Origin of the sequence: Paracoccus spongiarum, assembly GCF_030732095.1 — a bacterium.
In the GTDB taxonomy this organism is placed as follows: Bacteria; Pseudomonadota; Alphaproteobacteria; order Rhodobacterales; family Rhodobacteraceae; genus Paracoccus; species Paracoccus spongiarum.
The window spans coordinates 53372-163016 of record NZ_JAVAMQ010000006.1 but is presented as its reverse complement, the minus strand read 5'-3'; the positions used below and the strand labels follow the sequence as shown (position 1 = coordinate 163016).

Sequence of the window (109645 nt, the reverse complement as noted above, 5' to 3'; positions counted from 1 at the left end):
TGCCGCCAAGGACGGCATAGCAGAACACCAGCGCCGCGCCGATCCACAGGCCGGTCGCGTTCGACACCTCGAGATAGCGCGAGAAGGTCACGCCCACGCCGGTCATCTGGCCGATCACATAGGTGATCGAGATGATCAGCAGGCAGATCACGCCGATGATCCGCGCGGTCTGCGAATAGAACCGGTCGCCGATGAATTCCGGCACGGTGAACTTGCCGAACTTGCGCAGATAGGGCGCAAGCAGCATCGCCAGCAGCACATAGCCGCCGGTCCAGCCCATCAGATAGGTCGAGTTGTCATAGCCGGTGAAGGCGATCAGACCCGCCATCGAGATGAAGGAAGCCGCAGACATCCAGTCCGCGGCGGTGGCCATGCCGTTCATCACCGGGCTGACGCCGCGGTTGGCGGCGTAGAACTCGGCCGTCGAGCCGGCGCGCGCATAGATCGCGATGCCGATATAGAGGGCAAAGGACAGGCCGATGACGATCAGGTTGAGGGTAAACTGGCTCATGGGGTTGTCCTCCTCATTCGTCCACGCCGTGGTCGCGGTCGAGCTTGTTCATCCGCGCGGCGTAGAAGAAGATCAGCACGATGAAGATCAGGATCGAGCCCTGCTGGGCGAACCAGAAGCCAAGATCCGATCCGCCGACATTGATGCCCGCGATCAGCGGGCGCAGGATGATCCCGAACCCGTAGGACACCAGGGCCCAGATCGCCATGCAGATCCAGATGATCCTGAGATTCGCCTGCCAATAGGCGTTCGATGATTGCTTGTCGCTCATGTCCCGTCTCTCTCCCTAGTGGGTCAAAGCTGCGCCGCCTTGTCGTGAACCATCCCGTCCCGGCGGCAGGAACGGATGCATCTTCGGCCCGGCGCCGCGCGGCGCCGGTTGGTCCGGTGTCGGAAATTGCGCGGCGGGCCCGTGCCGGACAGGGCTGCCCGGCCCGGCCCCGCGCGCCTCAGCCCCGGTTCATCCGGTTCGCGATCAGGTCGTCGACCACCTCGGGCTCGGCCAGCGTCGAGGTGTCGCCCAGGCTGCCATAATCGTTCTCGGCGATCTTGCGCAGGATGCGGCGCATGATCTTGCCCGAGCGGGTCTTGGGCATCCCCGGCGCCCACTGGATCAGGTCGGGCTTGGCGATCGGGCCGATCTCGTTGCGGACCCATTTTTCCAGGTCGGCGCGCAACTCGTCGGTGGGATCGACGCCGTTCATCAGCGTCACATAGGCATAGATCCCCTGCCCCTTCAGCGGGTGCGGATAGCCGACCACGGCCGCCTCGGCGACCTTTTCATGGGCCACCAGAGCGCTTTCGACCTCGGCCGTGCCCATCCGGTGACCCGACACGTTGATGACGTCATCGACGCGCCCGGTGATCCAGTAATAGCCGTCCTCGTCGCGCCGGCAGCCGTCGCCGGTGAAGTAATAGCCCGGATATTGCTGGAAATAGGCCTCCATGAAGCGGTCGTGATCGCCCCAGAGGGTGCGCATCTGACCGGGCCAGCTGTCGGCGATGCACAGCACCCCCTCGGCCGGGTTGCCATCGATCAGCTCGGCGCTGCTGGCGTCGAGGATCGCGGGCCTGACGCCGAAGAAGGGCAGCGTGGCCGAGCCGGCCTTGGTCTCGATGGCGCCGGGCAAGGGCGTGATCAGGTGGCCGCCGGTCTCGGTCTGCCACCAGGTGTCCACGATCGGGCAGCGGCCCTTGCCGACATGCTCGTTGTACCAGTTCCAGGCCTCGGGGTTGATGGGCTCGCCCACCGTGCCCAGCAGGCGCAGGCTGGACAGGTCGTGCTTCTCGACGAATTCCGGCCCCTTGCCCATCAGCGACCGGATCGCGGTCGGCGCGGTGTAGAACTGCGTGACCTTGTGCTTGGCGCAGACCTCCCAGAAGCGGCCGGCATCGGGGAAGGTCGGCACCCCCTCGAACATCACGGTGGTCGCGCCATTCGCCAGCGGCCCGTAGATGATGTAGCTGTGGCCGGTCACCCAGCCGACATCGGCGGTGCACCAGAACACGTCGCCATCGTGATAGTCGAAGGTGTACTGATGGGTCATCGCGGCATAGACCAGATAGCCGCCGCTGGTATGCACGACCCCCTTCGGCTTGCCGGTCGAGCCCGAGGTATACAGGATGAACAGCGGATCCTCGGCGTTCATCGGCCGGGGCGGGCAGTCGGGGCTGACATGCCGCATCTGTTCCTTCACGTCGATGTCGCGGCCCTCGACCCAGGTGGTCTGGTCGCCGGTATGCTTGACGACCAGGCAGCGCACCTTGTCGGAGCAATGCAGCAGCGCGGCGTCGGCATTGGCCTTCAGCGCGGTGCGGCGTCCACCCCGCGGCGCGCTGTCGGCGGTGATCACCACCTTGGCGCCGCAGTCGTTGATGCGGTTGGCCAGCGCATCGGGCGAGAAGCCGGCGAAGACGATGGAATGGATCGCGCCGATCCGCGCGCAGGCCAGCATCGCATAGGCGGCCTCGGGGATCATCGGCAGGTAGATCACCACCCGGTCGCCGCGCATGACGCCCTGGCTCAGCAGGACGTTGGCAAAGCGGTTCACGCTTTCGGACAGTTGCGCATAGGTGATGTGCTGGGCGGGGGTCGCGGGGTCGTCCGGCTCGAAGATGATCGCGGTCTGGTCGGCGCGGGACGCCAGATGGCGGTCGACGCAGTTCACGCTGACATTGAGGACGCCGTCCTCGAACCACTTGATGCTGACCTTGCCGAACTCGAAGCTGGTGTCCTTGACCTTGCTGTAGGGCCGGATCCAGTCGATCCGCCTGCCCTCGCGGCCCCAGAAGCCCTCCGGGTCCTCGATCGATTCGGCATAGAGGCGGCGATAATCCTCGGGCCCGGCATGGGCCGCCTCGAAGCCGGCCGGAATCGCGTGCTTTTCAATGGTGTCGGTGCTCATGGCGTCCCCTCCTCAGCAGCAACGGCGCGCGCCGGATCGCCTGCCCGATGCCGGACAGCCGGACGCAGGGCGCCTTGGGGCAAATGTTAATCACACCACAAGCGCGATGTTAAGTGTTTTTTTTCATTGGAGATTTTTGTAAATTACTTGACCGATTGTTGGCGCTATCTGTAAATTGTTCACAGATCCGTCAGGCGGCGCGCGGCATCGGGATCGGCGGCATGGGCAAGCCCGTGATCCAGCACCGCCCGCAGCCGCGCATGGGCGCCCACCACAACCAGCCGGATGCCGCGCCGCCGCAGCCGGTCGGCCAGCGCGGCGATCATCTGTGCGCCGGTGGTGTCGACAAAGGGCACCGCGCTGACATCAAGCATCAGCAGATGCGGGCGGGTGACGATGCGGTCGATCAGCGTCTCGATGCGCGCGACCGATCCGAAGAAGACCGGCCCGCGCAGATGCACGATCAGTTCGTCGGGATCGTCGCTGTCCCAGCCCGCGCCGGGCTCGGCGCCGCTTTCGCGCGCCATCCGGGCGATGAACACGACACCGGCCAGGGCCATGCCCAGGATGATCCCCTCGGTCAGGTCGCGCAGGATCACCGTCAGGAAGGTGACCAGCATCGTCGCCGCGTCCCCGCGGCTGATCCGCGCCAGGGCCCCGATCGCGTGCCATTCGACCATCTTCCAGGCAACCACCATCAGCAGGCCCGCCAGCGCCGCCAGCGGGATCGCCCCGGCCAGCGGGGCGGCCAGCAGCAGGAAGCCCAGCAGCAGACCCGCATGGATCATCCCCGAGGCCGGCCCGCGGCTGCCCGCCCGCACATTGGTCGCCGTCCGGGCGATGGTGCCGGTGGTGCAGAAGCCGCCGAACAGCGCGACCGCGACATTGGCGAGGCCCTGCCCCACCAGCTCGTCATCCGGCCGCATCCGGCTGCCGGCCATCTGGTCAGCAACCATCGCCGACAGCAGCGATTCGATGGCACCCAGCAGGGTAAAGCTGACCGCGAAGGGCAGCGCGGCCATCAGCAGCGCGGGATCGGTCAGCGGCGGCAGGCTTGGCATCGGCAGGCTCGCGGGCAGCGCCCCGAACCGATCCGCGACCGTCGGCGCCTCCAGCACCTGCGCCGCCAGCGTCGCCACCACGATCCCCAGCAGCAGCGAGGGCAGCCGCGGCCAAAGCCGCTGCACGCCGAGGATCGTGGCCACCGCGATCGCCGCGACCGCCAGGCTGCCGGCCGACAGCGTGCCCCGCACCGCCCACAGCGCCGCCAGCTTGTCCGGCAGCGGGCCGGGCTCGGCCGCGGCCAATTGAAGGCCCAGCAGGTCGCGCAGCTGGCTTGCCGCGATGATGACTGCGATGCCGGCCGTGAAGCCCAGGATCACGGGATAGGGAACATAGCGGATCGTGCCGCCCAGCCGCAGGGCGCCGAGGATGACCAGCATCGCGCCCGACATCATGGTGGCCAGCAGCAACCCCTCGACGCCCAGCCGGGCGACGCAGGCCGAGACCAGCACGATGAACGCGCCGGCCGGCCCGCCGATCTGGTGCCGGGTGCCACCCAGCGCGCTGACCAGAAAGCCCCCGATGATCGCCGTCACCAGCCCCCGGTCCGGGCCGACACCGCTGGCGATGGCGATGGCCAGCGACAGCGGCAGCGCGACGATCGCCACCGTCAGCCCGGCCTGCAGATCGCCGCGATGCAGGGAAAGCCCAAGAAATGCAGGACGATAGGACATCATGGTTCCAACCGGATCGCGGCCAGACTTTCCATCGCGCAGGCCCTTGTCAACCGGATGCCGGGCGGCATTCTGGGATCATGGAGAACACAGCGCCGCTTCGCCCCGCCGACGCCCATGCCCGCGAGACCGCGCGCCGGATGCTGGCCGCGATGCGGCACGCGACACTGGCGGTCATCGACCCCGGCAGCGGCCATCCGCATCTGTCGCGCATCCTCTGCCAGGCGGGGGCGGATGGCGGGCCGGTGGCGCTGCTGTCGGCGCTTGCCGCGCATAGCCGCAGTCTGGCCGCCGATCCGCGGGCGGGGCTGATGATCGACGCGCCGCAGGACAAGGGCGATCCGATGACCTGGCCGCGGCTGGCGCTGCAGGTGACGGCGCGCCCACTGCCCGACGGCGCGCCGCTTCGGGCAGGCTGGCAGGACCGCCACCCGCCGTCGCGCCTGTTCCTCGGCCTGCCGGATTTCACCTTCTGGCAGCTGGTCCCGCGATCGGGGTTCCTCAATGCGGGCTTCGGCGCGGCCTTCCACCTGGCCGCTGCGGACCTTCTGGCCCCCTGACGCAGGACGCCGCCCCGGGACCTGACCCGAGGCGGCGCGTGCCGGAAAGCAGGGTGCGGATCAGCCTATTGCGGCCGGTCCATCCGCGCATAGACGCAGACCCGCCCCTTGACCGGCTTCGACCAGTTCAGCCGGATCTGGCGATTGCTGGTGCCGACCTGCGTCTGCACCCAGGGCGCGGCATCCTGCTGGACCCCCGTGGCGTCGGTGATCGGCCCCTCGGAGACGACCGACTGCACGGATTTCGCCCAGCCCTGGAAGGGCAGCCCCTCCACAACCGGCAGCGTCCAGGTGGCCGCGTTGCTGTTCTGGACATGCTGGATCATCAGCGGGTTCGAGATGTAGTTCAGCACCCCGTTGAAGGTGTTGCCCTCGAACTGCACGTTGCGCATGTTGTTGTAATCCAGATCGGCGATCGAGGTGTCCACACGCTCGATCCGCTGGATCTGCCGGCGCACGGCCTTGAAGACGTTGCCGACCACGCTCAGCCCGTGGACGAAATGCCCGCTGCCATAGGGCTTGACGGTCAGCCAGGTGAACCACGGCACGGTGTTGCTGCACAGGCAGGTGTTGCCGATGATCGTCAGCCCGCCAAAGCTGAACTCGTCGCCGCTGAAGTCGGGATAGGCCGCGTGCTCGTTGGTCCACTCGATCGAGGCATTGTCGATGTAGTTGCCCGACACCGTCGCCTGCACATTGGGCTGCGTCAGCACCAGCCCGGCATAGCGCAACCCCTCGTCGCTGCTGTCGCCCTGGAACCAGTGGTTGCCGGTGATGATGTGGCCGCCGCCGCCCGCGACCATGAAATGCGCGAACCGCACGAAGCGGTTGTCGCGCATCTTCACGTCATTGGCATTCACGTTGATCGCCACGGTGTTGCGCTGCTGCGCGGGCAGCTGCATCTCGTTCGACAGGAACTGGCAGCGATCCACCAGCATGTCCTGGCAGCCGCGCCCGATCGAGGTGATCGCGCGATCCTTCGGCCTGGTGATATAGCAGTCGCGGATCGCGATCATCTCGCCCCTGACCGGCAGCATGATGGCGCTGGCGATGCCGTCGCAGGTCAGGTCCAGATCGGCGAGGTTCAGCCGGTCCAGCTGCTGGATCCCCGAGAAATCCAGCAGATAGCGATAGCGCTGGAAGGTATAGGCCCGCGTTCCGGCGCCGCCATGCAGGGGCTGCGACAGGCTCAGCCAGCCCTGTGCGACGTTCTTGCCGTTCACATAGACCTCGCGGCCGACGCCATTGCCGATGACCCGGCTGCCGATCTCGATGGCGGCGACGTTGGCCACATTCGTCAGCCGGTTGGGGTTGGCTGGATCATAGCTGGCCTGCCCGGTGCGGATGCCGGTCTGCCAGGCGGGACCGGCCACGGGCACGATGCTGCCATTGCAGATCACCCGGCGGTTCGAGAATTCGGTAAGGTTCGGGGCCAGCTCGTCGATCAGCAGCGGCTCGGTCAGGTCGATGCGCCGCCCGCACAGGTTCAGCGTCACATGATCGGTATAGCCGAACAGCGCCTGCAACGCCTTCTTCAGCCCCAGCGTCTCGTCGCCGAAGGCGTCTGCGTAGGTCGGATAGTCGAAGCTTTGCAGGAAGGTGATGCGGGTCGATGCCGGGGCGCTCAGCTTGCCCTTGAAGCGGATGGGGCTGTTGATGGCCAGATCGCCCGAGATGAAGAAATTGCCCGCGGGCACCAGGATATGCCCCCCATTGGCCGCCTGGTCGGCCGCCACGAAGGCGGCGCGATCGTTGGTGACGCCGTCGCCCACCGCGCCGTAGTCGCGCACATCCACCCAGTCGATCAGCGAGGGCACGAAGGCCGCGCTGACATCCTCGATGCGGATCGACTCGATGCGGATCGCGCCGCCATTCGCGCCGATCAGATCAAGGCCGAAATGCCCGAAGACCGGCTGCGTGCCCCAGCCCATGTCCACGCCGGCGCGTGCCCCCACGCCGACGATGGCGCTGACCTCGACGACCTCGCCATAGGTGGTCAGCGGCACCGAGGCGCCAGATTCGACCAGTCCCGAAACATGGTTGCGCGCCCCGTCACCGGCCCAGCCGGCGATGCGAAGGCTGCACAGCGCGCCCGCCACGGCCTTCACGCGCGCCGACACGCGCAGATAGACGCCGGGGATCATCGGCGTCTCGCCCATGAAGCGGATGCTGGTGGTGGTCTGCTGCTTCAGGATCTCGAGGCAGGCGCCGAAGTCCTGATCGGCAGGGACGATGCCGGCATTGTCGGCGGTGGCCCAGGTCGGACTGCCCTGCGTCCCGTTGCCGCGCGACCAGGCACGGAGACCCGCGCGGAACGCGGGCGGCATCAGCAAGAGGCCGTTGGTGATCGCTATGTTCATGTCCTATCTCCCAAAGGCGGAACGGAAAACGGGCCGGATGACGGCTCCGCGTGGTTCCAAAGGAAATAGTTGATCAGGCGTTAACAGCCGGTATGACCACCGTGCGGCGGAAGGCCCGTTTCGGCAACCCCGGGCCCGCCGATCCCGGCCTTGCGCCCTGCCCTCAGCGCCGCCGTCACTGCGTCGCTACAAGCTGTCCGGCCAGCGCGCGGTCGATCAGCGCGCGGGTTTCGTCGATGCCGTAAAGCGCGATGAAGCCGCCAAAGCGCGGTCCCTGATCGGCGCCCAGCAGCACCTGATACAGCGCCGCGAACCAGTCGCGCAACGGCTCGAACCCATGTTCGCGGCCCACTGCAAAGACCATGCTTTGCAGCGTTTCGGGATCGGCGGGCTGATCCCATGCGGCCAGCCGGGCCGACAGGTCAGCCAGTGCGGCGCGCTCGATTCCGCTCGGTGCGCGGAACGTGCGGCCCGGCGCGACGAAATCGCGGAAATAGCGCAGCGCGTGGCCTGCCGCCGCATCGAGGCCCGGATGGGTTTCGGGGCTGGCCTCGGGGGCATAGCGCCGGATGAAGCCCCAAAGCCCCTCCTTGCCGGTGTCGCCCGCGACCGAGGCCAGGTTCAGCAGCATCTGGAACGGCACCACCATGTCCGAGGCGGGAACCTGCCCGCCATGGATGTGGAACACCGGGTTGGCGGCCTGCTGGTCCGGCGTCTGGTCGGGATAGGCGCGCAGCTGCTGGTGGTATTCGTCGACCGCCTTCGGGATCACGTCGAAATACATCCGCTTGGCGGTCTTGGGCTTCTGATACATGAAATAGGACAGGCTTTCGCTGGCCGCATAGGTCAGCCACTCGTCGATCGACAGCCCGTTGCCCTTGGACTTGCTGATCTTCTGGCCGTTCTGGTCCAGGAACAGCTCATAGGTGAAATGCTCGGGCTTGCGCCCGCCCAGGATCTCGCAGATCGCGTCGTAGATCGGCGTGTTGGTGCTGTGATCCTTGCCATACATCTCGAAATCGACATCCAGCGCGGCCCAGCGCGCTCCGAAATCGGGCTTCCACTGCAGCTTCACATTGCCGCCGGTGACCGGCAGGGTCATCTCTTCGCCGTCCTCGTCGAAGGTGATCGTGCCGGCCTTCGCATCGACATGGGTGATGGGCACATACAGCACCCGGCCGGTCCGGGGGCTGATCGGCAGGAAGCAGGAATAGGTCTGCTGGCGTTCCTCGCGCAGGCTGGCCAGCATCACCTCCATGATCGCGTCATAGCGTTCGGCGGCGCGCAGCAGCACCCCGTCGAACTGGCCCGAGCGATAGAATTCGGTCGCGCTGACGAATTCGTAGTCGAAGCCGAAGGTGTCGAGGAACCGGCGCAGCATCGCGTTGTTGTGATCGCCGAAGCTGGCGAATTCCCCGAACGGATCGGGCACGGCCGTCAGCGGCAGTTGCAGGTGACGGGCCAGCATCTCCTGCTGGGGCACGTTCTCGGGCACCTTGCGCATCCCGTCCATGTCATCGGAAAAGCAGATCAGCCGGGTCGGGATGTCGCTGATCATCTCGAAGGCGCGGCGGATCATGGTGGTCCGCGCGACCTCGCCGAAGGTGCCGATATGGGGCAGCCCCGAGGGGCCGTAGCCCGTCTCGAACAGCACATGGCCCTTTACGGGGTCTTTGCCGGCATAGCGTTTCAGCACCCGACGCGCCTCTTCGAACGGCCAGGCCTTCGATGTCATCGCGGCGTCGCGCAGGGTGGTCATCGCATCTTCTCCTGTTGCAAGGCTACGACGCCTTATTGAAAGCCCGTGGCTTGGTCAATAATTTGCACCCATCCTCAGGAGACGACACCATGACCACGGAACTTCCTTCCCTTTCGCCCTGCGATGCGCTGGTGGCCGTGATGGTCGCGGTTTCGGCCTCGGACCAGACGATGCGGACCTCGGAACTGGTCGCGATCCAGCGCATGGTCGATCATGCGCCGGTCTTCGCCGCCTATGACGACGACCGCATCCGCGCCGTCAGCCAGACGGTCATCTCGCTGTTCGAGCATGAGGACGGCGTCGATGCGCTGTTCGGCCTGATCCGCGACGCGCTGCCCGAAAAACTGTACGAGACGGCCTATGCGCTGGCCTGCGACGTGGGCGCGGCCGACGGGCGGCTTTACGAGGGAGAGATCGTGATGCTGGCCGAGATCCGCGACCAGCTGACCATCTCGCGCCTGCATGCCGCCGCCATCGAACTGTCAGCGCAGGTCCGCCACCGGGTCCTGTAGGAAACGGGCGTTCCAGCCCGCCAGAAGCTGCGCCTGCAACGCCTTGGCATCGCGCGTCCAGCTCAGCACGCCCTCGGGCAGTTCGGCGCCGCTTGTGGCCTGATGCCGCGCCTCGTCGGCGCACAGGATCGCGAAGCCTGCGCGGCGGCCGGTCGCACCGCTGATCTGACCCGCAAGGTTCGACACGAAGTTCAGCGTTCCGGTCTTTGCTGCCACCGTGAAACCCGGCGCCTTGTCGGCCTGATCCAGCGGGTCGGTCTTCAGCAGCGACCGCAGGTCGTCGGCGCCCTCTGCCCGCACCAGGGCCCGCGCCAGCCCCCCGGCCGTCACCCGGCTGTCGCGGGCCAGCCCGGAATGGTCCCGCAGCACGAAGCCACCGCCCAGGCCCTGCTGCTGCAACCACCGGCCCATCGCCGCGGCCGAGGCCGTCAGGCTGGCCGCGCCGCTGGCCGCAAGCCCGATGGCCTCGGCGGTCAGATTGGTCGAGAACAGCAGCATGTCACGCAGCAGATCGGCCAGCGGCGCACTGTCCAGCGACGCGATTTCGGGGCCGGCGGGCAACTCGGCGATCACCTCGGGCGCGGGCAGCACAAGACCGCGCGCGCGACACAGCGTCTGGAACACGTCGCCGGCATACAGCGCCGGCCGGCGCACCGGCAGCCAGCGGCCGCCCGGCCCCCGCAGCGCCGATCGCGCGATCGACCACTGCTCGCGCATGCCATCATAACGGTGGCGAAAGGGTTCGAACTGTTCGCGCGCGGTCGCCTCGATCGTGTAGGCGCGCGGCGACAGGCTGCGCGCCCGCGCCTCCAGCGACATCCTGATTGCGCCCTGGTCGTGCCGCCAGCCCAGATGAACCCGGTTGAAGTTCAGGATCATCCCCGACAGGGCCGGATTGTAGGCAAGGTGATCGTCCTGTTCCGGCGCGATCTCGTCCAGATGCGGCAGCGCGCCGGCCCAGACCGCAAAGCGCGCGGCCGCGGCCGGTCTTGTGGCGACAAGCTGATCGGCCAGCCGCGCCAGCGCGTCGGTATCGAGGACCGGATCGCCACCGCCCGCCAGAACCAGCATGTCGCCAGCCCGCAGCACGCGCGTCCGGAACCGGTGCCGCGGCCCCAGACGCGACAGGGCATAAAGCGCGGTCAGCGCCTTCATCGTGCTGGCGGGCGGCATCTGCAGCGCAGCATTGCCGCGATCCAGCAGGTCGCCGGTATCCGGATCGACAAGCGCATGGGCGACGCGGCCCGACAGCCCGGCCCGCGCGATCTGCCGCCCCGCATCGGGCAGCGGCCGCGGCGGTGGCCGTCCGGGCACCGGGGTTTGCCCGATCCCGGCCGGCGCGATCGCCAGCGCGGCCATGCCGGCGGCGCCTGCCAGGACGGCGCGGCGGTCCAGCGCCATCATCGGCGCGCGCCTTCGGCCACGCCGGATCGTGCGGCGCGGATGGCCGAGGACGAGTGCGATTTCATCGGCAGGTTGATCAGCACCCAGGCGGGGGGACGGCGCCGCGCAAGGCTGCCGGCCTGATCCTGCGGCAGCCGCCACCGCCGCAGGATCTGCGCGGCAACCGCGTTGCGGGCCGGAATGCGCGTGCCGGGCCGTGCCAGAACGCCGATCGGCACCATCGCCGCGATCTCGCGCCAGCGGTCCCACAGGTGGAACTGGCACAGATTGTCCGAGCCCATCAGCCAGACGAACCGCACCCCCGGATAGTGCCGGGTCAAGGCCGCGATGGTGTCGGCGGTCAGCCGCGTGCCCAGCCGCATCTCGACATCCGTGACGATGACCGCCGGATCGTCCAGCAGCCGCCGCGCGGTCGCCATGCGTTCGGCCAGGGGCGCCGGCCCATGCGCCTTCAGGGGATTGCCCGGCGAGACCAGCCACCAGACCCGGTCCAGACAGAACCGCCGCCGCGCGGTTTCGGTGATGTGCACATGTCCCTCATGGGCGGGATCGAAGGATCCGCCCAGAAGCCCGATCCGCATGCCCGGTCGCGCAAGGGGAAAGCCGCGTGTCATGTCATCGACCTAGAACATCGCGCAGGACATGCCAACAGAGCACGGCCCACAGCCCTGCCCCCGCCCGCGGCAGGCAGCCATTCTCGCCTCGTCATGCCGATCCACTGCCGCCCCCGGGGGGGCCGGGCGCGGTCGGCGTCGCGCGGCACAGGATCGCCGCAGCACGGCGGCGGGGCGGGCCGGTGTCAGCGCATCGCCTAGCCCGGATCGCCCGAAGGCCCGGTCAGGATCGTCACCCGTCCCTTGCCCGCGCGCTTCGACCGGTAAAGCGCGCCGTCGGCATCGGCCAGCATGCGCGCCACCGGGGCATCGCGGTAATTGCGCGACAGCACGATGCCGAGGCTGGCCGAGACGGCGCAACTGTCCGTCTCATCCGCCAGCGCGGCCTCGATCCCGGTGATGATCCGGCGCGCCAGCCTGTGCAGGATCGCCTCATCCTCCAGCCCTTGCAGCAACAGAACGAACTCGTCCCCGCCGACACGGGCGGCGGTGTCGTCACTGCGCGTCACCTCGCGCAGGACCTGCGCGACATGGCACAGAACCGCGTCGCCCGCCGCATGGCCCAAGCGGTCGTTGACCTGCTTGAAGTCGTCGAGGTCCAGATGCGCCAGAGCGAATTCGGGCTTTGCCAGGCCGCGACCGCGCAGCGTCGGCTCGCGCCGCGCCGCCGCCAGCGCCAGTTCCAGGCCGCGCCGGTTGCAGAGCCCGGTCAGCGGATCGGTATGGGCCTGGATCTCGGCCGCCTCGCGCGCGGCCTCGAGTTGGCTGTTGAAATGAGACAGCTCGCCCAGAACGCCCCCCACCGCCTCGCGCATGAACAGCAGTTCCATCGCCAGTTCGGGCGGCGCGAAATCGCGATCGGTCAGCCCCGCGAAGCCGACCGCATCGGTCAGCCCGATCCCGAAGCCGAGGTTCATCAGGACCAGGTCGTCGCTGGCCGGCACCGCATGGCCGCGCAGGTTGAGGCCGGGCGGCTGCCGCATCCGCAGGAACAGCCTTTCGGCCCGATCCGCCGCCGACAGGATCGCCGGAACCAGCGGCCCCGTGCTGCCGGGCCTGCCATTCTCGAAGGCGGCATCGATGTATTGCAGACCCGGCGCCACCACCTTGCGCAGCGTCGGCCCGACCGAGCGGATCACACCCTCGCGGGTCATCAGCAGGTGCATCGGCAGCAGCCCGTCCGCCGCCGCGCGATCCAGCCCGATCAAGGCGCCGGTCACCAGGCTCATCGCAGCTCCGTCCGCAGGCAGGCCTGGCCAAGCCGGAATTCGCGCCCCTCGGCGAAGGCGTGGTCCGAGATATGCACGTCGATCTCGCAGCCCTCGACCACGATCAGTCCGAGGGCGCCGTAATCATCCGCCATCGCCCGCAGCAGCCCGCCGAGGATGGCGGTCCAGCCCTGCGCCGCGCCGGCCAGGATCAGCCGGATGGTGCCGTCGCCGTCGCGCGCCACCTCGATGCGCGGCATGTCGAGATCGGGAATGACATAGCGCGTCCGGCCCGGCAGTTCCTCGAGGCTGAGGACGAAATCGCCGAAATCGCGGCCCGAGAAGCGCAGAAGCCTGCGAATCGCCTCGCACCGCGCCAGCCAGGCGCCCAGATCCTCGAACAGTTCCTCGGCCGGCTTCTCGAGAATGATGGCGGCCGAGGTGATCAGCGCCTCGCCATGCGCGATTCGTCCCGGAGAGCCGGGCTGCCCGCCCCCCGGTTCCGGCGGCGCGATCGGGCGCGCGCCTTCGGCGGTCGCCACGTCGCGCCACAGCGCCTCTCCGTAGGTATCGCGCAGGAATTCCTCGACCGCGCGGATGACAAGCCTGTGCATGGATCACCTCTGTTGCGGCAAGGCTATCGCGCAAAGGTGAAGAAATCGGAAACCGCGCAGGGCGCCACGCGAAGAGGTAGGTGCGCCCTCAGTCGGCCTCCCAGCCGAAGCTGCCCGGGCCTGCCAGCGCGGTGCGCGCGGTCAGCAGATCCTGCGGGCGCAGTCCCAGATGCCCCGCCGCTTCGATGACACGCGAATCATCCTCCAGAAGGAAATCCAGCGCATGCACGGCCAGGTCCTCGCCCTGCGCCATGTTTCGCAGATCCTCGGGCCGCAGGCCGGTCGCGCCCATGAAGGCGGCAGCCTGGTCAGGCCGCTCGATCAGGTAGATGAGGGCCGCCATGGCCATGTCGCGCGCTTGCGCAAGGGAAAATCTCATCGGCGCACACTCCTTTGGATCGGCGGGAATCAGCCGGTCCTACCTGTCTGGAAACCCTTTGTTAAGCATTTGCTGAAAGGGTTCACGGGGAACGGTGCAGAGCAAGAAACGGGACCGAGATGACCGCACGCATCCTGGTGGCAGATGGGGTGGCGACGACGCGCATCACGTTGAAGGTGCGCCTGGCCGCTGCCTGCTATGACGTGCTGACGGCCTCGACGCCCGATCAGCTGATGGCGCAGGCGCGCAGTCACCGGCCCGACCTGATCCTGCTGGGCGGCGGCTTTGCGGGCCGTGAATCGGTCCAGATCTGCCGCGCGCTGGTGGAGGATCGCGACTGCGCGGCGATCCCCGTGCTAATGCTGGCCGACAGCCAGACCCGGCTGGACGCGCTGCGCGCCGGGGCCTCGGCGGTGCTTGATCCGGCCGTTGACGAACAGATGCTGGCCGCGCGGATCCGGGGGCTGTTGCGCGATGCAGGCAGCGGGCTCGAACCGCAGCGATCGATGGCCGAGGCGGCCGTCAGCTTCACCCCCGCCCCAAGCGCCATCGAGATTGCGCTGGTGGCCGACAGCGCCGCGCGGGCCTTGCGCTGGAGGCACCTGCTGCAGCGGCGCCTGCCGCATCGCTTCTCGATCCGCAGCCCGGAAGAGGCGCTTGGCGCCGCGGCCTCGGGCCGGGCGGCCGATCTCTACCTGATCGCGGCGGATATCGGGGCGCGGGGCGAGGGGCTGCGGCTGCTGTCGGAACTGCGCTCGCGCAGCGGGTCGCGCGACGCGGCCTTCGTGGTGGCAACCGAGGCCGACCGGGTCGAGTTGTCGGCCGTCGCGCTGGATCTGGGGGCGGGCGAGGTGGTGCCCATCGATCTCGGCGGCGGCGCCGGGGTCGAGATCGTGGCGCTGGCGCTGCAGACGCAGTTGTCGCGCAAGGAACAGGGCGATCGCCGCCGCGCCGAGGCACAGCGCAACATGATCTGGGCCATGACCGATCCCCTCACCGGCCTTTACAACCGCCGCTATGCCCTGCCCCGTCTGACCGAGATCGCGCGCGACGCGCTGCGCGACGGCCACAGTTTTGCGGTGCTGGCGCTGGATCTTGACCGCTTCAAGCGCATCAACGACCGCCACGGCCATGCGGCAGGCGACGCCGTGCTGCGCGAGGTGGCACGCCGGCTGGAACAGATCACGGGCAAGGACGGCATCACCGCCCGGCTTGGCGGCGAAGAATTCCTGTCGGTCCTGCCGGACGCCTGCGACAGCCGCGCCTATCGTCGCGCCGAGGAGATCCGCCGCGCCATCGAGACGACGCCGATCGACCTGCCGGACCTGTCGGGCGGCGGCCACATCACCGTGACGCTGTCCGTCGGCGTGGCGATCGGCCGGTCCTTCGGCATGGCGATGCCGCCTGACCGCCTTGCCGAACTGTCGCTGGAACGCGCGGACCGGGCCCTGCTGCTGGCCAAGTCGATGGGGCGCAACCGCGTCATGCTGGCCCAGGCCGAGCGCGCCGCCTGATCGCCCCGGGGCGGCGATCCGCCGCGCCACCCTGCCCTTCCGGGGCTGGCGAAAGCCGGCCCGGGTCGCTAGGATGCCGGCCACGCGCCAGCCGAAGGAGTTCGCGATGTCCCGATTAGACCAGGCCGCCGGCCCGGCGGTCACGGCGATGCCCAGCCGCGCTGCCCAGCAGCAGGCCGAACGGCCGACCGGACAGGCAATGCTGCGCGGGATGCGCGGCCAATGCCCCTCCTGCGGCAGCGGCCGGCTGTTTCGCGGCTATCTGACGGTGCGCGACCGCTGCCCCTCCTGCGACGAGGCCCTGCATCACCAGCGCGCGGATGACGGGCCCGCCTATCTGACGATCCTTCTGGTGTCGCATCTGGGGGCGCCGCTGCTGCTGGCCTGCTACATCGCGTGGCGGCCGACCGCCATGACGATGATCCTGTGCTTCGGGCTGGGCGCGATCGTGCTGTCGCTGCTGCTGCTGCCGCGCATCAAGGGCGCGATGGTCGGCCTGCAATGGGCGCGCCGGATGCATGGCTTCGGCATCGAGCCCGACCCCGCGACCACATGAGCCACGCGCCGGGCGAGCCGCCGATCCGCGACGCGGCGACGATGATGCTGCTGCGGCGCAGCGCCGCGGGTGCCTCGATCCTGATGGGAATGCGCGGCGCCACTGCTGCCTTCATGCCCTCGAAATACGTCTTCCCGGGCGGCGCCGTGGATGCCGAGGACGCCGGCGCGATGCTGGCGCGCGGCATCGGCGAGCCGCACCGCCGCCGCCTGATGGCCGAGCCGCGCAACGGCCAGCCTGCCGACCCCGACGCCATCGCCGCGGCCGCGCTGCGCGAACTGGCCGAGGAGACCGGCTTGCTGATCGGCACCGCGGACGGGCCGCACAGCGGCTGGCCGGGCTATGCCGAGACCGGCATCAGCCCCGACGCGGGCACACTGGTCTATCTGTTCCGAGCGATCACGCCGCCCGGACGACCACGCCGCTTCGACGCGCATTTCCTTGTCGCCGACGCTGCGGCCATCGCCGGCGATCCCGACGATTTCGGGCGGGCCTGCGACGAGCTGTCGCATCTGCACTGGGTGCCGCTGGCCGAGGCGCGGGCGCTGAACCTGCCCTTCATCACCGAGGTGGTTCTGGCCGAACTTGCCGAACTGGTCCATGCGGTGCCCCATCATGCGGATCTGCCGCTGCCCGACACCGTGCCGTTCTTCGACAATCGCGGCCCTGCGCCGCGCTTTGCCCAGATCGCCTGATCAGCGTCCGCTGAACCGGGGCTTGCGCTTCTGCAGGAAGGCGCTGACCCCTTCGTGGAAATCGGCGCTGCGACCGGCCTCGCCCTGCAGCCGCGCCTCCAGCGCCAGCTGGGACGCCAGATCATTGTCGAAGGCGCCCGCGACGGCCTGGCGGACCCGCAGATAGGCGCCGGTCGGCCCCTGCGCCAGCTGTCGCGCCCGGGCCAGCACGCCCTCGGCGAAGGACTCATCGGGCAGCGCCTGCCAGATCATGCCCCACTCCTCGGCCTGCCGCGCCGACACCGGCTCGGCGAACAGCATCATGCCCATCGCCCGCGCCGCCCCGACCGCGCGCGGGATCGCCCAAGTGCCGCCCGCATCCGGGATCAGGCCGATCCGCGTGAAGGCCTGGATAAAGCTGGCGCTCTCGGCGGCGATGACCACATCCGCAACCAGTGCCAGGTTCGCCCCGGCACCCGCCGCCACGCCGTTCACCGCGGCGATGACCGGGGCGGGGCAATCGCGGATCGCCTGCAACATCGGCTCGTATTCATCGCGCAGCACGGCCTGAAGATCGGTGCCGGACGCCGCGTCCTTCAGGTCCTGCCCCGAACAGAACGCCCGGCCCGATCCGGTCATGACCACGCAGCGGACCCCATTTGGCAGCGTCGTCAGCGCCTGCGTGATCTCGGCCCTCATCCGGGCGTTCAGCGCGTTCATGCTGTCGGGACGGTTCAGGATCAGCGTGGCGATGGCGTCGCTGACGGCGAAGGTGATGGTCTCGAAGCTCATGGCGATCCCCCTGTTGCGGGGCATCATGCCGAATTCGTCGCGCGGCGAAAGTCCGACCCGGCGTCACTCGTCGCGCATGATCTCGTCGAGGCGGGCGCGTTCGGCCTCGCTCAGCGCGGTGACCGGGGGGGCTGCGCCGGCCCGCGCGCCGAGAAAGCGCCAGGCAATCAGCAGCGCGATCAGCGCCATCGCCGGCCCGGCCAGCCACAGCAGCAGGTTGCCGCCGCGGGCCCGCGGCTCGAACAGCACGAATTCGCCGAAGCGATCCACGACCGCGTCCACCACCTCGTCATTGCCATCGCCCGCCTCCAGCCGCTCGCGGACGTAAAGCCGAAGGTCGCGGCTGATCGGCGCGTTGGATTCGTCGATGTTCTCGCCCTGGCAGACCGGGCAGCGCAGCTTCTTGGAAATCTCGCGCGCCCGCGATTCCAGCAACGGATCGGCCAACACCTCGTCGGGCTGCACCGCCGGCACCGCCGACGGCAGCATCAGCAGCAGCGCAAGGATCGCGGCAGCCCGCCTCATTCCGCCGGCACCGCCGAGGCCCGCCGCCGGCCGGCGCCGGCCGCCACGCGATAGCGCCGGTCGGTCAGGCTGACGACCCCGCCAAGCGCCATCAGGATCGACCCGGCCCAGATCCAGTTCGCGAAGGGCTTGACGTAGGACCGGACCGCCCAGCCGCCATCGGGCTGGGCGTCGCCGATCACCAGGTAGATGTCGCGGAAGAAACCGTTGTCGATCGCCGCCTCGGTCGTCGGCATCGCTTGCACCGGGTAGACACGCTTTTCGGGGCTAAGCGTTGTCACCGCGCGCCCCCCGCGCGCCACGTCCAGCCGGGCCATGGTCGAGACATAGTTCGGCCCCTGCACCTCGTCCACCGCGCGCAGGGTGATCTGGTAGCCCGCGACCTCGAAGGGCTGGTCGATCCGGGCCACGCGAATATCCTCGGTCTGCCAGGCGGTCAGCAGGCCGACCCCGATGAAGGTGACGCCCAGCCCGGCATGGGCAATAGCCTTGCCCCAGTCGGCCCGTGGCAGCCGCACGAGCCGCCCCAAGCCCGACGACCCGGTGCGCGAGATCAGATCGGCCACCGATCCGGCGATCAGCCAGGCCCCGAGCCCCGCCCCGATCACCGCGATGGCCGACCGGCCCGTCGAGACGGCAAAGACCAGCAACGCCACGGCGAGGGCAAAGACCAGCGCGCCCCGCAACGGTCGCAGGACGCGCGTCAGCGTCGCCCGTTTCCACGGCATGATCGCGCCAAGCGGCAGCACCAGCGCCAGCACGATCATGAAGGGTGTGAAGGCCTTGTTGAAGAACGGCTCGCCCACCGACAGCTTGCGGTCCCACAGCATCTCGGCCAGCAGGGGCCACATCGTGCCCACGAAGACCACGAAGGCCGAGACCGCCAGAAGCACGTTGTTCAGCACCAGCGCGCCTTCGCGCGACACCGGCGAGAACACGCCCCGCGCCGTCATCGCCCCCGCCCGCGCGGCATACAGCGTCAGCGCCCCGCCCACGAAGACCGCAAGGATGCCAAGGATGAACACCCCGCGCGCCGGATCGCTGGCGAAGCTGTGGACCGAGGTGATGACGCCCGAGCGCACGATGAAGGTGCCGATCATCGAGAAGCCGAAGGCCATGATCGCCAGCAGCACCGTCCAGCTTTTCAGCGCCTCGCGCTTTTCGACCACGATGGCCGAGTGCAGCAGCGCCGCGGCCAGCAGCCAGGGCATGAAGCTGGCATTCTCGACCGGGTCCCAGAACCAGAACCCGCCCCAGCCCAGCTCGTAATAGGCCCACCACGACCCCAGGGCGATGCCGATGGTCAGGAACATCCAAGCGGCCAGCGTCCAGGGCCTGACCCAGCGCGCCCAGGCCGCATCGACGCGGCCCTCGATCAGCGCGGCGACGGCAAAGCTGAAGGTCATCGAAAGCCCGACATAGCCCAGATACAGGAAGGGCGGGTGGAAGGCCAATCCGGGGTCCTGCAGCAGCGGGTTCAGGTCGCGACCGTCGAAGGGCGGATTCGCCAGCCGCAGGAAGGGGTTCGAGGTGAAGATGATGAAGGCGTAGAATGCCGCCCCGATCGCCGCCTGCACCGCCAGCACCCGGGCCCGCAGGCTGGGCGGCAGGTTGTCGCCAAAGGCCGCCGCCGCCGCGCCGAACAGCGCCAGGATCAGCACCCAAAGCAGCATCGAGCCCTCGTGATTGCCCCACACGCCGGTGATCTTGTAAAGCAGCGGCTTGGCCGTGTGCGAGTTCTCGTAGACCAGCTTCAGCGAGAAATCCGAGGTCACGAAGGCATGGGTCAGCGCCGCGAATGACAACCCGGTCAGCAGGAACTGCGCCAGCGCCGCGGGCCGGGCGCTGTCCATCCAGCCGGTCAGCCCCCGCGACGCACCGACGAGCGGCACGGTCATCTGGTAAAGAGATACCGTAAAGGCAAGGATCAGGGCGAAATGCCCAAGCTCGGCGATCATCAGCGGCGCTCCTCCGTTGCGGCCAGCATAGGCGCAGGAAAAATGGGGGGAAAGTCCCCCCATCCGCTGACAGCATCAGTTTTGCGTGCGACCTATTCGCGCAAGCCCGTCACCCAGTCGCGCAGCGCGGCATTGTCGGCGAAATCATCGTCGGGCTGGGCGCGTTGCTCCGTCGGCGCCGCGGACGCCGCAGCGGCATCGGATGCACCGCCGGCGGACTTGCGTGCCGGCCAGACGCGGCCGCGGAAATAATGCGCCTCGCGCGCGCCGAAATAGAAGCCGACGATGGCACCCAGCAACCACCACAGCGGCTCGGGAACCTGCTGCAAGCCTTCCATGCGCAGCCCGAAGCCGTCCGGCTCGACCATCGCATAGACGAACAGTCCCATGGTCCCCAAGGCGAGAAGGGGACGGGGAAGCCTGTTCAGGCCGTTGATGAAGCTGTCGAAAAATCCGGCTCGCGCGATCTGGAATTCCTGGCCCAGCTGGGTGATCGCGCGGGCATAGGCTTCTTCCTCAAGCTCCATCTTGCGGGTCGCGTTCTGGGTGAAGACCTCGGCCATGCCCGTGGCGGCGCTGCCCAGGGCGGTGACGCCCTGACCAAGCCCGATGAAGCGGTCGATCATGCCCATTTTGCAGTCCTTTCGCGATGCTCGGCCTCGGTCAGGTGATAGCGCGGCGCGATGAATTCCTCGGCGCGGGTGATCCAGCCGCCCTTGCCGCCCGACTTGCTGCGCGCATATTTGCGGCTGGCAGGGCGCTGATCGGCCAGCGCGTAGTAATAATTGCGCCGCGCGATCCCGTAAGCATCGGCCAGATGCGCCGGCGCCGCCTCGGCAGCCCCGGCCACCGCGGCGATGGTGCGCGGGCCGATGACGCCATCGGCGGCGGCGGCAAAGCCCATCCGCGAGACCAGCTTCTGAAGGATCTTCACGGCATTGGTGCCGGCGTTCACATACATGTCGAAAACGCTTGCCTGCACCGGCTGCGGCAGCTCCGACAGGCGCGGCCGGCGGAAGTAGTGCTCGACGAAGATCTGTTCGGCCTGGGCGCGGGTCAGCGCCTTCACATCGGCCGCGTCCACGCGGCCGTCGCGGGTCAGGTCCAGACCCAGCGTGCGCATGGTGCCGATCGTGACCCCGAAATTCGTGGCCCCGCCGGGATCGTCGGGATCGTTCACATAGCCGCCCTCGCGGGCGACGATCTGCTTGGCTATTTCTGCGACGCTTGGCATGGCGGTCCCCTCGTGCCTGCCGCCCGGAACGGCGGATGGCCAAGGGTGCTGGCGCCCGGTTAACCTTCTGTTAACCCGCCGTGCGTTGCCCGGGATCGGCGCCTGCGGTCAGGAATTCGGATCCTGATAGACGCCGCTTTCCTTCAGCGTGTCGATCACCTCGCGGGGCATGTAGGTCTCGTCATGCTTGGCCAGCAGGTCGCGCGCCTCGAAGCGGCCTTCGCGGAAATACCCCTTGGCGATGGTGCCCTGCCCTTCGCTGAACAGGTCCGGCCGGGGGTCGCCCCCGACATAGCTGACCGGGATCTCGGCCACGCCGTCGGTGATGACGAAATCGAACGCCACCCCGTCACGCGCCACGATCGAGCCTTCCTTCACCAGCCCGCCAAGCTGGAAATATTCGTCCGGGTCGGGTGCCGCCGCGCTGACCTGCGTCGGAGAGCGATAGAGGTTTATGCCGTCGCGAAACCCGTAGCCGATCAGCCCGGCGGCGATCAGAAGCGCCGCGGCTGCGGCAAGAAGCACCTGCATACGGCGTCGTTTCTTCAGGGATCTCAGCCCGGCCATCGCCTCACCTCATGCCGCCTCGAAGCGGATCGACCGGCGCAGGAACTGCGTGGCCTTGCCCGACACACGCACCGGATCGCCCGTGGTCAGGAATTTCGACTCCGTTCCCCTGCCGAGGAATTCGGGTCGCCGTTCAAGATAGTCCGCAAGGCTTTCCGCGACCAGCCCCGCCTGGCTGTAAACCTGCACCTTGCTGCCCAGGGCACGCTGGAACGCGGTCTCGACCAGAGGATAATGGGTGCAGCCGAGGATCGCGGCCTCGGGATGCGGCATCCGCCGCAACAGCGCCTCGACATGGCTGGTCACCAGTGCCTCGGCCAGGATTTCGTCTCCCATTTCAATGGCATCGACGACGCCGCCGCAGGGCTGCGCCTCGACATCGACGCCCACCGCGCGAAACGCCAGTTCGCGCTGGAAGGCGCGGCTGGCGACGGTCGCGGGGGTGGCGAACAGCGCCACCTGGTTGATCGCGACCCGCCGGGGCGGCGAATTGTCGCCCCATTGCCGTTCGGTCAGCGCCTCGATCATCGGCACGAAGACGCCCAGCACGCGCTTGTCGGCCGGCAGCCATTTTTCCTGGATGCGGCGCAGCGCGGCGGCGCTGGCGGTGTTGCAGGCCAGGATCACGAGGTCGCAGCCCTCGGCCCACAGCCGCTCGACCGCCGCACAGGTCAGGTCGAAGATGTCGTCGGCGGTCCGGACGCCATAGGGCGCATGCGCATTGTCGCCCAGATAGACCAGCGGCAGGTCGGGCAGCCGGGCCGCGATGGCCTGATGCACGGTCAGGCCACCAAGTCCCGAATCGAAAACGCCCACCGCCATCATGCCGCTCCCTCTGCCGCGAAACGTCCTTCTAGGACGCCGCGCGGCATTTGGGAATGGCCCTGATCGCCCCGGCTCAGGCCGCTTTGGTCCGGCGGGCGGGGCCGCCGTCGCGGATCTGCGCCAGGATCTCGGCCCGGCGCCGCGCGGCAGACTCGGCGGCCTTCTGCTTGACCGGGCCATAGCCGCGCACGCCCAGCGGCAGTTCGGCCAGCTCGATTGCCAGCGGCATGGTGGCGTCCGTGACGCCCGCCATTACCTCGCGCATGTCGGCCTCGTATTCGCGGATCATCGCGCGTTCATGCCGACGCTCGGCCGAATAGCCGAACGGGTCCAGCGGCGTGCCGCGCAACCCCTTGAGGCCGGCCAGGACCTTGAACGCCCGCAGCATCCAGGGCCCGAATTCGCGCTTTCTCGGACGGCCGTTCGCGTCCGTGCCCGGCAGCATCGGCGGGGCCAGATGCAGCGACAGTCTCGGCTCGCCCTCCCAGATCTCGGCGACCTGCGCAGCGGTGGTCAGGTGCAGCCGCGCCACTTCGTATTCATCCTTGTAGGCCAGAAGCTTGTAATAGCCCTTCGCGACGCTTTCGCGCATCGGCGCCGGCGCCTGATCGACCAGCTTGCGGAACCGCGCCGCCAGACGCCTGCCCTGATAGCCCACCAGCCTCTCGGCCCGATAGGCAACCGGATCGGCGGGCAACGTCGCGACCTCGGCGGGCCGGGCGGCCTCGTCGGGATGGACCATCGCCCAACGGCCGATCTCGAAGGCGCGCTGGTTCTCGGCGACCTTGGCACCGTTCAGGCGGATCGCCTCCATGATCGCGTCATGCGACAGCGGCAGCAGGCCGCGCTGCCAGCAGGCGCCCAGCACCAGCATGTTCGAATAGATCGAATCGCCCAGCATCCGCAGCGCGAGGTCATTGGCATCGAAGAAGGCCAGCCGGTCGCCGAGGCGCGCCTGCAAGGACAGCTTCAAGCGGTCGGACGGCACCTGGAAGTCGCGGAAGCGGGTGAAGTCGCCCGTGATGATCTCGTGATCGTTCACCACCGCGCCGGTGCGGCCTGCGGTCATCAGGCCGACCGTCTTGGCGCCGCCCGTGACGACCAGATCGCCGCCGATGACGCAATCGGCCTCGCCCGTTGCGACGCGGATGGCGCTGATGTCCTCGGGGCGGTCGGCAAGCCGCAGGTGGATGTGAACAGCGCCGCCCTTCTGGGCCAGGCCCGCCATTTCCATCATGCCCGCGCCCTTGCCGTCGATATGGGCTGCCTGGGCCAGCACCGCGCCGATGGTCACGACGCCGGTGCCGCCGACCCCGGTGATGACCACGTTATGGGTGCCGCTGATGGCCGGCAGGTCTGGCGCCGGCAGGTCGGGGATGTCGAAGGTCTCTGCCCTGGGCTTGCGCAGCTTGCCGCCCCTGACGCTGACAAAGCTGGGGCAGAAGCCGTTGACGCAGCTGTAATCCTTGTTGCAGCTGGACTGGTCGATCTGCCGCTTGCGGCCCAGTTCGGTGTCCAGCGGCACGATCGACACGCAGTTCGACTGCACCGAACAGTCGCCGCAGCCTTCGCAGACTTCGGGGTTGATCCAGATGCGACGGTCAGGATCGGGAAACTGGCCCTTCTTGCGGCGGCGGCGCTTTTCCGCGGCGCAGGTCTGGATGTAGAGGATCGCGCTGACGCCCTCGACGCCCTCCATCTCGCGCTGGACGGCCATCATCTCGGCGCGTTCCTCGAAGCGCAGGCCCTTGGGGAACTGGTCGCGGGCGACATCCTCCTTCTCGTCATAGACCACGACGACCGGCTTGACGCCCATCGCCACCAGTTCCTGCGCGATCTGCGGCGCGCTCAGCCCGCCCTCGTTGGGCTGGCCGCCGGTCATCGCCACCGCGTCGTTGAACAGGATCTTGTAGGTGATGTTGGTGCCCGCCGCCAATGCGGCGCGGATCGCAAGTGTGCCGGAATGATTGTAGGTTCCGTCGCCAAGGTTCTGAAAGACATGCTTTCTTGTGCTGAACGGGGCCTCGCCGACCCAGTTTACGCCCTCGCCGCCCATATGGGTGAAGCCGGTCGTCTCGCGGCCCATCCACTGCACCATGTAGTGGCAACCGATGCCGGCATAGGCGCGGCTGCCCTCGGGCAGGCGGGTCGAGCTGTTGTGCGGGCAGCCCGAACAGAACCACGGCGTGCGGGTCGCGATCTCGGGGGCGTTGTCGTTGCGGCGCACCTCGGTCAGGCGGTCCAGCCCGGCGCGGATGTGTTCGGTGCCGCGCCCCTCCTCGATCAGGATGTTGCCGATCTTCTGCGCGATCATCACCGGGTCCAGCGCATAGCGGGTCGGGAACAGTTCCTCGCCGGTGCGGTCATGCTTCCAGCCATGCACGCGGCGGCCATGGCGGTTGTCGAAGATCGCCTCTTTCAGCTGCACCTCGATCAGCTTGCGCTTTTCCTCGACGCAGACGATAAGTTCAAGGTTTTCAGACCATTCCTGGAAGGATTTCATATCCAGCGGCCAAGTCTGCCCGACCTTGTAGGTGGTCAGGCCCAAACGCTCGGCCTCGGCCTCGTCGATGCCCAGCAGCGACAGCGCATGCACCAGGTCCAGCCAGTTCTTGCCGGCCGCGACGAAGCCGATCTTGGCGCCGGGCTTGCCCCAGATCTTGCGGTCGATGCGATTGGCGCGGCTGAAAGCCTCGGCGGCCCAGCGCTTGTAGTCGATCATCCGGGCTTCCTGCGCCACCGGCGTATCGCCGAGGCGGATGTTCAACCCGCCCTCGGGCATGGTGAAATCGGGCAGCACGAACCGCATCCGGTGCGGATCGCCGTCCACCACCGCGGTCGCCTCGACCGTGTCCTTCATCGTCTTCAGCCCGGTCCAGACCCCGGCAAAGCGCGACAGGGCAAAGCCGTAAAGCCCGTAGTCGAGGATCTCCTGCACCCCGGCCGGCGAAAGCACCGGGATATAGGCGTCGATCATCGCCCAGTCCGACTGGTGCAGCACGGTCGAGCTTTCGCCGGTGTGGTCGTCGCCCATCGCCATGACCACCCCGCCATGGCGGGACGATCCGGCCATGTTGGCGTGGCGCATCACGTCGCCGGTGCGGTCGACGCCCGGCCCCTTGCCGTACCACAGCGCGAAGACCCCGTCATGCTTGCCCTCGCCGCGCAGTTCGGCCTGCTGGCTGCCCCAGATCGCGGTCGCCGCAAGATCCTCGTTCAGGCCCGGCTGGAACAGCACGTTCGCCTCGGCAAGCCGCTTGCCCTCGCGCATCATCTGCAGATCGACGCCCCCAAGCGGGCTGCCGCGATAGCCGGTGACGAAGCCCGCCGTATCGAGCCCCGCGGCTTTGTCGCGTGCCGCCTGCATGAGCATCAGCCGCACCAGCGCCTGCGTGCCGTTCAACAAGACGTGTGCCTTCGACAGATCAAAGCGGTCGGCCAGCGAGAATTCCTGCTTGCTCATCCGATGTCTCCTCCCATGCGTGATGGCGTGGCCCCCATTATAGGTCAGAAATATTGACCGATAAAGCCCGAATTCCGTTCTTGACGCCGCGGCGACCGACAGGCAGGGGATTGGCAGCAATGCAAAAAACACATGCCTGATGGCGCAGGAATGTAACAGCTATGGACTGGGACAAGCTCAGAATATTTCACGCGGTCGCGGATGCGGGCAGCCTGACCCATGCCGGCGACACGCTGCACCTGTCGCAATCGGCGGTCAGCCGGCAGATCCGCGCACTCGAGGAGTCGCTGGGAACAACCCTCTTTCACCGTCATGCGCGGGGGCTGATTCTCACCGAACAGGGCGAATTGCTGTTCGATGCCACCTCGTCGATGGCGCGCAAGCTGGATTCGGCCTCGGCGCGGATCCGCGACAGCGAGGAAAACGTGCTGGGCGAGCTGAAGGTCACCACGACCGTCGGCTTCGGCACGCTGTGGCTGGCCCCGCGGCTGGCCAAGCTTTACGAGACCTATCCCGATCTGAAGATCGACCTGCTGCTGGAAGAGCGTGTGCTGGACCTGCCCATGCGCGAGGCCGATGTCGCCATCCGCATGAAGGAACCCAGCCAGTCCGACCTGATCCGCCGTCGGCTGTTGAACATCCGCATGCGGCTTTACGCCTCTCAGGCCTACCTGGATCATGCCGGCGCACCGGCCACCATCGCCGATCTCGCCAGCCACCGGATCATCTGCCAGAAGGCCGACCAGCCGCAGGTCGCCGCCGGGGCGCGGCTGGTGCAGGATGTCATGGCGCAGAACATCACCTCGACCCTGACGGTGAACAACTATTTCGGCGTGCTGCAGGGCGTGCTGGCGAATGTCGGGATCGGCGTGCTGCCGGACTACCTGACCGCCGACCATCCGCGGCTGGTGCGGGTGCTGCCCGATACCGAATCGGGCGAGGTCCCGGTGTTCCTCGCCTATCCCGAGGAATTGCGGCAGACGCGCCGCGTGGCGGTGTTCCGCGATTTTGTCTTGGAAGAGATCCAGGCCTATCGCCGCCGGCAAAGCGAAGGCGCGCTGCCCTGATCGCGTAAGCGGACGGATTCATTTGCGCATATTTTTCGGATTCAGATGATTCGGCCGTTGCAGGACAACTGTTGCGTGTAGCTATTCAGCAACTGCATGCCGGCTATGCTGCACGCGCAGCATCATAAGGCTTGATCCGTTAACATTCTGCCCATAGATCAGGCTGCGAAGGCGGTGGCAGCCCAGAGGCGCATCACCTTCTACCTCCCTGTTGGACTTTGGCCGGGCCTCGTGCCCGGCTTTTTTTTGGCGCGCGTGGCCGTGCCGCCGGCGGGCCGCCCTTCCCAAGTCCCGCATCTGCCCATAAAAGGCGCCTGACTTTACCGGCAGGAAGGCAGGACCATGCAGGAACCGACGATCACCCCCGACCTGATCGCCGCGCACGGGCTGAAGGCCGACGAATACGACCGCATCCTCGCGATCATCGGCCGCGAGCCCAGCTTTACCGAGTTGGGCATCTTCAGCGCCATGTGGAACGAGCATTGTTCCTACAAATCCTCGAAGAAATGGCTGCGCACCCTGCCGACCGAAGGGCCGCAGGTCATCTGCGGCCCGGGCGAGAATGCGGGCGTCGTCGACATCGGCGACGGGCAGGCCGTCGTTTTCAAGATGGAAAGCCACAACCACCCGTCCTACATCGAGCCGCATCAGGGCGCGGCGACCGGCGTGGGCGGCATCCTGCGCGACGTGTTCACGATGGGCGCGCGGCCCATCGCCGCGATGGATTCGCTGTCCTTCGGGAGGCCCGAACATCCCAAGACCGCGCATCTGGTCAAGGGCGTGGTCGAGGGGATCGGCGCCTATGGCAACGCCTTCGGCGTGCCGAATGTCGGCGGCGAGGTGCGCTTTCATCGCAGCTATGACGGCAACTGCCTGGTCAACGCCTTCGCCGCGGGCCTCGCGGATGCGGACAGGATCTTCTATTCGGCGGCCTCGGGCGTCGGGATGCCGGTCGTCTATCTGGGCGCCAAGACCGGCCGCGACGGCGTCGGCGGCGCGACCATGGCCAGCGCCGAGTTCGACGACACGATCGAGGAAAAGCGGCCGACCGTGCAGGTCGGCGATCCTTTCACCGAGAAATGCCTGCTGGAAGCCTGCCTCGAACTGATGGCCTCGGGGTCGGTCATCTCGATCCAGGACATGGGTGCGGCGGGGCTGACCTGTTCGGCGGTCGAGATGGGCGACAAGGGCGGCCTCGGCATCCGGCTGCAACTGGACGCGGTGCCGCAGCGCGAGGCCGGCATGACCGCCTACGAGATGATGCTGTCGGAATCCCAGGAGCGGATGCTGATGGTGCTGAAGCCCGAGCACGAGGCAGAGGCCCGCGCCATCTTCGAGAAATGGGACCTCGATTTCGCGATCGTGGGCGAGACCATCGCCGAGGACCGCTTTCTGATCCTGCACGGCAATGACGTGAAAGCCGATCTGCCGCTGTCGAAACTGTCCTCCAGCGCGCCCGAATACGACCGGCCCTGGGTGGCCACGCCCGCCGCGGGCGACGCCCCCGTCCTGCCGCCGATCCGCCCGATGGCGGCGCTGCGCGCGCTGATCGGCAGCCCCTCCTACGCGCACAAGGGCTGGGTCTGGGAACAATACGACACCCAGGTCGGCGCCGACACGGTCCGCCGCCCCGGTCTGGGCGCGGGGGTGGTGCGGGTCCACGGCACCCGCAAGGCGCTGGCCTTCACCAGCGACGTGACCCCCCGATATGTGAAAGCCAACCCGGTCGAGGGCGGCAGGCAGGCCGTGGCCGAGGCCTGGCGCAACCTCTGCGCGGTCGGCGCGCTGCCGCTGGCCGCGACCGACAACCTGAATTTCGGCAATCCCGAAAAGCCCGAGATCATGGGCCAGTTCGTCGGCGCCATCCAGGGCATCGGCGAGGCCTGCCGGGCGCTGGATTTCCCGATCGTGTCGGGCAATGTCTCGCTTTACAACGAGACCGACGGCACCGGCATCATGCCCACCCCCACCATCGGCGGCGTCGGCCTGATCGAGCATCTGGACCACATCATCGCGGGCCTGCCCGAGGATGGCCACATCGCCATCCTGATCGGCCTGACCGAGGGCCATCTGGGCCAGTCTGCGCTGGCGGCCGAAGCCTTCGGGATCGAGGACGGCGACGCCCCGCCCGTCGATCTGGCCGCTGAACGCCGCCACGGCGAATTCATCCGCGCCAACCGCGCCCATCTGCGCGCCGCGACCGACCTGTCGGATGGCGGCCTTGCGCTGGCCGCCTTCGAGATGGCCGAGGCGGCGGGCATCGGCGTCCGTCTGGACAGCGGCGAGATTGGCCAGCTTTTCGGCGAGGATCAGGCCCGCTATCTTGTGGCCTGCGACGCGGCCGGGGCCGATGCGCTGATCGCGGCCGGCAAGGCGGCGGGGGTGCCGGTCGCGCAGGTGGGCATCTTCGGCGGTGCCTCGGTGCAGCTGGGCGAGGACGCGGCCGATCTGGCCGAGCTGTCGCGGCTGTATCGCAGTGCTTTTGCCAGGGCCATCAGGGGCGGCATGCCCGACCACGCATGACGGTGATCGCGCCCCAGGGCTATGCCGCCATCATCACGGCGGCGGGCCGCGGCCTGCGCGCGGGCGGCGAGACCCCCAAGCAATGGGGCGACCTTGCCGGCCGCACGGTGCTGGATCGCGCGGTCGCGGCGTTCAGCGGCTTTTCCCGCGTCATCCTGGTGGTGCATCCCGACGACATGGGCCTTGCGCTGGCCGCCTTTGGCGGGCGCGTCACCCTCATCACCGGCGGCGCCACCCGCGCCGCCAGCGTGCGCGCCGCGCTGGACACGCTGGAGGACGGCGACATCAGCCATGTGCTGATCCATGACGGCGCCCGCCCGCTGGTCAGCGCCAGGGTGATCGCCGGCGTGATCGCGGCGCTGCAATTGGGCGCCCGCGCCGCAGCACCGGCCCTGCCCGTGACCGATGCGCTGTGGCGAGGCGCCGATGGCCAAGTGGCCGGCACCGCACCCCGCGACGCCCTCTATCGCGCGCAGACCCCGCAGGGTTTCCTGCGCCGGGACATCGCCGAGGCGCATCGCCGCTTTCCCGAGGGCGCGGCGGATGATGTGGAACTGGCCTGCAAGGCCGGCATCGCGGTGACCATCACGCCGGGTGACGAGGACAATCTGAAGGTCACCTTTCCCGACGATTTCACGCGGGCAAGGCGCATTCTGGGGGCAGGCATGGATATCCGTCTGGGCAATGGCTATGACGTTCACGCCTTCGGGCCGGGCGATCATGTCTGGCTGTGCGGCGTCAGGATCGCGCATGATGCCGGGCTTGTGGGCCATTCCGATGCCGATGTCGGGATGCATTCGCTGACCGACGCGATCTACGGCGCGCTGGCGGCGGGCGATATCGGCCGGCACTTTCCGCCCTCGGACCCGCAATGGAAGGGCGCCGACAGCGCGATCTTCCTGCGCCATGCCGCCGACCTTGCGCGGGCACGGGGCTTCGGCTTCGGCAATCTCGATGTGACACTGGTCTGCGAGGCGCCGAAGATCGGCCCCCACGCCGCCGCCATGCAGGCACGGCTGGCCGAGATCACCGGCATCGAGGCGGCGCGCATCAGCGTCAAGGCGACCACCTCGGAACGGCTTGGCTTCACCGGCCGGCGCGAGGGCATCGCCGCCCTCGCCACCGCCGCCCTCATGAAAGGATAGGCGATGCAGCGGCTCTTGTGCATCTGGTTCGGCGCGGGCCTGCTGCGCCCTGCCCCCGGCACCTGGGGCTCGGCCGTGGCGGTCGCCTTGGGCGTGCTGCTGCACCGGGTGGGGCATTTTCCGCTGCTGGCGATCGCCACGCTGGCGGTGACGCTGGCGGGTTTCTGGGCGGTGCGCGGCTATACCGCCGGCATGGCCGATCCCGACCGCGGCGAGATCGTCATCGACGAGGTGGCCGGGCAATGGCTGGCGCTGTGCTTTCCCTCGGCGGCCTTCTTCTTCGCCGGCATGTCCGCCGATGTGTTCCCCTATCCTGGCTGGCTGGCCGCCTTTGCCTTCTTCCGCCTCTTCGACATCTGGAAGCCCTGGCTGGTGGGCCGCGCCGACCGCGAGGGGGGCGTCGACGGAGTGATGAAGGACGATCTGTGGGCCGGGCTGTTCGCTGGCATCGCCACGCTTCTCGCTGCCGCCCTGGCCCATCTGGTGCTGATGTGAGCCATGCGGCGCAGGTTCTTGACACCGCCCGCGCGGCCGGTGCGCGGATCGCCACCGCCGAAAGCTGCACGGGCGGGCTGATCGCCGCCGCGCTGACCGAGGTTCCGGGATCGTCCGATGTGCTCGACCGCGGCTTTGTCAGCTACTCCAACGCCGCCAAGCAGCAGATGCTGGGCGTGACCGAGGACAGCCTGTCGCGCCACGGCGCCGTCAGCGAGACGGTCGCGGCCGAGATGGCGGCAGGCGCGCTGGCGCGATCGGCCGCGACGCTCGCCATCGCCGTGACCGGCATCGCCGGGCCGGGCGGATCGGAACACAAGCCCGAGGGCCGGGTCTGCTTCGGCATCGCCGACGCCGCCGGGGTCAGGACGGAAACGGTGGAATTCGGCGCCATCGGCCGCGGCGCGGTGCGCGCCCGCACGGTCGATCATGCGCTGCGCCTGCTGCTTGCGGCGCTGGGCGGCGCGCGTTAGGCCAGAAGGGCCGCGAGGCGGTCCAGATCGGCCTCGGGCGTATCCCAGGCCGTCACCAGCCGCACTGGAACCGGGTCAAGCCCGGCGGCCGACCGGTCGGGCCAGATGTGATAGATCGCCCCGGCCGCGCTGGCGCGGCGATGCGCCTCGGCCGGGATGGCGGCGAAGACGGCATTAGACTGCACCGGCGCCAGCAGACTGCCGCCCGCATCGCAGATCGCCGCGGCCAGCCGCGCGGCCAGCGCATTCGCCCGGTCGGCCAGTCGCAGCCAAAGCCCGTCCGCGAACAGCGCCAGCATCTGCGCCGCCAGGAACCGCTGCTTCGAGAACACATGCCCCGACTGCTTGCGGCGATAGTCGAAGCCCTCGGCCCGCGCCGGATCGAAGAACACCACCGCCTCGGCCGCCATTGCGCCGGCCTTGGTGCCGCCGAGGCACAGCGCATCGACCCCCGCCCGCCATGTCAGATCGGCGGGCGCACAGCCCAGCCATGCCAGCGCATTGGCGATCCGCGCCCCGTCGAGGTGCAGCGGCAGGCCCGCATCATGGGCCACCCGCGCCAGCGCCGCCACCGCCTCGGGCGCATAGGCGGTGCCCCATTCGGTCGCATTGGTGATCGACACCAGCGCATTCGGCCCGCCATTCAGCCCGCCGCCGGCACCGCGCCGGATGGCGTCTGCCAGCGCGGCGGGGGCCAGCCGGCCCTGCGGCCCCGGAAGGGTCACCAGCTTGGCCCCGTGGGCGAAGAATTCCGGCGCGGCGCATTCGCTTGTCTCGATATGCGCATCCTCGTGGCAGTAGATCCGCCCGCCCGGCGGCGCAAGCTGGGCGCAGACAAGGGCGTTCGCCGCCGTCCCGGTGGCCACGAAGCGCACCACCGCATCGGGCGCCTGCAACATCTCGCGGATCGCCCCTTCGGCCGCCTCGGTCACCGCATCGGCGCCATAGCCCATCATCGCGCCGCGATTGCAGTCCGCCAGCGCCTGAAGGACCGCCGGGTGCGCGCCATAGGCATTGTCCGAGGCGAAATTCACGACAGGTCCTCGATGATGTGGTCTTCCCAGTCCTCCTCGGGGATCTCGACCTCGCTGACCGTCCAGCCGCGCACGCTGACGCCGGCGCGGTGCACGGATTCGGGATCGCCCGACAGCAGCGGATGCCATGCGTAAAGCGGCCGCCCCTCGTGCCGCAGCCGATAGGCGCAGGTGGCGGGCAGCCACCAGGCGATGTCCTTCAGCTTCTTCGGGGTCAGCACCACGCAGTCGGGGACGTAGTCATGCCGGTTCGCATACGAGCCGCAGCGGCAGGCATCACCGTCCAGCAGCTTGCAGGCGACGCGGGTGAAGGCCAACTCGCCCGTATCCTCGTATTCGATCTTGTTCAGGCAGCACTTGCCGCAGCCGTCGCACAGCGCCTCCCACTCGTCGCGGGTCAGCTGCGCCAGGGGCAATTCCCAGAACGCCTCGCGCATCAGGCGCCCGCCAGCACCGCGCGGGCCTCGTCGGCGTCGCGACCGATCTGGTCGACAAGCGCCCCGATGCTGTCGAACTTCGCCTCGTCGCGCAGGAACTCGACCAGCGCCACCGACAGGTGCTGCCCATAGAGATCGCCCGAAAAATCGAACAGATGCACCTCCAGATTGGGCGCGTTTCGGCCGAACATCGGGCGCACCCCCAGGCTGGCCACGCCCAGGCAGGACAGCCGATCGGGCCCGGTCAGCACATCGACCAGCACCGCATAGACCCCGAGGCGCGGCAGGTGCAGCCCCTCCATCCGCATGTTGGCGGTGGGCCAGCCAAGATCGCGGCCGCGCTTCTCGCCATGAACGACCTCGCCCTCGATCCGGTGCCAATGGCCCAGCATCCGCTCGGCATCGCGGGTGCGGCCTTCGCTCAGCGCCTCGCGGATCGCGGTAGAGCTGTATTCCTGCCCGCCGACACCGGCCAGCGGCACCGCCGTGACGCCAAAGCCCATCTCGCGGCCCAGCCGCGCCAGGTCCTGCACATCGCCCGAGCGGCGGTTGCCAAAGCAGAAATCCTGCCCGACGGTGACATGGCGCACGCCCAGGCCCTCGACCAGCACCTCGCGGGCGAAAGCCTCTGGCGACAATCCGGCGAGGGCCGGGCCGAAAGGCAACTCGTACAGCTGCTCGACGCCCAGACGGGACAGCCGGTTGGCCCGCGCCTCGGAATTCATCAGCCGGAAGGGCGGTGCGTCGGGGGCAAAGAATTCACGGGGATGCGGCTCGAAGGTAACGATGCCAAGCGGCGCGTCACAGGACGACCGGGCCGCGTCGATCACCGTGCGATGGCCACGGTGGACGCCATCGAAATTGCCCATCGCCACGCTGGCGCCGCGTGCGCTGGCTGGCAGCCCTTTCCAGTCGCGATGGATCTGCAATGCGCCCCCATTCGGGACATTGCCGCCCCGTCAGTCGAACTTGCGGCTTGGGGCCAGCACGACCGCCTCGCCTTTCAGCACGACCGTATCGCCCACCAGACAGCGGGTTGCAAGCGTCACCCGGCGTCTGGCGTGGTCGATGGTCTCGACCGTGACCTCGGCCCGCACCAGGTCGCCCGGGCGCACCGGAGCCATGAATTTCAGCGTCTGGCCCAGATAGACCGTGCCATGGCCTGGCAGCTGTTCGCCGATCACCGCCGAGATCAGCCCGGCCGTCAGCATGCCATGCGCGATCCGCCCCTCGAAGATGGTGTCCTGCGCATAGGCATCGTCCAGATGCACCGGGTTGCGGTCGGTCGAGACCTCGGCAAACAGCTCGATATCACGGTCGGTGACCTGCTTCTGAAGGTATCGTGTCATGCCGACTTCCAGATCCTCGATGACGATGGTGCCGCGGGGAAGATTGTCGAACATGCTGTCATCCATCTGCTTGGCCGGGTCCGTGTTGCACCATGCTGCATAGCAGCATTTTGGCTTCTGCGCAATAAATGATCCCATACCCTGCACCAAAGTATAATAATGTTGCAGATCGGTAATGATCTTGCGCCGATCGGCGCAGGCAAAAGCCCGCGCCAGTGACGGCGCGGGCCTGAATCGGGTCGGGCGTGACGCCTCTAGCGCAGGCGGCCGATGCTGAATTCGGGATCCATCTGGCGCATCGCCAGCCATTCGCGCAGCAATTCTGGATCGGGGTTCTCGAAATCCGCGCCGAAGGCCTCGGCGGCAAGGCCGCCGGTCACGAACAGGCAGTCGATGCCCTCTTGCAAGGCGCCGCGCACATCGGTGTTGATGCCGTCCCCGATCGCCAGCACCCGCGCGCCATCGCCCAGCCCCAGCAGGCGCCGCGCGCGTTCGTAGATGGGCGGGTGCGGCTTGCCGAAATACAGCGCCTCGCCGCCCAGATCCTCGTAGAACTCGGCCAGCGCACCGGCGCAGTAGATCCGGGTCTCGCCCATGTCCACGACGACATCGGGGTTGGCGCACAGCATCTTCAGGCCGCGCTGGCGAGCCAGCATCAGCCGGGCGCGGTAATCCTCGGGGGCTTCGTTGGCCTCGTCGAAGGGGCCGGTGGCGACGATCCCCTCGGCCGCCTCCAGATCGACACGGGTGATCGCCGGCGCGTCTGCCCATTCCGCCGGGATGTCGGTGAAGAAGCCGTCGTCCTTTTCGGTGCCGATATGCCAGACCTTGCGCCCGACCGCGCCCGCGAACATCGCGTCCTGCGCCGCATCCCCCGAGCTGATGACCATGTCCCAAGCATCGCGCGGCACGCCCATCCGGTCAAGCTGGGCGATCACATAGGCGTTGGGGCGCGGCGCGTTGGTCATCAGCACGACCCTGCCGCCTGCCGCCCGATAGGCACGCAGCGCGGCGACCGCTGCGGCATAGGGCTGCCGGCCATTGTGCAGACAGCCCCAGAGGTCGCAGAACAGCGCGTCGTACTGGGTGCCGATCTCGGACAGCGCCGCGATGATGCGGGTCATCAGACGGCCAGGACGGGGATGATCTGCTTCTTGCGGCTCATCACGCCGGGCAGCACCACGCTGTCTCCGGTGACGCTGACGCCAAAGCTTTTCTCGGCCACCTGGCGGACGAAATCGTTCGGCACCAGCAGCGTCGCCTGTTCCCGAAGGATGTCGACGATGAACAGCAGAACCTGATCGGCGCCGTCGGCGGCGGCCACGGCGGGCATCGCGGCCATCAGCGCATCCTTGCGGTCCAGCAGCACCTGCGGCGCGGTGGTTTCCAGCACCGAGACGCGCAGCTGCTTGCCGCCCAATTCGTACTCCTTGCTGTCCATGCGCAGCAGCGCATCATCGGCGAAGGCGCTGACATCCGATTTCGCGGCGAACATCTCGGCGGCGAAATCGGTGATGTTGACGCCCAGGTCGGCGGCCAGCTTCTCGGCCACGGCGCGGTCATGGGGGGTGGTGGTCGGGCTGCGGAATTCCAGCGTGTCCGACAGGATGCAGGTCAGCATCGCGCCCTTGATGCCTTCGGGGGCGCGGGCCATGTCGTCACCGATCAGGTCATGCATGACCGTCGCGGTGCAGGCCAGCGGTCGGATCGTGATGTTGATGGGCGCGCGGGTCTTGACGCCGCCGGCCAGCATGTGGTGGTCGATGATCTCGATCACCTCGGCATCGTTGATGCTGGCGGGCAGTTCGCCGGGGTTGTTGGTGTCGACGATCACGCAACGGTCGCCGGCTGCCACGTCCGCGATGATCTCGGGCGTCTCGAGATTCCAGCGGCGCAGCATCCAGGCCGCCTCGGTGTTCGGTTCGCCCTGCAGGACGGCCTTGGCGGGCGTCTTGCGGACCTCGTTCAGATACCAGGCCCAGATGACGGGCGAGCCGGTCGAGTCGGTGTCTGGGGCAATGTGGCCGAAAACCTTGATCATGATGCACCTCTGCGGGGTCTGAAGTCGCGGGCCTTATAGGCGGCGCGGCGGGGCTTGTCCACGCGGCCCGCCCGGACGCGGAGGCGCCCCGGCCGACCGCCTCGCAGCCGGACGTGGACGCGCCGCCCCGATCATCGCCGCGCTCAGCTCCCTGGCTGGAAACCCGGCTGTCGCACATCCCGCAGACGTCCCAAGTCGCCAAGGATGGCCGCCATGCCCTCGCGCGCTGGCCGGGCCTGATCCGCCTCCTGGAACAGGGCACCCTCGAGGGCGACACCAGCCCGGTCGAGCGCCGGATCCGCCCGATCGCGCTGAGCCGGAAGAACGCGTTCTTCGCCGCACACGACATCGGCGCCGAGACCCGGGCCATGCTCGCGTCGCTCGTCGCCCCCCGCAAGCTGCCGGGCGCGGACCCCATCGACGACATCGCCGAAACCCTCCGGGCCGTCCTCGAGGGGAACACCCAGGTCCCGCCTCGAAGACCTCATACCCCCCGCACCGACCTCGCTCGTCAAGCCCCGCCCCACAGGACCCCGCCGTCGCGCTTGCGCCGGTGCGCGCCCGGCGCCGACAAGAAAACGCCCGCGATCCGCCTCCGGCTGGCACGCGGGCGCATCCATGAGCGGGATTTACCGTGATCGGTCGAAGCCGACCGTGATCATTTCTGCGGTTCCGAGCATTGACCTGCCCCCCCGGCTTGTCCTCGATCAGCCGTCGAGTCTGTTTCCGCTGTGGTCCTTATCGGACCGGCTCAGGTATTCCGACGGCGTGAGCCCGAGCATCCTGTGCTGCAGCCTCTGTGCAAGCGACTCGCCGGGGGAAGTAGAGAGCAGGGTGGCGCCTGGACTGCCAGCCATCCCCGCACAGCCGGCAGTCCGGTGAGGAGGCCTTCCAGTCTTCTGCCCTTCGGGCGCCGACGCCGTCGAAGACCGTCCATCCGCCACCATGGTTCGGGGCACATGATCGTGCGCTCACCGACAGCCTTCAAGGCGACGCCCGTTGTGCTCCAGCCCAGGAAAGCCGGAATGGCTTTTCCCAGCATGCTCAACCTTCCGAGGGGCCCGACCACGGCTCTGACAGCAAAGCCGACTGTCGCTCCCCCAGCAAGAAGGCTGAGCAGCGACAGGATGGCTGGCATCGAGAGATGCCCCTGGTTTCAGGGAACAGAGACCGAAGACCGTGGACCGAAAACGGCACCGCGAAGCCTCGCAGGGGGCCGCAAGCAGCAATATCGACCGCAAAAGGCCGGGCGCAGCGGCCCGGCCTTCGATGACTGTCGCGATCTCCGGGGTGGTCGCGATTATTCGCGATTGCCCATGAACTGCAGCAGGAACATGAACAGGTTCAGGAAGTCCAGGTACAGCTGCAGCGCGCCCATGATGGCGGTCTTGCCCAGGAAATCACGATCCGTACCGGCGAGGCGCAGATAGGTGTTCTTGATGTTCTGCGTGTCATAGGCGGTCAGGCCGGCGAAGATCAGCACGCCCAGGATCGAGATCGCGAACTGCATCGCCGACGAGGCGAGGAAGATGTTGACGATCGAGGCGACGATCAGGCCGATCACCCCCATGATCAGAAAGCTGCCCCAGCCCGAGATGTCCTTCTTGGTCGTGTAGCCCCACAGCGACAGGCCCGCGAAGGCGATTGCCGTCACCAGGAAGGTCTGCACGATCGAGAACGGCGTGTAGACCAGGAAGATCGAGCTGATCGACAGCCCCATCAGCGCCGCGAAGCCGTAGAACAGCATCGTCGCGCCCTGCACCGACAGACGGTTCATCGCCGCGCCGAAGGCGAAGACCACCAGAAGCGGCGCGAACATGATCACCCATTTCAGGGGCGAGGCGTAGATCGCCGTCCCCAGCTGGGTCAACTGGCCGCTGGCATCGACCGCGGCGGTGCTGATCCCGTAAGCCGCGACGGCAGTGACACCCATGCCAACCGCCATCAGCCCATAAACCTTGTTCATGTAGGCCCGCAAGCCCTCATCGATCACCGCGCTGCGGGTGCCGACGCCCTGCGCGGTGCGGTAGGTGTTGTAGTCTGCCATCGATGTCTCCCCTGTGAGGCGGTCCCGGGGTCTTGCCCCGCGATATGTGGTCCATATTGGCAGGCATGGCCGCGGTTTCAATGCCGAAGACGCGTCAAATGCGCCCGTTCACAAGGATATCACGACCTTGCCGACCGCCTTGCGGTCGCGCAGCAGGCCATAGCCTTCGGCGATCCGTTCCAGCGGCAGGCCGTGGCCCGCGACCGGGGCGAGCCGGCCGGCCTCGAACAGCGCGAACAGCCGCGCCATGCTGCGGCGCAGCGCGGCCGGGTCAAGCTGGTGGTAGCCGCCCCAATAGAAGCCGTGGATGGCGATGTTCTTGACCAGCGCATGGTTCAGCGGCAGCACCGGCTGGCGCCCGCCCGCGAAGCCGATCACGAGGAACCGCCCGCCCCTGCGCAGCGCCGCGAAGGCAGCCTCGCCGGCGCTGTCGCCGACCGGGTCATAGACCACGTCGACCCCGCCCAGATCGCGCAGCGCGGATTTCAGGTCGGCGCAGGTCTCGCTGTCAATGACCTCGTCTGCGCCGGCCTCGCGCACCCGCGCCAGACGCTGGGCTCCGCGCGCCACGCCGATCACCCGCGCGCCCATCGCGTGGCCGATCTCGACCGCGGTCAGCCCCACACCGCCCGCAGCACCCAGCACCGCCAGCGTTTCACCGGGCTGCAGCGCGGCCCGGAAATCCAGGGCCAGGTGGCCGGTGCCATAGGCGATCTGGAAGCCTGCGGCCTGCGCGAAATCCATCGCGCCGGGAATGGGCAGGCAGCCCGCGGCGGGAACGGCGACGATTTCGGCCATGGTGCCCGGCGCCAGCACGGCCACCCGGTCGCCGGGGGTCAGCCCGCTGTCGCCCGGCGCCGCGATGACCTCGCCGGCGCCCTCGAGACCGGGCACGAAGGGCGGATCGGAGGGTTCCTGATAGCTCCCCTGCGCCTTCAGCAGATCGGCGAAGTTCAGCGCGGCGGCCCGCATCCGCACGAGGACCTGCCCCGCCCCCGCCACGGGCGCCGCCGCCCTGCGCAGCACCGGGTCCTGCCCCAGTTCCTCGACCTGCGCGATTCGGATAAGGTCTGCCATCTTCATCTCCGGAAAAATTGACTGCGACTTCATTCGCTTGGCGGGATGCCACCGAAAGCTGCACGATACGCAACCGCGGACCTGTCTTTTTGGTCAGAAACGGCCCCGTTAACCATGTTGACACTCGATAATTGAGACGCCTTGAGCTACTGCCCTCTTAGATTGAATGAGGTTGGGCGATGAAGCACGGTGTAGATGTTCATGTTGGTAAGCGTATCCGCCATCGTCGTTGGATGATCGGAATGACCCAGCAACAGCTGGCGGACAAGGTCGGAATCAAGTTTCAGCAGATCCAGAAGTACGAAACCGGGATGAACCGGGTGTCGGCATCGCGGCTGTGGGATATCGCCCGCGCCGTCGATGTTCCGGTCAGTTTCTTCTTCGAGGGCCTGCACGAGGGCGAAATGGCCCAGGAGGTCGAGGGCGACATCCTCGCGGACAAGGAGGCGCTGCAATTGGTGCGCGCCTACTACGCGATGCCCGCGGCGCAACGCCGGCAGATCTTCGAACTGGCCCGCGTCCTGTCGGACGCCGCCTGAGACCTTGAAAGGCGGCCCGGTCGCGGGCCGCATCGCGTCGCCTCCCCCCCCCCTGCATCGGGGCGACGCCCTGTCCAGGCCTGTCCCTGGTGCCCCACGCGGTCCGGCGGCAACGCGACCGTCGTATGTCCCTGATCCCACGCGCCGCACATGGCCCGCCCGGAATTCGGGCGCCTCGGCACTGGCGGTGCGGTGCCGTTGCCGCTAGACCAAGAGCGGCGGGAACGGCTTGGGGATGGCGAACGGCGATGCGGGATGCGCAGCAGATCATCGACACGGCGCATGCCATGGCGGATGCGGCCCGGCTGGCCATCCTGCCCTATTTCCGCGACAGCGGGCTGGTCGCCGACAACAAGCGCCCGGCGGATTTCGACCCCGTCACCGAGGCCGATCGCGCCGCCGAGATCGCCATGCGCGCGGTGCTGGCCCAACGCCGGCCGCAGGATGGCATCCTTGGCGAGGAATTCGGCCGCAGCGACGGCAGCAGCGGAGTCACCTGGATCCTCGACCCCATCGACGGCACGCGCGCCTTCCTGTGCGGCGCGACCAGCTGGGGGGTGCTGATCGGGGTCAGCGAAGGCGGCGCGCTGCGATACGGGCTGATCGACCAGCCCTACCTGGCCGAACGCTTCGAGGGGGGCCTCGGCCTCGCGCGCCTCGGCGCGCCGGCCGGCACGCGCCCGCTATCCACGCGACAGGGGGTTGCGCTGGATCGCGCGACGCTCATGACAACCTATCCCGAGATCGGCACCGTCGAGGAGGCCCGCGCCTTTCGCCGGGTCGCCGACCGGGCGCGGCTGACGCGTTACGGGCTTGACTGCTATGCCTATGCGCTGCTGGCGCTGGGGCAGGTCGATCTGGTCATCGAGGCCGGGCTGCAGGCCTATGACATCGCCGGCCCGCTGGCCGTGGTCGAGGCGGCGGGCGGCATCGTCACCGACTGGCAGGGCGGCTCGGCCGCCGATGGCGGGCAGGTCATCGCGGCCGCGTCACCCGAGCTGCACCGCGCCGCGCTGGCGCTGCTGAACGGCTGACGCCCCCGAACCGGCGCGACGGCAACACGAGACAGGAGGGCGCATGGCCGATCACCAGGAACCCGGCAGCGAAGCCGACGAGGCGCAGGCCGCCGCACCCGCGCCCGACCGGGACGAGGACGACTTCCTGCCCCGCCGCGACTTGCTGGACCGGATCGACGCCGCGGTCGAGGCGGGCGACACCGACGCGCTGAACGCGCTGCTCGAGCCGATGCACGCGGCCGACATCGCCGACCTGATCGAACGGCTGCACGGTGCCGGGCGGCGCGCCTTCCTGACGCTCTATTCCGACCAGATCGACGGCGAGATCCTGTCCGAGATCGACGAGGCGATCCGCGAGGACGTGCTGGAATACCTGCCCCGCGAGGTTCTGGCAGAGGCCGTCCGCGAGATGGACAGCGACGATGTCGTGGATCTGATCGAGGATCTCGACGAACCCGAGCGGGCCGAGATCCTGGCCGCGCTGGACGACAGCGACCGCGCCGCGGTCCAGCAGTCACTGGCCTATCCCGAATACTCGGCCGGCCGGCTGATGCAATCCGAGGTGGTGACCGCCGCCGAACACTGGACGGTCGGCCAGACCATCGACTTCCTGCGCGCCGAGGAATGGCTGCCCGAGCAGTTCTACCACATCATCCTGGTTGATCCGCGCCGCCACCCCATCGGCTATGTCACGCTGGGCCGGCTGCTGGCGTCGCGGCGAGACGTGCCGCTGCGCGACATCACCGAGGACAGCTTTCGCACCGTCAGCGCCTATGCCGAGGAAGGCGACGTGGCCTACGCCTTCAACCAGTATCACCTGATCTCGGCGCCGGTCGTGGACAGCGACGACCGCCTGGTGGGCGTCATCACCATCGACGACGCGATGTCGGTGCTGGACGAGGAACACGAGGAGGACATCCTGCGGCTCGCCGGCGTCGGCGAGGAATCGGCCATCACCGACAGCGTGTTCGAAACGATGCGCCAGCGCCTGCCCTGGCTGATGGTCAACCTGCTGACCGCGATCTTCGCCTCGCTGGTCATTGCCATTTTCGACGAGACCATCCAGCGGGTGGTGGCCCTGGCGGTGCTGATGCCGATCGTCGCCTCGATGGGTGGCAATGCCGGCACCCAGACGCTGACCGTCGCGGTGCGCGCGCTGGCCACCAAAAGCCTGACCGGCAGCAATGTCTGGCGTGTGGTGCGGCGCGAGGCGATCGTGGGGGTGCTGAACGGGCTGGCCTTCGCGCTGGTGATGGGGCTGGTCGCCTGGATCTGGTTCGACGGCGCCTCGCTGGCGGCCGTCATCGGCATCGCGATGGTGGTCAACCTTGCCGTCGCCGCGCTGGCCGGCATCCTGATCCCGCTGGGGCTGGAAAAGGCGGGGGCCGACCCGGCCCTGGCCTCGGGCACCTTCGTCACCACGGTGACGGATGTGGTCGGCTTCTTCGCCTTTCTGGGGCTTGCCTCGGCGGTCCTGCTGTGAGCCGCGCCGACAAGGCCGCCCTGCGCGCCGGCGCGCTGGCCGCGCGGCTGCGCGAGCCGGGCGATCAGCAGGCGATCACGCGGCATCTGGCGCTGGTGGTGGCGCCCCATGCGACCCGTGTGCTGTCAACCTACTGGCCGATGCGCGGCGAGGCCGATCCGCGCCCCGGCCTCGCCGGGCATCGCGGCCCGCTCTGCCTGCCGGTGGTGACCGGCAAGGCGGTGCCTCTTGTGTTCCGCGCCTGGCACGGCGAGGCGCTGGTGCCCGGCCCCTTCGGAACCTCGCATCCGGCCGAATCAGCCGCGCCGCTGACGCCCGAGGTCCTGGTGGTGCCGCTGGCCGCCTTCGACCGGGCGGGTCACCGCATCGGCTATGGCGGCGGGTACTACGACCGCACCCTGCAATTGCTGCGCGAATCCGGCCCTGTCACGGCGATCGGGCTGGCCTTCGCGTCGCAGGAGATCGCCCGAATCCCGTCCGAGCCCTTCGACCAGCTGCTGGACCTGATCGTGACGGATCACGAGATCATTCATCCCCTGCGTTGATTTCCTGCCGCTGTGTCCGGTCTGCATCAGCTGTGTGCAACCTGAGGATGAATCAGGGATAAGCCTGTGGAAAAGTCCTGAACAGCGACGGGCAAGCCACTGAAATCATGGAATGATATGTCGCCATGCCGGTGGGGGCGCAACGCTGCGCAACCGCGATGTGCGCGAATCTGCGACCGCCCGCTTCACGGGCCTGTCAACGCGAAACACACCGGCAGGCCCCAAAAATATCTGTTGAAAGCCGTCCGAATTGCCGTCAGTTTGTGGATCGCGGCGACAGCAGCACAAGATGTGGTGGTCACGGCCCCCACGGACCAGAACGCAGCCAGCCGCTTCTTGATTTGACCATGCCAGGCGGTGCCACCGCCTGCCGTCCGGCTGCATCGCGGCCGGCCGGGGCAGACATGCCGCCGGGCGCAGGTCGGGAACAGGGACAGAGAAGAAACGGAAGGGTCCGAGGGCAGTCATGAAGATCGAACGGCGCTTTACCAACAAGGACGGCGGAGCCTATGGCGACATCGCCTTCACCACGACCACCAGCGAGATCCGCAACCCCGATGGCAAGATCGTGTTCCGCAACGATCAGGTCGAGGTTCCACAGGGCTGGAGCCAGGTCGCCAGCGACGTGATTGCACAGAAGTATTTCCGCAAGGCCGGCGTGCCCGCGGCGCTGAAGCGGGTCCGCGAGAAGGGCGTGCCCGAATTCCTGTGGCGCAGCGTCGCCGACCAGGACGCGCTCGCCAAGCTGCCCGAGGACCGGCGCCATGTCGGTGAAACCGGCGCCCGGCAGGTCTTCGACCGGCTGGCGGGCGCCTGGGCCTATTGGGGCTGGAAGGGCGGCTATTTCTCGACCGAGGCCGACGCCCGCGCCTATTACGACGAGATGCGCTTCATGCTGGCCCGCCAGATGGCCGCGCCGAACAGCCCGCAATGGTTCAACACCGGCCTGCACTGGGCTTACGGGATCGACGGCCCGTCGCAGGGGCATTTCTATGTCGATTACCAGACCGGCAAGCTGGTCAAGTCCGACAGCGCCTATGAGCATCCCCAGCCCCATGCCTGCTTCATCCAGTCGGTCAGCGACGATCTGGTGAACGATGGCGGGATCATGGACCTGTGGGTGCGCGAGGCGCGGCTGTTCAAATACGGCTCGGGCACCGGCACCAACTTCTCCAGCCTGCGCGGCGAGGGCGAAAGCCTGTCGGGCGGCGGCAAGTCCTCGGGGCTGATGGGGTTCCTCAAGATCGGCGACCGCGCGGCGGGTGCGATCAAGTCGGGCGGAACCACGCGCCGCGCCGCCAAGATGGTGATCTGCGACATGGATCACCCCGACATCGAGGCGTTCATCAACTGGAAGGTGATCGAGGAACAGAAGGTCGCCAGCCTCGTCGCCGGCTCGAAGGCGCATGAACGCGGCCTGAACGACATCTTCGCCGCCATCAAGGCATGGGACGGCGACATGGCGGCCGCGACCGACCCGGCCACCAATGCCGGGCTGAAGACCGCGATCCGCGCCGCCAAGCGCGCGATGATCCCGGAAACCTATGTCAACCGCGTCCTGCAATACGCCCGGCAGGGCTTTGACAGCATCGAGTTCCCCACCTACGACACCGACTGGGACAGCGAGGCCTATGTCAGCGTCTCGGGGCAGAACTCGAACAACTCGGTCCGGGTCACCGACGCCTTCCTGGACGCGGTGCGCGAGGACAAGCCGTGGGAACTGCTGCGCCGCACCGACGGCAAGATCGCCCGCACCGTCTCGGCGCGCGAGCTGTGGGACCAGATCGGCCACGCCGCATGGGCCTGCGCCGATCCGGGAATCCAGTTCCACGACACCGTGAACGCCTGGCACACCTGTCCGGCCGACGGGGCGATCCGGGGCTCGAACCCGTGCAGCGAATACATGTTCCTCGACGACACGGCCTGCAACCTGGCCTCGATGAACCTGCTGACCTTCTGGACCAATGGCCAGTTCGACGCCGACGCCTATGTCCACGCCACCCGGCTGTGGACCGTCACGCTGGAGATCAGCGTGCTGATGGCGCAGTTCCCCAGCAAGGAGATCGCGCAGCGCAGCTATGACTATCGCACCCTTGGCCTTGGCTATGCCAATATCGGCGGCCTCCTGATGAACATGGGCCTTGGCTATGACAGCGATGAGGGCCGGGCGCTGTGCGGCGCGCTGACCGCGATCATGACAGGCGTGGCCTACTCGACCTCGGCCGAGATGGCGGCCGAACTGGGCGCCTTCCCCGGCTATGCCCGCAATGCCGACCACATGCTGCGGGTGATCCGCAACCACCGGGCCGCGGCCCACGGCACCGGCAACTACAACGGCGTGAATGTCCGCCCCGTCGAACTGGACGCCGACAACTGCCCCGATGCGCGGCTGGTCGCCATTGCCCGCGAGGCCTGGGACGAGGCACTGACCCTGGGCGAGGATCACGGCTTCCGCAACGCGCAGGCCACCGTCATCGCGCCGACCGGCACGATCGGACTGGTGATGGATTGCGACACCACCGGCATCGAGCCCGATTTCGCGCTGGTCAAGTTCAAGAAGCTGGCGGGCGGCGGCTATTTCAAGATCATCAACCAGTCGGTGCCCGCCGCGCTGGAGGCGCTTGGCTACGCACCGGCGCAGATCGAGGAGATGATAGCCCATGCCGTCGGCCATGCCAGCCTTGGCAACTGCCCCGGCATCAACCACACCGCGCTGGCCGGCCACGGCTTCGGCGCGCGCGAGATCGAGAAGGTCGAGGCCGCGCTGGCCACCGCCTTCGACATCCGCTTCGTCTTCAACCAGTGGACGCTTGGCGAGGATTTCTGCAAGGGCACGCTTGGCATCCCGGCCGACAAGCTGGCCGATCCGGGCTTCGACCTGCTGCGCCACCTTGGCTTCACCAGGGCCCAGATCGACGCGGCGAACGACCATGTCTGCGGCACCATGACGCTGGAAGGGGCGCCGCATCTGAAGCCCGAACACCTGCCGGTCTTCGATTGCGCCAACGCCTGCGGCAAGACCGGCACGCGCTATCTGTCGGTGGACAGCCATATCCGCATGATGGCGGCGGCGCAGTCCTTCATCTCGGGCGCGATCTCGAAGACCATCAACATGCCCAACAGCGCCACCATCGCCGATGCGCTGGCCGCCTATGAGCTGTCCTGGTCGCTGGGGATCAAGGCCAATGCGCTCTATCGCGACGGCTCGAAGCTGTCGCAGCCGCTGGCCTCGGCGCTGGTCGAGGATGACGACGAGGCCGAAGAGATCCTGGCCACCGGCAACCCGCAGGAAAAGGCCGCCGTCATCGCAGAAAAGATCGTCGAGAAGATCATCATCCGCGAGGCGGTGCGCAATCACCGCGAGAAGCTGCCGCAGCGCCGCAAGGGCTATACCCAGAAGGCCATCGTCGGCGGCCACAAGGTCTATCTGCGCACCGGCGAATATGATGACGGCAAGCTGGGCGAGATCTTCATCGACATGCACAAGGAAGGCGCGGGCTTCCGGGCCATGATGAACAACTTTGCCATCGCGGTGTCGGTCGGGCTGCAATACGGCGTGCCGCTGGAGGAGTTCGTGGACGCCTTCACCTTCACCCGCTTTGAACCGGCGGGCATGGTGCAGGGCAATGACAGCATCAAGAATGCGACCTCGATCCTCGACTACGTGTTCCGCGAACTGGCCGTCAGCTATCTGGACCGCACCGATCTGGCGCATGTGAAGCCCGTTGGCGCCAGCTTCGACGATCTGGGCGGCGGCGAGGGCGAGGGGCTGAATGTCAGCCCGGTCAGCGAACAGGCCGAGCTGAAATCGCTGACCATGCTGAAGCAGATCAGCAGTGCCGGATACCTGCGCAAGCGCCTGCCGCAGGAACTGATGGTGCTGCAGGGCGGCGTGTCCTCGGCCGCGGTCGCCAGCGGCATGGCCGAGGCGCAGGCCAGCTTCACCGTCGCCTCGGTCACCACGACCGAGATGGACGCCCGCACCAAGGCCCGGATGCAGGGCTACGAGGGCGATCCCTGCGGCGAATGCGGCAACTACACCCTGGTCCGCAACGGCACCTGCATGAAGTGCAACACCTGCGGCGGCACCTCGGGGTGCAGCTGATCCGACCGGGGGCGGCCCACCGCCCCCGCAGAACGCCCTCATGCCCAGCGAATACGTCAGGCGAAGGACGCGGCTCCCCTACCACACCGCGCCCCTATCGAAGCAGCCAGCCGCCCTTCAAGAGGCGCGCAGCCTGACCAGGCCCCCCGCATTCCGGCAGCGAATGCGGGGGGTTCCTTCGTTTGCCGCCCCCCGTCTGCCTTTTGTCTGTGGTTGTGTCGCGCGACACAGAACCCGATCGTTCAGAGGCGCATCCTGTGTCCACGGGCGGCATGAGGGTCAGGCCGACCCGGATCAGGGTCACATCGGAGGAGAACATCATGGACAGCGACGTAAAGGAACGCGTGCAGGAATCGCAGGCTGCCGCGCGCAGCTTTCTGGCCGGGGCCGACGCCAAGGCATTGGCCACATCGACCTATGACTGCACCGTCTCGATCGGCGCGGCCGGCGGCGGCTATCTGAACGTCGACTTCAAGACCAACGGCAACACCATCGCGCAATTCCAGGGCGGCTTCGCCGGCGGCTTCGGCGGCTATACCGGCTGGGGCAAGGCCTGGTTCAACACGCCCGTCGAGGGGCTGATCGGCAAGTCCGGCGCCTTCGTGGTCGAGGTGGTTGGCATCATCGGCGGCACCGCCCATGTGCAGATCACCGGCGACGGCTTCATCGGCAATTGCAGCACCGGGGGCATCGGCGCCGGGGGCGGCGTGGGTGCAGGCGGCGGCAGCTTCAAGGCCGCCTGAAAAACGCGCGAGGTGCGCGCGCATGGCGCGGGCCTGACGCCAAGAGGACAGAATGCAGGACGCCCGCAGCCCGGATCGGGATGCGGGCGTCTTTCGATGTCGCAGGCGGGGGTCGGCCTTGACGGCTCAACGGGTGAATTTCTTGTATTTCACCCGCTTGGGCTCGACCGAATCCGGTCCCAAGCGGCGGATCTTGTCCTGCTCATAGGCCTCGAAGTTGCCTTCGAACCATTCGACATGGGCATCGCCCTCGAAGGCCAGGATATGCGTGCAGAGGCGGTCGAGGAAGAAGCGGTCATGGCTGATGATGACCGCGCAGCCGGCGAAATCCTCCAGCGCGGCTTCCAGCGCCTGCAGCGTTTCCACGTCCAGATCGTTGGTCGGTTCGTCCAGCAGCAGCACGTTGCCGCCCGATTTCAGCAGCTTGGCCATGTGCACGCGGTTGCGTTCGCCGCCCGACAGCTGGCCCACCTTCTTCTGCTGGTCGCCGCCCCTGAAGTTGAAGGCGCTGCAATAGGCGCGGCTGTTCATCGTCGCATCGCCCAGCGCGATCAACTCGGCCCCGCCGCTGATTTCCTCCCAGACGGTCTTGCCATCGGCCAGCGCGTCGCGGGACTGGTCGACATAGGACAGCTGCACCGTCTCGCCCAGGGTGATGTTGCCCTCGTCGGGCGCCTCGTTGCCGGTCAGCATGCGGAACAGCGTGGACTTGCCGGCGCCGTTGGGGCCGATGACGCCGACGATGCCGCCCGGCGGCAGCGCGAAATCGAGATTCTCGATCAGCAGCTTGTCGCCCATCGCCTTCTTCAGCCCGGCGACCTCGATCACCTTGCCGCCAAGGCGTTCGCCGTTGGGAATGATGATCTGGGCGTTCGACAGCTTTTCCTTCTCGGTCTTGTTCGCCATCTCGTTATAGGCGTTGATCCGGGCCTTCTGCTTGGCTTGCCGGGCCTTGGCGCCGGCGCGAATCCACTCAAGCTCGCGTTCCAGCACCTTCTGCTTGGACTTGTCCTCGCGGGCCTCCTGCTCCAGCCGCTTGGCCTTCTGTTCCAGCCAGGCGGAGTAATTGCCCTCGTAGGGAATGCCGCGCCCGCGATCCAGTTCCAGGATCCAGCTGGTGATGTCGTCCAGGAAATAGCGGTCATGGGTGACCGTCAGGATCGTGCCCTTGTATTCGATCAGGTGCTTTTGCAACCAGGCGATGGTTTCGGCGTCCAGATGGTTGGTCGGCTCGTCCAGCAGCAGCATGTCGGGCGCTTCCAGCAGCAGCTTGCACAGCGCGACACGGCGCTTTTCGCCGCCCGACAGGGTGGTCACGTCGGCGTCGTCGGGCGGGCAGCGCAGGGCCTCCATCGCCACGTCGATCTGGCTGTCCAGATCCCACAGGTTCTCGGCGTCGATCTGGTCCTGCAAGGCGGCCATCTCCTCGGCCGTCTCGTCGGAATAGTTCATCGCCAGGTCGTTGTAGCGGTCCAGCTTGGCCTGCTTGGCCGCGACGCCCAGCATGACATTGCCGCGCACGTCGAGGCTTTCGTCCAGCTGCGGTTCCTGCGGCAGATAGCCGACGGTCGCGCCCTTGGCGGCCCAGGCCTCGCCGGTGAAATCCTTGTCCCAGCCTGCCATCACGCGCAGCAGCGTCGACTTGCCCGCGCCGTTGACGCCCACGACGCCGATCTTGACGCCGGGCAGGAAGTTCAGACGGATGTTCTCGAAGACCTTCTTGCCGCCGGGATAGGTCTTGGACACGCCGTCCATGTGATACACGAACTGATAGGACGCCATCGGATTCTCCTGAAATCTTTGCCGCTATGTAGGGGAAATGGCCGGCCGGGGAAAGGTCAGCGCAGATCGGCCAGGAAGGCCGGCGGCATGGTGCGCTCGAGGAACGCGAACTGCGGCTCCAGACGGGCCCGCAGCGCGGCGCGGGCCTCGTCGGGCACCGACAGGTCGCCGGTCGCGGCAAAGACCTTCTTGCGCAGCCCCCGGTACTCGGCGGCCGGCAGGTCCAGAAACGCCTCGACATCGCGGATCAGCCCCTCGGGATCGCGGGCGATGCGCCCGAAGGGCAGCACCAGCAGCCGGTCCGGGCCAAAGCGCGCCCGCCAGCGCGGCAGATAGGTGGCATAGTCGCCGCGATCCAGCAGGACCGGGTCCTCGATCTCGACCAGCCAGTCAGCGAGGCTGGCGGGCCGGCGGTTCTTGCGCCGCAGGTTCATCTTCAGCTGCGAGATCGCCCGGTCCACCGGATGGCGCAGGATATAGATGAACTGCGCCTTGGGCAGGTAGTCGCGGACATGGTCCACGCCCTCCTCGGGCAGCGTCGAGTATTCGGGCGTGATGTCGATGGGACGGGTGCCCTGCGGCGCCGGGGCGAAGATGCCGCGATACCAGCGGTCGGTGAACATCTCGCCCTCGGTGACGCGGGCCAGATAGACCGCCATCTCGGCCGGGATCGGCTCGCCGCTGGCGACATGGCGGCGCACCAGGTTCTCGGTGCTGCGGCGGAAATGCCAGGGCAGCCACTGGCGATGCTCGGGGATGAAGCGGTGGTTGAAGAACTGGACCTCCTTGAACGGCGGGGTCCAGATCTTCGGGTGCTGGGCCAGGATCTCGCTGAGCCAGCTTGTGCCGGCCTTCTGCGCGCCGATGCCGATGATGCGCGGCTTGCGGGGCCGGCCCTCGGGGTCCCAGACCGGCGCGGCCACGCTCACAGGCGGCCCCAGAGATCGTATTCGCCGGCCTCGTCGACCGTCACCGTCACGATGTCGCCGGGCGCCAGCCCCGCGAATCCCTCGTCGATGAACAGGTTGCCGTCGATCTCGGGCGCATCGGCCCTGGTGCGGCAGGTCGCGCCCTCGGCATCGACCTCGTCCACGATCACCTCGATCCGCCGGCCGACCTTGGCGGCCAGCCGCGCCTCGCTGATCGCCTGTGCCTTCTGCATGAAGCGGTCGAAGCGGTCCTGCTTGACCTCGGCGGGCAGATGATCGGGCAGCGCATTGGCCCGCGCGCCCCTGACATCCTCGTACTGGAAGGCACCGACGCGATCCAGTTGCGCCTCGTCGAGCCAGTCCAGCAGCGTCTGGAACTCGGCCTCGGTCTCGCCCGGATAGCCGACGATGAAGGTCGAGCGCAGCGCGATCTCGGGGCAGACGGCGCGCCAGGCCGCGATCTCGTCCAGCGTGCGCGCCGCCGCCGCCGGGCGGGCCATGCGCCTGAGGGTGTCGGGATGGGCGTGCTGGAACGGGATGTCGAGATAGGGCAGCACCAGCCCCTCGGCCATCAGCGGGATCAGATCGCGCACATGCGGATAGGGATAGACGTAATGCAGCCGCACCCAGGCCCCGAGGCTGCCCAGATCACGCGCCAGATCGGTCAGATGGGCGCGGTGGCCGCGATCGGTGGCGTGTTTCAGATCGACGCCATAGGCCGAGGTGTCCTGGCTGATGACCAGCAGTTCCCGCACCCCCGCCGCGACCAGCCGTTCCGCCTCGCGGATCACCGCATGGGCGGGACGGCTGACCAGCCTGCCGCGCATGTCGGGGATGATGCAGAACTTGCACTTGTGGTTGCAACCCTCTGAAATCTTCAGATAACTGTAGTGGCGCGGGGTCAGGCTGACGCCGCTGGCCGGCAGCAGGTCGATGAAGGGGTCGGGCTGCGGCGGCACCGCGCCATGCACCGCATCCAGCACCTGTTCGTATTGATGCGGCCCGGTAACCGCCAGCACGCTGGGATGCGCGCCGGTGATGTAGTCCGGCTCGGCGCCGAGGCAGCCGGTCACGATCACCCGGCCATTCTCGCGCAGCGCCTCGCCGATGGCCTGCAGCGATTCCGCCTTGGCGCTGTCCAGAAAGCCGCAGGTGTTCACGATCACCGCGTCGGCGCCCTGGTATTCGCCGCTGATCGCGTAGCCCTCGGCCCGCAGCCGGGTCAGGATGCGCTCGCTGTCCACCAGAGCCTTGGGACAGCCGAGGCTGACCATGCCGATCGTCGGCTGGCCGGCGCGGCGGTCGTCGGGGATGCGGGCGCGGGCGAGGTCGGGGCGCAGGTCGGGCGGATTGCTGTGCATCCCGCGCAGATATGCGATTCGCCGCGACCTGAAAAGCCTGCGTCATGCGAATTGCCCTGGCCCGCGGCGCAACTTTCCCGACCCCTCATGCGTAGCTGTCCCGAAACCACGCGCCAGAGGAGACGCCATGCCCCGCCTTGCCGCCGCCGCCCTTGCCGCCGCCATCACCGCCCTGCCCCTGACAGCCCTGCCCGTCGCGGCCCTTGCCGAACGGGTGACCACGCGCGAGGCCTTTGTCGGTCTGGTCGGCGGGCGCGACCTGACCAGCACCGGGATCACGCTGCGGGTCGGCGATGACGGCCGCATCAGCGGCCGCGCCTTCGGCCGCGAGGTGCGCGGCACCTGGACCTGGGAACGCGGCTGGTTCTGCCGCACGCTGGCCTGGGGCGCGCGGGAATGGCCGCTGAACTGCCAGCTGGTGGTGCGCGACGGCGAGCGGGTCGTCTTCACCGCCGACAAGGGCGCTGGCGACCGGGCGACGCTGGCCCTGCGCTAGGCAGCGCGGTGCCCCGATCGTGACTTCCCATCCCGCCCCGGATCGCGAAGATGGTCTGCATGGCCCGCCCGTTGCGCATCACCCTGTCGTCGGTCCTGCTGGCGCTGTGCATGGCCGGCGGGCCGGTCCTTGCCCCGGCGGCGCCCCCCTCGGGATCCGGTCCCATCGACATCTGGAACGACAGTGGCGGCAACGTCCTGCAGATGCTGCAGCGCCGTGACGATCTGGCGCGGTCGGGCCGGCAGCTCCGCATTCGCGGCTATTGCCGGTCGGCCTGCACCATGCTGATCACCCTGCCCAATGCCTGCCTGGGGCCGAAGGCGCGGATCGGGTTTCACGCGCCCCGCATCCCCGGCACCACGATCATCCCGCCGATGGTGGACCGGATCATGGCCGACACCTATCGCGGCGGGGTCCGCCAGCGCTGGCTGGCGGGCTGGAACCGCTCGATCGAGATGCAGGTGATCTCGGCCGAGGATTACGTGCGGCTGGACCCGCAGACGCGCATCTGCGAGGGACTAGCGCCGCGCCGGCGATGATCGCCTATTCGCGCAGCCGCCAGCCGGTCGCGAAGATCCAGCGGATGACGGCAAAGCAGACCACCACCATCAGCGCCACCGCTGCCAGCGAGACCCCGACCGGCACATCGGCCAGCCCGAAGAAGGACCAGCGGAACCCCGAGATGAGGTAAAGCACCGGATTCAGCTTGGCCACCGCCTCCCAGAAGGGTGGCAGCATGCTGGCCGAATAGAAGGCGCCGCCCAGGAACACCAGCGGCGTGATGACCATCAGCGGCACGATCTGCAACTGCTCGAAGGATTTCGCCCACAACCCGATGATGAAGCCCAGGAGGCTGAAGCCCACCGCCGTCAGGAACAGGAAGGCCAGCATCCAGAACGGGTGCAGGATGTGGACGCCGACGAAGAAGAAGCTGGTGGCAAGGATGACCAGCGCGATCATCATCGCCTTGGCGGCGGCGGCACCCACGAAGCCAAGCGTCACCTCGATCCAGCCGACGGGCGAGACGAGATATTCGTAGATCGTGCCGCTGAATTTCGGAAAGTAGATGCCGAAGCTGGCATTGCTGACCGATTGCTGCAGGATCGTCAGCATCATCAGCCCGGGCACGATGAACGCGCCATAGGGCACCCCGTCGACCGACTGGATGCGGCCGCCGATCGCCGCGCCGAAGACCACGAAATACAGAGTCGTCGACACCACCGGCGAGGCCAGGGACTGCCAGATCGTGCGGAAGAACCGCATCATCTCATGGTGGAAGATCGCCCGCACGCCGGGCCAGTTGACGCCCATGCTCATGCCGCATCCTCCGTCCGCGCATCCTGCAGCAGCGAGATGAACACCTCTTCGAGGCTGGACTGGCGGGTCGCAACATCGCGCACCGCGATGCCCGCCGCGGCCAGGTCGCCCAGCAGCCGCGCGATGCCGCTGCGCTCGGCACGCGCGTCATAGTCATAGCGCAGCGACAGCCCGTCCGGGGCCAGCACCAGCCCGCGCCCGGCCAGCGCGGCCGGCACGGCCTCCAGCGGGGTGGAAAGCTCGATGGTCAGCTCCTTCTTGCCGAACTCGCCCATCAGCTCGGCGGTCGGCCGCACCAGCAGCAGCCGGCCCTTGTCGATCACCCCGATCCTGTCGGCCATCGCCTCGGCCTCCTCGAGGTAGTGGGTGGTCAGGATGATGGTCACGCCGTCGCGGCGCAGGCCCTCGACCACCTGCCACATCTCGCGGCGCAGCGCGACATCGACGCCCGCCGTCGGCTCGTCGAGAAACAGCACCTTGGGCCGGTGCGACAGCGCCTTGGCGATCAGCACGCGCCGCTTCATGCCGCCCGACAGCTCGCGCGTGGCGGCATCGCGCTTGTCCCACAGCGACAGGCTGCGCAGGATCTGTTCCAGATAGGCATCGTCGGGCGCCTCGCCATACAGGCCACGGGTAAAGCGCACCGTGTTGAGCACGGTTTCAAAGGGCTCAAGCGCGATTTCCTGCGGGACCAGCCCGATCAGCCGGCGGGCCGCACGCCAGTCGCGGCCAATGTCATGGCCGCCCACGCGCACGCTGCCGCCGGTGGGCACCACCAAGCCGCAGATGATCGAGATCAGCGTCGTCTTGCCGGCACCGTTCGGACCCAGAAGGGCAAGGATCTCGCCCTCGGCGATGTTCATCGACACGTCGCTGAGCGCGGTCGTGCCGCTGTTGTATTGCTTGGAAAGGCTTTCGATTTCAATGATTGCGGGCATGCCCGGACTTCCTTCAGGTTCTGCCGGCCGGCGCCTGCGCGGTGCGCGGCGGCGAGTTCCGGCCGGCCGCTACGCGCGGCGCGGTGGGGGCAGCGCGGCGCATGGGGCGACGGATGAGGTGGCGCCGGATCGCGGCGCCGGAACTGTGCAGATAGTCACCCCGTGCCAAGATGCCAGAGGCGGAAGGTCCCGCGCGGTGAAATTGCCGCCCCGGCCGGCCGGGATCGCGCGCTGCGGCCGCCTTGCGGCTAGGCACCGCCGGCACCGGCGGCCGACCGTGCGCCCCCGGTTCCGCCCCCCTCGCCGTCGTCCTCGTGCCCGTCCGCGTCCTCGTCGTCGGGCCGGTCATACGGGCGCGCGACCCGCGCATCGGCCAGCGCATCCGCCCACCATCGCAGCCGGTGCGCAAAGACCGCCATCGCCGCCTCGGCCGCCGCCGCGTCGTCGGGATCGGTGATCCGCCCGGCCGCGTCAAAGCGCCGCCAGGGCGAGGCAAAGCTGAGCGTGTCGCGGATGGTGACGGTGTGCAGTTCGGCCAGGATCACGCGCAGCGCCTCGATCGCGCGCAGCCCGCCCGATATGCCGCCATAGCCGATCAGCCCGACCGGTCGTGCCCACCATTCGGCGGTCACCGAATCGATCAGCGTCTTCAGCGTGCCCGGTTCGGCATGGTTGTATTCGGGGGTCACGATCACGAAGCCGTCGGCGCCCGCCATGCGCTGGCGCAGCCGCGCCACGGCCGCCTGGTCGCCGATCTGCACATGCAGCAGGTCGGGATCGGCAGGATCGAGGATCTCGGGCGCGAAGCCGTGCATGGACAGCTGGCCCGCGACCCAGGCGGCCACGCGGTCGTTGATCCGCCCCTCGCGGATCGAGCCGAGGATCACCACGATCCGGTTGCCCTGCGTCATGGCCTGCACCCTGCCTTTCCTGAGCGGCAGCCGTGCCGCCCGCTGTCGATCGTTTTGCCGCCGCGCCGCCCCGGCGATGCGTCCCTGGCCGGTTCCGCCGTCGCCCTATAGCCTGTCCGGCGGGGTTTTGCCATAAAGCCCGTTGCCGCAGGTGTCGCAGCCGGCGCAGGCAGCCCCCGCCGCGACAACGCGGCCTTGCGCGCGGGGGCGCAAGCGGCGATGCTGCGGCCCCGGGCGGGCCACGCGTCCTGCCGCATCCTTCCAGCAGGCGGACCCCGATGTTTCCGATCCGAGATCACAACCCCTCGCAGCAGACGCCGGTCGTCACCTGGCTGCTGATTCTGGCCAATATCGCCATGTATCTGCTGACCCTGCCGCAGACCGAGGATGCGCAGATGCTGTTCGCGCGCCTCGCGCTGTATCCGGTGGCGGTGACGCAGGGCGACTATCTGTGGGGCCTTGGAACCCATATGTTCCTGCATGCCGGGCTGCTGCATCTGGGCGGCAACATGCTGTTCCTGTGGATCTTCGGCGACAATCTGGAAGAGCAGATGGGCCATGCCGGCTTCCTGCTGTTCTACCTTGCCGCGGGCCTTGCGGCAGCCGCCGCCCAGATTGCGGCCGATCCCGGCTCCAGCGTGCCGATGGTGGGCGCATCCGGCGCCATCGCCGGGGTGATGGGGGGCTATCTGCTGATGTTCCCGCGCGCAAGGGTCGATGTGGTGGCGATCTTCGTGATCTTCTTCAAGGTCTTCACCCTGCCCGCCTGGATCATGCTGGGCCTGTGGTTCGCCTTCCAGATCTTCGGCGGCTTCTCGATCAGCAGCGATCAGGGTGGTGTCGCCTACTGGGCCCATGCGGGCGGCTTTGCGGCGGGGGTGCTGCTGTGCCTGCCGCTGTTCGCGCGGCGCGGCGGGCCGGGCTACTGGGCGCGGACCGCGGGCCACCCGCCGCATCCGGCCGCGGTCTACCGGCAAAGCCGCATCCCGCAGGTCCGGCGCTGAGAGAGGCCCGCGCGGCGCCCCGATCGCTAGCGGTTCAGGCCGCCCGCGACGCTGGGCACGTCGCCCGGCATGAAGCCGAAATGCCGCAGCCAGCGCAGATCGCTTTCGAAGAAGGCGCGCAGGTCGGGGATGCCGTATTTCAGCATCGCGATCCGGTCGATGCCCATGCCGAACGCAAAGCCCTGCCACTCGTCGGGGTCGATCCCGCCCGAGCGCAGCACATGCGGATGCACCATCCCCGAGCCGAGGACCTCGAGCCAGCCATCGCCCTGCCCGACCTTCAGCGTGCCGCCCTCCCAGGAACACTGGATGTCGACCTCGGCCGAGGGTTCCGTGAAGGGGAAATGGCTGGCGCGGAAACGGGTCCTGACCGGCGTGCCGAAATAGGCGCTGAAGAACTCCTCCAGCGTCCATTTCAGCTGCGCCATGGAAATGTCGCGGTCGATCGCCAGGCCCTCGATCTGGTGGAACATCGGCGTGTGCGTCTGGTCCATGTCCATCCGGTAGACGCGGCCCGGCGCGATCACCCGGATCGGGGCGCCCTGGTCCTGCATGGCGCGGATCTGGACCGGGCTGGTATGGGTGCGCAGCACATGCGGCGGGCGGTCGTCGCCCGGCGCGCGGTGCAGGTAGAAGGTGTCCATCTCCTGCCGGGCAGGATGTTCGGGGGCGATGTTCAGCGCGTCGAAATTGTACCAGTCCGTCTCGACCTGCGGGCCCTCGGCCACGGCAAAGCCCATGTCGGCGAAGATCGCCGTCACCTCGTCCATAACCTGACTGACCGGGTGGATCGTGCCTTGCGGGCGCGGCCGGCCGGGCAGCGTCACGTCAAGCCATTCGCCGGCGAGGCGGGCCTCCAGCGCGGCATCGTCGAGGCTGGCCTTGCGGGCGCGCAGGGCGGCCTCGATCTCGTCGCGCAGGGCGTTCAGCGCCTTGCCGGTGGTCTGGCGTTCCTCGGCGCTCATCCGGCCCAGTTCGCGCATCTTCAGGCTGATCTCGCCCTTCTTGCCAAGGGCGGCAAGGCGCACCTCCTCGATGGCGGCGGGATCGGCGGCCGAAGTGATGCGGTCAAGCCATTGCTGGCGCAGGGGGGTCAGGTCGTCCATCGTCATGCCTATGCGTGCGGGTCGGGGCATGCGTTAGCATCTTGGCCGTCCGGGGGAAAGCCTCGGCCCCCCAGCGGGGGCCGAGGCGGGGTCGCTATTTCCAGATCTCGCGGGTCACGCCCGGCGCGATCTCGGGGTGGTCGGCGATGTGGAACTTGGGCTCCTGCCCGGACTTGCGCTGGCGCACATAGTCGCGCGTGACATAGGTGATGGTGCCCGACAGCGCGACAATGGCGATCAGGTTGATCGTGGCCATCAGCCCCATGCTGGCATCGGCGAAGTTGAACACAGTCGAGACCGCCTGCATCGCGCCCCAGATCACCATGGCCAGCGCGGCGACGCGCAGCACCAGGATGCCGGTCGTTCCGCCGCCCAGGAAGACAACCGCGTTCTCGGCATAGGAGTAGTTCCCGATGATCGAGGTGAAGGCGAAGAAGAAGATCGCGATCGCCACGAAGATGCCGCCGAAGCCGCCGAAGTGGTCGGTCAGCGCCGCCTGCGTCAGGTTCACCCCGGTCAGCTCCGCCGAGGGCATCACGTCGGCCAGCAGGATCATCACCGCCGTCGCGGTGCAGATCAGCAGCGTGTCGATGAAGACGCCCAGCGCCTGCACGAAGCCCTGCGAGCTGGGGTGATGCGGGTCGGGCGTCGCCACCGCGGCGATGTTGGGGGCCGAGCCCATGCCCGCCTCGTTCGAGAACAGGCCCCGCTTGATCCCGTTGAGCGCCGCCGCCATGACGCCGCCGGCCACGCCGCCGACCGCCTCCTGCAGGCCGAATGCGGATTTGACGATGCCGACGAGGATGCCCGGCACCTCGCCCGCGTTCATCACCAGCACGATGACCGCGGCCAGCAGGTAAAGCCCGGCCATCGCCGGCACGACCTTCTCTGCCACCCGGGCGATCTGCGGGATGCCGCCGAAGATGATCACCGCCGTCAGCGCGGCGACCGCCACTCCCACCAGCGCCTTGTTGATGCCGAACGACCGCTCGACCGCCTCGGCGATGGAATTGGCCTGCACGGCGTTGAAGATCAGCCCGAAGGACAGGATCAGCGCGACCGAGAAGATCGCCGCCAGCCAGGGCTGGCCAAGGCCGCGGGCGATGTAGTAGGCCGGGCCGCCGCGATACATGCCGCCGGGACCGTGAACCTTGTAAAGCTGGGCCAGCGTCGATTCGGCATAGGCCGTGGCCATGCCGACCAGCGCCACCATCCACATCCAGAAGATCGCGCCCGGCCCGCCCAGGGTCAGCGCCACGGCGACGCCGGCGATGTTGCCGGTGCCGACGCGGCTGGCAAGGCTGACGGTCAGCGCCTGGAAGGGCGAGATGCCGTCGCGGTCGGTTTCGCCCGACCCGATCACACAACGCCACATTTCGGCGAAGTGGCGGAACTGGATAAAGCCCAGCCTGACGGTGAAATAGACGCCCACGGCCAGGAGGCCGTAGATCAGCACGTAACCCCAGAATATCGTGTTCAGAAAATCGATGATCGCGTTCATGCATGAGCCTCCTGAATGCGGATGGGCCGAGACTGTAACGGATGCGTGAGCAGTTCAAGGGCGGCGCGGCCCATCTGCCTCATTGGCGGGCGGTGACGCGCAGGCGGACGCCGCCATGCGGGCGAAGCGTCAGGATCATGCGCGGTTCTGGCGCCTGACCGGGCAGAGCCTCGAAGCGCAGCCGGGCCAGCAGCGTGGCGAGGATGATGACCGCCTCCTGCAGGGCAAAGCTGGCGCCGATGCAGATCCGCGGTCCGGCCCCGAAGGGCAGGAAGGCATAGCGGTCGGGCGTGGTCGCAAAGCGGTCGGGATCGAAGGCCTCGGGCCGGTCCCACAGCAGGTGGTGGCGGTGCAGCGCATAGATCGGCAGCATCACCGTGTCGCCCGGCCTGACCTCGCGCCCGCACAGCCGGTCACGGGCCTGCGCGGTGCGCGACAGGAAGGCGGCCGGGGGGTACAGCCGCAGCGTCTCGTTCACGATGCGCAGGGTCAGGGGCAGCGCGCCCAGATCCTCGGAGGTCGCGGCCCGGTCGCCCAGGACCGCCCGCGCCTCGGCCGCCGCACGATCCTGCACGGCAGGATCGAAGGCGCACAGATACAGCGCCCAGGCCAGCGTCAGGGCCGTCGTCTCGTGCCCCGCGACGATGAAGGTCAAGAGGTTGTCGCGCAGTTCCGGCCGGCTCATGCGCCTACCTGTCTCGGGGTCCTCTGCATCCAGCAGCAGGTCCAGCAGGTCGGGCGCACCACCGGGCGGACGCTCGGCACGGGCGGCAATGGCGCGGTCGGCCATCCGCTTCATCCGCCGCAACTCGCCCCCCGCGAGGATCCGCCCCGGACGCGGCAGCCAGGCCGGCAGGCCCAGCACGTCCAGCAGCGAGACCTTGGCGGTCTGCGCGATATAGCCCTCGATCGCGTGATGAACCGCGGCGCGATCGAAGGCGGCATCGCCCGACAGCGTGACATCCGAGATCACCTCGAAGGTGGCCGCCACCGTCTCGTCGAACACGTCCACGGGCCCGCCCGCGGCCAGAAGGCGGCGGCACGAGGCCTCGGCGGCGGCGGTCATCACCGGCCCCAGCGCGGTGACGTGACGATGCGCAAAGGCCGGCGCCAGCGCCCGCCGCTGCCAGCGCCAATGCGCGCCCTCGGCGACGAACAGGCTTTCGCCGACCGCCGGCTTCAGGATCAGCTTGGTGGTGACCGATTTCGGATAGTCCTCGACGCGCTCCTTGAGGATCTGTCGCAGGCTTTCGGGGTCCATCACCATGTGCCAGCGGATCCCCGTCGTGCCGGACACGATGGGCTGGCGCAGCGCCAGTTCGGGGATGATCGACAGCACGTTGCGCCGCGCGATCATTACCGTCTCGAGGATTCCGACCGGCCTGGTCGCAAGGGCGACGCGCGCCGGCAGACGATCGGGCTCGACCGCGATCATTGGCCACGCCCGCGCGGCAGGACAGAAAGGCTTTTCGGGGACTGCGGAACACCGTGCATCGGCAAAGCCTATCCGGTCCTTGGCCCGGCCTCAATGCGACCTCGGGGCGCGGGCCTTTCGGGTGTCGCGCGCAAGCAAAAGGCCCGCGCCGAGGCGCGGGCCCGTCGATCACGTGGCCCGTGGCCCGTCGCGCTCAGGCGGCGGCCTTGGCCTTTTCCACGATCGCGCCGAAGGCGTCGGGTTCGTTCACGGCCAGATCGGCCAGAACCTTGCGATCCACTTCGATGCCGGCCTTGGCCAGCAGGTTGATGAAGCGCGAATAGGTCATCTCGGCATCGACCAGACGGACGGCCGCGTTGATCCGCTGGATCCAGAGGGCGCGGAAATTGCGCTTGCGGGCCTTGCGGTCGCGGGTGGCGTACTGGTTGGCCTTGTCGACGGCCTGGGTGGCGGTGCGGAAGTTCCGCGAGCGGGCGCCATAATAGCCCTTGGCCTTGTCCAGAACCTTCTTGTGGCGGGCGTGGGTCACCTTGCCGGATTTAACTCGTGCCATTGTTCAGTCCTCGGATCAGCGGTTGTAGGGCATGTATTTCTTGACGATCTTGGCGTCGGCGTCCGACAGGACGCTGGTGCCGCGCGCATCGCGAATGAACTTCGTGGTGCGCTTGATCATGCCGTGGCGCTTGCCGGCCTGGGCGGATTTCACCTTGCCCGTGGCCGTCATCGAGAACCGCTTCTTGGCGGCCGACTTGGTCTTCATCTTCGGCATTTTCATCTCCTTCGTCAGAGTGAACGCGCGCCTCGGCAATGCCATATCGGCCGGACGCGCGGGCAGGAAGCGCGCCGTATACGGGCGCGCCGGGGGATTGGCAAGGGGCTGTGTCCGTCAGGGCGCCGTCGCCTCGGCGGACAGGTTGTCCCAGGCCGTCAGGACATCCTGCGGCTGGAACGGATCGGGGTCCAGATAGGCCGACGCGAAGATCGCGGCGATCCCCAGGATCAGCATGATCGCGGCCCCGCGCGGCGGTTGCAGCCGGATCAGCTGGACGATGGCCGCAACCACCGAGATCAGGCACAGCGCCACGCCGGCCAGCAGCAGGTAATCGGTCATCCTCGTCCCCGTTCTTGTCTGTCTGGGGCGATTTATTCCGGATCGCTGGCGTAAATCAACCGCTCGTCGCAGGGCGCGATGCGCAGGATGTTGGTGGTGCCGGGCACGTTGAAGGGCACGCCGGCCATCACCACGACCTGCCGCGTCTCGTCGGCAAAGCCGAATTCGCGGGCCGCCCGGGTGCCGTTGACCACCGCCTCCTTGAAGCGGCCGAGCACCGGGGTCATGACGCAATGCGTGCCCCAGGTGAGGGCCATCCGGCGGACGACGGACATCACCGGGCTCAGCGCGATGATCGGCACGCGGGGGCGTTCACGGGCCACTAGGCTGACCGTCGTGCCCGACTGGCTGAAGGCGCAGATCGCGGCCACGTCGGTGGTCTCGGCGATCTCGCGGGCGGCGGTCACGATCGCGTCGGCGACGCTGTGCAGCTTGGCCGCGCGCGACGCCTCGATGATCGAGCGGTAGTTCGGATCGGCCTCGACCGAGCGTGCGACGCTGTCCATGGTGGTCACCGCCTCGACCGGGTAGGATCCGGCGGCGCTTTCGGCCGACAGCATCACCGCATCGGCGCCCTCGTAGATCGCGTTGGCCACGTCGCTGACCTCGGCGCGCGTCGGCATGGGGCTTTCGATCATCGATTCCAGCATCTGCGTGGCGACGATCACGGGCTTGGCCGCCGCCCGGCAGAGGCGCACCAGCCGTTTCTGGATGGGCGGCACGGAATGCACCGGCAGTTCGACCCCCAGATCGCCGCGCGCCACCATGATCCCGTCCGAGGCCTTCAGGATCTCGTCGAAGGCGCGCACGGCGGCCGGCTTCTCGATCTTGGACAGCACGGCGGCGCGGCCCCGCGCGAGGGTCTTGGCCTCTTCGACGTCCTCGGCCCGCTGCACGAAGGACAGCGCCAGCCAGTCGACGCCCAGCTCGCAGGCGAATTCCAGATCGGCCCGGTCCTTGTCCGACAGCGCGGCCAGCGGCAGCACCACATCGGGCACGTTAACGCCCTTGCGATCGCTGATCGTGCCGCCGACCGTGACCGTGCAATCGGCGAAATCGGCGCCGCATGTCTCGACCCGCAACCGGATCTTGCCGTCATTCACCAGAAGGTCGCTGCCGGGTTCCAGCGCGGCGAAGATCTCGGGATGGGGCAGCTGCACGCGCGTCCGGTCACCCTTGGCGCCGTCCAGGTCGAAGCGGAAGGAATCGCCCTCGGCCAGATCATGGGCGCCGTCCGCGAACTGCCCCACCCGCAGCTTGGGCCCCTGAAGATCGGCGAGGATCGCGATCGGCCGCCCGGTCTCGGCCTCGATGGCGCGGATCGTGTCATAGCGGGCGCGGTGGTCGTCGTGGTTGCCGTGGCTCATGTTGAGGCGGAACACATCCGCGCCGGCATCGAACAGCGCCCGGATCATCTCCTTGGTGGACGACGCCGGCCCAAGGGTTGCCACGATCTTCACGTTGCGATGTCGTCTCATCATCCGGTCCCCTCTAGGTTTAGCGCTATCAATGCCACAATTTCGCGCCCGCAGCAACTGGCGTCCCGACACAACGTCGCATAGACAGCCTGCAAGATGAAGGGTGACAACGCCATGACGGAGACGGCCTTCACCAGCCTTGGCGAGGATCGCCGCTCGCGCTGGCTGGTGACCTGCGATCATGCCAGCAACCGGGTGCCCGACTGGGTCAATGGCGGCGATCTGGGCATCGCCGCCGCCGACATGTCGCGCCACATCGCCTATGATGTCGGCGCAGCCGGGCTGGCGCGCGATCTGGCCGCCCGACTGGACGCGCCGGCGGTGTTCTCGACCTTCTCGCGGCTGGTGATCGACCCGAACCGCGGCGAGGACGACCCGACCCTGCTGATGCGGCTCTATGACGGCACGGTGATCCCGGCCAACAAGGCCGCCGACGCGGCCGAGCGCGAACGCCGCCTCGCGCGGCTGCACCGGCCCTATCACGCCGAACTCGGCCGCCTCGCGGCCCGCCACCCGGCGCGCTGCATCTGCGCCATCCACAGCTTCACCCCGCAGCTGCGCGGACGCCCGCCGCGCCCGTGGCATGTCGGCATCCTCTATTCGCATCGCGACGCGCGGCTCGGCCCGGCGATGGTGCAGGCCTGCCGCGACGCGGGCTGGATCACCGGCGAGAACCAGCCCTATGACGGCCATCTGGCAGGCGATTCCATCGACCGCCACGCGCTGGCCCATGGCCGCCCCAATGTGCTGATCGAGGTGCGCAACGACCTGATCGCCACGCCCGGGGGGCAGGCCGACTGGGCCGCGCGTCTTGCCCCGGTCATCGCCGGCGTGCTGGCCGCCAGCGGAATCTAGGCCGCCGTCCCGGTCCGCACCAGGGCCCCGATGCAGGGCGTCCGGGGGGCGCAGCTCCCCCGACCATCGCGGGACGCAAGGGCGCCGCGGGCCTGCCGCGCCGCCTCAGCCGGGTCCCGCTACGTCTCAGTCACAGCCCAAGCGACCCATAGACATTCGAGATCCTGCGGATCGCCACCACATAGGCGGCCGTGCGCATGTCGTCGACCTGCCGATGCGTCATCCACACCTCCTTCATCTTGCCGAAGGCCTCGCGCATCGTGTCGTCCAGCCCCGACCGCACCAGTTCCAGCTCGTCCGCGCCGATCAGGAACTCCTCCTTGAAGCCCTTGGCCAGCGTGAAGCGCGTGCCGGTATCGGCCGAGATGCGCTCCAGCTCCTCGATCAGCATCCGCGCGCGGGCCTCCTCGTGGCGCCGCTCCAGCCGGCCGAGGCTGATCTGCGACAGGTTCTTGACCCATTCGAAATAGGACACGGTGACGCCGCCGGCATTGGCGTACATGTCGGGAATGATGACCACGCCGCGCCGCTTCAGCACGTCGTCGGCATCGGCCGTCACCGGCCCGTTCGCCGCCTCTATGATCAGCTTGCACTTGATCCGGTCGACATTGCCGGTGTGGATCACGCTTTCGACCGCCGCCGGGATCAGGATGTCGCATTCATCCTCGAGCCCGACCAGCCCCTCCTCGCGATAGCTGCCGCCGGCAAAGCCGCGCACGCCCCCGGTCGCAAGGACATGGCCGCGCAGCGCGTCGATGTTGATGCCCTGCGGGTTGCTGATCGCGCCGTCGCGTTCGATCACCGTCACGATTTGGGCCTTGTCCTCGACCGACAGGAACTGCGCCGCGTGATAGCCCACATTGCCCAGGCCCTGCACGACGATCTTCTTGCCCGCCAGCGTGCCCTCGAGCCCCGCCTTCTTCATCACGTCGTCATGGCGGAAGAACTCGCGGAGCGCATATTGCACGCCGCGCCCGGTCGCCTCGACGCGGCCCTCGATGCCGCCCGCGGTGCGCGGCTTGCCGGTCACGCAGGCCTTGGCATTGATGTCGTCGGGATGCAGCCGCTTGTAGGCATCGGCCATCCAGGCCATCTCGCGCTCGCCCGTGCCCATGTCGGGCGCCGGAACGTTCTGCGAGGGCGAGATCAGGTTGCGCCGCGACAACTCATAGGTAAAGCGGCGGGTGATCTTTTCCAGTTCGTCCTCGTTCCAGGCCCGCGGATCGATGCACAACCCCCCCTTCGAGCCGCCAAAGGGCACCTCGACCAGGGCGCATTTGTAGGACATCAGCGCCGCCAGCGCCTCGACCTCGTCCTGGCTCACATCCAGCGAATAGCGGATGCCGCCCTTGACCGGCTCCATGTGTTCGGAATGGACCGAGCGATAGCCCGTGAAGGTGTGGATCTCGCCGCGCAACCGGACCCCGAACCGCACCGTATAGGTCGAGTTGCAGACCCGGATCTTCTCCTCGAGGCCGGCCGGCAGGTCCATCAGCCCGGCGGCATGGGTGAACATCCGGTCCACTGAGTCGCGAAATGAGCCCGTTGCTTTCGACATCGTTGATCTCTCCCCCTCGAATCCTGACGTGATTCGGTGTTGCCTTGCCCGGAAGGCTAGGCGATGCACCGCGGATGATCCACGCCGCAGCGGCCCCAGGGCAGCGCAATCGCCGTGAATTTCGCACGGCGGCCCCGGCCACGAAGGGGTGATCCGCGAAACCGAACCGCAGGTCTCGGCATTATGGACCCATGCGAGAATTGATGAATGAATTGTGAGGACGCAAGAATGATGGACAGGCAGCGATTGAATCCGGGGCGCAAGTTCGACCAGGTCCGCGACGGCGCACGCGACATTTTCCTGCGCGATGGCTATTCCGGCGCCAGCGTCGACGACATCGCCCGCGCCGCCGGGGTCTCCAAGGCGACGCTCTACAGCTATTTCCCCGAAAAGCGGATGATGTATCGCGAGGTGCTGCTGGACGAGATGAAGCGCATCGCCGCCGAAAGCCCGATCAGCATCTGCCCCGATCTCGCCCCGGCCGAGGCGCTGCCGCTGATGGCCCGCCAGATCGCCGAATGGCTGGCCTCGGACCCGGTGGTCCGCATGTCGCGCACCACCATCGCCGAGGCGGTGCGCTTCCCCGAGGTGTCGCGCCAGTATCACGCCATCTGCCAAAGCCTGCTGCGCGATGTCGTGCAGGCGCATCTGGAACGGTGGGTCGCTGCGGGCGATCTGCAGATCGAGGACACGCGGCTGGCCGCCGAACAATTCGTGCGGCTGTCGGGTACGCTGCTGCAGGAAAGCTCGCTGTTGCTGGCAAATCCGGCGCCGCGCGACTCGGTCATCCGCGAGGTCAGCGACAGCGCCGCCCGACTGTTCCTGGCCGCCCATGGCGACGGCACCGCCGGTCGGCACTTCGCCGCCGTGTCCTGAGCGGCCGGCCCCGCCGCGCGTCGCGCGGCGGGCGCGCCGGGTGATCACCTGCGCCATGTCACGGCGCCGGCGGTGAAGGAAACGTGATCCGCGCCTCGGGTTCTCAACCGCTGATGCAACCCCTATAAGTGCCGACACGACAAGAATGCCCTGACGGGCTACCGAGGGACGTCAATACGATGATCACAACGAGGTTTCTGCCTTCCGCCGCCCTGATCGCGGCCGCCGCCGTGGCCGCCTGCGCGCCGGTCGCCCCGCCGCCGCCGGTCGCCGCGCCGCTGCCCGTCGCACCGATCGCGCCGCTGCCCGCCGACGGCATCGCCGGCCTCGAAGAGCGCCAGCCCGACCTCTGCGGCGCAAAGACCTATGTGCCCAGTCTCGGCCAGCCGGGTTCGGTCATCCCCTCGCTGGGGATCGCGAAGGAATACCGGGTGGTCGAATATCGTGGCATCGAGCCGCAGGAATACAACCCGCAGCGCATCGTCTTCCGGCTGGATGCCTCGGGCAACATCTACAACATCGATTGCGGGTGATGACATGACAGCGAAATCCCTGCTCCTGGGCCTCGTGGCGGTCGCGGGCCTGGCCGCCTGCGAGCCCGTGCCCCCGCCCGCCGTGATCCCCGACGAGGCCGCCGATGCCTGCGGTGCCGCGGGCTACAAGGGCCTGATCGGTCAGCCGCGCGAGGTTCTGGCCCAGATGACCTTCCCGATCGGCACACGGATGATCGGCCCCGAGGATGCGGTGACGGCGGATTTCAGGCCGGACCGTCTTAACATCGAATATGGGCGCAGCGGCCGCATCGAGAAGGTCAGCTGCTACTGAGCCGCGCCGCATCGGGCCGGGCCGGGCCGGGCCGTCCCGCGCCCGGTCCGGCTTCCGGTTTTTCCGTTGCGTCGGGTCGGTCGCGGTGTCACCATCGCGTCATGTTGAACGCCGCACCGCCGTTTCAAGCCGATCCCGACCGCGTGGTGTTCGACCGCCAGGAGCTTTCGGCGATCCTGTCGGTCTATGGGCGCTTCGTGGCGGCCGGCGAGTGGCGCGACTACGCCATGTCCTTCCTGCGCGACGTCGCCGTCTTCAGCGTGTTCCGCCGCGCGACCGAACACCCGCTCTACCGCATCGAGAAGCGCCCGCGCCTGCGCGCGGCGCAGGGTGCCTATGCGGTGATCGCGATGGATGGTCGCATCCTCAAGCGCGGCCATGACCTGCGCCAGGTGCTGCGGGTGCTGGACAGCAAGCTGATCCGCGCGGTCGACCAGCCCTGAACCGGGCGCCCCCGCGGGCGACAGGCCCCATGCCTCAGCTGCCGCGCGGCTTGGCGCGGGTCGTCGGATCGGCAGCGACCGGATCCTCGGGCCAGGGATGGCGCGGATAGCGGCCGCGCATCTCCTTGCGGACATCGGCATAGGAGGTGGCCCAGAAGCCCGGCAGGTCGCTTGTCACCTGCAGCGGCTTGCCGCCCGGTGACAGCAGGCTGATCCGCAGCGGCCGCCCGCCGACCACCGGATGCCGCGCAACACCGAAGAGTTCCTGCAGGCGCAGTTCGATCGAGGGTGTCTCGTGGTCGTAGTCGATCGGCACCTTGCGGCCCAGGGGCGTGACGAAATGCGCGGGCACCTCGCGCGCCAGACGCTGCTGGCCGTCCCAGCCGATCCGCGCCATCAGCGGCTCGACCAGATCGAGGCGGCGCAGATCCGCAAGGCTGCGGCGCTGGTCCAGCCAGGGCAGCAGCCAGTCGCCATCCGCCAGCAGCGCCGCGTCATCGACCGGGCCAAGCCCATCGACCAGCCCGATCCGCGCCCGCAGCCGCAGGGCGGCCGGGGTCCAGGGCAGGCCGTCCTGACGCAATCCCTCCAGGGCCGCGCGGGCCAGGGCCGGCGCGGGCGCCTTGGTCCAGGCCCGGTCCGACAGCAGCAGCGCGCCCAGACGCTCTTGCAGGCGCGCCTGCACCCGGCCCTCGCGGCGCGACCACGCGCAAAGCCGCACCTCCTCGATCCGCGCAGCATGCAGCGCCCGCAAGTCGTCTTCGTCCACGGCCGCGGCCAGCCTGATCCGCGCCTCGCGGGGGTCGCCGTCCAGATCCAGCGCGACGATCAGAGGCGCGGCGGCCAGCGGGTCGGCTGGCCCGATCACCGCGCCCTTGCCCCCCGACAGCACGAACCGCGGCGCCTCGCCCGGCCGCCGCTGCCCGATCCGGTCGGGATAGGCCAGCGAGGCCATCGCCCCCGGGGACAGGGCCGCGCGACGGGGCGGGTCGCCCTCCGCAGGGTTCGCCGTCTCGTCGGCGCGGTGGCGGGGGGGTGCGGGGGGGCGGCCAGCCCCCCCGCTGTCGCGGGACGCAATCAGCCGGCCCAGGCGGCGCGCCTCGTCGCGAAGCCGCGCAAGCGCGGCCCGGTCGAGGTCATGCGGATGGCCTGCGGCAAATCCGCCCGGATCGCGCATCGCCGCAAGCCGCAGAGCCACATCCGCAGGCGCGCCCCGCAGCGGGTCGCGATCGTTCAGCAGAGCCGCCAGATCCGCAGCCCCGGCCCCCGCGACCGACAGCATGTGGCCGAGCCGCGGATGCAGGGGCAGGCGCACCAGATCCCTGCCATGGGCGGTGATCCGGCCGGCCCGGTCCAGCGCACCCAGATCGGCCAGCAGCGCCCGCGCCTCGGCCAGCGCGGCCTCCGGTGGCGCGGTCAGGAAGGCCAGCCCGCCCGGCTCGGCGCCCCAGGCCGCCAGTTCCAGCGCCAGCCCCGCGAGGTCGGCCACCGCGATTTCGGGCGGCGCAAAGCCGGGCAACGCGCCCTCCTCGGCGCGCGCCCACATCCGGTAGCAGATGCCGGGCGCCACCCGGCCCGCGCGGCCGCGGCGCTGCTCGGCCTCGGCGCGGCTCACCCGCTCGGTCACCAGCCGCGACATGCCGCTGCCGGGATCGAAGCGGGCGCGGCGGGCGCGGCCGGCATCGACCACCACCTGCACCGCGGGAATGGTCAGCGAAGTCTCGGCGATCGCGGTCGCCAGCACGATGCGCCGACGCTCGCCCGGCGGTGACAGCGCCGCGCGCTGCGCCCGCGCCTCCATCGCCCCGAAAAGCGTCATCACCTCGCAATCGCCTCCCGCCAGCAGGCCCGCGACACGCCGGATCTCGCCCTCGCCCGGCAGGAAGGCCAGGATGGTGCCGCCGGTCGCACGCGTCTCGGCCTCGGCCTCGGCGATCAGCCGCGCCGCCGCGTCGGCCAGCCGCGCGCCGGGCGCCATCGGCCGCGGCAGCCAGCGGGTCTCGACCGGAAAGGCCCGTCCGTCCGAGCGGATCAGCGGCGCATTGCCCAGAAGCGCCGCGACCGGGCCGGCGTCCAGCGTGGCCGACATCACCAGCACCATCAGATCCTCGCGCAGCGCCGCCCGCGCCTCCCAGACCAGAGCCAGCCCGAGATCGGCGTTCAGGCTGCGCTCGTGGAACTCGTCGAAGATCACGCAGCCGACCCCCTCGAGGCCAGGGTCCGACTGGATCATCCGCGTCAGGATGCCCTCGGTCACCACCTCGATGCGCCGGCCCGGCACGGTCTCGCCGCGCATCCGGTAGCCGACACAGGCCCCCGGCGCCTCGCCCAGGTCCTCGGCCAGCCGCTCGGCCGCCGCCCGCGCCGCCAGCCGTCGGGGTTCCAGCATCAGGATTCGGCCGGCCACCATGTCCAGCAGCGCCAGCGGCACCCGCGTCGTCTTGCCCGCGCCCGGCGGCGCCACCAGCACCGCCCGGCCATGCGCGGCCAGCGCCGCGCGCAGCGCCGGCAGAACCTCGTCGATCGGCAACCCTTCCCGCATCCGCGCGCTTATGCCAGAGCGGCGGGCGGCGTGAAACCCCGCCCCCATCTATGAAATCCGGCGCAGCCCCCCTATCTTCGGGGGCAACGAGAACGAGGTGGCAGGCGGAATGGGTATCGGCAGCGATCTGATGACGGGGCTTGGCCTCGGCGATCCGGTGATCCGGCTTGGCGTCACCGGCCTGTCGCGGGCGGGCAAGACGGTGTTCATCACCTCGCTGGTGGCCAACCTGATGGATCGCGGCCGCATGCATGCGCTGCGCGCCGCAGCCGATGGCAGGCTGAAGGCCGCCTGGCTGCAGCCGCAGCCCGACGACACCGTGCCGCGCTTCGACTTCGAACGTCACCTGGCCGCACTAACCGGCCCCCAGCCGCGCTGGCCGGACGGCACCCGCCATGTCAGCCAGCTGCGGCTGTCGCTGCGGCTGGAACCACGGGGGATGCTGTCGGGGCTGCGCGGACCGCAGACCCTGCATCTCGACATCGTGGACTATCCCGGCGAATGGCTTCTGGACCTGCGGCTGATGGAGCAGGACTTCGCCGGCTGGTCGGCCGAGGTGCTGGGCCGGATGGCCGACCGGCCGGGCGCCGACGCCTATCTGGCCGCCCTCTCGGGCCTCGACGGCGGTCGCAGCGACGAGCCGACCGCCCAGGGCCTCGCCGAAACCTACACGGCGCATCTGCACGCGGCGCGCGAGGCGGGGTTTTCCGACTGCACCCCCGGCCGCTTCCTGATCCCCGGCGAGATGGCCGGATCGCCGGCTCTGACCTTCGCGCCACTGCCGGCGTCGCTGACCGACAGCCGCCTCGGACGCGAATTCCGGCGCCGCTTCGACGCCTACAAGTCGCGGGTCGTCAGGCCGTTCTTCCGCGACCATTTCGCCCGCATCGACCGCCAGGTGGTGCTGGTCGACGTGCTGGGCGCGATCCACCAGGGCCCGCGCGCCGTCGAGGACATGCGCCGGGCCATGGCCGATGTGCTGACCGCCTTCCGGCCGGGCCGCGCCGGCTGGCTGGCCCAGCTTCTGGGCAGCCGCCGGGTCGAGCGGATCCTGTTCGCCGCCACCAAGGCCGACCACCTGCACCACATCCAGCACAACCGGCTGGGCGCGATCCTGTCTGCAATGCTGCGCGAGGCCCGCGACCGCGCCGATTTCAGCGGCGCCCGCACCGAGGCGCTGGCCATTGCCGCCCTGCGCGCCACGACCGAGGACGTGATCCGGCAGGACGGCGCGGAGCTGCCCGCCGTGCGCGGCCGGCTGCTTGACGGGCGGCAGGCGGCCTTCTATCCGGGCGAACTGCCCGCCGACCCGGCGATGATCCTGCATCCCGCGCGCGATGGTGCCGCGACCTGGCTTGACGGAGACTACGCCATCATGAACTTCGCCCCAGCGCCGATGACCGCGCGCCCCGGTGACGGGCCTCCGCATATCCGGCTGGACCGCGCCGCCGAATTCCTGATCGGAGACCGGCTGTGAGCGATGATCCCACCCGCCGGCAAGGCCCCGTGCTGATCGAACTCGACGCGCCCGCAGCCCGGCCAGCCGCGCCCGGCCCCGCGTTGCGCCAGCCGCAGGCGGATCCGGAAGGCGGACCCAGCCCCGCCGACGCGCCGCCGATCGACACCACGGACCCGCGCCTGCCGCGCCCCCGCACGATGGAGATGGTCACCCGGCTGGTCGGGCGGCCGCCCTCGCGGCTGACGCGGTTCTTCGTCAATTCCGGGGTGGCGCTGTTCACCTTCCTGCTGTCGATTGCCGCGCTCGAGTTCATCGACGGCCTGCTGACCAGCTATCCGGTGCTGGGCTGGGTCGGCATCGCCCTGTTCGCGATGTTCACGCTGGCGGCGCTGGGCATGGCCTGGCGCGAATACCGGGCCTGGTCGCGCTTTGCCCAGATCGACCGGGTCCAGCGGCAGGCCGGCGCGGCGCTCGCCGATGACAGCATGGCGGCGGCGCGCGAGGTGACCGACCGGCTGATGACCCTCTACCGCAACCGGCCCGAGCTGGACTGGGGCCGCGGGCGGCTGGCCGAGCGGCGCAGCGAGGCGCTGGACGCCCGCACCCTGCTGACCCTGGCCGAGACCGAGTTGCTGGCCAGCCTCGACCAGGAGGCGCGGCGCGAGATCGAGGCCGCCGCCCGCAGCGTCGCGGCGGCCACCGCGCTGATCCCGCTGGCGCTGGCCGATGTGGCGGCGGCGCTGGCCGCCAATCTGCGGATGATCCGGCGCATGGCCGAGATCTATGGCGGCCGGGCGGGCGCGGTCGGCGGCTGGCGGCTGGCCCGCACGGTGATGACGCATCTGGTCGCCACCGGCGCGGTGGCGGCAGGCGACGACCTGATCCACACCGTTGCGGGCGGCGGCGTCCTGGCCAAGCTGTCGCGCCGCTTTGGCGAGGGCGTGGTGAACGGCGCGCTGACCGCCCGGGTCGGCATCGCCGCCATGGAAGTCTGCCGCCCCCTGCCCTTCATGGCGCAGCCCCGCCCCAAGGTCGGCAACCTGCTGACCCGCGGCCTGCGCGGCCTGTTCGGCGACAGCGAGGCCGCCGCGCGCGAGACCTCGGGCTGAGGCCGGGCCGTCTCAGCCCTGCGCCGCCGCCGGCCCCGCGCCCGCGACCGCGCCCGCGCCTGCGCCCGCGGCACGGGAAGCCAGCGCGGCGACGATCTGTTCCATCACCAGCGCGCCGTAGTCGGCATTGCCATGGGCGTAGTCGGTCGCGGGCTGCGGCTCGGGCTGATGCGGGCTGAGGCGCAGCGCGCCGCGCATCAGGTCGGCGCGGGTGAAGGCGACGCCCTCGCGAGCGGGGTCCGGCCAGAACAGCGGCACCGCACCGGGCGCGGCCTCGGCCGCGACGGCCCGGCAGAACCATGCCTGCCAGAAGGGCGCATCGCCGCGCGCGACCAGATCGACATAGGCGCCGAAGCGGTCAGGATCGGCAGTGCACTCGGCCGAGGGCATCGGCTCGGGCAGCAGCAGGACCGGCCGCCCCAGCGGGCGCAGCTGCGCCAGCAGGCGCAGCGCCGCGCTGCCGCGGATGCGCTGGCGCAGCGCTGCGTCAAGCAGGCGCCGCCCGACCAGCTGGCAGCCCGCATCGCCCGCGATCACCGAGGGAAAATCGAGGCTGCGGTGATCGGCGCACAGCTGGGCCGAACCGGTCCAGCCCAGCCCGCCGACGATCGCGAAGGCGTCGTAACCGGTGACCGGCAGGCGGCGCACCATGTTGTAATGGCGCATCTCGGCCGCGACTGCCGGATCGGTCGGCGCCAGCACCCCGTCGCGCAGCTCGAGCCGGCCGATATTGCCCGACAGCAGCCCGCAGAAGTCGATGTCATGCGTCGGCCAGCGCGCGGAATCGGCGACATAGGCCAGCCGCGGCGCCGCGATATGCGAATTGCCGATGACCAGCAGGCGCGGCAGGGCGGCGCTCATCTCTGGAATGCCTCGAGCATGGCGTCCTCGCAGACCGGATCGCTGGCCTCGGCGGCCGGCCCCGCCCCCTCGCCCGCGGCGATGCCGTGGGCGGCGAGGAAGGCGCGCATCACCGCGGCGACGCCCTCCGGCGTGACCTGGCGCAGGTCGTCGGCGAAGAACGCCCCCCGCGCGGCCGGGTTGGTGACGATCTCGTAGGCCGGAAAATAGTCGGCATCGCCATGGGCTGCGGCGAAGTCGCCGGCGGCGGCGCGCAGCGTTGCCTTCGAATACTGCGTGGCCGGCAGCACATGCCCCCCCGCCGCCGTGGCCGTCAGCGGCACCGGCGAGACCGTCAGCAGGATCCGCATCTGCGGGTTGAAGCCGTGCAGCGCCGCCCGCATCCGGCCCAGATCCTCCAGCACCTGCGGATAGGAGAAGTTCACGAAGGCATGGGCATCGGGGTCGAACCGCCCGGCGATGACGCCCGGGCAGCTGGGAAAGACCCGTCCGCTGCGCCGGCATTGCCATGCCTCGGTCAGCCCCAGCGTGAAGACGAAGACATCGGCGCGCGCCAGCATCGGCCGCAGGCGGGCAAGATGACGGCGGCGGATGGCCAGAACCTCGGCCGCGCTGTCCAGCCCCTCGGGGTCGAGGCCGGGCCGCAGGGCGTCGTGATGGCGGCCGCGGCGGGTCCAGACCAGCGCCGGGTCGGGCCGGCCCGAGGCCACTTCGGCCAGCAGCTGCACCATCTGGCGCACCGAATAGATGTTGCCGTAGCGCCCCGAGTAAAGACCGAAGCCGTGGCGCTGCGCGAGGCCCGGGGCGATGCCGGGGGGCGCGGGCTCGGCATCCAGCACCTCCAGCCCGGCGCGGCGCAGCGCCTGGCCAAGATGTTGCGCAAAGCAGCTGCCGGCCGTCGCGATCCGGCTGTCAGGGGTCAGCGCGAATTTCGGCGCATGGATAGCGGCCGGCAGGTCCGGTTCGGTCCCGGCGACGGCGGTGCGCCAGAACGCAGAGGCGGGAAGGCTGGCATAGGGATGGTCCATGACCGCAGACATATGCACGCGCATCCCGCAAAGAAAAGGCCCCGCCATGCGGACATGGCGGGGCAAGGCGGTCCCGGCCACCCGCAGGGCGGCAGGACTTGGCGAAACCTGTGGGGCCGTGTCAGTTGGGGCGGGCGACCTCGCCCTCCATCTCGGCGCGGATCTGCTGGCGCAGGATGTCGATGGGGATCATCTTGCCCTCGCGGCGGAAATGCCAGTAGGTCCAGCCGTTGCAGGAGGGCGCACCCTCCAGCGCGGCGCCGACCTGGTGGATGCTGCCCTTGACGTCATTGCCGATCAGGCTGCCATCGGCGCGGACCTTGGCCTTGTGGCGGTTGCCGATCGAGAACAGTTCCTCGCCCGGCCGCAGCATCCCGCGTTCGACAACCTGGCCGAAGGGCACGCGCGGTTCGGCCCTCTTGGCGCGGGTCGTGGCAATCGCGTCCACGTCAAAGCGGCGGATGCGCGACAGCCGCTTTTCGGCCACCTCGCGATAGGCGGCCTCGCGTTCGATGCCGATGAAGTCGCGGCCCAGCATCTTGGCGACCGCACCGGTCGTGCCGGTGCCCAAGAACGGGTCCAGCACCACGTCGCCGGGATTGGTGGTGCCGACGATGACCCGGTGCAGCAGCGCCTCGGGCTTCTGGGTCGGGTGGGCCTTGTCGCCCTTGCCGTCCTTCAGCCGCTCGCCGCCATTGCAGATCGGGATCACCCAGTCGCTGCGCATCTGCACGCCCTCGTTCAGCGATTTCAGCGCCTCGTAGTTGAAGGTGTATTTCGAGCCTTCCGATCTCGAGGCCCAGATCAGCGTCTCATGCGCGTTGGTCAGCCGCTTGCCGCGGAAATTCGGCATCGGATTCGACTTGCGCCAGATCACGTCGTTCATGATCCAGAAGCCCTGGTTCTGAAGCTCGGCGCCGACGCGGAAGATGTTGTGATAGCTGCCGATCACCCAGATCGCCCCATCGGGCTTCAACAGTCGGCGCGCGGCGGCCAGCCAGTCGCGGGTAAAGCGGTCATAGGCCGCAAAGCCTGCGAACTGGTCCCAGTGATCGTCCACCGCGTCGACCTTGGAATTGTCGGGCCGGTGCAGATCGCCCCGCAATTGCAGGTTGTAGGGCGGATCGGCAAAGATCAGGTCGACGCTGCCCTCGGGCAGGCCGTTCATGATCTCGATGCAGTCGCCGGCCAGAATCCGGTTCAGCGGAAGGGGCCGCGCGACGTCGGCGCGCTGGTCTGTAATCTTGGTCATCTCTGCCTCGTGCGGTGCCGGCTGGGCCGGTCTGGTATGGCGCAAGGATGAGTCAGAGGTGATTCGCCGTCAAATTCTTTTTTGAATCAGAGGGTTGATGGAGGGGCTTTACACAAGATGTTGTGGACCGGGCGGAACGAACGCCTATGATGAGGAGTCACGCCCAGATCTAGCAGCGCCGCCAGATGCTGCGGCGTCGGATAGCCCGCATTCGCCTCCCAGCCGTAGCCGGGGTGCTGTTGCGCCAAATCCACCATGATGCGATCGCGCAACACCTTGGCCAGGATCGAGGCCGCCGCGATGCTGAGACAGCGCGCGTCGCCCTTGACCACCGCCTCGGCGGGCGGGGCAAGATCGCGCGGCAGGCGGTTGCCATCGACCAGCACATGGCAGGGGGCCTCGCGCAGCCCGGCGACGGCGCGGCACATCGCCAGATGCGCGGCGTGGTGGATGTTCAGCAGGTCGATCTCGGCCACCTCGACATGGGCCACCGACCAGTCGCAATGCGCCATGATCCAGGCTGCCAGCATCTCACGGCGGGCGGCGCCCAGCTTCTTGGAATCGTTCAGCCCCGCAGGAAGGTCCGCGGCGCCGGGCAGCACCACCGCCGCCGCCGTCACCGGTCCGGCCAGCGGACCCCGGCCGACCTCGTCGACCCCGGCCACGCGCCGCGCGCCGCGGGCGATGGCGGCGGCCTCGTGGCTGAAATCGGGCAGGCTCATGCCTCGATGGTCACCGGGGCGATATGCGCCTCTTCGAGATTGGTGCCCTCGCCGTCGCGGTCGACCACCAGGAAATCCGCGGCACGGTCCAGCGGCGTCAGCACGCCATGCCAGACGCCGGCGCGCAGGTTCACCCCCACCCCCGCCGGCACCAGGAAGGCCAGCGGCGCCCCGGGCCGGCCGCCCTCGTCGGGCGCGACGACCGACAGCCAGGCGTCGGGCCCCAGCGGCATGAAGGCCTGCGAGCCGAGCGGGTGGCGCTCCAGCAGCGCGCAGTCATAGGGCAGGCTGACCGGCTGCGAGCGGAAGATCGAGATGATCGCCTCGCCGCCATGCCGCTGGACGGTGGCCAGCGCGTGGTGGCGTTCGCAGCGGCCCTCGTTGATCATCCGCACGGTGGCGGATTTCGGGGCCAGTACCTCGCCGAAGGGGGCGAAGGCCTCGGCGGTCAGCGGTCTTGCGGTGATGCGGGTCATGGCGGTTCCTCCGGCCCCTGATCTAGCGCGCGCGGGCCGCCGCGTCGAGACGAAGCCGCCCGCCGGCAGCGCCGGGCCGCGGCGCAGGGAGTTTGCCCCCTGCGCGAATTGCGGCCGCAAGCAAGGGGTTTGCGGGCGAAAGCCCGAAGCTCCGGCGGTCATTGCGCGCGAAACCGCGATGGTGTTTCCACGCGACGGGAAAAGCCGGGGCCGCCGCTCAGCGCCGCGGGTCGGCCATGCGCGGCAGCAGGATCGCCAGCACCCCCATGACCGGCAGCACCGAAACGAGCCGGAAGACGAAGTCGATGCCGCGGGCATCCGCCACCACGCCCAGCGCCGCAGCGGCGATCCCGCCCATGCCGAAGGAAAAGCCGAAGAACAGCCCGGCGATGGTGCCGGTGCGGCCCGGAACCAGCTCTTGCGCAAAGACCACGATTGCTGGGAAGGCCGAGGCGAGGATCAGCCCGATCAGCACCGCCAGCGCCCCGGTCGTCAGCAGCCCGACATGCGGCAGCAGCAGCGTGAAGGGCAGCACGCCGAGGATCGAGAACCAGATGACCCGCAGGCTGCCCACGCGATCCCCGAACAGCCCGCCCAGCATCACCCCGCCCGCCATGCCCGCGAGGAACAGGAACAGCATGATCTGCCCGCCCTGCGGCCCCAGGCCGAACTTCTCGATGGTGAAGAAGGTGAAATAGCTGCTCATCGCGGCGGTGTAGATGTTCTTGGTGAAGGTCAGCGCGGCCAGCACCAGGATCGCCCGCAGCACGACGCCGCGCGGCAGGCGCAGCCGACGGTCCGGGGTGGCGGCATGGGCGCGGCGCCGCCCCTCGGCCCAGGCGCCGACCCGCGCCAGCATGCCCACGCCAAGCGCGGCGGCAACCGCGAACCAGGCCACCGCCGGGCGGCCAAGCGGCACCACCACGAAGGCCGCCAGCAGCGGCCCCAGGGACTGCCCGGCATTGCCACCCAGCTGGAACAGCGACTGGGCGGTGCCGAAGCGACCGCCCGAGGCGATGCGCGCCACGCGCGAGCTTTCGGGATGGAACACCGCCGAGCCGATGCCGATCAGCATGGCCCCCGCCAGCAGCGTCCCATAGCTGCCCGCGACGGCCAGCAGCAGCACCCCGCACAGGCTGGCCGCCATCCCGAGGGCCAGCGACCGCGGCTGCGGATGCCGGTCGGTCAGCGCGCCGACGACCGGCTGCAGCAGCGAGGCGGTGACCTGAAAGGCGAAGGTCATCGCCCCGATCTGCGCATAGCTCAGCGCGAATTCGGCCCGCAGCAGCGGGTAGATCGCCGCCAGCATCGACTGCATCACGTCGTTGATCAGGTGACACAGGCTGATCGCCACCAGAACCGCCCATGAGGTCGGCTTGGGCGACGCGGCACCCCCAGCCGGTGCGGCCACCCCCGTGATGCCATCCTGCTGCGTCATCGCCCCTGCCCTGTCTGCGTTCAAATCCGTCACATCGCGCGAATATCAGGCCAACGTGAAATTGAGAATAGCCCGCAGGCACAACCGGAACGTTAAGATAATTGTCTTTAAGAACAGGTCCCTGCCGAAATCAACCGTTTTGTCTATTTGGACAGGTTCTTTTATGTCCGGCGCGGGCCGATAATGAAAAAGCAATTACCCCGAGCCTGAATATCGCATGACGAAAATTCCCAGTAACGTGGCGCGTTCCCTGCGGCCCGCCAGCCCCGAGCGTGGCATGAAACGCATGAACACCTGGCAGTCCGTGCGCGCCGTCGTCATGGAGCGCATCCGTTCGCGCGAATGGCCGCCGGGCGAACTGATCCCGACCGAACAGCAGCTTGCGGTGCAGCTGGGCTGCGCGCGTGCGACCGTCAACCGGGCGCTGCGCGAACTGGCCGACAGCGGGATCATCGAACGCCGCCGCAAGGTCGGCACGCGGGTGACGGCCACGCCCTCGCGGCGGACCACCTTGGAAATGCCGGTGATCCGTCACGAGGTCGAGGCGCTTGGCCAGCACTACGAATACCGGCTGACGGGCTATGCGACCAGCGTGCCGACAGAGGCGGCGATGCGCGCCCTGCAGGTCGGCGCCGAGGATGAGCTGGTGCTGATCAAGGCGCAGCACCTGGCCGACAACCAGCCGCATTGCTGCGAGGCGATCTGGCTGAATCCGCGCGTCCTGCCGCATCTGACCCGCGCCGATGTCGAGGCGGTGCCGGCGCATGAATGGCTGGCGCGCAACGTGCCGCTAACGCATGGCCAGTTCTCGATCCTCGCCGAAGGCGCGTCGGGAGACTGCGCCCGCAACCTGCGGGTCGAGCCGGGGACCCCGGTGCTGGCCATCGAGCGGTTGAACTGGACGGATGCCACGCCGGTCTCCTTCGCGCGGCAGTTCTATTCGCCGCAGCACCGGCTGATCTCGGAGGACTGAGCCGCAGCGGGCCGTGCGGCGCGCTATCCCGCCGCCATCAGCGACGGGATCAGCGTCGACAGCGCCGGGACGAGCACGATGACCAGCAGCACCAGCAGGTCGATGCCCAGAAACCGCGCGACGCCGGAAAAGATCCGGTCCACGCCGACATCGCGGGCGACATTGCCGATGACGAAGACGTTCAGCCCGACCGGCGGCGTGATCATCCCGATCTCCAGCAGCTTGACGATCACCACGGCGAACCAGATCGAGTCCATGCCGTAACCCTGGACCAGCGGCAGCATGAAGGGCAGCGTCAGCACCAGAATCGTGACAGGGTCCAGAAACAGGCCAAGGACCAGATACAGGACCACCAGCACCATCAGCAGCACGACGACCGGGACCTGCGCCCCCGCGATGCCGTCCGCCACCATCGCGTCCAGCCCGGACTGCGTCAGGAAGGCCAGGAACAGGCGCGCCCCCAGGATGACCAGCACCAGCGCGGCCGACTGCATCAGGCTTTCCCGCGCCGCCCGCAGCAGCACGTCCGGCGCAAGGCGGCCCTGCACGAGGCCGAGGCCCACCACCAGCGCAAGGCTGATCGCCGCCGCACCGGTTGCGTCCCACAGCCCGGTGCCGATGCCGCCCATGATGATCGCAAGGACCAGCAGGGCGGGCCAGGCGGCCAGGGCCGCCTCGGCCCGGCCCGGTCCGGTCTGCGGCGCCGGTGGCGCGGCGGCGGGGTCCTGACGGACCCACCAGCCGATGACGCCCACCATCCCGGCCAGCGACAGAAGCCCCGGCAGGATGCCGGCCATGAACAGCCGTTCCACCGGGATGCCCGAGAAGACGGCGAACAGGATGAACAGGACAGAGGGCGGGATCAGCCCGCCCAGCGTGCCGCCGGCAGCCACCGAGGCTGCCGCGAGGCGCGGATCATATCCGGCGGCGCGCATCTCGGGCACGCAGATGCGGCCCATGGTCGAGGCGCAGCCGACCGACGAGCCCGAAATCGCCGCAAAGCCTCCGCAGCCAAGCACCGAGGCGACCGCCAGTCCGCCCGGCAGCGGCCGCAGCCAGACGGCGGCGGCGTCGTAGATGCGGGTGGTGATGCCGGAATAGAAGGCGATGTTTCCCAGGGCCACGAACAGAGGCACCATCGCCAGCGCCTCCGTGGCCACCAGCCCCTGCATGATCTCGAGGATCTGCGCCCCGGTCTGCTGCAGCGCGCCATCCGTGCCGTCCGTCGCATTGAGAAGCAGCAGGCCCGCGGCAGACAGCGCGATCAGCGCATGGGCCAGCGGCACCCGCAGCGCCACAAGCGCCAGCGCAAGCAGAAACCCGCCAAGCCCGATGGTCGCCGGGGCCATGTCAGATCGCCTCCTGCCCGTGCTCGTCCGTGATCGTGCCAGTGTCGCGCAACGTCCGACGGTCCTGCGCCAGCATCCCGGCCAGCCGCAGCGCCATCGCCAGCAACCCGACCGCCAGCAGTGTCAGCGCGGCATCGCCCGGCAGCCCGGCACGCCCTCCGGCCAGCACCCCGGCCAGACCCCCGATCGCCGCGGCGATCAGCACCAGCAGCGCCACCAGCCCGACCGCGTGACCCAGCAGGACCAGCCGCGCCCGGTCGGACGTGGCCATCCGGTCGCTGAGGAAGGTCACCGCCAGATGCGCCCGCGCGGCCGTCGCCGCGGCCAGCGGCAGCACCAGCACCGCCACGATCAGGGCCGGCACGATCGCCCGGTCCCCGAGGATGCCGGCCCCCGCACCGCCCCTGAACACGGCATCACCCGCCAGCACAAGGCACAGCAGCGCAAGCGCGACGACCGCCAGATCCAGCAAACGCCGTGCGATCAGTTGCATGCCATGCCCAAGACCATGCCGCCGCGCCCCTGCGGCCGAGTTGACTTCATGCGGACCTCCTCTGGTCGAGGCTGGCAGGCTATCGCCATGCGCCCGCCACCTCAACTTGCAATTGACCAGATTGTGAAGCGCGAACTATCTGGCGCATTCCGGCAAGACGCCGGATGCTGCGCCCACCCAACCGGAGACCGCCATGCCGCCCCGTCCGATCCTGTCTGCCGCCCTGCCCGCCTGGCTCGCGATCTGCCTTGCCGTGACCGGCCTGCCCGCCGTCGCGCAGGGCACCGCGACCTTCACCGCGGCCGAGATCGACGCCGCGGGCTATGACGGCGGCGACCTGCCGCCGGGACGCTCGGCGCTGACCGCCAAGGTGCAGGTGCTGCTGGATCGGTCCGGCACCTCGCCGGGGGTGATCGACGGCTTCAAGGGCGGCATGAGCCAAAGCGCGATCATGGCCTTCGAGCGCCGCGCGGGCTTGCCGATGGACGGCATCATGGACCCGCATCTGTGGAACCTGCTGCAAAGCTTTGCCAACGCGCCGGTGACGGCCGACTACACGATCACCGCCGAGGATGCCGAGGGGCTGGTCGATGCCATCCCCGCGGACTACGCCGAAAAGGCCAGGATGTCCGCAATGGGCTATACCAGCATCGCCGAGAAGCTGGGCGAGCGTTTTCACATGGACGAGAAATTCATCGCCTTCCTGAATCCCGGCGTCGCGCTGGTGCCCGGCGCAACCATCAAGGTGACCGCGCCCGCCGCCCCGATCCGCGGCGAGGTGACGCGCATCCTGATCGACAAGGCCACCCGGCGGGTCGCGGCCTATGACGCCAGGGGCCGGATGATCGTCGACTATCCCGCCACCATCGGCTCGGATTCGACGCCCTCGCCCTCGGGCAATCACAAGGTGGTGACGGTCGCGATCAACCCCAACTACACCTACAACCCGGCGCGCAACTTCAAGCAGGGCGACAACGACAAGCCGCTGATCGTGCCGCCGGGTCCGAACGGGCCGGTTGGCACGGTCTGGATCGACCTGTCGAAGCCCAGCTATGGCATCCACGGCACGCCGACCCCGTCGCAGCTGTTCGTGAACCAGTCCTATGGCTGTGTCCGCCTGACCAACTGGGACGCCCGCGAACTGGCCGGCATGGTCAAGGGCGGCGTCACGACCGTCGAGTTCCTGCAGCCCGGCGTCACCATCGCCGATGCCACCGGCACCCGCCCGGCCGAACCCGTGGTGACATCGGAACCTCTGGAGCAGGCGGCGGGCGGGACCCCGGCCGATCCGGCGCCCGCGACCGCCGCGGTCGCCGAAACGGTGCAACCCGTCGCCGCAGACGCCCCCGCGCTGACCTATCCGGCGGAAGGGGCGCGGGACGCCGCGGCTGCTGGCGGGACGGTACTCGAGGACACATCGGAAGAGGCGGCGGACCGCCTTGCCCCGGTGGGTGGCGATCCGCTGAGCGATGCGCTGTCCGGGGCGCTGGCCGAGGGCTTCCTCGTGCCGCCGCTGGGCGAGGAATGATCGGCGCCGCAGTCCGGTCCGCGGCGCTGCTGGCCGCGCTTTCGGGGCCGGCGGTCGCGCAGGATCGCCCGCCCGCGCCGCCAGCGGGCGCCATTGAGGAACCCGCGGCCGTGCGCCCGCCGCAGCGCCCGGAGAGGCCGGCGCCTGCCCCCACGGCGGCCCCGCGCGCCGAGGATCGCGGCCCGGACGACGGCGCGCCCGACCGGGCGGCGGCGGACGAGGTACCGGTCGAGGCCGCCGAGGCAGCGCCGGATGCCGCCTTCGGACCGCCGATGGCTCCCCGCTGGTGGATGCTGCGCGAAACCGAGGCCGAGGATGCCGGCTGCCGGCTGGCGCTGGCCCTTCTGGGAACCGTCTACCAGGATCGCCAGCCGGTCACCGACGCGGACCAGCGCGACTGCGGCATCGCCCGGCCCATCGAGGTCAGCCAGATCATTCCGGGGCTGGCGCTGGAAGGCGGCGCCGTGATGCGCTGCGACACCGCGCGGTCACTGGGCTTCTGGGCGCGCGACTTCCTGCGCCCGGCGGCCGCCACCCTTCCGGGGGCGCCGCGCGTCACCGGGCTGCGGCTGGGCACCACCTATGACTGCCGCGGCCGGGTCGGCACCGGGGCGGACGTGCCGAAGCTGTCGGAACATGCCTATGGCAACGCCATAGACATCGCGGCCTTCCAGATGGACAACGGGCAGGATCTGGTGGTGACCCCGCGCGAGGACAGCGGTGACCGGGCCGAGGCGTTCCAGCGCGCGGTGCGTGGCGCGGCCTGCCTGTATTTCACGACGGTGCTGGGGCCTGGGGCGAATGCGGCGCATGCCGAGCATCTGCACATGGACATGGCCGCACGCCGCAATGGATGGCGGCTGTGCCAATAGCTGTCACCGGCGCGCCTGCTCCATGTCGAGATAGGTCGGATCGAACCGGGCCAGCGTCGCCAGCCCCTTCCAGTCCAGGATGGTGACATCGGCCCCCGACCAGCGGATCAGCCCGCGGTCGCGCAGGTCGCGCACCGCCCGGTTCACATGGATCGGGGAATAGCCGAGGATGTCGGCCAGTTCGCGTTGCAGCAGCGGCAGCGCGAAGCGATGGTCCGACGCCGCGCCGACGGCGTGCAGCCGGGCATATATCTCGCACAGAAGATGCGCCAGGTGGGCGCTTGATCGCAGCGAGGCGGCAGCTACCAGCCATTGCCGATGCACCGCCGCGTCGATCAGCGTCGCCATCCACAGCAGCCGGGTCAGATGCGGCAGATCCTCGGTGATCGCGGTCAATTGGTCATGGCTGACGAATTCGACCTCGGCGGGACCGATGGCGATGACCGAGTGCTCCAGACCGGCCAGCACGAAGCCGTGCAGGTCCACGAAATCGCCAGGCACGTGCAGCGCCGTGATCACCCGTTCCTCGGGTCGCCCGACCAGCTGGTGCGACCGGGCCGACAGCCCGCGCAGCATCATGCAGCTGCGCTGGGCATGGCGTTCGACCGGCACGATCACCTCGCCCGGCGCGTAGGCCACCTGCTCGGTCCGCAGGGCGCGCAGCCGCGCCAAATCCTTGTCGCTGAGGCGGTCACGTCTTTGAAGATAGCGGATAAAGTAATCGGTGATCGCCATTCCGCCTCCTCTTCTGACGGCTTCCGGACAGTTGCAAATCGGCCCATCGGACGCAATGGCCGGACCCCCAATGTAACATTCATTAAGCCGCTTTCGATCCCGCGAACGCAGCGTCAGCCGGGCCGTCCGGCCGTGCGGGGTCGGGCGGGCAACCGCAGGGCATCGGCAAGCGCGGCGAAGCTGTCGGCGATGGACTCGCTGCGCCGCGTCACGAAGTCGTCCAGCTGCGGATACAGCTTCACCGCCTCGTCCAGCCGCGGATCGGATCCCGGCGCATAAAGGCCGGCGCGGATCATCAGTTCGGATTCGGCATAGCTGCCCAGCGCGGCCCGCGCCCGGCCGATCTGGGCGTTCTCGTCCTGCGTTGCCGCGTCGGGCAATGATCGCGAGACCGAGCGCACCACGTCGATGGCCGGAAAGCGGCCGCGCTCGGCGATGCTGCGGTCCAGCACCACATGCCCGTCCAGCGTGCCGCGCAGGATGTCGGCCACCGGCTCTTCCATGTCAGAGCCGGCAACCAGCACGCTGAAGATGCCGGTGATGTCTCCGGCCCCCTCGAGCCCCGGGCCGGCACGCTCGGCCAGCGCCATGATCAGGTTAGAGACCGAGGGCGGAAAGCCGCGATAGCTGGCCGGCTCGCCGGCCGCCAGGGCGATCTCGCGATGCGCCTCGGCAAAGCGGGTGATCGAATCGGCAAGCAGCAGGACATGGCGGCCCTGATCGCGGAAATGCTCGGCCACGGCCATCGCCGCCCATGCGCAGCGGCGCCGGATCAGCGGCGAGCGATCCGATGTCGCGGTGACGATCACCGACCGCGCCATGCCCTCGGGACCCAGGGTCCTGTCGACGAATTCGCGCAGTTCGCGCCCGCGTTCCCCGATCATCGCGATGACCACCACATCGGCCTGCACCCCGCGTGCGAGGCTGGACAGCAACGTCGACTTGCCCACCCCGGAGCCCGCGAACAGCCCGACCCGCTGGCCGGCCACCAGCGGCAGGATCGTGTCGAAGACGGCAAGCCCCGTGGCCAGCCGCGCCCCCAGCCGCTTGCGCCGCACCGCGGGCAGCGCCTCGCAGCGGAACGGCCGCGGCTCGATCCCGCGCGGCAGCGGCCGGCCGTCCAGCGGCTGACCCAGCGGGTCGATGATTCGCCCGATCCAGCCGTTGCAGGGCGCGATGGTCGGCGCGAACAGCAACTCGACCTCGGCACCGACCGACAGCCCCTCGGCATTGCCCTCGGGCAGCACCTCGGCCACATGCGGCGCCAGCCCGACGACCTCGCCGCCCACGTTGCCATTCTGCAACGAAATCAGCACCCTGTCGCCCAGCGAGGCATGCGCGTTCAGCCCCTCCACCCGGATCATTCCGGCGCGCATCGAATGCACCCGTCCGAAATGCCGCGCCGGGCGTGTCTGCAGGATCCTGTGGGCGATCGATTCAACTTTATCCATTTCACGCTTCTCCCGGCCGGCGGCAGGTCCGCCTCGCGAAACGGTTTCTAAACCAATTGGGGTTAAGACCGGGTTATCGCCAATGAGGAGAAGCCTCATGTTTGAGAAGATCGAGATGATGCGGATGGCCCGCGCCATGGGCCAGCACGTCGCCCAGCGGCAGACCATCGTCGCCCGCAATATCGCCAATGCCGACACGCCCGACTACAAGGCGCAGGATCTGGGCGCATTCGAGGACAGCTATCGCCGCCGCGACGGCATTCCCGCCCTGCGCACCAGCGACGCGCGCCACATCGCCACGCCGGACTGGTCGCCCTCGGCCGCGCCGCGGGTCACGACGGCGACCGATGTCTCGCCCAACGGCAACTCGGTCTCGCTGGAGGGCGAGATGCTGAAGGCGGCCGAACTGAAGCGCGAACACGACCTGTCGCTGGGCATCTATCGTTCGGCGCTTGACCTGATGCGCACCAGCATCGGGCGGCGTGGCTGAAGGACCAGGACATGACCGACCCCGTTTCCCCGCTGCGGCTCTCCGCGTCCGGCATGCATGCGCAAAGCGAAAGGCTGCGCCGCACGGCCGAGAACATCGCCAACACCGACACGCCCGGCTATCGCCGCAAGCTGGTGACCTTCGACGAGGCGGTGCGCTTTGGCCGCCGCACCGGCGAGGTCGAGGCCTCGCGCACGATTCTCGATCGCAGCGAGCTGCCGCGCATCTTCGACCCTTCGCATCCGATGGCCGATGACGAGGGGTATTACCTCGGCTCGAACGTGAACCTGGTCATCGAGATCGCCGACTCCCGCGAGGCTGGCCGAAGCTACGAGGCCAACCTGAAAATGTTCGAACAGACCCGGCAGATGGGCGCGTCCCTTCTGGATCTTCTGCGCCGCTGAAAGGAATTTCCATGTTGACCTCTTTGAATGCCGCCAATGCCTATTCCGCCGCGCGCAGCGCGGTCCAGCCGGGCCAGCCGGCTGGACCCGACGCGATCCGCAAGGTCGGCGAAGCCGCCGAGGATTTTGCCGCCCAGATGGCGCAGGTCGATGCCGTCTCGACCGGCGCGATGACCGGCAAGGTCGAGACCTACCAGCTGGTGCAGACGATCGCCGAGGCCGAACTGGCCATGCAGACGGTCGTGGCGATCCGCGACAAGGTCGTCGAGGCCTATCAGGAAATCCTGCGGATGCCGGTCTGAGGTCGCACCATGAACGAGACGCTGCTGTTCGACATGATGCGACAGGCGCTGCTGATCGCGGTGCGCATCTCGGCGCCGATGCTGGGGGTGGCGCTGGTGGCCGGGGTGGTCATCGGCCTCTTCCAGGCGCTGACCTCGGTGCAGGAAATGACCCTGACCTTCGTGCCCAAGGTCGGGCTGATGCTGGTGGTCTTCTGGGTCACGATGAGCTTCATGACCACCGCCCTGTCCGATTTCTACATCGGCCAGATCATCCCCCTGATCGCGGGCAGCTGAGCCATGGACAACGCGATCTATGCCGCCCTGACCCGGCAATCCGGCCTGATGAACGAGATGCGGGTCGTCGCCAACAACATCGCCAACGCCAACACCACCGGCTTCCGACGCGAGGGGGTGATCTTCGCCGAACACCTGGCCGCGCTGGACCGGCAGGGCGACACCCTGTCGATGGCCCATGCGCGCGGCCGGCTGGTCGATCTGGGCCAGGGCGTCATGACCCAGACGAACGGCAATTTCGACCTGGCCATCGAGGGCGAGGGCTTCTTCCTCATCGACACGCCCGATGGCCCGCGCCTGACCCGCGCCGGCGCCTTCCTGCCCTCGCCCGAGGGCGAGTTGATGACCGCCGATGGCCACCGCCTGCTGGACGAGGGGCAGGCCCCGATCATCATTCCGGCGGGCGCAAGCCGTGTCGCGGTCGGCGCCGACGGCACCATGTCGGCCAATGGCGTCGCCTTCGGCCGGATCGGCGTCTTCGCGGCGCCCGAAGGCGCGGACCTGACCCACAAGGGCGGCACCAGCTTCGCGCTGGACGGCGACCCCCAGCCGGTCGAGGACGCCCGCGTCCGCCAGGGCTTCCTCGAGGAATCCAATGTCGACCCGGTCTTCGAGATAACCCGCATGATCGAGGTCCAGCGCGCATACGAGCTGGGCCAGTCTTTCCTTGATCGCGAGGATCAGCGCATCCGCAGCGCGATCACCGCCATGACCCGCTGAGAGGAACCGCCATGAGAGCCCTTCAGATCGCCGCCACCGGGATGAGCGCCCAGCAGACCCGCGTCGAGGTCATCTCGAACAACCTCGCCAACATGTCCACCACGGGCTACAATGCGCGCCGCGCCGAATTCGCCGATCTGCATTACCAGCAGGCGACGCGCCCCGGCACGGTCACCGCCGCCGACGGCACCGTGATCCCGGCGGGGGTGCAGCTTGGCCTGGGCGTGCGCCCCACCGCCGTCAGCATCAACCTGCAGCAGGGATCGCTGTCGCAGACCGGCGGCGACCTGGACATCGCCATCGACGGCGAGGGATATCTGGAAATCACCCTGCCCTCCGGGCTTTCGGCCTATACCCGCGATGGCGGGCTGAAACGCTCGGCCGATGGGCAGATCGTCACCTCGGACGGCTATCCGGTGGTTCCGGGCATCACCATTCCCGACGACGCGCGGTCGATCTCGATCAATGCGGGCGGCGAGGTGCATGCCTATTTCAACGATCGCGTGGAACCCGAATTGCTGGGTCAGTTCACCCTTGCCGGCTTTGCCAATGAAAAGGGCCTCGAGGCGATCGGCTCGAACCTGTTCCTTGAAACGGCGGCCTCCGGCGGCGCGCAGGTGGTAAACCCCGGGCAGGAGGGCCTGGGCACACTGCGACAGGGCTATCTGGAGGAGAGCTCGGTCGATGCGGTGCGCGAGATCACCGAACTGATCAAGGCGCAGCGCGGCTATGAACTGAACGCCAAGGTCATCACCGCCGCCGACCAGATGCTTGGCGCAACGACGCAGGTGCGCTGATGATCCGGCCGTTTCTCATCGCCGCGCTGGCCCTCGCCGCACCAGCCGCGTCCCAGGCCGCCGTGCTGGCCGCCGCACGCACACTGCCGGTCGGCACCGTCATCGCCGCCGGCGACCTGCGCGCGATCGACGGCGACCGGCCCGGTCTCAGCGATCCGGCCGAAGCCATCGGCCTGCAGACCCGCGTCACCATCTACGAGGGGCGCCCGCTGCACGCCAACCTCCTGCAGGCGCCGCGGCTGATCAACCGCAACCAGATCGTGCGGCTGTCGTTCCAGCACGGCCCGCTGCGCATCGACACCCAGGGCCGCGCGATGAGCGATGGCGCGGCGGGGGACGTGGTGCGGGTGATGAACCTCGATTCGCGCAGCACCGTCACGGCGCGCGTCCTGCCCGACGGCAGCCTGCTGGTCGCCGACTGAGTTGCCGGGATTGTAAGGAAGCATTCGATGAAACCCACCACCCTTCTCTGCCTCGCCCTGGCGCTGGGCGCCTGTTCGCGGGTCGCCAATGTCGGCCAGGTACCGGAACTGACCTCGCCCCGCAGCGGCGAGGAGTTCATCGCCATGACGAACCCCCCGCTGGAGATCCCGGTGGATTCCGGCCGCCCGGAGGCCGCGGCCTCGCTATGGGCCGGCACAACCTCGTCGCTGATCAGCGACCGGCGCGCGGCGACGCGGGGCGACATCCTGACCGTGGTGATCGAGATCGACGACCGGGCCGAGATCTCGAACAGCTCGGGCCGCTCGCGCGCCTCGGGCGAGGATGTCAGCATCCCGCAGATGATGGGGATCCCGCAGCGGCTGGCCGACAAGCTGCCCGACGGGGCCAGCTTCGACAATCTTGCCGAGGCCTCGGCCTCGTCGACCTACAAGGGCACGGGCAACATCACCCGCCGCGACAAGCTGACGCTGCGCGTCGCCGCGACGGTCGTCGACCGGCTGCCCAACGGGACCTTGCAGATCCAGGGCTCGCAGGAGGTGCGGGTCAATTATGAGCTTCGGGAATTGACCGTCTCGGGCTTCGTGCGGCCGGCCGACATCGATCGCAGCAACGAGATCGCCTATGACCGCATCGCCGGGGCCCGCATCTCCTATGGCGGGCGCGGTCAGATCACCGATGTCCAGCAGCCGCGCTATGGCCAGCAGGTCGCCGACATCCTGCTGCCCTATTGAGGACGATCGCATGAAAAAGATCCTGTCCATGATCCTGCCGCTTGTTGCCCTGCTGGGCGGAATCGCCGGCGGCGAGATGCTGCGACCCGCCGCAACCGGCGCCGAGGCCGCGACAGGCGCCCATCAATCGGTCGGCGCCCCGCCCGAGGGCGGTGCCGGCCCTGCCGCCGATGCCGGGACGCCGCCGGTGGGGGACCAGGAGATCGAGGCGGCCGGCGAAGGTTTCTTCACCTTTCCCACCCAGTTCTTCGTCCCGATGATGCGCAATGGCGACATGGGCGCGATGATGATCCTCACCATCACCCTCGAAACCGGGGCGGACACGCTGGAGGCGATGAAGGGTCACGAGCAGCGGCTGCGCGATGCCCTGCTGCGGCAGTTGCTGATCCACGCCAATACCGGCGGCTTCGACGGAAACTTCACCTCCGAGGCCAGCATGAGGGTTCTGCGCGATGCGCTGCTGACCGCGGCGCGGTCGGCCACCAGCTATCCCGTGCGGCAGGTCCTGATCGGGGATATCGCGCGGCAGGGCCGCTGAGGCGGGCCGCAGCATTGCGCATGGCGGCGGCGCGCGGCACAAGGGGCGCGACGTGACGCAAGGACCCATCGGTGCCGCACCCTTCGCCAGACCCGCCGCATGGCGGCGGGCCCTACCCCCGCCGCGCTGCGGCCGCAGCGGCGCGCAGCGGCGCGATCGGCCCCATCGCAATCCTGCTGGCCAGCTTCCAGGGCGCGCGCCACATTGCGGCGCAGCTGGCAAGCATCGAGGGGCAATCCTATCCGCATTGGCGGCTGATCGTCTCGGATGACGGCTCGCGCGACGACACGCGCGCGATCATTGCGGCATTCGCGGCGCGGCACCCTTCAGGACAGGTCGTGCTGAGCGCGGGGCCGGGCCAGGGCGCGACCCGCAACTTCCTGCATCTGATCGATCTTGCGCCCGCCGGCACGGCGATCGCCTTCTGCGATCAGGACGATGTGTGGTTTCCCCACAAGCTGGCGCGGGCGGCCGAGGCTCTGGATCGGCTGGCCGAACCCGCGCATTACGCCGCGCGCACCGTCATCGCCCGCGACGATCTGGTGCCGGTCACCGAATCGCGCCGGTTCGAGCGGCCCTTCGGCTTTCGCAACGCGCTGGTGCAGGCCTGCATGGCGGGCAACACGTCGGTCTTCAACGCCGCGGCGGCGCGATTGCTGAAGGCGGGCAGCGCCGCCGCGCGCAGCGCCGCGATCGAATCGCATGACTGGTGGGCCTATCAGCTGAGTTCGGGCGCGGGGGCGCGCCTGATTCATGACGGACGGCCGGCGCTGCTGTATCGGCAGCATGCGCGCAGCGAGATGGGCCGCAACGACACCGCCGCGGCGATGGCCCGGCGCTTTGGCAAGCTGTTTGCGGGCGATTACGGGCTGTGGGTGGCCGCCAACCTGGCGGCGCTGGCGCCGATGCACGGGCATCTGACACCAGAAAACCGCGAGATCCTCGACGGCTTCGCGGCGGCGCTGGCGCTGCCGGGGCCGCTGGCGGCGCGGCGGATGCGCGCACTGGGCCTTTATCGTCACACGGCTGCCGGCACGGCGGCGCTGTATGCCGCAGCGGCGGCGGGCCGGCTGCGTCAGCCGCGCTCGCCCAGGATCCGCATCAGATAGGTTCCGTAGTCGTTCTTGGCGAACATCGCGGCACGGGCGCGCAGGTCGCCCTCGCTGATCCAGCCGGCCTCGAAGGCGATCTCTTCGGGGCAGCCGGTCTGCAGGCCCTGCCGGTTTTCCAGCGTGCGCACGAAATTGCCCGCATCCAGCAGCGAGGCATGGGTGCCGGTGTCCAGCCAGGCAAAGCCGCGGCCCATCCGCTCGACCGTCAGCGCGCCGTCGGCGAGATAGCTTTCCAGCAGGGTGGTGATCTCAAGTTCGCCGCGGGCCGAGGGCTGCACCTGCGCCGCCCGCCGGGGCGCGGTTCCGTCCAGGAAATACAGCCCGGTCACCGCATAGTTCGACGGCGGGTCGGCCGGCTTCTCGATGATCGCGCGAGCCTGCCCGGCGGCGTCGAAATCGACAACGCCATAGCGTTCGGGATCGCTGACCCGGTAGCCGAAGACGGTGCCGCCCGCCTCGCGCCGGTCAGCGGCCTGCAGCAGGATCGGCAGCCCGTGCCCGAAGAAGATGTTGTCGCCCAGCACCATCGCCGAGGGCGCGCCGGCCAGGAAATCCTCGGCCAGCAAATAGGCCTGTGCCAGCCCGTCCGGCGAGGGCTGGACGATCCATTCGAAGCGCAGGCCCCACTGCCCGCCATCGCCCAGAAGTCGCTGAAACTGGGCCTGGTCCTCGGGCGTGGTGATGATGGCGATCTCGCGGATGCCGGCCAGCATCAGGACGGTGATCGGGTAGAAGATCATTGGCTTGTCGTAAAGCGGCAGCAACTGCTTGGAGACGCCCATCGTGATCGGATAAAGCCGCGTGCCCGATCCGCCCGCCAGAATGATGCCCTTGCGCTGTGTCATGTGGTCTGCTCCAGCCTTGCCAGCACATCGGCCAGCCCCTTGCGCCAGTCGGGGCGCGATACTGCGAAATCCCGGGCGATCGCGCCGCAGTCCAGCCGCGAGTTCTGCGGCCGGCGCGCGGGCGTGGGGTAGTCCGCGCCCGGAATTGGCCGAACCCGGCAGGCCAGCCCGGCCTGCGCGAAGATCGCGGCCGCGAAATCGGCCCAGCTGGCATCCGGGGCGCCCGCATAGTGATAGATGGCAGCCGCCGGCCGGCCCTCGGCCATCGCCCGGCCGATGTGCAGCAGCGTTGCGGCGATGCCGGCGGCCGGGGTGGGTCCGCCGATCTGATCGGCAACCACCGCGATCTCGTCGCGGACGGCACCAAGCCGCAGCATGGTCTTGACGAAATTCGCGCCATGCGCCGAAAACACCCAGGAGGTGCGCAGGATCACCGACCTGCCGCGCGCCGCCGCCACCGCCTGTTCGCCCGCAAGCTTGGTCGCGCCATAGACCCCCAGCGGCGCGGTGGCGGCGCTTTCGATCCAGGGCGCGGTGCCGCTGCCATCGAAGACGTAGTCGGTCGAGACATGCAGGAACGGCACGTCCAGCGCGGCGGCGGCGCGGGCCATGGCGCCGGGCGACAGCGCGTTCACCGAGCGGGCGATGTCGGGTTCGGATTCGGCGCGATCGACAGCGGTGTAGGCGGCCGCGTTGATGACCAGGCTCGGGCGGGCGCGCAGCAGGGCGTCGGCGCAGCCCTCAGGGTCGGCAAGGTCGGCCTCGTCGCGCCCGAGGAACTGCGCCTCGGGTGCCAGCAACGCCAGTTCGCGTGCAACCTGCCCGGTTTTGCCGAAGACCAGAACCCCCTGCATCAGCCGCGCCCCAGCCGTGTGCCGACCCCCTCGCGCGACAGCAGCGGCTGCCACCAGTCGCGATGGGCCAGATACCAGGCGACGGTGCGGCGCAAGCCTTCCTCGACGGTGACCGAGGGACGCCAGCCCAGTTCGTCGCGGATGCGCTGCGGATCGATCGCATAGCGCCGGTCGTGGCCGGGGCGGTCGGTGACGAAGGTGATCAGCCGCTCATGCGCGGCGCCCTCGGGATGCATCTCGTCCATATGGGCGCAGATCGTGCGCACCAGGTCGATGTTGCGGGCCTCGTTCTCGCCGCCGATGTTGTAGCTGCGCCCGATCTGGCCGCGTTCCAGAACCAGCAGCAGCGCGTCGGCGTGATCCTCGACATAGAGCCAGTCGCGGACATTGCCGCCATCGCCGTAAACCGGGATCGCCTCGCCCGCGAGGGCGCGCAGGATCACCACCGGGACCAGCTTTTCGGGAAAGTGATAGGGCCCGTAATTGTTCGAGCAGTTGGTCAGCACCACCGGCAGGCCATAGGTCTCGTGCCAGGCGCGCACCAGGTGATCCGAGCCCGCCTTGCTGGCCGAATAGGGGCTGCGCGGGTCATAGGGCGTCGCCTCGGTGAACTGGCCGCTGTCGCCGAGGCTGCCGAAGACCTCGTCGGTCGAGATGTGGTGAAAGCGGAACCCCTCGGGCCGGCCCCGATCCTGCCAATGGGCCCGCGCCGCCTCGAGCATGTTGAAGGTGCCGATCACATTCGTCTCGATGAAGGCGGCGGGGCCGTCGATCGACCGGTCGACATGGCTTTCGGCGGCCAGATGCATCACCGCGTCGGGGCGGTGATCCGCGAACACCCGGTCCAGCGCGGCGCGGTCGCGGATGTCGACCTGTTCGAAGGCGTAAAGCGGGCTGCCGGCGACCGAGGCCACGTTTTCGGGATTGGCCGCATAGGTCAGCGCATCGACATTGATCACCTGATGGCCGCGTTGCACCGCCAGCCGCACCACCGCCGAGCCGATGAAGCCCGCGCCGCCGGTCACAAGAATCCTCATGCGTCACTCTCGCTGGTGAAGGGGGTCGTCCAGTCCGCGAAGGCCGGGGCGTCGCGGTCCTTCCCGGACAGGATCGGATCGGTCACGCCCCAGTCGATGCCGAGGCTGTTCCAATGCACCCCGCCATCGCTGTCGCGATCGTAATGCGCGGTGCATTTGTAGACGATCTCGGTGTCCGGCGCGCGGGTGACGAAGCCGTGCAGGAAACCCGGCGGGATCCACAGCTGACGGCCGTTCTCCTCGGACAGTTCGACGCCGATCCAGCGGCCGAAATCCGGGCTGCCCCGCCGCGCGTCCACCGCCACGTCGTAAAGGCATCCGCGGCCACAACGGACCAGCTTGCCCTGCGCATGGGGCGGGGCCTGATAGTGCAGGCCGCGCAGCGTGCCCGCCTGCCGCGACAGCGAGTGATTGTCCTGGACGAATTCGGGCAGCGCCAGCCCCGCCGCCTCGAGGCTGCGCCGGTTCCAGCTTTCCGCGAAGAAGCCGCGCTCGTCGCGATGCCGCAGCGGCGTGATGACAAGCACGCCCGACAGGGCCGTCTGTTCGATCTGCATCCGTTCAACCATTTACGCCCAACCCATCCGTCCTATAGGCAAAGCGGCATCGCATGTCACGCGGCAGCTGCCCCGCCCCGCCAGCATAGCCCTTCGCCGCGCGATGGAAACCGCTGTCGGGGATTTTAGCTTTTAGATTGCGGTGCATCGCGCCGTCAGGATTGAGCACGGCCCGACCCGCCGCTAGGCTTGCGGGCAGGTCAAACGAGTTCCGGGTCATGTCCGACAGCGCCGCATCACAGATCGCCGACTATCTCGTGACGGGATACTGGCGCGACATGGGCGACACGCCCGGTGCCTTTGGGGTGCGCACGGGCGACAGCCTGAGGGTGCAGCTGGATTTCTCGCGCGGGGCCGACCTGCAGATCGTGCGCCTTGCGCTGGCCGCCTGGGAGGGCGTCAGCGGGCTGCGATTCGACCTGACCGGCACGGCGGGCGCGCATGACCTGCGCCTGACCGATGCCTACCGTGGCGCCTTTGCGACCGCCAGCCAGCTGCCCGGCGGAGAGCGGGTATCGGCGACGGCCAATGTCGGGCGCGGATGGATGGATGCCTATGGCACCGACACGGTCAGCTACTACACCCAGACCTGGATCCACGAGATCGGCCACGCCCTCGGGCTGGGCCATGCCGGGCCCTACAACGGCGCGGCCTCCTGGGGCGATCAGCGGTTTGCCTTGGACAGCTGGCAGATGTCGGTGATGTCGTATTTCTCGCCGCTGGAAAACCCCAATGTGGATGCCGGCGAGAGCTTCGTGCTGTCGCCGATGCCCGCCGACATCCTCGCCATCCATCGCCTGTACGGCACGCCGGTCGCGACGGGCGATGGCGCGGACATCTATGGCTATGGCGGCACCGCGCCGGGCGTCCACGCCGCCTTCACGCAGCTGCTGGAATCGGGGCGGGCCGGGATCGGGGCGATGCTGACCATCCACGACACCGGCGGGCGAGACCGGATCGACCTGTCGCGCGACAGCCGCGATCAGGTGATCGACCTGACGCCGGGCGCGTTTTCCGATGTGCTGGGCCAGTCCGGCCTTCTGGGCATCGCCCATGGCACGGTCATCGAGGATGCCGCGGCCGGGCGCGGCGACGATCTGCTGATCGGCAATGCCGCGCCGAACCGGCTGGCCGGCGGCGCGGGCGGCGACGAGTTGCGCGGTCGCGACGGCGCCGACCGGCTGGATGGCGGGCGCGGCCATGACCGGCTTCTGGGCAGCGACGGGACCGACCGGCTTCTTGGCGGGCTTGGCCGCGACACGCTTATCGGCGGGCGGGATGCGGACCGGCTGGACGGCGGCGGCGGCCGCGACGTGCTGATGGGCCGCGCGGGGGCCGACGTGCTGATCGGCGGCGCGGGGGCCGACCGCTTCGTGTTCCGCGCCCGTGACGATCACGCGGGCCGCCAGCCGGTCGGCATCGAGGATTTCGGCGCCGGCGACGACCGTCTGGACCTGCGCACGCTGGGCCTCGACGACATGCGCCCGCGCGGCGGCCCCTTGGGCGACGGTCTGCTGCGGGCGGTGACGCGCGGCGACGACCTGCAGCTGATCGCCGATCTCGACGGCGACGGCCGCGCCGATCTGCGCATCATCCTGCGCGGTCTTGACGGTCTGGACGCCGACGCGCTGATCTTCTGAACCGGCGCGGCCTTGCAGAGCCTCGCGCCCCGCCGCATCATGGCGCCCTGCGATCAGGAGAGCCTGCGGTGAAGCAATATCTGGATGCCCTGTCCCATGTCCTCGACCATGGCGTGACCTCGACCGACCGGACCGGAACCGGAACCCGGTCCTGCTTCGGGATGCAGATGCGGTTCGACCTGTCGCAGGGCTTTCCTCTGGTCACGACCAAGAAGGTGCATCTGCGGTCGATCATCCACGAATTGCTGTGGTTTCTGTCGGGCGACACCAACATCGCCTATCTTCGCCAGAACGGCGTCTCGATCTGGGATGAGTGGGCGGACGAGAATGGCGACCTGGGCCCGGTCTATGGCCATCAGTGGCGCCGCTTCGGTACCGAACCCGGCGAGGAGCCACCGATGGAGGCCGACCAGATCCACGCCCTGATCGAGGCGATCCGCACAACGCCCGACAGCCGCCGGCTGATCGTGTCGGGCTGGAACCCGCTGCAATTGAAGGACATGGCCCTGCCGCCCTGCCACACGCTGTGGCAGGTGCGCATCCTTGGCGGCCGGCTGCACCTGCAGCTTTACCAGCGCTCGGCCGACATGTTCCTGGGGGTGCCCTTCAACATCGCCAGCTATGCGCTGCTGGCGCACATGATCGCGCATGTGACCGGCTACGAGCCGGGCGAGTTCGTGCACACGCTGGGCGACGCGCACATCTATGCCAACCATGTCGATCAGGTGCGGCTGCAACTGACCCGCGATCCTCGGCCGCTGCCGCGCCTGCGCATCGCCCGCGAGGTCGCGCGGCTCGAGGATTTCCGCTATGAGGATTTCCTGTTCGAGGGCTACGACCCGCACCCCGCCATCAAGGCCGCGGTCGCGGTCTGACCGGCGATGCTGACGCTGATCGCCGCCCGCGACCGCGCCGGGGCCATCGGCCGCGGCAACACCATCCCCTGGCATGTCCCCGAGGATTTCGCCTTCTTCAAGCGCGAGACGATGGGCGGCGCGATCCTCATGGGCCGCAGGACCTGGGACAGCCTGCCGCGCCGCCCGCTGCCGGGCCGCCTGAACATCGTCATCAGCCGCGACACCGCGCCCCGCGAGGGCGCGGTGGTCGTGTCCTCGCCGGATCAGGCGCTGGCTGCCGCGCAAGGCGCCGGACATGATCACGCCTTCTGCATCGGCGGCGCACAGATCTATGCGCAGATGCTGCCCCGCGCCGACCGGGTGCTGCTGTCCGTCGTCGATCTTCGGGTCGAGGATGCCGACGCCTTCTTCCCGCGCCTCGACCCGGCCGAGTGGCAGCCGGTCGGCTCGCAGGTGCTGCGCAGCGCCGCGCCCTCATGCCATGTCGAGGAATATCGCCGCATCGCCGAAGGTCCCGCCCCCGCCGGCTGACAGCGCCCGGACCCGGCCGGTCGGCAGATCAGGGATGGCGCGGAGATCGTCGTCTTTCGTTGACGGGCACCGGGCGCGATCAGGTCTGGACGCAGGTCGAAGGCGGCCCGGACGCGGTTTCCGGCCAGCAGCGCGCGTCAGCGCGGGATCGGCCGGCGCCCGCATCCTGGCGAAAAGCATGGCGAGGGCGCCGCAAGTCCGGGGGTTCATCCGCGCGGCCCCGCCGGCGATGCGCCGCTGGCATCGGTGGTCGGGCCGGGTGCATCTGCTGCAGCGCGCCGTGCGGGTCGTGCCGCCATTTGCCGATCCACGCAGCGGCGCCCGACCGCGGTCGCTGAAGGCGACGCCCTGGCCCACATTCTCGCATTGCGGCGCCGGCCGGTCCGGTCGATACCTTGGCCGCGCGAACGAGACGCCGGATCATCGGCGCATCATGACAGTGAAGGGACTCAACATGGGCAAAGTGGTGATTGGCCTGGTTCTCGGCCTGGCCGCAGGAATAGGCGCAATGCTGTATATCGGCAGCACGGCGGTCGGCATCGGGACGGGCGCCGGGGCAGCGATGGGAATTTCGGCGGGCCTCTGCGCAATGGTCGAGGCGGCGAATCAGTCGGGCGTGCTGACGCCAGAACAGCTGGACACGCTGATCGCGCAGGCCTCGGGGGCACTGGCGGGCAGCGATGCCGCCCCGCAGACGGAGGTGGCAGGCTCGGTCGCCCAATTCGAAACGGTGATGAGCGACCTTCGCGCCGCCCGCTGAGCGCGGCCCGCACGACCTGCACGCGGGCGGCCGCCGGCCGCGTGCCACCGGACACGAAAGCGTGAGGCCGGTAACGGATCGCCGCGCGATCCGACCTGCAGGAGGTCCGCAGCAGCGCGGACGTGATCCTGCAAGGAGGACTACCAGATGACCACCAGAACCACCCTCGGCCTCGGGGCCTCGCTGGCCTGCGCGCTTGGCATGGCGGCGGCCACCACGGCGCTTGCCGAAGGCGAGATGGAAAAGTGCTTCGGCGTTGCGATGGCCGGGCAGAACGACTGCGCCGCCGGGCCGGGCACGACCTGCGCCGGCACCTCGAAGGTGGACTACCAGGGCAATGCCTGGAAGCTGGTGCCGGCCGGCACCTGCGCCGAGATCGAACTGCCCGCCGCCGAGGATGTCACCGCGCGCATGGGCTCGCCCGAGGCGCTGATGCGCGACCTGCCCGCCTGAGCCCAGCACCTGCCGGGGCGGGCGATGCCGGCCCCGGCCTTCATCCCGGACAAGGAACAGAAGCATGACCGGCCTGCCACCCGATGTCGGCGTGGGCTTCAAGCCCGACCATCACGCGGCGATCCGCCGCGCGCCCTCGCAGATGGGCTTCTTCGAGGTCCATGCCGAAAACTACATGGGCGCGGGCGGGCTGCCCCATGCGCAGCTGACCGACCTGCGCGCCGATCACGCGCTGTCGATCCACGGGGTCGGGCTGTCGATCGGCGGGCCGCGCCTCGACGCGGCGCATCTGGCCCGGCTGCGTGCGCTCTGCGACCGGTACCAGCCCGACAGCTTTTCGGAACATCTGGCCTGGTCCAGCCACGGCGCCGAATATCTGAACGACCTGCTGCCGCTGCCCTACACGCCGCGCACGCTGGATCTGGTGTGCCAGCATGTCGATCAGGTCCAGGAGGCGCTTGGCCGCCGGATGCTGCTGGAAAATCCCGCGACCTACCTGCTGTTCGCGGACTCCTCGATCCCCGAGACCGAGTTCCTGCGCCAGATCGCCCTGCGCACCGGCTGCGGCCTCTTGCTGGATGTGAACAACGTCTTTGTCGCCTCGGTGAACCACCGCCGCGACCCGCGCGCCTATCTGGCGGATTTTCCGCTGGACCAGGTGGCCGAGATTCATCTGGGCGGCCATGCCGAAGAGGCCCTTCCCTCGGGTCCGCTGCTGATCGACGCGCATGGCGCGCCCGTCGCCGATCCGGTCTGGACGCTGTATGCAGAGGTGATCGCGCAACGCGGTCCCCTGCCGACGCTGGTCGAGTGGGACAACGACCTGCCCGAATGGCCGGTCCTGCAGGCCGAGGCGCTGAGGGCGCGCGACATCCTGCGCGGAGGGTCCGGCCTTGCCCGCGCCAGCTGAGTTCCACGCCGGCTTCGCGGCCGGACTGCGCGGCGGCGAGCTGCCGCCCGGGCTGGCCGCCTGCCCCGCCGAGGCGGCCGAGATCGCCCGGCGCTTCGCCGTCTACCGCAACAATGTCGCGGTCAGCCTGGTCGCCGCCCTGGCACGGCGCTTTCCGGTGATCCGGCGTCTGGTGGGCGAGGCGTTCTTCGACCAGATGGCGCGCATCTTCATCGCCCAGCATCCGCCGCACAGCCCCGTGCTGCTTGAATGGGGCGCGGCGATGCCCGAATTCCTGTCGGGCTTTCCGCCGCTTGCCCGACATCCCTATCTGGCGGACGTGGCCCGCATCGAGGTGGCGCGCGGGGCTGCCTTTCACGCCGCCGACGCACCGCCGCTGGCGCCCGCGGCGCTGGCGGGGGCCGATCCCGCGGGGCTGCGGCTGGGCCTGCACCCCGCGCTGCGCATCCTGCCGCTGGACTTCGCGGCGGTGGATGTCTGGGCCCGCAACCAGCCGGGCGCGGCGCCGCGTCCCATCGACATCGCCCGGCCGCAGATCGCGCTGATCCTGCGCGACCGCCGCCTTGACGTGCCGGTGCGCGCGATCTCGGCCGCCGACCGGCTGATGCTGGATCGACTGCGCGCTGGCCGGACCCTGCTGGCCTCGGCCGAGGCCGCCGCTGCGACCGATCCCGCCCATGACGCCGCCGCCCTGCTTCTGCAGCTTGCCCGCGACGGCGCGCTTGTCGCCCCCGCTGACGGAGTCCTGTCATGACCGCGCTCGTTCCCACCATCCGCCGCCTGAACGCCCTGATGGACCGCCTGCCGCAGGATCTGGTCGCGCTGATGCTGCGCGTCTTTCCCGCGATGGTGTTCCTTGCTTCGGGGCGCACCAAGGTCGAGGGGCTGTTCCGCATCAAGGAGTCGACCTGGTACCTGTTCCAGCATGAATATGCCCTGCCCCTGATTCCCTCGGGGCTGGCGGCGGTGCTGGCCACCACGGCCGAGCATGTGCTGCCGGTGCTGCTGATCCTCGGGCTTGCCACGCGGCTCTCGGCGCTTGGGCTGCTGGCGATGACGGCGGTGATCCAGATCTTCGTCTATCCGGGCGCCTGGATCACGCACGGGCTGTGGGCCGCCGCGCTTCTGGCGGTGGTGGCGCGCGGACCCGGCGCATGGTCGCTTGACCGGCTTCTGCGCCTCGAGGGGGACACGTCCGGCCGGGCGCCGATCCGCATTGCGTGATTTGCAGACGCGCCGGTTTCCGGCCAGTCTGCGCGGCGGGGCGCGACACGCGCGGGCGCCCGCCAGTCCGCGATGAAGGACCGAGGGTGAGACAGCCTGCCATCCTGCTGGCGCTTGGCGCGCTGATCCTGATCCTGCTGGTGGCGCTGCTGCGGCCCGACCTCTCGCCGGCCGGGTTGCGCGACCGGCTGGCCGGCCTCGAGACCTTGCGGACGCACAGGCCCTGGTCCGCCGCGGCGCTGTTTCTGCTGGCCTATGTGGCGATCACCGCGCTGTCGCTGCCGCTGGCGGTCTGGATGACGCTGGCCGCAGGGGCGCTGTTCGGGTTCTGGCAAGGGCTGGTCCTGTCATCCTTCGCCTCGGCCATCGGGGCCATGCTGGCCTTCCTCGCCGCCCGCCATCTGGCGCGAGACCGGGTCGCGGCGCGGCTTGGCGGCCGGCTGAGGACCGTTCAGGCGCGGCTTGACCGCGACGGCGCCTTCTACCTGTTCTCGCTGCGGCTGGTCGCGGTGGTTCCCTTCGTCGCGGTCAACCTGCTGATGGGCCTGACGCGGATGCCGGCCTTGCGGTTCTACTGGGTCAGCCAGTTGGGGATGCTGCCCGCCACGGCCGTCTATGTGAATGCCGGCACCCAGCTCGCGCGGCTCGACAGCCTGTCGGGGATCGTCTCGGCACCGGTCCTTGCCTCCTTCGCGGCGCTGGCGGGGCTTCCGTGGCTGGCGCGGGCGGGGCTGCGATGGTGGCGACGGGGCGGGGCGCGCGGGTGAGGCGGGATCGCGCGGCCGTCGCGGCAGGACATCGCGCGCAGGGCTTGCCTGCAGGCGCCGCAGCGATACAGATCGGCGCCGCGACAACCGGGACCCACGACAGGAGATGCCGATGATCGACGCCCTGATCCTGCCCATCCAGCAGGCTGCTCTGCGCCGGCCTGCGCGCTGGCTGTCTCGCTGCGGCATCGGCGCCGATCACCTCAGCATCGCAGGCTTCGCGGTCGGGGTGATGGCGGTGCCGGCGCTGGCCTCCGGATGGTGGCTGGTGGCGCTGGCGCTGATATGCGCGAACCGGCTGCTGGACGGCCTGGACGGCGCGGTGGCCCGCATCGCCGGGCCGACCGATCGCGGCGCCTTTCTGGACGTCGCGCTGGATTTCCTGTTCTACGCCCTGGTGCCCCTGGGTTTCGCCCTGCAGGATCCGGCCCCGAACGGGCTGCCGGCGGCGGCGCTGATCGCGGCCTTCACCGGCACCGGGTCGTCCTTCCTGGCCTTCGCGGCCATCGCGGCGCGCCGCGGCCAGCGGGCCGAAGCCTTCCCGCATAAGGGCATCTACTATCTGGGCGGGCTGACCGAAGGGTTCGAAACGATCGCAATATTCGCCGCAATGTGCCTGTTTCCGAATGCATTTCCGGCGCTTGCATGGGGCTTTTCCGCCGCATGCGCGATCACCACGCTGCTGCGCTGGCGGATGGGCTGGATCGCCTTTCGCTAGGCCCGCGATGCACGCAGGAAGGTGTGGGTCACAGGCCGGCCGCGCGCATGTTGCCATGCGCATAAAGCAGGTTCGAGCGGTTCAGATGCGCCTCCATCGCGCGCACCGCACCTTCGGACTTGCCGGCCTCGATCAGGTCGACGATCTGGCCATGCTCGACAAGGGTCTTGTCCTCGTTTCCCGACCAGTGCAGCAGGACGCCGTGATACTGGAACAGCCAGCGCAGCATCGAATGGCTGGTCGCCACCAGGATCGGGTTGCCCGAGACCGCGGCGATGCGGCTGTGAAAGGCCATGTCCAGCGTGACGAATTTTTCGGCATCGCCGATGCAGCCCGCCTGCCGCGCCACAAGATCGCGCAGGTCCGCCACATCCGCAGGCCCGGCGCTGGCCGCCGCGACCCGCACCAGCCCGCATTCGAACATCCGCCGGGCCATCTTCAGATGCTCCAGCTGTTCGGGCTCTGACGACAGCAGCATCCGGGCCACGTCATCGACCCGCGTCAGCACGCTGTCGGCGCTGAGTTCGTTGACCCGGCTGCGCTCGCCATGGCTGATGGTGATGAGGCCCATCGTGTGCATGTGCTGCAGCGCCTCGCGCACGGCCGGGCGGCCGACGCCGAACCGCTCCATCAGGTCGCGCTCCGAGGGCATCGGCGCACCGGGCGGCAATTCGCCGCTGGCCATCAGCTCGCGCAGGCGTTCGAACACCTGGTCCGACAGCTTGCGCCGCACGATCCTGTCGGGGCCGGTCGAGGGATCGTCTTTTCTCATCGCGGTTCCGTCGCGGGTTGGGTCATGCGTCTGGTGGCCCGTCGGGCCGGCTTGAGGTCTTAGCATGATCCGACCGCCACGCAAATGCGGCCAGCATGTGTGCGGCGGTCGGCAGGGGCGCTGCGGTCAGGTTCGCCTGCAACAGCCTGTCGCCCAGATGCAGCCGCGCCAGCCCGCCGGATTGCACCGCATCGCGCACCGGCTGTCCCGACAGCGCCGCAAGCGCCGCAACCAGCGCGGCGACCGGGCGCATAGAGCCGTCGTCCCGCACGAGGCCGCGCGGCCCGTAAAGCGCGGCAGGCGTCCAGACGGTCAGGCCGGCCGGCGCCAGCGCGGTGGCCAGCCCCAGCGTCCAGGCCGCGCCAAAGGCCGCATCCTGGCGGGGATCGTCGGCGGCCATGCAGATGCGGCGGCGGTCGGGGTTCGGGATCGTGCGGCTGCCATAGGGGTTCTGCCGCATCGCGATGGTCGAGGGGCCGAGCCGGTATTCCAGCCCTGCCGCGATGGCCCGTCCGGAGGCAAGGATGTCCGGCACCGCCTCCAGCGTTTCCAGCACCGACAGGTCATCGGCGGCATGGACGATGGGGCACAGCCCGTGGCTGACGAAGTCCAGCGCTCCGACCGGCGGCGGCTTGCGGTTCAGTTCGGGAAAGAAGCTGGCCACCCCGCCGCCAAGCCGCAGGCCGCCAAAGGCGCGGCGGGCGGCATCGGCGATCCGGTCCAGCGGCGGACAGGGCGGCCAGGGCGATCCCGGCGGGGTGGACTGGCGATCGACGGCGGGCGTGACCATCACCGAGGCGGCCCGCAGCCCCGAACCTGCCAGCGCCCGCGCATGGGCGCAAAACTCGGCATCCGGGTCGCCCTCCGGCGCGCAGAGCGCGATCAGTTCCAGATCCATCGCCAGATCCGGCAGGACTGCCTGCAGGTCCGCGAAGGCCCGCAGATCGGGCGCAATGTCGCCCCGGCTGGCATCCAGATGGCACAGCAGCCGCTGCGGCGCGATGGCCGCCAGTTCCTGTGGCGTCCCGGCGGCGCGGCGGGCATCGGCCCCGGTCATCACCAGGGCGGTCTGCGGAAAGCGCGGCAGGTCGGGCGCCGGGCCGGGCCCCGGTCCGGGCGTCGGTCCGGGCGTCGGTCCGGGCGTCGGTCCGGGTCCGGGCGCGGCCTGCGCACGCGCCTGTCTCTGCGGCTGGCGATGCCAGCGGATGGTGACGGATTGCCGGGGCAGCTCGCCCTCGGCCAGCCGATAGGGCCAGGGCAGCGCCAGCGGCCGGTTGTAGGTCTTGAAGGACGCATCGCCCCATTGGCGCTGGTCCTCCATCTCGAAGACATCGCCCTGAAACCGGCAGTCGATCCGCCAGTCGCCGGCCTGATGGGTCAGCGCGGCGATGTCGCAGAAGGGTTGCCAGGGCTCGATCAGGTCGGGAAACCGCGCCTGCCGCCTTGTGCCATCGGCATGCTCGACCGTCACCGGGCTTCCGGCCACGTCGCGGATCGGATGCAGCATGGTGAAGCCCGCGCGGTTCGTCCAGACCTCGCCCGTCACCCGCATCACGGCGCTGGCTTCCAGCCCGGTCGCGGTCAGGTGCAGGTCGATCCATGCCGACAGCACCCCGCCTATCCTGTAGTCGGCCCGGCAGGTGACACGGCTGCCCTGCCCCGTCTCGTCGATTCGCAGGTCGCTGATCCGCGGCGCGACGGTGCCCCAGTCGCGGTCGCGGACCAGAAAGGCGACGCCGCGGATCGCCTCGCGGCCGCCGACGTGCAGATGGCGCAGCCGCCCATCCTCCAGCGTGACCTGCGCGGGGCCGCAGGACAGCAGGCGGCGGTCGGGCGGGGGCTCGTCCGTGCCGTAAAGGGCGATGGCGTCGGTCAGGGCATCGTCAGCGCCACCGGTCATGGAAGCGCGATCCGGTTGCCGTCGCGGGCCGAGGCATAGGCCGCCTCGACCAGCGCCAGCGTGCCCAGGTTGTCGCGCCCCGAGGTCTCGGGCGGGCGCCCCTCGCGCAGGCAGTCGACAAAATGCTGCTGGATGATCTGCACGCTTTCCTGGATGTTGTGCCAGGGCCGTTCCGCCCAGGGCAGCACCGGCGGGGCCACCTCGCGGACCTCTTCGCGGCCGTCGCGCTGGATCACCAGCCGGTAGCCGGCGTCCAGCCGCAGCGTGCCGGCGTCTCCGTCGATCTCGATCAGGGTCTGGGGAAAGGTGTCGGGCTGGCGGCGTGTCGCGTAAGAGCAGTCGACCACCGTGGTCACGCCCGATGCGTGATCCAGCAGCATCGTGGCCACGTCCTCGCCGCGGATCGCCGGGTTGATGCGCGCGGTGCTGGCCGCAAGCCCGGTCACCTCGCCGAACAGCGCCCGCGCGATGTCGAGGATGTGGATGCCCAGATCCTGGATGATGAAGCGCGGATCGGTCGCCAGATAGGGCTGGCCCGAGAACACGTCATGTCCCGACCGAAAGCTGACCCGTGCGAAGAATGGCCGGCCCACCGCCCCCTCGCGCAGCGCCCGGATGGTGGCGCGCACAGGCGATTGCCACCTGAAATTCTCGTGCACCATCAGCGTCTTCCCCGCGCGATCCATGGCGGCGACCATGGCGCGGGCGTCCTGCATCGCCTCGGCGAAAGGCTTCTGGCAGATCGCGTGCAGGCCGGCCTCGGCAGCGGCCTCGACCAGCGGGCGGTGCGAGCCGACGGTGGTCGCGATATCCACGAAGTCCAGATCCTCCTCGGCCATCATCCGCGCCGCGTCGTCATGCCCGCGGCCGATGCCGAAGCGCCGGGCGGTGGCCTCGCGGCGCTCCGCGTCGCGGTCGCAGACGGCCACGATCCGCGCGCCCTCGACGGCCTGCCAGCCATGCATCTGGTTCTGCGCGAAGAAACCGCATCCGATCAGGGCACCCTTCAGCATCCTACGCTCCTGCCTCGGCCTGCAACGCGACGCGGGCCTGAAGTTTCTGTTGCGCCTGATCGACCACCACGGCGGCGATGATGACAAGCCCCTTGATGACGGTCTGCCAGAAGGACGACACGCCCATCATCACCAGCCCGTCCGACAGCACGCCGATCACGAAGGCGCCGACGATGGTGCCGCCGATGCGGCCGCGCCCGCCCGACATCGAGGTGCCGCCCAGCACCGCGGCGGCAATGGCGTTCAGCTCGAAGCTCTGGCCGGTGGCGGGGTGGGCCGCGACCAGCTGCGACGAGATGATCAGCCCCACCAGCGCCGCGCAAAGCCCGCTGAACATGTAGACGAACATCTTGATCCAGCCGACCCGGACGCCCGACAGCGCTGCCGCCCGCTCGTTCCCGCCGACCGCGTAGATATAGCGGCCCAGCGGCGTTCGCCGCGCGATATAGGCCGCGATCAGCGCCACCGCGATCAGCATCCAGATCGACACCGGCAGGCCCAGGACGTCGCCCGCCCCGATCAGCCGGAAGCTGTCCGAGCCGTAGTCCGGGTTGCCGCCAAGATTGGGGAAGGTGCGCCCGTCCGAGAACAGCATCGCGGCGCCCCGGCAGACATACAGCGTGCCGAGCGTGGCGATGAAGGGCGCCACGTTCAGCCGGGTGACGAGAAAGCCGTTCACCGCGCCGATGGCCACGCCGACGGCCATCACGATCAGGCAGATCTCGACCGTGTTGAACTGGATCGACCAGCCGAGGCCCAGGTCGATGCCGTGCAGGATCAGCCAGCCCGCGACCATCCCGCACAGCCCGACGATCGAGCCGACCGACAGGTCGATGCCGCCCGAGATGATGACGAAGGTCATGCCGATCGCCAGAAAGGCGTTCAGCGCCACATGCTTCGACATGATGACCAGGTTGGCGGCCGACATGAAATTGGGCGCGGCGAAGGCGAAGAAGGCGAAGACGAGGATCAGCGCGATGAAGGTGCGCGCCTTCAGCAGGATCAGCAGGGCGCGGGTGGATTGTGCGACGCTGCGGGCGGGGGTGGCGATATCGCTCATGCGGCGGGCTCCCTGGCGTGGACGGCATGGCCCTTGGCCGATGCGGCGACGATGTCGGTTTCGGTGGCGTCCCGGCGCTCGAAACGGCCGGTGACGCGGCCGTTGGACATGACCACGATCCGGTCGGACAGGGCCATGAGTTCCTCGAGATCGGAGGTGACGAACAGGATGCCCAACCCCTGGGCGGCCAGGTCGCGCATGGTGCGGAACACCTCGGCCTTGGCGCCGATGTCGATGCCGCGCGACGGCTCGTCCATCAGCAGCACGCGGGGCCGGGTCATCAGCGCCTTGCCGATCACCACCTTCTGCTGGTTGCCCCCCGAGAGGCTGGAGACCGGGTTTTCCATCGAGGCGATCTTGACCGTCAGTCGGCGCACGAAATCGCGCACCACCCGCCGCTCGGCCGCAAGGTCCATGTGCAAGCCGGTGCTGACCGCGCCCAGGCTGGACAGGCTCATGTTCTCGCGGATCGACAGGATCTGGACCAGCCCGTCATTCTTGCGATCCTCGGGGATCAGCGCGATGCCCTGCGCGATGCGGCCCGCGACGCTGCGATGGCGCAGGGGCCGGCCGTCGACGAACAGCCGGCCGCCGGCATGCGGATGCCGGCCGATGACGCATTCCAGGAACTCGCTGCGGCCCGCGCCCATCAGCCCGTAAAGGCCCAGGATCTCGCCCGCGCGCAGGGTCAGCGACACATGGTCCACGGCCATGCCGCCCGGCCGCGGCAGGCAGACATCCTCGGCGCGGAACACCTCGGGGCCGAAGGGGTGGTCGTCGGACTTGGCATAGTCCTTGCTGGCCTCGCCGATCATGCTGCGCACGATCCAGGGCAGGTCCACGCCCTCCATCGGCCGGGCGCCGGTGATGCGCCCGTCGCGCAGCACGGTGATGTGGTCGCCGATCCGCAGGAGTTCCTCGAGCCGGTGCGAGATGTAGACGATGCCCACGCCTTGTCGCCGCAGATCGTCGATGACGCGGAACAGGATCTCGACCTCGGCCGCCGACAGGGCGCTGGTCGGCTCGTCGAGGATCAGGATGCGGGCGTCCTGCGCAAGGCTGCGGGCGATCTCGACGATCTGCTGCTGGCCCACCCGCAGGTCGCCCACCGGCGTGTCGGGGTCGATGTCCTGTTCCAGCCGGGCGATCAGCGCCCGCGTCTCGCGGCGCTGCGCGGCCGTGTCGATGTCGATGCCGGCGCGGGTGCGCTCTCGGCCCAGGAAGATGTTCTCGGCCACGCTGAGGTTCGGGAACAGGTTCAACTCCTGGAACACGATGCCGATGCCGTGGCGGCGGGCGTCGTCGGGGCCGCTGAAATGCACCGGGCGGCCATCCATCAGGATCTCGCCCGAGGTCAGCTGCTCGACGCCGGCGATCACCTTCATCATCGTCGACTTGCCGGCGCCGTTCTCGCCGACCAGCACGTTGAC

At 69.0% G+C, this 109645-nt stretch carries 111 protein-coding genes (2 of these 111 cut by a window edge); 50 read left to right on the top strand and 61 right to left on the bottom strand.

Translation table 11 applies throughout. The features are described 5' to 3' along the window. From Q5Y72_RS08925 to Q5Y72_RS08910, 4 genes are all read right to left on the bottom strand, one after another. A protein-coding gene (locus Q5Y72_RS08925) for a sodium:solute symporter family protein (RefSeq protein WP_305963066.1) crosses the window boundary here: on the bottom strand, positions 1–511 show its 5' portion. The gene continues 1298 nt to the left of window position 1, outside the view; the window shows 511 of its 1809 coding nt (coding positions 1–511); its start codon is at positions 509–511; its stop codon lies beyond the left edge, outside the window. A gap of 13 nt (positions 512–524) precedes the next feature. Beyond that, on the bottom strand, positions 525–782 hold the full coding sequence (locus tag Q5Y72_RS08920; RefSeq protein WP_305963065.1) for a DUF4212 domain-containing protein: 258 nt from the start codon (positions 780–782) through the stop codon (positions 525–527). A gap of 178 nt (positions 783–960) precedes the next feature. After that, positions 961–2916 carry an acetate--CoA ligase gene (gene acs / locus Q5Y72_RS08915; RefSeq protein WP_305963064.1) on the bottom strand — a complete coding sequence of 652 codons (1956 nt, stop codon included), beginning with the start codon at positions 2914–2916 and terminating at the stop codon, positions 961–963. 179 nt (positions 2917–3095) lie between these two features. Continuing rightward, positions 3096–4652 (bottom strand): SulP family inorganic anion transporter, encoded by a 1557-nt coding sequence (locus Q5Y72_RS08910; protein WP_305963063.1) that lies wholly within the window; start codon positions 4650–4652, stop codon positions 3096–3098. Between the two features lie 80 nt (positions 4653–4732). Here Q5Y72_RS08910 and Q5Y72_RS08905 point away from each other — a divergent pair, with 80 nt between their 5' ends. Next, on the top strand, positions 4733–5212 hold the full coding sequence (locus Q5Y72_RS08905; RefSeq protein ID WP_305963062.1) for a pyridoxamine 5'-phosphate oxidase family protein: 480 nt from the start codon (positions 4733–4735) through the stop codon (positions 5210–5212). Between the two features lie 65 nt (positions 5213–5277). Here the strand turns inward: Q5Y72_RS08905 and Q5Y72_RS08900 are convergent, their stop codons facing one another. Both Q5Y72_RS08900 and Q5Y72_RS08895 read right to left on the bottom strand, forming a co-directional pair. Then, complete coding sequence (locus Q5Y72_RS08900) at positions 5278–7572, bottom strand: glycosyl hydrolase family 28-related protein (protein WP_305963061.1); 2295 nt, start codon at positions 7570–7572, stop codon at positions 5278–5280. Positions 7573–7747: 175 nt separating this feature from the next. Continuing rightward, a complete protein-coding gene (locus Q5Y72_RS08895) occupies positions 7748–9331 on the bottom strand; it encodes a lysine--tRNA ligase (protein ID WP_305963060.1) in 1584 nt (527 codons plus the stop codon). 89 nt (positions 9332–9420) lie between these two features. Here Q5Y72_RS08895 and Q5Y72_RS08890 point away from each other — a divergent pair, with 89 nt between their 5' ends. Continuing rightward, positions 9421–9843, top strand: a complete 423-nt coding sequence (locus tag Q5Y72_RS08890; protein WP_305963059.1) for a tellurite resistance TerB family protein — start codon at positions 9421–9423, stop codon at positions 9841–9843. Here Q5Y72_RS08890 and Q5Y72_RS08885 read toward each other — a convergent pair. The 5 genes from Q5Y72_RS08885 to Q5Y72_RS08865 form a co-directional block, all read right to left on the bottom strand. Further along, a complete protein-coding gene (locus Q5Y72_RS08885) occupies positions 9814–11247 on the bottom strand; it encodes a D-alanyl-D-alanine carboxypeptidase (RefSeq protein ID WP_305963058.1) in 1434 nt (477 codons plus the stop codon). The two genes, Q5Y72_RS08890 and Q5Y72_RS08885, sit on opposite strands and share 30 nt — an antisense overlap. Continuing rightward, positions 11244–11861: a nicotinate-nucleotide adenylyltransferase gene (locus Q5Y72_RS08880; RefSeq protein ID WP_305963057.1), complete on the bottom strand. Its 618-nt coding sequence runs from the start codon at positions 11859–11861 to the stop codon at positions 11244–11246. The genes Q5Y72_RS08885 and Q5Y72_RS08880 overlap by 4 nt, the downstream gene beginning before the upstream one ends. A 197-nt stretch (positions 11862–12058) precedes the next feature. Next, positions 12059–13090, bottom strand: coding sequence for a GGDEF domain-containing protein (locus tag Q5Y72_RS08875; RefSeq protein WP_305963056.1), 1032 nt, complete (start codon positions 13088–13090; stop codon positions 12059–12061). Next, positions 13087–13683, bottom strand: a complete 597-nt coding sequence (locus tag Q5Y72_RS08870) for a heme NO-binding domain-containing protein (RefSeq protein WP_305963055.1) — start codon at positions 13681–13683, stop codon at positions 13087–13089. The genes Q5Y72_RS08875 and Q5Y72_RS08870 overlap by 4 nt, the downstream gene beginning before the upstream one ends. A gap of 88 nt (positions 13684–13771) precedes the next feature. Further along, entirely contained in the window at positions 13772–14062 is a 291-nt protein-coding gene (locus tag Q5Y72_RS08865; RefSeq protein ID WP_305963054.1) for a DUF3572 family protein, read from the bottom strand. A 119-nt stretch (positions 14063–14181) separates the two neighbouring features. Between Q5Y72_RS08865 and Q5Y72_RS08860 the strand changes: the two genes are divergently transcribed. The 3 genes from Q5Y72_RS08860 (at position 14182) to Q5Y72_RS08850 (ending at position 16827) form a co-directional block, all read left to right on the top strand. Next, entirely contained in the window at positions 14182–15576 is a 1395-nt protein-coding gene (locus Q5Y72_RS08860; RefSeq protein WP_305963053.1) for a diguanylate cyclase, read from the top strand. Between the two features lie 148 nt (positions 15577–15724). Beyond that, a complete protein-coding gene (locus Q5Y72_RS08855) occupies positions 15725–16132 on the top strand; it encodes a DUF983 domain-containing protein (RefSeq protein ID WP_305963102.1) in 408 nt (135 codons plus the stop codon). Beyond that, entirely contained in the window at positions 16129–16827 is a 699-nt protein-coding gene (locus Q5Y72_RS08850; RefSeq protein ID WP_305963052.1) for an NUDIX hydrolase, read from the top strand. The genes Q5Y72_RS08855 and Q5Y72_RS08850 overlap by 4 nt, the downstream gene beginning before the upstream one ends. On the opposite strand, the gene Q5Y72_RS08845 is transcribed toward Q5Y72_RS08850, so the two are convergent. From Q5Y72_RS08845 to Q5Y72_RS08810, 8 genes are all read right to left on the bottom strand, one after another. Beyond that, positions 16828–17598 carry an enoyl-CoA hydratase-related protein gene (locus Q5Y72_RS08845; protein ID WP_305963051.1) on the bottom strand — a complete coding sequence of 257 codons (771 nt, stop codon included), beginning with the start codon at positions 17596–17598 and terminating at the stop codon, positions 16828–16830. A gap of 63 nt (positions 17599–17661) precedes the next feature. Then, the gene (locus Q5Y72_RS08840; RefSeq protein WP_305963050.1) at positions 17662–18123 is read right to left on the bottom strand and encodes a cytochrome c-type biogenesis protein; all 462 of its coding nucleotides are present in this window, start codon (positions 18121–18123) and stop codon (positions 17662–17664) included. Beyond that, on the bottom strand, positions 18120–20081 hold the full coding sequence (locus tag Q5Y72_RS08835; RefSeq protein ID WP_305963049.1) for a heme lyase CcmF/NrfE family subunit: 1962 nt from the start codon (positions 20079–20081) through the stop codon (positions 18120–18122). The genes Q5Y72_RS08840 and Q5Y72_RS08835 overlap by 4 nt, the downstream gene beginning before the upstream one ends. A gap of 92 nt (positions 20082–20173) precedes the next feature. After that, on the bottom strand, positions 20174–20713 hold the full coding sequence (locus tag Q5Y72_RS08830; RefSeq protein WP_305963048.1) for a holin family protein: 540 nt from the start codon (positions 20711–20713) through the stop codon (positions 20174–20176). Beyond that, the gene (locus Q5Y72_RS08825; protein ID WP_305963047.1) at positions 20704–21315 is read right to left on the bottom strand and encodes a holin-associated N-acetylmuramidase; all 612 of its coding nucleotides are present in this window, start codon (positions 21313–21315) and stop codon (positions 20704–20706) included. The genes Q5Y72_RS08830 and Q5Y72_RS08825 overlap by 10 nt, the downstream gene beginning before the upstream one ends. 108 nt (positions 21316–21423) lie before the next feature. Further along, positions 21424–21873, bottom strand: a complete 450-nt coding sequence (gene ccmE, locus Q5Y72_RS08820; protein WP_305963101.1) for a cytochrome c maturation protein CcmE — start codon at positions 21871–21873, stop codon at positions 21424–21426. Between the two features lie 18 nt (positions 21874–21891). After that, a complete protein-coding gene (locus tag Q5Y72_RS08815) occupies positions 21892–22704 on the bottom strand; it encodes a glutamate racemase (RefSeq protein ID WP_305963046.1) in 813 nt (270 codons plus the stop codon). 76 nt (positions 22705–22780) lie between these two features. Continuing rightward, complete coding sequence (locus tag Q5Y72_RS08810; RefSeq protein WP_305963045.1) at positions 22781–26170, bottom strand: indolepyruvate ferredoxin oxidoreductase family protein; 3390 nt, start codon at positions 26168–26170, stop codon at positions 22781–22783. Between the two features lie 161 nt (positions 26171–26331). On the opposite strand from Q5Y72_RS08810, the gene Q5Y72_RS08805 reads away from it, so the two are divergent. The 5 genes from Q5Y72_RS08805 to Q5Y72_RS08785 all read left to right on the top strand — a co-directional run bounded on the left by Q5Y72_RS08805 (position 26332) and on the right by Q5Y72_RS08785 (position 31873). Beyond that, positions 26332–27237, top strand: a complete 906-nt coding sequence (locus Q5Y72_RS08805; RefSeq protein WP_305963044.1) for a LysR family transcriptional regulator — start codon at positions 26332–26334, stop codon at positions 27235–27237. A gap of 342 nt (positions 27238–27579) precedes the next feature. After that, a complete protein-coding gene (gene purL / locus Q5Y72_RS08800) occupies positions 27580–29760 on the top strand; it encodes a phosphoribosylformylglycinamidine synthase subunit PurL (protein ID WP_305963043.1) in 2181 nt (726 codons plus the stop codon). Then, a complete protein-coding gene (locus tag Q5Y72_RS08795; protein WP_305963042.1) occupies positions 29757–30905 on the top strand; it encodes a bifunctional 2-C-methyl-D-erythritol 4-phosphate cytidylyltransferase/2-C-methyl-D-erythritol 2,4-cyclodiphosphate synthase in 1149 nt (382 codons plus the stop codon). Before purL ends, Q5Y72_RS08795 begins: the two co-directional genes overlap by 4 nt. A gap of 3 nt (positions 30906–30908) precedes the next feature. Then, on the top strand, positions 30909–31400 hold the full coding sequence (locus Q5Y72_RS08790) for a phosphatidylglycerophosphatase A family protein (RefSeq protein ID WP_305963041.1): 492 nt from the start codon (positions 30909–30911) through the stop codon (positions 31398–31400). Then, the gene (locus tag Q5Y72_RS08785; protein ID WP_305963040.1) at positions 31397–31873 is read left to right on the top strand and encodes a CinA family protein; all 477 of its coding nucleotides are present in this window, start codon (positions 31397–31399) and stop codon (positions 31871–31873) included. The genes Q5Y72_RS08790 and Q5Y72_RS08785 overlap by 4 nt, the downstream gene beginning before the upstream one ends. Here Q5Y72_RS08785 and Q5Y72_RS08780 read toward each other — a convergent pair. The 6 genes from Q5Y72_RS08780 to Q5Y72_RS08755 all read right to left on the bottom strand — a co-directional run bounded on the left by Q5Y72_RS08780 (position 31870) and on the right by Q5Y72_RS08755 (position 36734). Continuing rightward, complete coding sequence (locus tag Q5Y72_RS08780; protein ID WP_305963039.1) at positions 31870–32907, bottom strand: threonine aldolase family protein; 1038 nt, start codon at positions 32905–32907, stop codon at positions 31870–31872. The two genes, Q5Y72_RS08785 and Q5Y72_RS08780, sit on opposite strands and share 4 nt — an antisense overlap. After that, positions 32904–33344, bottom strand: coding sequence for a YcgN family cysteine cluster protein (locus tag Q5Y72_RS08775; protein ID WP_305963038.1), 441 nt, complete (start codon positions 33342–33344; stop codon positions 32904–32906). The genes Q5Y72_RS08780 and Q5Y72_RS08775 overlap by 4 nt, the downstream gene beginning before the upstream one ends. Then, entirely contained in the window at positions 33344–34273 is a 930-nt protein-coding gene (locus tag Q5Y72_RS08770; RefSeq protein ID WP_305963037.1) for a bifunctional riboflavin kinase/FAD synthetase, read from the bottom strand. The genes Q5Y72_RS08775 and Q5Y72_RS08770 overlap by 1 nt, the downstream gene beginning before the upstream one ends. A gap of 30 nt (positions 34274–34303) precedes the next feature. Further along, positions 34304–34747 carry a MaoC family dehydratase gene (locus tag Q5Y72_RS08765; RefSeq protein ID WP_305963036.1) on the bottom strand — a complete coding sequence of 148 codons (444 nt, stop codon included), beginning with the start codon at positions 34745–34747 and terminating at the stop codon, positions 34304–34306. Between the two features lie 200 nt (positions 34748–34947). After that, complete coding sequence (locus tag Q5Y72_RS08760) at positions 34948–35817, bottom strand: TIGR01459 family HAD-type hydrolase (protein WP_305963035.1); 870 nt, start codon at positions 35815–35817, stop codon at positions 34948–34950. After that, on the bottom strand, positions 35817–36734 hold the full coding sequence (locus Q5Y72_RS08755; protein WP_305963034.1) for a manganese-dependent inorganic pyrophosphatase: 918 nt from the start codon (positions 36732–36734) through the stop codon (positions 35817–35819). The genes Q5Y72_RS08760 and Q5Y72_RS08755 overlap by 1 nt, the downstream gene beginning before the upstream one ends. A 113-nt stretch (positions 36735–36847) precedes the next feature. On the opposite strand from Q5Y72_RS08755, the gene Q5Y72_RS08750 reads away from it, so the two are divergent. After that, a complete protein-coding gene (locus Q5Y72_RS08750; protein WP_305963033.1) occupies positions 36848–37372 on the top strand; it encodes an IS66 family transposase in 525 nt (174 codons plus the stop codon). A 662-nt stretch (positions 37373–38034) separates the two neighbouring features. On the opposite strand, the gene Q5Y72_RS08745 is transcribed toward Q5Y72_RS08750, so the two are convergent. Together Q5Y72_RS08745 and Q5Y72_RS08740 are read right to left on the bottom strand one after the other, a co-directional pair. Then, the gene (locus Q5Y72_RS08745) at positions 38035–38781 is read right to left on the bottom strand and encodes a Bax inhibitor-1/YccA family protein (RefSeq protein ID WP_305963032.1); all 747 of its coding nucleotides are present in this window, start codon (positions 38779–38781) and stop codon (positions 38035–38037) included. Positions 38782–38889: 108 nt separating this feature from the next. Continuing rightward, positions 38890–39858, bottom strand: a complete 969-nt coding sequence (locus Q5Y72_RS08740) for an NADPH:quinone oxidoreductase family protein (RefSeq protein ID WP_305963031.1) — start codon at positions 39856–39858, stop codon at positions 38890–38892. 179 nt (positions 39859–40037) lie between these two features. Between Q5Y72_RS08740 and Q5Y72_RS08735 the strand changes: the two genes are divergently transcribed. The 6 genes from Q5Y72_RS08735 to Q5Y72_RS08710 all read left to right on the top strand — a co-directional run bounded on the left by Q5Y72_RS08735 (position 40038) and on the right by Q5Y72_RS08710 (position 48289). Then, on the top strand, positions 40038–40397 hold the full coding sequence (locus Q5Y72_RS08735) for a helix-turn-helix domain-containing protein (RefSeq protein ID WP_305963030.1): 360 nt from the start codon (positions 40038–40040) through the stop codon (positions 40395–40397). A 248-nt stretch (positions 40398–40645) separates the two neighbouring features. Then, the gene (locus Q5Y72_RS08730) at positions 40646–41431 is read left to right on the top strand and encodes an inositol monophosphatase family protein (protein ID WP_305963029.1); all 786 of its coding nucleotides are present in this window, start codon (positions 40646–40648) and stop codon (positions 41429–41431) included. 43 nt (positions 41432–41474) lie between these two features. Beyond that, entirely contained in the window at positions 41475–42896 is a 1422-nt protein-coding gene (mgtE, locus tag Q5Y72_RS08725; RefSeq protein WP_305963028.1) for a magnesium transporter, read from the top strand. Further along, entirely contained in the window at positions 42893–43441 is a 549-nt protein-coding gene (locus Q5Y72_RS08720) for a 5-formyltetrahydrofolate cyclo-ligase (RefSeq protein ID WP_305963027.1), read from the top strand. Before mgtE ends, Q5Y72_RS08720 begins: the two co-directional genes overlap by 4 nt. 466 nt (positions 43442–43907) lie before the next feature. After that, positions 43908–47546 (top strand): vitamin B12-dependent ribonucleotide reductase, encoded by a 3639-nt coding sequence (locus Q5Y72_RS08715; RefSeq protein WP_305963026.1) that lies wholly within the window; start codon positions 43908–43910, stop codon positions 47544–47546. Between the two features lie 320 nt (positions 47547–47866). Continuing rightward, complete coding sequence (locus Q5Y72_RS08710; RefSeq protein ID WP_305963025.1) at positions 47867–48289, top strand: hypothetical protein; 423 nt, start codon at positions 47867–47869, stop codon at positions 48287–48289. 126 nt (positions 48290–48415) lie between these two features. Here Q5Y72_RS08710 and ettA read toward each other — a convergent pair whose 3' ends face one another. From ettA to rimO, 3 genes are read right to left on the bottom strand one after another with little or no spacing between them, the layout of a single operon-like run. Next, positions 48416–50071: an energy-dependent translational throttle protein EttA gene (gene ettA, locus Q5Y72_RS08705; RefSeq protein WP_305963024.1), complete on the bottom strand. Its 1656-nt coding sequence runs from the start codon at positions 50069–50071 to the stop codon at positions 48416–48418. Between the two features lie 56 nt (positions 50072–50127). After that, positions 50128–51000, bottom strand: a complete 873-nt coding sequence (locus tag Q5Y72_RS08700; protein ID WP_305963023.1) for a sulfotransferase family protein — start codon at positions 50998–51000, stop codon at positions 50128–50130. Then, a complete protein-coding gene (gene rimO / locus Q5Y72_RS08695) occupies positions 50997–52361 on the bottom strand; it encodes a 30S ribosomal protein S12 methylthiotransferase RimO (RefSeq protein ID WP_305963022.1) in 1365 nt (454 codons plus the stop codon). The genes Q5Y72_RS08700 and rimO overlap by 4 nt, the downstream gene beginning before the upstream one ends. Before the next feature lie 127 nt (positions 52362–52488). Here rimO and Q5Y72_RS08690 point away from each other — a divergent pair, with 127 nt between their 5' ends. Both Q5Y72_RS08690 and Q5Y72_RS08685 read left to right on the top strand, forming a co-directional pair. Continuing rightward, entirely contained in the window at positions 52489–52857 is a 369-nt protein-coding gene (locus Q5Y72_RS08690; protein ID WP_305963021.1) for a dihydrodipicolinate reductase, read from the top strand. 59 nt (positions 52858–52916) lie between these two features. Next, positions 52917–53396, top strand: coding sequence for a hypothetical protein (locus Q5Y72_RS08685; protein WP_305963020.1), 480 nt, complete (start codon positions 52917–52919; stop codon positions 53394–53396). A gap of 4 nt (positions 53397–53400) precedes the next feature. Here Q5Y72_RS08685 and Q5Y72_RS08680 read toward each other — a convergent pair whose 3' ends face one another. The 3 genes from Q5Y72_RS08680 to Q5Y72_RS08670 all read right to left on the bottom strand — a co-directional run bounded on the left by Q5Y72_RS08680 (position 53401) and on the right by Q5Y72_RS08670 (position 56023). Further along, complete coding sequence (locus Q5Y72_RS08680) at positions 53401–54174, bottom strand: ABC transporter permease (RefSeq protein ID WP_305963019.1); 774 nt, start codon at positions 54172–54174, stop codon at positions 53401–53403. Beyond that, positions 54171–55112 (bottom strand): ABC transporter ATP-binding protein, encoded by a 942-nt coding sequence (locus tag Q5Y72_RS08675; RefSeq protein ID WP_305963018.1) that lies wholly within the window; start codon positions 55110–55112, stop codon positions 54171–54173. The genes Q5Y72_RS08680 and Q5Y72_RS08675 overlap by 4 nt, the downstream gene beginning before the upstream one ends. 248 nt (positions 55113–55360) lie before the next feature. Then, a complete protein-coding gene (locus tag Q5Y72_RS08670) occupies positions 55361–56023 on the bottom strand; it encodes an NADPH-dependent FMN reductase (protein WP_305963017.1) in 663 nt (220 codons plus the stop codon). Between the two features lie 278 nt (positions 56024–56301). Between Q5Y72_RS08670 and Q5Y72_RS08665 the strand changes: the two genes are divergently transcribed. Continuing rightward, complete coding sequence (locus Q5Y72_RS08665) at positions 56302–57027, top strand: rhomboid family intramembrane serine protease (protein WP_305963016.1); 726 nt, start codon at positions 56302–56304, stop codon at positions 57025–57027. Between the two features lie 26 nt (positions 57028–57053). Here Q5Y72_RS08665 and pheS read toward each other — a convergent pair whose 3' ends face one another. The 7 genes from pheS to pyk all read right to left on the bottom strand — a co-directional run bounded on the left by pheS (position 57054) and on the right by pyk (position 63658). Continuing rightward, positions 57054–58133: a phenylalanine--tRNA ligase subunit alpha gene (gene pheS / locus Q5Y72_RS08660; RefSeq protein ID WP_305963100.1), complete on the bottom strand. Its 1080-nt coding sequence runs from the start codon at positions 58131–58133 to the stop codon at positions 57054–57056. 94 nt (positions 58134–58227) lie between these two features. Then, entirely contained in the window at positions 58228–59634 is a 1407-nt protein-coding gene (locus tag Q5Y72_RS08655) for an alanine/glycine:cation symporter family protein (protein ID WP_305963015.1), read from the bottom strand. Between the two features lie 79 nt (positions 59635–59713). Next, positions 59714–61069, bottom strand: coding sequence for a cytochrome P450 (locus Q5Y72_RS08650; RefSeq protein ID WP_305963014.1), 1356 nt, complete (start codon positions 61067–61069; stop codon positions 59714–59716). A 193-nt stretch (positions 61070–61262) separates the two neighbouring features. Continuing rightward, complete coding sequence (gene rplT, locus Q5Y72_RS08645; protein WP_305963013.1) at positions 61263–61622, bottom strand: 50S ribosomal protein L20; 360 nt, start codon at positions 61620–61622, stop codon at positions 61263–61265. Between the two features lie 15 nt (positions 61623–61637). After that, positions 61638–61838, bottom strand: coding sequence for a 50S ribosomal protein L35 (gene rpmI, locus Q5Y72_RS08640; protein ID WP_305963012.1), 201 nt, complete (start codon positions 61836–61838; stop codon positions 61638–61640). A gap of 117 nt (positions 61839–61955) precedes the next feature. Then, on the bottom strand, positions 61956–62180 hold the full coding sequence (locus Q5Y72_RS08635; protein WP_305963011.1) for a hypothetical protein: 225 nt from the start codon (positions 62178–62180) through the stop codon (positions 61956–61958). Between the two features lie 32 nt (positions 62181–62212). Then, complete coding sequence (pyk, locus tag Q5Y72_RS08630; protein WP_305963010.1) at positions 62213–63658, bottom strand: pyruvate kinase; 1446 nt, start codon at positions 63656–63658, stop codon at positions 62213–62215. 114 nt (positions 63659–63772) lie between these two features. Between pyk and Q5Y72_RS08625 the strand changes: the two genes are divergently transcribed. Then, positions 63773–64513, top strand: coding sequence for an N-formylglutamate amidohydrolase (locus Q5Y72_RS08625; RefSeq protein WP_305963099.1), 741 nt, complete (start codon positions 63773–63775; stop codon positions 64511–64513). 130 nt (positions 64514–64643) lie between these two features. Here Q5Y72_RS08625 and Q5Y72_RS08620 read toward each other — a convergent pair whose 3' ends face one another. Beyond that, positions 64644–66071: a Glu/Leu/Phe/Val family dehydrogenase gene (locus Q5Y72_RS08620; protein ID WP_305963009.1), complete on the bottom strand. Its 1428-nt coding sequence runs from the start codon at positions 66069–66071 to the stop codon at positions 64644–64646. Between the two features lie 228 nt (positions 66072–66299). On the opposite strand from Q5Y72_RS08620, the gene Q5Y72_RS08615 reads away from it, so the two are divergent. The 4 genes from Q5Y72_RS08615 (at position 66300) to Q5Y72_RS08600 (ending at position 68215) form a co-directional block, all read left to right on the top strand. After that, positions 66300–66947 (top strand): TetR/AcrR family transcriptional regulator, encoded by a 648-nt coding sequence (locus Q5Y72_RS08615; protein ID WP_305963008.1) that lies wholly within the window; start codon positions 66300–66302, stop codon positions 66945–66947. A gap of 179 nt (positions 66948–67126) precedes the next feature. Further along, positions 67127–67480 (top strand): hypothetical protein, encoded by a 354-nt coding sequence (locus Q5Y72_RS08610; RefSeq protein ID WP_305963007.1) that lies wholly within the window; start codon positions 67127–67129, stop codon positions 67478–67480. Positions 67481–67484: 4 nt separating this feature from the next. Next, the gene (locus Q5Y72_RS08605; protein WP_305963006.1) at positions 67485–67772 is read left to right on the top strand and encodes an I78 family peptidase inhibitor; all 288 of its coding nucleotides are present in this window, start codon (positions 67485–67487) and stop codon (positions 67770–67772) included. Positions 67773–67873: 101 nt separating this feature from the next. Further along, positions 67874–68215, top strand: coding sequence for a DUF2794 domain-containing protein (locus tag Q5Y72_RS08600; protein WP_305963005.1), 342 nt, complete (start codon positions 67874–67876; stop codon positions 68213–68215). Positions 68216–68249: 34 nt separating this feature from the next. Here the strand turns inward: Q5Y72_RS08600 and hrpB are convergent, their stop codons facing one another. Continuing rightward, entirely contained in the window at positions 68250–70757 is a 2508-nt protein-coding gene (gene hrpB, locus Q5Y72_RS08595; RefSeq protein ID WP_305963004.1) for an ATP-dependent helicase HrpB, read from the bottom strand. Between the two features lie 109 nt (positions 70758–70866). Here hrpB and Q5Y72_RS08590 point away from each other — a divergent pair, with 109 nt between their 5' ends. Beyond that, positions 70867–72234, top strand: coding sequence for a YcjX family GTP-binding protein (locus tag Q5Y72_RS08590; protein WP_305963003.1), 1368 nt, complete (start codon positions 70867–70869; stop codon positions 72232–72234). Beyond that, the gene (locus Q5Y72_RS08585) at positions 72231–73325 is read left to right on the top strand and encodes a YcjF family protein (protein WP_305963002.1); all 1095 of its coding nucleotides are present in this window, start codon (positions 72231–72233) and stop codon (positions 73323–73325) included. Before Q5Y72_RS08590 ends, Q5Y72_RS08585 begins: the two co-directional genes overlap by 4 nt. A gap of 12 nt (positions 73326–73337) precedes the next feature. On the opposite strand, the gene Q5Y72_RS08580 is transcribed toward Q5Y72_RS08585, so the two are convergent. From Q5Y72_RS08580 to Q5Y72_RS08555, 6 genes are all read right to left on the bottom strand, one after another. Next, positions 73338–74186, bottom strand: coding sequence for a hypothetical protein (locus Q5Y72_RS08580; RefSeq protein ID WP_305963001.1), 849 nt, complete (start codon positions 74184–74186; stop codon positions 73338–73340). After that, positions 74183–75214, bottom strand: coding sequence for a GSCFA domain-containing protein (locus Q5Y72_RS08575; protein WP_305963000.1), 1032 nt, complete (start codon positions 75212–75214; stop codon positions 74183–74185). The genes Q5Y72_RS08580 and Q5Y72_RS08575 overlap by 4 nt, the downstream gene beginning before the upstream one ends. A gap of 121 nt (positions 75215–75335) precedes the next feature. Continuing rightward, positions 75336–76466 carry a site-specific DNA-methyltransferase gene (locus Q5Y72_RS08570; RefSeq protein ID WP_305962999.1) on the bottom strand — a complete coding sequence of 377 codons (1131 nt, stop codon included), beginning with the start codon at positions 76464–76466 and terminating at the stop codon, positions 75336–75338. 86 nt (positions 76467–76552) lie between these two features. Next, the gene (gene rnhB, locus Q5Y72_RS08565) at positions 76553–77188 is read right to left on the bottom strand and encodes a ribonuclease HII (RefSeq protein WP_305962998.1); all 636 of its coding nucleotides are present in this window, start codon (positions 77186–77188) and stop codon (positions 76553–76555) included. After that, on the bottom strand, positions 77185–77664 hold the full coding sequence (locus Q5Y72_RS08560; RefSeq protein WP_305962997.1) for an ureidoglycolate lyase: 480 nt from the start codon (positions 77662–77664) through the stop codon (positions 77185–77187). The genes rnhB and Q5Y72_RS08560 overlap by 4 nt, the downstream gene beginning before the upstream one ends. A 217-nt stretch (positions 77665–77881) precedes the next feature. After that, positions 77882–79102 carry an MFS transporter gene (locus tag Q5Y72_RS08555; RefSeq protein ID WP_305962996.1) on the bottom strand — a complete coding sequence of 407 codons (1221 nt, stop codon included), beginning with the start codon at positions 79100–79102 and terminating at the stop codon, positions 77882–77884. A 217-nt stretch (positions 79103–79319) separates the two neighbouring features. On the opposite strand from Q5Y72_RS08555, the gene hutC reads away from it, so the two are divergent. After that, entirely contained in the window at positions 79320–80075 is a 756-nt protein-coding gene (gene hutC, locus Q5Y72_RS08550) for a histidine utilization transcriptional repressor HutC (RefSeq protein WP_305962995.1), read from the top strand. Between the two features lie 23 nt (positions 80076–80098). On the opposite strand, the gene Q5Y72_RS08545 is transcribed toward hutC, so the two are convergent. Both Q5Y72_RS08545 and Q5Y72_RS08540 read right to left on the bottom strand, forming a co-directional pair. Beyond that, positions 80099–81424 (bottom strand): TRAP transporter large permease, encoded by a 1326-nt coding sequence (locus Q5Y72_RS08545; RefSeq protein WP_305962994.1) that lies wholly within the window; start codon positions 81422–81424, stop codon positions 80099–80101. 1 nt (position 81425) lies between these two features. Then, entirely contained in the window at positions 81426–81917 is a 492-nt protein-coding gene (locus Q5Y72_RS08540; RefSeq protein ID WP_305962993.1) for a hypothetical protein, read from the bottom strand. Between the two features lie 193 nt (positions 81918–82110). On the opposite strand from Q5Y72_RS08540, the gene Q5Y72_RS08535 reads away from it, so the two are divergent. Further along, positions 82111–83445 carry a L,D-transpeptidase family protein gene (locus tag Q5Y72_RS08535; protein ID WP_305962992.1) on the top strand — a complete coding sequence of 445 codons (1335 nt, stop codon included), beginning with the start codon at positions 82111–82113 and terminating at the stop codon, positions 83443–83445. Next, positions 83442–84317: an extensin-like domain-containing protein gene (locus Q5Y72_RS08530; RefSeq protein WP_305962991.1), complete on the top strand. Its 876-nt coding sequence runs from the start codon at positions 83442–83444 to the stop codon at positions 84315–84317. The genes Q5Y72_RS08535 and Q5Y72_RS08530 overlap by 4 nt, the downstream gene beginning before the upstream one ends. 3 nt (positions 84318–84320) lie before the next feature. Here Q5Y72_RS08530 and Q5Y72_RS08525 read toward each other — a convergent pair whose 3' ends face one another. Continuing rightward, positions 84321–85052, bottom strand: coding sequence for a Crp/Fnr family transcriptional regulator (locus Q5Y72_RS08525; RefSeq protein WP_305962990.1), 732 nt, complete (start codon positions 85050–85052; stop codon positions 84321–84323). A 113-nt stretch (positions 85053–85165) separates the two neighbouring features. Beyond that, positions 85166–86503: a FliI/YscN family ATPase gene (locus Q5Y72_RS08520; protein ID WP_305962989.1), complete on the bottom strand. Its 1338-nt coding sequence runs from the start codon at positions 86501–86503 to the stop codon at positions 85166–85168. Positions 86504–86600: 97 nt separating this feature from the next. Between Q5Y72_RS08520 and Q5Y72_RS08515 the strand changes: the two genes are divergently transcribed. From Q5Y72_RS08515 to Q5Y72_RS08470, 10 genes are all read left to right on the top strand, one after another. Continuing rightward, positions 86601–86993, top strand: coding sequence for a FlgB family protein (locus Q5Y72_RS08515; protein ID WP_305962988.1), 393 nt, complete (start codon positions 86601–86603; stop codon positions 86991–86993). 11 nt (positions 86994–87004) lie between these two features. After that, entirely contained in the window at positions 87005–87397 is a 393-nt protein-coding gene (gene flgC, locus Q5Y72_RS08510) for a flagellar basal body rod protein FlgC (RefSeq protein WP_305962987.1), read from the top strand. An 11-nt stretch (positions 87398–87408) separates the two neighbouring features. Beyond that, positions 87409–87699 carry a flagellar hook-basal body complex protein FliE gene (fliE, locus tag Q5Y72_RS08505; protein WP_305962986.1) on the top strand — a complete coding sequence of 97 codons (291 nt, stop codon included), beginning with the start codon at positions 87409–87411 and terminating at the stop codon, positions 87697–87699. A gap of 9 nt (positions 87700–87708) precedes the next feature. Then, positions 87709–87975 (top strand): flagellar biosynthetic protein FliQ, encoded by a 267-nt coding sequence (locus tag Q5Y72_RS08500; protein WP_305962985.1) that lies wholly within the window; start codon positions 87709–87711, stop codon positions 87973–87975. Between the two features lie 3 nt (positions 87976–87978). Then, positions 87979–88695, top strand: a complete 717-nt coding sequence (locus Q5Y72_RS08495; RefSeq protein ID WP_305962984.1) for a flagellar hook-basal body complex protein — start codon at positions 87979–87981, stop codon at positions 88693–88695. 11 nt (positions 88696–88706) lie between these two features. Then, the gene (flgG, locus tag Q5Y72_RS08490; RefSeq protein ID WP_305962983.1) at positions 88707–89492 is read left to right on the top strand and encodes a flagellar basal-body rod protein FlgG; all 786 of its coding nucleotides are present in this window, start codon (positions 88707–88709) and stop codon (positions 89490–89492) included. After that, positions 89492–89914, top strand: a complete 423-nt coding sequence (gene flgA / locus Q5Y72_RS08485) for a flagellar basal body P-ring formation chaperone FlgA (RefSeq protein ID WP_305962982.1) — start codon at positions 89492–89494, stop codon at positions 89912–89914. Before flgG ends, flgA begins: the two co-directional genes overlap by 1 nt. A gap of 27 nt (positions 89915–89941) precedes the next feature. Next, positions 89942–90667 carry a flagellar basal body L-ring protein FlgH gene (gene flgH / locus Q5Y72_RS08480; protein ID WP_305962981.1) on the top strand — a complete coding sequence of 242 codons (726 nt, stop codon included), beginning with the start codon at positions 89942–89944 and terminating at the stop codon, positions 90665–90667. Between the two features lie 10 nt (positions 90668–90677). Beyond that, positions 90678–91205, top strand: coding sequence for a hypothetical protein (locus Q5Y72_RS08475; protein ID WP_305962980.1), 528 nt, complete (start codon positions 90678–90680; stop codon positions 91203–91205). 71 nt (positions 91206–91276) lie between these two features. Beyond that, entirely contained in the window at positions 91277–92314 is a 1038-nt protein-coding gene (locus Q5Y72_RS08470; protein ID WP_305962979.1) for a glycosyltransferase, read from the top strand. Here the strand turns inward: Q5Y72_RS08470 and rfbA are convergent. From rfbA to rfbC, 4 genes are read right to left on the bottom strand one after another with little or no spacing between them, the layout of a single operon-like run. After that, positions 92281–93162 carry a glucose-1-phosphate thymidylyltransferase RfbA gene (gene rfbA / locus Q5Y72_RS08465; protein WP_305962978.1) on the bottom strand — a complete coding sequence of 294 codons (882 nt, stop codon included), beginning with the start codon at positions 93160–93162 and terminating at the stop codon, positions 92281–92283. The genes Q5Y72_RS08470 and rfbA overlap by 34 nt on opposite strands. Beyond that, on the bottom strand, positions 93159–94016 hold the full coding sequence (gene rfbD / locus Q5Y72_RS08460; RefSeq protein ID WP_305962977.1) for a dTDP-4-dehydrorhamnose reductase: 858 nt from the start codon (positions 94014–94016) through the stop codon (positions 93159–93161). The genes rfbA and rfbD overlap by 4 nt, the downstream gene beginning before the upstream one ends. Continuing rightward, positions 94016–95053, bottom strand: a complete 1038-nt coding sequence (gene rfbB / locus Q5Y72_RS08455; RefSeq protein WP_305962976.1) for a dTDP-glucose 4,6-dehydratase — start codon at positions 95051–95053, stop codon at positions 94016–94018. The genes rfbD and rfbB overlap by 1 nt, the downstream gene beginning before the upstream one ends. After that, positions 95050–95610 carry a dTDP-4-dehydrorhamnose 3,5-epimerase gene (rfbC, locus tag Q5Y72_RS08450; RefSeq protein ID WP_305962975.1) on the bottom strand — a complete coding sequence of 187 codons (561 nt, stop codon included), beginning with the start codon at positions 95608–95610 and terminating at the stop codon, positions 95050–95052. Before rfbC ends, rfbB begins: the two co-directional genes overlap by 4 nt. A 218-nt stretch (positions 95611–95828) precedes the next feature. On the opposite strand from rfbC, the gene Q5Y72_RS08445 reads away from it, so the two are divergent. The 10 genes from Q5Y72_RS08445 to Q5Y72_RS08400 all read left to right on the top strand — a co-directional run bounded on the left by Q5Y72_RS08445 (position 95829) and on the right by Q5Y72_RS08400 (position 103470). After that, positions 95829–97250 carry a M10 family metallopeptidase C-terminal domain-containing protein gene (locus tag Q5Y72_RS08445; protein WP_305962974.1) on the top strand — a complete coding sequence of 474 codons (1422 nt, stop codon included), beginning with the start codon at positions 95829–95831 and terminating at the stop codon, positions 97248–97250. A gap of 68 nt (positions 97251–97318) precedes the next feature. Beyond that, positions 97319–98125 (top strand): thymidylate synthase, encoded by an 807-nt coding sequence (locus Q5Y72_RS08440; protein ID WP_305962973.1) that lies wholly within the window; start codon positions 97319–97321, stop codon positions 98123–98125. A 6-nt stretch (positions 98126–98131) separates the two neighbouring features. Next, a complete protein-coding gene (locus Q5Y72_RS08435) occupies positions 98132–98638 on the top strand; it encodes a dihydrofolate reductase (protein ID WP_305962972.1) in 507 nt (168 codons plus the stop codon). A gap of 259 nt (positions 98639–98897) precedes the next feature. Continuing rightward, entirely contained in the window at positions 98898–99398 is a 501-nt protein-coding gene (locus Q5Y72_RS08430) for a hypothetical protein (protein ID WP_305962971.1), read from the top strand. Between the two features lie 147 nt (positions 99399–99545). Beyond that, positions 99546–99851, top strand: a complete 306-nt coding sequence (locus tag Q5Y72_RS08425; RefSeq protein ID WP_305962970.1) for a BufA1 family periplasmic bufferin-type metallophore — start codon at positions 99546–99548, stop codon at positions 99849–99851. Positions 99852–99915: 64 nt separating this feature from the next. Beyond that, the gene (gene bufB / locus Q5Y72_RS08420) at positions 99916–100761 is read left to right on the top strand and encodes an MNIO family bufferin maturase (RefSeq protein ID WP_305962969.1); all 846 of its coding nucleotides are present in this window, start codon (positions 99916–99918) and stop codon (positions 100759–100761) included. After that, the gene (locus Q5Y72_RS08415) at positions 100745–101515 is read left to right on the top strand and encodes an HvfC/BufC N-terminal domain-containing protein (protein ID WP_305962968.1); all 771 of its coding nucleotides are present in this window, start codon (positions 100745–100747) and stop codon (positions 101513–101515) included. The genes bufB and Q5Y72_RS08415 overlap by 17 nt, the downstream gene beginning before the upstream one ends. Beyond that, positions 101512–101985, top strand: coding sequence for a DoxX family protein (locus Q5Y72_RS08410; RefSeq protein ID WP_305962967.1), 474 nt, complete (start codon positions 101512–101514; stop codon positions 101983–101985). The genes Q5Y72_RS08415 and Q5Y72_RS08410 overlap by 4 nt, the downstream gene beginning before the upstream one ends. 86 nt (positions 101986–102071) lie before the next feature. After that, positions 102072–102752 (top strand): TVP38/TMEM64 family protein, encoded by a 681-nt coding sequence (locus tag Q5Y72_RS08405; protein ID WP_305962966.1) that lies wholly within the window; start codon positions 102072–102074, stop codon positions 102750–102752. 112 nt (positions 102753–102864) lie between these two features. After that, on the top strand, positions 102865–103470 hold the full coding sequence (locus tag Q5Y72_RS08400; RefSeq protein ID WP_305962965.1) for a CDP-alcohol phosphatidyltransferase family protein: 606 nt from the start codon (positions 102865–102867) through the stop codon (positions 103468–103470). Between the two features lie 28 nt (positions 103471–103498). Here the strand turns inward: Q5Y72_RS08400 and nanR are convergent, their stop codons facing one another. The 5 genes in view from nanR to Q5Y72_RS08375 are tightly spaced (at most 22 nt apart) and all read right to left on the bottom strand, a layout consistent with a single transcriptional unit that may run on beyond the window. Further along, positions 103499–104242: a transcriptional regulator NanR gene (gene nanR / locus Q5Y72_RS08395; protein ID WP_305962964.1), complete on the bottom strand. Its 744-nt coding sequence runs from the start codon at positions 104240–104242 to the stop codon at positions 103499–103501. A gap of 22 nt (positions 104243–104264) precedes the next feature. Then, the gene (locus tag Q5Y72_RS08390; RefSeq protein WP_305962963.1) at positions 104265–106142 is read right to left on the bottom strand and encodes a D-apionate lactonase family protein; all 1878 of its coding nucleotides are present in this window, start codon (positions 106140–106142) and stop codon (positions 104265–104267) included. Further along, positions 106139–107155, bottom strand: coding sequence for a Gfo/Idh/MocA family protein (locus tag Q5Y72_RS08385; RefSeq protein ID WP_305962962.1), 1017 nt, complete (start codon positions 107153–107155; stop codon positions 106139–106141). Before Q5Y72_RS08385 ends, Q5Y72_RS08390 begins: the two co-directional genes overlap by 4 nt. A 1-nt stretch (position 107156) precedes the next feature. Beyond that, entirely contained in the window at positions 107157–108215 is a 1059-nt protein-coding gene (locus tag Q5Y72_RS08380) for an ABC transporter permease (RefSeq protein WP_305962961.1), read from the bottom strand. Beyond that, positions 108212–109645, bottom strand: partial view of a sugar ABC transporter ATP-binding protein gene (locus Q5Y72_RS08375; RefSeq protein ID WP_305962960.1) — the 3' portion only. It continues 93 nt past the right edge of the window; 1434 of the gene's 1527 nt are visible here — the last part of the coding sequence; its start codon lies beyond the right edge, outside the window; its stop codon occupies positions 108212–108214. The genes Q5Y72_RS08380 and Q5Y72_RS08375 overlap by 4 nt, the downstream gene beginning before the upstream one ends.

What these genes read in the sequence shown, in the direction of transcription:
- Q5Y72_RS08920 (WP_305963065.1), bottom strand. Translation starts at nt 782, where the DNA reads ATGAGCGACAAGCAATCATCGAACGCCTATTGGCAGGCGAATCTCAGG.
- acs (WP_305963064.1), bottom strand. Translation starts at nt 2,916, where the DNA reads ATGAGCACCGACACCATTGAAAAGCACGCGATTCCGGCCGGCTTCGAG.
- Q5Y72_RS08910 (WP_305963063.1), bottom strand. Translation starts at nt 4,652, where the DNA reads ATGTCCTATCGTCCTGCATTTCTTGGGCTTTCCCTGCATCGCGGCGAT.
- Q5Y72_RS08905 (WP_305963062.1), top strand. Translation starts at nt 4,733, where the DNA reads ATGGAGAACACAGCGCCGCTTCGCCCCGCCGACGCCCATGCCCGCGAG.
- Q5Y72_RS08900 (WP_305963061.1), bottom strand. Translation starts at nt 7,572, where the DNA reads ATGAACATAGCGATCACCAACGGCCTCTTGCTGATGCCGCCCGCGTTC.
- Q5Y72_RS08895 (WP_305963060.1), bottom strand. Translation starts at nt 9,331, where the DNA reads ATGACCACCCTGCGCGACGCCGCGATGACATCGAAGGCCTGGCCGTTC.
- Q5Y72_RS08890 (WP_305963059.1), top strand. Translation starts at nt 9,421, where the DNA reads ATGACCACGGAACTTCCTTCCCTTTCGCCCTGCGATGCGCTGGTGGCC.
- Q5Y72_RS08885 (WP_305963058.1), bottom strand. Translation starts at nt 11,247, where the DNA reads ATGATGGCGCTGGACCGCCGCGCCGTCCTGGCAGGCGCCGCCGGCATG.
- Q5Y72_RS08880 (WP_305963057.1), bottom strand. Translation starts at nt 11,861, where the DNA reads ATGACACGCGGCTTTCCCCTTGCGCGACCGGGCATGCGGATCGGGCTT.
- Q5Y72_RS08875 (WP_305963056.1), bottom strand. Translation starts at nt 13,090, where the DNA reads ATGAGCCTGGTGACCGGCGCCTTGATCGGGCTGGATCGCGCGGCGGCG.
- Q5Y72_RS08870 (WP_305963055.1), bottom strand. Translation starts at nt 13,683, where the DNA reads ATGCACAGGCTTGTCATCCGCGCGGTCGAGGAATTCCTGCGCGATACC.
- Q5Y72_RS08865 (WP_305963054.1), bottom strand. Translation starts at nt 14,062, where the DNA reads ATGAGATTTTCCCTTGCGCAAGCGCGCGACATGGCCATGGCGGCCCTC.
- Q5Y72_RS08860 (WP_305963053.1), top strand. Translation starts at nt 14,182, where the DNA reads ATGACCGCACGCATCCTGGTGGCAGATGGGGTGGCGACGACGCGCATC.
- Q5Y72_RS08855 (WP_305963102.1), top strand. Translation starts at nt 15,725, where the DNA reads ATGCCCAGCCGCGCTGCCCAGCAGCAGGCCGAACGGCCGACCGGACAG.
- Q5Y72_RS08850 (WP_305963052.1), top strand. Translation starts at nt 16,129, where the DNA reads ATGAGCCACGCGCCGGGCGAGCCGCCGATCCGCGACGCGGCGACGATG.
- Q5Y72_RS08845 (WP_305963051.1), bottom strand. Translation starts at nt 17,598, where the DNA reads ATGAGCTTCGAGACCATCACCTTCGCCGTCAGCGACGCCATCGCCACG.
- Q5Y72_RS08840 (WP_305963050.1), bottom strand. Translation starts at nt 18,123, where the DNA reads ATGAGGCGGGCTGCCGCGATCCTTGCGCTGCTGCTGATGCTGCCGTCG.
- Q5Y72_RS08835 (WP_305963049.1), bottom strand. Translation starts at nt 20,081, where the DNA reads ATGATCGCCGAGCTTGGGCATTTCGCCCTGATCCTTGCCTTTACGGTA.
- Q5Y72_RS08830 (WP_305963048.1), bottom strand. Translation starts at nt 20,713, where the DNA reads ATGGGCATGATCGACCGCTTCATCGGGCTTGGTCAGGGCGTCACCGCC.
- Q5Y72_RS08825 (WP_305963047.1), bottom strand. Translation starts at nt 21,315, where the DNA reads ATGCCAAGCGTCGCAGAAATAGCCAAGCAGATCGTCGCCCGCGAGGGC.
- Q5Y72_RS08815 (WP_305963046.1), bottom strand. Translation starts at nt 22,704, where the DNA reads ATGGCGGTGGGCGTTTTCGATTCGGGACTTGGTGGCCTGACCGTGCAT.
- Q5Y72_RS08810 (WP_305963045.1), bottom strand. Translation starts at nt 26,170, where the DNA reads ATGAGCAAGCAGGAATTCTCGCTGGCCGACCGCTTTGATCTGTCGAAG.
- Q5Y72_RS08805 (WP_305963044.1), top strand. Translation starts at nt 26,332, where the DNA reads ATGGACTGGGACAAGCTCAGAATATTTCACGCGGTCGCGGATGCGGGC.
- purL (WP_305963043.1), top strand. Translation starts at nt 27,580, where the DNA reads ATGCAGGAACCGACGATCACCCCCGACCTGATCGCCGCGCACGGGCTG.
- Q5Y72_RS08795 (WP_305963042.1), top strand. Translation starts at nt 29,757, where the DNA reads ATGACGGTGATCGCGCCCCAGGGCTATGCCGCCATCATCACGGCGGCG.
- Q5Y72_RS08790 (WP_305963041.1), top strand. Translation starts at nt 30,909, where the DNA reads ATGCAGCGGCTCTTGTGCATCTGGTTCGGCGCGGGCCTGCTGCGCCCT.
- Q5Y72_RS08775 (WP_305963038.1), bottom strand. Translation starts at nt 33,344, where the DNA reads ATGCGCGAGGCGTTCTGGGAATTGCCCCTGGCGCAGCTGACCCGCGAC.
- Q5Y72_RS08765 (WP_305963036.1), bottom strand. Translation starts at nt 34,747, where the DNA reads ATGTTCGACAATCTTCCCCGCGGCACCATCGTCATCGAGGATCTGGAA.
- Q5Y72_RS08760 (WP_305963035.1), bottom strand. Translation starts at nt 35,817, where the DNA reads ATGACCCGCATCATCGCGGCGCTGTCCGAGATCGGCACCCAGTACGAC.
- Q5Y72_RS08755 (WP_305963034.1), bottom strand. Translation starts at nt 36,734, where the DNA reads ATGATCAAGGTTTTCGGCCACATTGCCCCAGACACCGACTCGACCGGC.
- Q5Y72_RS08745 (WP_305963032.1), bottom strand. Translation starts at nt 38,781, where the DNA reads ATGGCAGACTACAACACCTACCGCACCGCGCAGGGCGTCGGCACCCGC.
- Q5Y72_RS08740 (WP_305963031.1), bottom strand. Translation starts at nt 39,858, where the DNA reads ATGGCAGACCTTATCCGAATCGCGCAGGTCGAGGAACTGGGGCAGGAC.
- Q5Y72_RS08735 (WP_305963030.1), top strand. Translation starts at nt 40,038, where the DNA reads ATGAAGCACGGTGTAGATGTTCATGTTGGTAAGCGTATCCGCCATCGT.
- Q5Y72_RS08730 (WP_305963029.1), top strand. Translation starts at nt 40,646, where the DNA reads ATGCGGGATGCGCAGCAGATCATCGACACGGCGCATGCCATGGCGGAT.
- mgtE (WP_305963028.1), top strand. Translation starts at nt 41,475, where the DNA reads ATGGCCGATCACCAGGAACCCGGCAGCGAAGCCGACGAGGCGCAGGCC.
- Q5Y72_RS08715 (WP_305963026.1), top strand. Translation starts at nt 43,908, where the DNA reads ATGAAGATCGAACGGCGCTTTACCAACAAGGACGGCGGAGCCTATGGC.
- Q5Y72_RS08710 (WP_305963025.1), top strand. Translation starts at nt 47,867, where the DNA reads ATGGACAGCGACGTAAAGGAACGCGTGCAGGAATCGCAGGCTGCCGCG.
- ettA (WP_305963024.1), bottom strand. Translation starts at nt 50,071, where the DNA reads ATGGCGTCCTATCAGTTCGTGTATCACATGGACGGCGTGTCCAAGACC.
- rimO (WP_305963022.1), bottom strand. Translation starts at nt 52,361, where the DNA reads ATGCACAGCAATCCGCCCGACCTGCGCCCCGACCTCGCCCGCGCCCGC.
- Q5Y72_RS08690 (WP_305963021.1), top strand. Translation starts at nt 52,489, where the DNA reads ATGCCCCGCCTTGCCGCCGCCGCCCTTGCCGCCGCCATCACCGCCCTG.
- Q5Y72_RS08685 (WP_305963020.1), top strand. Translation starts at nt 52,917, where the DNA reads ATGGCCCGCCCGTTGCGCATCACCCTGTCGTCGGTCCTGCTGGCGCTG.
- Q5Y72_RS08680 (WP_305963019.1), bottom strand. Translation starts at nt 54,174, where the DNA reads ATGAGCATGGGCGTCAACTGGCCCGGCGTGCGGGCGATCTTCCACCAT.
- Q5Y72_RS08675 (WP_305963018.1), bottom strand. Translation starts at nt 55,112, where the DNA reads ATGCCCGCAATCATTGAAATCGAAAGCCTTTCCAAGCAATACAACAGC.
- Q5Y72_RS08670 (WP_305963017.1), bottom strand. Translation starts at nt 56,023, where the DNA reads ATGACGCAGGGCAACCGGATCGTGGTGATCCTCGGCTCGATCCGCGAG.
- Q5Y72_RS08665 (WP_305963016.1), top strand. Translation starts at nt 56,302, where the DNA reads ATGTTTCCGATCCGAGATCACAACCCCTCGCAGCAGACGCCGGTCGTC.
- pheS (WP_305963100.1), bottom strand. Translation starts at nt 58,133, where the DNA reads ATGGACGACCTGACCCCCCTGCGCCAGCAATGGCTTGACCGCATCACT.
- Q5Y72_RS08655 (WP_305963015.1), bottom strand. Translation starts at nt 59,634, where the DNA reads ATGAACGCGATCATCGATTTTCTGAACACGATATTCTGGGGTTACGTG.
- Q5Y72_RS08650 (WP_305963014.1), bottom strand. Translation starts at nt 61,069, where the DNA reads ATGATCGCGGTCGAGCCCGATCGTCTGCCGGCGCGCGTCGCCCTTGCG.
- rplT (WP_305963013.1), bottom strand. Translation starts at nt 61,622, where the DNA reads ATGGCACGAGTTAAATCCGGCAAGGTGACCCACGCCCGCCACAAGAAG.
- rpmI (WP_305963012.1), bottom strand. Translation starts at nt 61,838, where the DNA reads ATGCCGAAGATGAAGACCAAGTCGGCCGCCAAGAAGCGGTTCTCGATG.
- Q5Y72_RS08635 (WP_305963011.1), bottom strand. Translation starts at nt 62,180, where the DNA reads ATGACCGATTACCTGCTGCTGGCCGGCGTGGCGCTGTGCCTGATCTCG.
- pyk (WP_305963010.1), bottom strand. Translation starts at nt 63,658, where the DNA reads ATGAGACGACATCGCAACGTGAAGATCGTGGCAACCCTTGGGCCGGCG.
- Q5Y72_RS08625 (WP_305963099.1), top strand. Translation starts at nt 63,773, where the DNA reads ATGACGGAGACGGCCTTCACCAGCCTTGGCGAGGATCGCCGCTCGCGC.
- Q5Y72_RS08620 (WP_305963009.1), bottom strand. Translation starts at nt 66,071, where the DNA reads ATGTCGAAAGCAACGGGCTCATTTCGCGACTCAGTGGACCGGATGTTC.
- Q5Y72_RS08615 (WP_305963008.1), top strand. Translation starts at nt 66,300, where the DNA reads ATGATGGACAGGCAGCGATTGAATCCGGGGCGCAAGTTCGACCAGGTC.
- Q5Y72_RS08610 (WP_305963007.1), top strand. Translation starts at nt 67,127, where the DNA reads ATGATCACAACGAGGTTTCTGCCTTCCGCCGCCCTGATCGCGGCCGCC.
- Q5Y72_RS08605 (WP_305963006.1), top strand. Translation starts at nt 67,485, where the DNA reads ATGACAGCGAAATCCCTGCTCCTGGGCCTCGTGGCGGTCGCGGGCCTG.
- Q5Y72_RS08600 (WP_305963005.1), top strand. Translation starts at nt 67,874, where the DNA reads ATGTTGAACGCCGCACCGCCGTTTCAAGCCGATCCCGACCGCGTGGTG.
- hrpB (WP_305963004.1), bottom strand. Translation starts at nt 70,757, where the DNA reads ATGCGGGAAGGGTTGCCGATCGACGAGGTTCTGCCGGCGCTGCGCGCG.
- Q5Y72_RS08590 (WP_305963003.1), top strand. Translation starts at nt 70,867, where the DNA reads ATGGGTATCGGCAGCGATCTGATGACGGGGCTTGGCCTCGGCGATCCG.
- Q5Y72_RS08580 (WP_305963001.1), bottom strand. Translation starts at nt 74,186, where the DNA reads ATGAGCGCCGCCCTGCCGCGCCTGCTGGTCATCGGCAATTCGCATATC.
- Q5Y72_RS08575 (WP_305963000.1), bottom strand. Translation starts at nt 75,214, where the DNA reads ATGGACCATCCCTATGCCAGCCTTCCCGCCTCTGCGTTCTGGCGCACC.
- Q5Y72_RS08570 (WP_305962999.1), bottom strand. Translation starts at nt 76,466, where the DNA reads ATGACCAAGATTACAGACCAGCGCGCCGACGTCGCGCGGCCCCTTCCG.
- rnhB (WP_305962998.1), bottom strand. Translation starts at nt 77,188, where the DNA reads ATGAGCCTGCCCGATTTCAGCCACGAGGCCGCCGCCATCGCCCGCGGC.
- Q5Y72_RS08560 (WP_305962997.1), bottom strand. Translation starts at nt 77,664, where the DNA reads ATGACCCGCATCACCGCAAGACCGCTGACCGCCGAGGCCTTCGCCCCC.
- Q5Y72_RS08555 (WP_305962996.1), bottom strand. Translation starts at nt 79,102, where the DNA reads ATGACGCAGCAGGATGGCATCACGGGGGTGGCCGCACCGGCTGGGGGT.
- hutC (WP_305962995.1), top strand. Translation starts at nt 79,320, where the DNA reads ATGACGAAAATTCCCAGTAACGTGGCGCGTTCCCTGCGGCCCGCCAGC.
- Q5Y72_RS08545 (WP_305962994.1), bottom strand. Translation starts at nt 81,424, where the DNA reads ATGGCCCCGGCGACCATCGGGCTTGGCGGGTTTCTGCTTGCGCTGGCG.
- Q5Y72_RS08540 (WP_305962993.1), bottom strand. Translation starts at nt 81,917, where the DNA reads ATGCAACTGATCGCACGGCGTTTGCTGGATCTGGCGGTCGTCGCGCTT.
- Q5Y72_RS08535 (WP_305962992.1), top strand. Translation starts at nt 82,111, where the DNA reads ATGCCGCCCCGTCCGATCCTGTCTGCCGCCCTGCCCGCCTGGCTCGCG.
- Q5Y72_RS08530 (WP_305962991.1), top strand. Translation starts at nt 83,442, where the DNA reads ATGATCGGCGCCGCAGTCCGGTCCGCGGCGCTGCTGGCCGCGCTTTCG.
- Q5Y72_RS08525 (WP_305962990.1), bottom strand. Translation starts at nt 85,052, where the DNA reads ATGGCGATCACCGATTACTTTATCCGCTATCTTCAAAGACGTGACCGC.
- Q5Y72_RS08520 (WP_305962989.1), bottom strand. Translation starts at nt 86,503, where the DNA reads ATGGATAAAGTTGAATCGATCGCCCACAGGATCCTGCAGACACGCCCG.
- Q5Y72_RS08515 (WP_305962988.1), top strand. Translation starts at nt 86,601, where the DNA reads ATGTTTGAGAAGATCGAGATGATGCGGATGGCCCGCGCCATGGGCCAG.
- flgC (WP_305962987.1), top strand. Translation starts at nt 87,005, where the DNA reads ATGACCGACCCCGTTTCCCCGCTGCGGCTCTCCGCGTCCGGCATGCAT.
- fliE (WP_305962986.1), top strand. Translation starts at nt 87,409, where the DNA reads ATGTTGACCTCTTTGAATGCCGCCAATGCCTATTCCGCCGCGCGCAGC.
- Q5Y72_RS08500 (WP_305962985.1), top strand. Translation starts at nt 87,709, where the DNA reads ATGAACGAGACGCTGCTGTTCGACATGATGCGACAGGCGCTGCTGATC.
- Q5Y72_RS08495 (WP_305962984.1), top strand. Translation starts at nt 87,979, where the DNA reads ATGGACAACGCGATCTATGCCGCCCTGACCCGGCAATCCGGCCTGATG.
- flgG (WP_305962983.1), top strand. Translation starts at nt 88,707, where the DNA reads ATGAGAGCCCTTCAGATCGCCGCCACCGGGATGAGCGCCCAGCAGACC.
- flgA (WP_305962982.1), top strand. Translation starts at nt 89,492, where the DNA reads ATGATCCGGCCGTTTCTCATCGCCGCGCTGGCCCTCGCCGCACCAGCC.
- flgH (WP_305962981.1), top strand. Translation starts at nt 89,942, where the DNA reads ATGAAACCCACCACCCTTCTCTGCCTCGCCCTGGCGCTGGGCGCCTGT.
- Q5Y72_RS08475 (WP_305962980.1), top strand. Translation starts at nt 90,678, where the DNA reads ATGAAAAAGATCCTGTCCATGATCCTGCCGCTTGTTGCCCTGCTGGGC.
- rfbA (WP_305962978.1), bottom strand. Translation starts at nt 93,162, where the DNA reads ATGACACAGCGCAAGGGCATCATTCTGGCGGGCGGATCGGGCACGCGG.
- rfbD (WP_305962977.1), bottom strand. Translation starts at nt 94,016, where the DNA reads ATGCAGGGGGTTCTGGTCTTCGGCAAAACCGGGCAGGTTGCACGCGAA.
- rfbB (WP_305962976.1), bottom strand. Translation starts at nt 95,053, where the DNA reads ATGAGGATTCTTGTGACCGGCGGCGCGGGCTTCATCGGCTCGGCGGTG.
- rfbC (WP_305962975.1), bottom strand. Translation starts at nt 95,610, where the DNA reads ATGCAGATCGAACAGACGGCCCTGTCGGGCGTGCTTGTCATCACGCCG.
- Q5Y72_RS08445 (WP_305962974.1), top strand. Translation starts at nt 95,829, where the DNA reads ATGTCCGACAGCGCCGCATCACAGATCGCCGACTATCTCGTGACGGGA.
- Q5Y72_RS08435 (WP_305962972.1), top strand. Translation starts at nt 98,132, where the DNA reads ATGCTGACGCTGATCGCCGCCCGCGACCGCGCCGGGGCCATCGGCCGC.
- Q5Y72_RS08425 (WP_305962970.1), top strand. Translation starts at nt 99,546, where the DNA reads ATGACCACCAGAACCACCCTCGGCCTCGGGGCCTCGCTGGCCTGCGCG.
- bufB (WP_305962969.1), top strand. Translation starts at nt 99,916, where the DNA reads ATGACCGGCCTGCCACCCGATGTCGGCGTGGGCTTCAAGCCCGACCAT.
- Q5Y72_RS08410 (WP_305962967.1), top strand. Translation starts at nt 101,512, where the DNA reads ATGACCGCGCTCGTTCCCACCATCCGCCGCCTGAACGCCCTGATGGAC.
- Q5Y72_RS08400 (WP_305962965.1), top strand. Translation starts at nt 102,865, where the DNA reads ATGATCGACGCCCTGATCCTGCCCATCCAGCAGGCTGCTCTGCGCCGG.
- nanR (WP_305962964.1), bottom strand. Translation starts at nt 104,242, where the DNA reads ATGAGAAAAGACGATCCCTCGACCGGCCCCGACAGGATCGTGCGGCGC.
- Q5Y72_RS08390 (WP_305962963.1), bottom strand. Translation starts at nt 106,142, where the DNA reads ATGACCGGTGGCGCTGACGATGCCCTGACCGACGCCATCGCCCTTTAC.
- Q5Y72_RS08385 (WP_305962962.1), bottom strand. Translation starts at nt 107,155, where the DNA reads ATGCTGAAGGGTGCCCTGATCGGATGCGGTTTCTTCGCGCAGAACCAG.
- Q5Y72_RS08380 (WP_305962961.1), bottom strand. Translation starts at nt 108,215, where the DNA reads ATGAGCGATATCGCCACCCCCGCCCGCAGCGTCGCACAATCCACCCGC.